Genomic DNA, 113,388 nt, shown 5'->3' with positions numbered 1-113,388 from the left:
CCACCTCGTCGCGGTACCGCGGGAACGCGGCGTCGGCGTCCTCGCGCACCGGGCGGCCGGAGGGGCGCGTCGCGACGGGCTCTTCGGGCAGGACGCCCTCGGCGGCGAGCCGGTCGGAGAGCCGGGTGGCGGTGCGCCCGAACTGCAGCTCGCGCACGAGCGCCCAGACGCCGAGCAGCGGCAGTACCAGCATCGCCGCGCCCATGAGGATCGGCAGCGGCTCGCCCGATATCAGCAGCGCGAACGCGCGAACGCCCGCGAACACGAAGTAGAGCACGAGCAGCGCGCTCATGACGGCGACGCCGAGGACGGAGCCCGCGCGCGCGTTCACGGGCGCCCCCCGGGCGCGCTGCTCCCGGGCGCACCGATCCCGAGCGCGCCGATCCCGAGCACCCGGTCGAGCCCCACGGTGAGCCCCTCCGCGGTCACGGCCGCGTCGAGCGCGGCCCTGATGCCGGCTCGGTACGCGTCGTTCGAGTGCGTGTCGTGCGCGATGGTGAGCACCTCCCCGGCCCCGCCGAATCGCACCTCCTGCTTCGCCACGACACCGGCGAGGCGCAGACTGTGCACCGGGATCCCCGCGACGAGCTGGCCGCGCGCGGGCTGGTCGGCAAACGGCGCCTCCACGGGGCGGCCGCCTCGCGCCTCGGCCATCGCCTCCGCGGTGCGCACAGCGGTACCGCTCGGCGAGTCCACCTTTCGGGGGTGATGCGCCTCGATCACCTCGATGGCGTCGAAGTAGGGGGCGGCCGCGCGAGCGAGCGCCGTGCCCAGCACCGACCCCAGCGAGAAGTTCGGAACCACGATCACTCCGGCACCGGGGGTCGCGGCCACGCGCTCCCCGAGCGACGCAAGCCGCTCGGCCGACCACCCGCTCGTTCCGACGATCACCCTCTGGCCGCGGTCGAGTGCGCGTTCGACGATGCCGGGCGACGCCTCGGGGTGGCTGACATCGACGAGGATCCGCGCGCCGGCGCCATCCTCGGGGCCCGAGGCGCGGTTCAGACGTGCCGTCAGCTCGAAACCGGGGTGGCCATCGACCACCTCGCAGACCAGGCTCCCCAGACGACCGGTGGCCCCGGAGACGGCAACGCTCACAGACATGCGTCCAAGCCTACCCGCGCTGCGGGCCCCGCGCCGCGCCCGCAGCCGACGGTCGGCTACAGGCTCGAGCGACCCGTGTCGCCGACCGCGACCACGGTGAGCGGGCCGGCGGCGAGCAGCGCCGCGATCTCGCGAATCTCCTCGGCGCTCACCGCTTCGAAGCGCTCCAGCGAGGCGTCGAGGTCGTACAGCTCCCCGTTCCCCAGCTCGGCGCGGGCCAGGCGGCCCATGCGCGTGTCGGAGTCCTCCAGCGCCAGGGCGGAGGATCCGGCGATCTGCCCGAGCGCGCGCTCGCGCTCCTCCTCCGTGATGCCGCCCTCGGCCAGCCTCTGGAGCTCGACGCGGCTGAGTTCGGCGACCTCGGCCGCCTTCTCCGGCGCCGCGCCCGCGTACATGCCGAAGAGGCCGCCGTCGGAGTAGCTCGCGCCGAAGGAGTAGGCGGTGTAGGCGAGGCCCCGCTTCTCACGGATCTCTTGGAAGAGCCGGCTCGACATGCCGCCGCCCAGCACCGAGTTCATGATGCCGAAGGCGAAGCGCCGCGGGTCGTGGGCGCGCAACCCCTCGGTACCGATCATGAGGTTGATCTGCTCCGAGGGGCGCTCGGTGAGGCAGACCCGGGGCGCCGCTCCCGGGGAGATCGCCGGGTCCACGAGGCTCGTCGCGGATCCCGCGTCCCGCGAGGGGATCCCGTCGGTCGCGCCGCGCACGCGGGCCGGCGCTGCGACGGAGCCGATCGTCGCGGCCGGCTCCTCCCCGGCCCCCTGCACCCGCCGGGCCGGGATCGCGCTCCGATCCGTGTGCCAGCGCTCCTCGGCGGAGAGGTTCAGGGCGGCGAGCACCTGCTCGACGAGGCGGTCGTGATCGACCGCGCCCGCTGCTGCGACGACGAGCGTCGAGGGGTCGTAGCGCTCGCGGTAGTGGGCGGCGACGTCGCCGCGCCGCGCCGCGCGAATCGTCTCGGGGCTGCCGCCGATGGGCCGGCCGAGGGGGTGGTGCTCGCCCAGCACGGCCTCGAAGAACCGCTCGTTCGCCACGTCGGCGAGGTCGTCGGCGGCCATCGCGAGCTCCTCGAGGATCACGCCGCGCTCGTTCTCGAACTCCGTCGTGTCGAGCACGGAGTTGGTGACCATGTCGGCCAGCACCGTCACCGCGCCCTCGAAGTCGACATCGCGCAGCTTCGCGTAGTAGCAGGTGTACTCCTTCGCGGTGAGCGCGTTGTGCTCGGCGCCGATGCGGTCGAAGCTCGTCGCGATCGAGTAGGCGTCACGCGTGGGCGTGCCCTTGAACAGCAGGTGCTCGAGGAAGTGCGTGGAGCCGAGGCTTCCCGGCGCGTCTCCCCGCTCGGCCTGCTCGTCGCGGGAGCCGACCCCCACCCAGAAGCCGACGGTCGCGCTGCGCACGCCGGGCATGCGCTCCGTGAGCACCCGCAACCCGCTCGGGTGCACGGTGCGGCGGACAAGACCGCCGCTCAGGTCGGCTCGGAGCTCGGCTTGGTCGAGGGGCAGCAGGATCGGCTCGTGCATCCCATCAGCCTACCGCCGAGTCGGGTGTGCGCTCACCCCTGGGCGAGCGCTCCCGGGATTCAGGCTGCGAGCATGAAGCGGGGCGGCGGCGGGTCGATACCCGCCCACGCGTATCGGAGCTCGATCCGCGGTGGCAGCGCGGTCCGTCCGCCGCCAGGATCGTGGAGGATGAAGTCGCCGGTACCATCACGGGTGATGCGCCACCCGCCGTGGTGCAGCTGCATGTGGTGGAACGCGCACAGCAGGACCCCTCGATCGATATCGGTTCTCCCGGCGCCCGCGGCCCACTCGTCGATGTGGTGCGCCTCGCAATAAGAGGCGGGCCGGTCGCATCCCCTCCACCGGCAGCCCCCGTCTCTGACCGCGAGGGCCACCCGCTGCGCCGGCGTGTACAGGCGCTGGGTGCGCCCGAGATCGAGGGGATTCCCCGCGCGGTCGACGGTGACGGCGAGGGTGCCGGCGGTGCAGGCCCGCTGCCTGGCCACCCAGGCCGGCAGGGCGCGCACCCCGTCTTCCGTGTATGCCGCGGCGGCCCCTCCGTCGTCTTCGGTGACGACCCGCACGAGCCGCACGGCGGCCTGTCGGGTCCCGTACACGACCTCCGCTTCGGCGAGGGAGCCCGCTCGCAGGAGATCCATGAACAGGTCGAACGCGAGCTGCTCGTTGGAACGGGGATCCGACGCCAGTTCGCGGGCGCGAGCCTGCTCGGCGGGATCCACGAATCGCGGACCTCCTCTGCGGGGACGCAGCGCCGCGTCCTGCACGGAGCGCAACCACGCCGCCGAGAGGTCGTCGAACACCAGACTCGCCCGGGCGCCCCCGTCGCGGTCGGTCCACATCCGGAACGAGCGTTGCTCGTACCGAGCCAGGTACCGTTCCTCGGCGCCAGCGGGATCGAGCTGATCCCGGACGAACCGGGCCGCCTTCGCGAGTTCTTCGACCGTGCGCCGATCGGCCTCCGCGATGAGCTGTTCCGCTGACAGCGACCACGCTGCAGCGAATTCAGCAGCCTCCCGAGCAGCTTCGGCTGCCGCCGAGTTCGCCGCCGCGTCCGAGGCCACATCGAAGGCCGCGACGCGGCTTTCCGGCGGCTGTCCGAGCCCGCGCAGGATCGCGTCGTGCTGCGCCTCTGAGATCTCACCGCCAAGCAGCGCACACCCCAAGGGGGCGTGCCACGGGGCTGCGGCGATCCCGCCCGCCTCCCTCGGATCCGCATCGCCGTCGGCGCTCTCTTCACCCGCATCGCCGCGGAACACCCCGGCGGCCTCAGCGCCGTCGTAGAGCGTCTCGCCGACCCGCACCTGCCGCGCGGCCTCCACCCGGCTGCTCCCCGTGAGCCGCTGCACCAGCGCCACCGCACTGCGATGCCCCCGCGCCTGCGCCACGCCCGCGTGCCCCGCCTCACGCGACGAGCGCCGGGCCACGACACCCGCCGCCGCCGTCCGCAACCGCTCCACCATCCGCCCCACCTCGGACGCCAACTCCAGCAGCGCCACCGCCTCCCCGTCATCGAGGCGATCCACCGCCGCCGGCAGCAGCCCCGCATCCGACACCTCGCCCGTGAGATCGCGAATCGCCGCGACCCGGGCCATGATGTCGGTGAAGAGTTCCATGCCTCTATTTTCCCATCTGATCAGCACAAACACCTAGGGACAACTCCACGAGGTTCACCGGTTTCGGCCGCCTGTGGACGAAGAGCCGAAGAGCCAAGGTGCCGAGGTGCCGAAGTGAAGAGGTGCCGAAGTGACGGAGTAACGAAGTGATGAATTGATGAATTGATGAATTGATGAAGTGCCGAAATACCGAAGTGCACGTGGCGCACCCGCCGCTCACGCGAAAGCGCCCGCCCTCCCACGGCGGGGAGGGCGGGCGCTCGCGGATCCCGAACCGGGATCGGAACCGACTACTCGGCAGCGGCCTCGACGGCCGGAGCATCGACCGCCGGAGCCTCAGCCGCGGGAGCGGCCTCCTCCGAAGCCGAAGCCTGCTCGTCGAGCACGGGCTCGAGGGAGAGCTTGCCGCGGTCGTCGACCTTGGTGATCTTCACGAGGATCTTCTGGCCGATCGAGAGCACGTCGTCGACGCTGTCGATGCGCTTGCCGCCGGCGAGCTTGCGCACCTCGCTGATGTGCAGCAGGCCGTCCTTGCCGGGCAGCAGCGAGACGAAGGCGCCGAAGGCGGCGTTCTTCACCACGGTGCCGAGGTACTGCTCGCCCACCTCCGGATTCTGCGGGTTGGCGATCGCGTTGACCTGCGCGCGGGCGGCCTCGGCCGCAGCACCGTCGGTCGCGCCGATCAGCACGGTGCCGTCGTCCTCGATCGAGATGTCGGCGCCGGTCTCGTCCTGGATGCCGTTGATCGTCTTGCCCTTCGGGCCGATCAGCTCGCCGATCTTGTCGACCGGGATCTGCACGCTGATGATGCGCGGCGCGGTGGGCGCCATCTCATCGGGGGCGTCGATCGCCTGCGACAGCACGTCGAGAATGGTGGTGCGCGCCTCCTTCGCCTGCGACAGCGCGCCCGCGAGCACGTCGGAGGGAATGCCGTCGAGCTTGGTGTCGAGCTGCAGCGCGGTCACGAACTCGGAGGTGCCTGCGACCTTGAAGTCCATGTCGCCCAGCGCGTCCTCGGCGCCCAGGATGTCGGTGAGGGTCGCATAGCGGGTCTCGCCGTCGACCTCGTCGGACACGAGCCCCATCGCGATGCCCGCGACGGGTGCGCGCAGCGGCACGCCGGCGTTGAGCAGCGACAGCGTCGAGGCGCACACCGAGCCCATCGAGGTGGAGCCGTTCGAGCCCAGCGCCTCGCTGACCTGGCGGATCGCGTAGGGGAACTCCTCGCGGCTCGGCAGCACCGGCACGAGCGCCCGCTCGGCCAGGAAGCCGTGGCCGATCTCGCGGCGCTTCGGGCTGCCGACGCGGCCGGTCTCACCCGTCGAGTAGGGCGGGAAGTTGTAATGGTGCATGTAGCGCTTGCTGGTCGTGGGCGACAGCGAGTCGATCTGCTGCTCCATCTTCAGCATGTTCAGCGTGGAGACGCCGAGGATCTGGGTCTCGCCGCGCTGGAAGATGGCCGAGCCGTGCACGCGCGGGATCACCTGGACCTCGGCGTCGAGCGCGCGGATGTCGCGCAGGCCGCGGCCGTCGATGCGGGCGCCCTCGGAGAGGATGCGACCGCGCACGATCTTCTTGGTGACCGACTTGTAGGCGCCCGAGACCTGGCCCTCGGCCTCCGCCGGGAGCTCGCCCGCGGCGACCCTGGCCGCGACGGCCTCCTTGACGCGCGCCTTCAGCGCGTCGTCGGCGTCCTGACGCGCGACCTTGTCGGCGATCTGGTAGATGCCGGCGAGCTCGCCCTCGGCGAGGGCCTCGACGGCGGCGTACACATCGTCGGAGTAGGGCAGGAACACGGGGTACTCCTGCACCTCCTTGGCCGACTGCGCGGCGAGCTGCTCCTGCGCCTTCACCAGCTGGGTGAGGAAGGGCTTGGCGGCCTCGAGGCCCTGTGCCACGACGGCCTCGTCGGGCTTGGTCGCGCCGGCCCTGATGAGGTCCCACGACCCCTCGGTGGCCTCGGCCTCGACCATCATGATGGCGACATCCTCGGAGCCGTCGGCCTTCGCGATCACGCGGCCCGCGACCATCAGGTCGAAGACGGCCTCCTTGAGCTGCGCCTCGTTGGGGAACGCGACCCACTGGTCGCCGATGAGCGCGAGGCGCACGCCGGCGATGGGGCCGGAGAAGGGCAGGCCCGAGATCTGGGTCGACGCCGAGGCGGCGTTGATCGCGAGCGCGTCGTAGAACTCGCCCGGTGCGATCGACAGCACGGTGACGACGATCTGCACCTCGTTGCGCAGGCCGTCGACGAACGACGGGCGCAGCGGGCGGTCGATGAGGCGGCAGACGAGGATCGCCTCGGTCGAGGGGCGGCCCTCGCGGCGGAAGAACGAGCCGGGGATCTTGCCCGCGGCGTACGCGCGCTCCTCGACGTCGACGGTCAGCGGGAAGAAGTCGAAGTGGTCCTTCGGCTGCTTGGATGCGCTGGTGGCCGAGAGGAGCATCGTCTCCTCGTCGAGGTACGCGGCGACGGCGCCCTGCGCCTGCTGCGCGAGGCGGCCGGCCTCGAAGCGGATGGTGCGCTTGCCGAACCTGCCGTTGTCGAGCACGGCCTCGGCGAATTTGATCTCAGGACCCTCCACGGGTTCTCCTTCACATACGTGAGCACGCGGCGGGCAGCTCGAGGCTCCGCGAACGTTCGCCGCAGCCGCGGGTGCTGATGTTCAGTCGAAGACCACTCTGCGCGGCCGAAGCGGGCAGAGGGATCCACCACCGAAGACCAGCCCGCCGGCCGACGTGCTCGGTTCAATCGTTGACGCGGGCAGACGCCCGCTCCCCCAAGATTACCACTCGCGCTCCGAGAAGATGCGGGGCCCGGGTTCTAGGCGGAATCGCAACGCCTCGGATGTGCGCGTTCAGATCACCGCCGAGAGGTATTGCGCTTCGTCCGCGCATTTCCGCAGCGCGGCGAAGCGTCGGCGCGGCGGCAGACCGCTGGGGCCCGCCGCCGCGCCGACGAGGCCGGACAAGACCCGCTCAGGCCTTCGCGTTCCAGAACGCGGGAAGCTCGGTGAGATCCGGGATCTCGAAGTAGGGCTGGTAGAAGTCGCTGCCCGTGAGGTGGTAGCGGTTCACCCAGATGCGGCGCACGCCGTACTTCTTCGCGGGGATGATGTCGTAGTCCCAGCCCTGCGCGACGTGCGTCACGAGGCTCCGGTCGCGGTCGATCGTCTCGAACAGGTACTCGAAGGCGCCGTCGTTCGGCTTGTACCAGCCCGCGTCCTCGGCGGTGAGCACATAGTCGAAGTCAACGCCGATGGTCTCGATGTGGTGGGGGATGAAGTCGCGATCCGAGTTCGTGATGATCGCGAGTTGCACGCCCTTCTCCTTGAGCTCGCGCAGGGCCTGCGGCACCTCGGGGAACACCGGGAACTTCTTCGCGTCCTCCACGAGCTGGTCGCCGAACGCATCCTCGTAGCGGGCGCCGTGCAGCTTCATGGCGTTCTCGAGCGTCTTGCGCACCAGGTCCTGATAGCTGGTGTACGGTCCCTGCGCCACGGCGTAGAAGCGCATGACGCGAAGGTTGTCGAGGAAGCCGGCGTGGTCGATGCCGACCTCGTCGAGACGGTCCTCGACGATCGGCAGCGCCGCGCGGTTCAGGTCGAAGTCGATCAGCGTCCGGTAGCAGTCGAACGTGGCGATCGGGGTGTTCTTGCTCATTCTCTTTCCTTTGTTTCGGTTCGTGAGGTGCGGTGGGCGGTCGGAGATCAGGGGATCGGCGAGTCGTGCGAGGCGACGACCGCGTTGTGGGTGGTCTCACCGGTCTCGACGTCGGTGATCGAGAACGCCGGCTGAGCGTCGGCGAGGAATCCGAGGTCGATGGCGGTCTCGCCCGTGAGCACCAGCTGCGCGCCGAGCTCGCCGAGCGCGGGGGCCATCTTGAAGCCGTGACCCGAGAACCCGCCGAGCACCACGGTGTTGGTGCGGCCCTCGGGCACTCCCATGAACTCGTGCATGGTGCGGGTGTAGCTCTCGATGAACGTCTCGATGCGAACGGGGTTCGGTCGCAGACCGGGCAGCAGATCCCGCAGGATCCACGAGAATCGCTCCACCTCGGCCTGCGCGTCGGCGTGGGTCAGCGCGCGCGGCGCCCGATCCGGATCGCCGACGGGCAGGTGGTCGTTGAACCCGAGCCCGAGCTTCACCAGGCGCTGGTCCTCGTTCGGGATCCCGTAGCAGTAGCCGGGCGCGGCCCGCATGAACGGGGGGAGCTCCCGCAGGCCGTCGTCATCGCGGCCGGCGTACCAGGCCGACGTGAGCCGGCGAGCGACGATCCAGTTCTTCAGCTCAGGTACGAGCTTCGTGGTCCAGCCGCCGCAGGCCACGACGACGCGGTCGAACTCCCGCCGCTCGCCCGAGGCCAGGACCAGCCGCACCCCGTTTGCTGTCTCCTCCACGCCGCTCACCTGAGTCGAGGCGTTGACGAGAGCACCGTTCGCGCCGGCCTGCTCCACCGCGACTGCGATCGACAGCTCGGGCGAGATCACGCCGCCGCCGACATCCCAGACGCCGATGTCGTCGTTCGTCACGGAGAACTGAGGGAAGCGCCGGCGGAGCGCCGCCGTGTCGAGCACTTCGTGCTCGACGTCCCACCCCCGCGCCGCCGAGATCGCGTGCCGGACCTGCACGTTCGATTCGCCGCCGATGAGCAGTACCCCGCCCATCCGGCGCAACCGCTGCCGGCCGAGACCCTCCAACTCGCGCCAGATCTCGTCGGAGCGCTTGATGATGGGCAGGTACCCCCCGGTCGTCAACTCGAGGTTGCGAAAGAGCCGCCCCTCCCCGCCGGCGCCCGCACGGGGATGCCCGATGTAGCCGCTCTCGAATCCGTGCGCCTCGACGCCCGCCCGTCGGCTGAGCTGCCAGAGGACCTGGGCGCCGATGGCGCCCAGACCGACGACTGCGATCTTCATTGCTTCACTCATCTCCCATGATTTCCGTTTTCAGGTATGCGGTAGCCGGGCCATCGTCTCGATCGCGCGGGATCGGAACGTGTCCGCGCGTCGCGTGCACCGCTAGCGGACGACCTTCAGCCGCTCCTCCACGTTCGACACGATCCGCGAACAGGCGATCGCGATCACGGCGTAGATGACGCCCGCGAGCGCCAGAACGTTGAAGTACTGGAACGTGATCGCGCCGATCGAGAACGCCCGGTTCGTGAGTTCGCTCACGCCGATGGCGTAGGCGAGCGAGCTGGACTGGAAGGCCATGATCAGCAGCGACATCAGCGGCCCCAGCACGGCGCGGAGCGCCTGCGGCAGCACGACGTGGAAGAAGCCCTTGACCGGCGTGATGCCGAGGCTAGCGAAGGCCTCCCTCTGCCCGGCCCCCACGTGCAGAATGCCCGCGCGGAAGACCTCGCTCGAATAGGCGGCCTGGTTGAGACCGTGCGCGATGACCATCGTCACGAAGCCGCTGAGGGTGATCCCGGTGCTCGGCAGGCCGAAGTACAACAGGTAGATCACCGCGAGCAGCGGGATGCCCCGGAAGATCTCGACGATGACGATGAAGACGTTGCGCACGACGCGGCTCTTCTGCTGCGAACCGAGCAGTCCGAACACGAGTCCGAGCGGAAACCCGACCGCCGCGACGCAACCGGTCAGAGCGAGGGAGACGACGAGACCGCCAAGCAGATCCGGCAGCCATTCGATCCACTGTTCGAACATCATACGGTCACAACCTTCGCTCGGATCTTGCGGTCGACGTAGCGCGACAAGAAGGACAGCGGGATGCCGACGATCAGGTACAGCACGGCCGCGATCGAGAAGACCAGCACCGCCGGTGTTCCGCGCGAGACCTCCTGCTGCGCCATGAAGATGATGTCGGCCACTCCGATGATCGACGCCTTGGCGCTGTCCTTCAGCAGGCTGACCGCGTAGGAGGCAGAGGGCGGCAACGCGATGTTGACCGCCTGCGGCGCGACGATTCTCCAGAACTGGTTCCCTGAGGTGAGGCCGAGCGCCATGGCGGCCTCACGCTGCCCGCGGTGCACGTTGTCGATCCCGGCCCGGAAATTCTCGGCGAGATACGCCGCCGAGATGAGGCTCAGGCCGACCAGAGCAGCTTGAAGAGGATCCAGCACGAGGACCGGGCTGATGCCGTAGTAGATGATGAGCAGCCACACGAGCGGCGGGATGCCGCGGCAGATGTCGATCACGGCGATGGCGGGCCAGCGCAAGACCGTCGCGCCCGAGGACCGCGCCAGCGCGAGTGGGACCGCCACGACGGCGCCCGCGACGAACGAGACCACCGTCAGGAGAACCGTGATGCCGAGGCCTGCGCCGACGCTCGTGAACAGGCCTCCGAGGTCGAAGCCGCTCATCTATTCAGCACCGCCTGCAGGAAGGTCTTCGTACGCTCCTGCGTCGGGTTCTTGAACAGTTGCTGGGGCGTACCCTCCTCGAGGATGCGGCCCTGGTCGAGCAGCAGCACGCGGTCGGCAACCCGCTCCGCGAACTTCATCTCGTGGGTCACGACGATCATCGTCATGCCGCCCTCGGCCAGTTCGCGCATCACTTTGAGCACCTCGTCCGCGATCTCGGGGTCGAGGGCCGAGGTGGGCTCGTCGAAGAGCATGACCTCGGGATCGAGCGCGAGCGCGCGAGCGATGGCGATGCGCTGCTGCTGGCCGCCCGAGCACTGGGAGGGTTTGGCCGCCCCCTTGTCGGGCAGCCCGACCTGGCCGAGAAGTCTCAGCGCATACTCCTCGGCCTCGGCCGTCGAGCGCCGCCCGTTGAGCCTCTGCGCGAGAACGATGTTCTTCAGGACGCTGAGATGCGGGAACAGATTGAAGCTCTGGAACACCATGCCGACGCGCCGGCGGAGAGCCACCAGTTCGTCCTTGCCCGGCTTGAGCGGATCCGCGAAGACCTCCTGTCCTTCGAGCCTCAGCCCCCCGCTCGTGGGGCGCTCGAGGTAGTTGAGGCAGCGCAGGAAGGTGCTCTTGCCGGCACCGCTCGGGCCGATGAGCGCGATCACCTCGCCCTGGTGGACGTCGAGGGAGACGCCCTTCAGCACGTCGTCGCCCCCGTAGGACTTCGTGATCGTATCCGCCTGGAGAATAATCCTGTTGCTGGACGTGTCCATCTTCGGCAGCTCCCCTCGACGGTTCCTCAGGAATCGCTCTGCACGATGAACTGCGGATCGAGCCCGTACTTCTCGAACTGCTTCTTCATCTCCCCCGAGTCCTGGTAGTCCTTGAGCACGGTGTTGACCGCGTCGCGCAGATCGGTGCTCCCCTTCTTCACCAGCACCACGGCAAGCGCGTCCTGCTGGGTGTGCGGCAGACGCTTGTCCGGAGTCATCGTGTTGAGCGTCAGATCCTGGTACTGATCCTGCGTCGCGATGCGCCACGAGTTGGCGTGGTTGTTGACGATGCCGGCGTCGATGCGGCCCGCCTTCACGTCGTCCATGACCGCGACGTCGGACTGGTACTCGACGACGCTGTCGCCGTAGAGCGCCTTCAGCTGGTCATTCCAGAGGTAGCCCTGCGGAGTACCGATCTTTTTCCCCATCAGGGAGTCGACAGTATTCCAGTCCTCGCCCCTGGTGACGATGCCCATCAGGCTGCGGTACATCGGATCGCTGACCTCGAACAGCTTCCGGCGCTCGTCGTTGACCGTCCAGTTGGCCGACGAGAGATCCCCGCGGTTGTTCTGCAGCCCCTCGATCGCTCCCGCGAACGACGTCACCTGCACGTCGAGCTGGAGGCACAGGTCCTTGGCGATCTTCTGCACCAGTTCGCCCTCGACGCCCGTGAGCTTTCCGCCCTCCATCGTCGCGAACGGCGGGTGCTCGACCTCGAGCACCTTCAGCTTTCCCGGGTTCATCGTCTGCACATCGGCGACGACCGGCGTGCAGCTCTCGTCGATCGCCGCTGTTCCGCTACCGCCGGCGGCGGAACAGCCGGTGACCAGGAGCGCAAACGCGGCCAGTACGGCCCCGAACGCGACGGGCCCGCGCTTTTTACGATTGCGGAAGGTTTCAATTGCCATGGGATCCTCGATTCAGCTTGTGATCGTCGTTGATTACGCCGGCCTCGGCTTCGAGCGCGAATGAGGAAACCAGGTCAGCTGCGTCACAATTAGGTTATATTAGGAGGATACGTTCATGCAAGAGATAATAAATGGAGGATTTGTTCAGGTGACGTCGAGGAAAAGCGAGAAGGAGTTCGATGAGCTCGACCTCGGAATCCTGACGGCGCTGCGCACCGACGGCCGCGCTCCGTGGCCGAAGATCGCGGCGGAGGTCGGCAGTTCGACGAGCACCGTGCGCCGCCGGTACGAGTCCCTGCAGCAACGGGGGCTCATCCGCGTGATCGGCCGCACCGAGGTCGCCCGCCTCGGCTTCGGCCCTCCCGCCATGGTGAAGTTCCGCGGTCGGGACGCGATGCTCCCCGAGTTCCTCAAGAGTCTGCAGCAGAACTCCCACGTGCGGTACCTGAGCTTCACCCTCGGCACCGCCGACTGCCTCGCCGAAATCGTGCCGCGGACGCTGCCCTCGCTTCAGGATGTGCTCTGGGCCATCAGGCAGGACTTCGAGGTCGAGTCGGAGAGCTACGTCGTCACGCACACCTACACCTCGGGGCAGGACTGGCTCCCGGATAGCGCCGAGCGGAAGATCGACACGAGTACTCGCACCTCGGACGTCGAGCTGTCGTTGGACGAGCGCAGGGTGCTCGGAGCCCTGCTGCGCGATGGCCGCGCGTCCTACTCCTCGATCGCCGCCGCGATCCAGAAGTCGGAGAACACCGCCCGACGCATCATGGAGAGCCTGTTCGAGCGCGAGATCGCCTCGCTCCGCGTGCTCGTCGAGCCGGAGATGCTCGGATTTCAGGCGAAGTTCTGGGCCTGGATCGACATCAAGCCGTCGCACCTCCCCGAGGCTGCCGGACTCCTCGCAGCGAATCCCGCGACCAAGACGCTCTTCGCATCGGCCGGGAGCAGCAACCTCGTGGGGCAGTTCGTCCTGCCGAGGCACACCGAGGTCTACGCCTTCATGGTCGACGTGCTCGGCGAGCTGCCGGGCGTCCGGAACGCCGAGACGCTCCTCGAGTCAGCCGTCTACAAGCGGGTGTGGAACCTGGTGGAGGACAACACCTACCGCGGGGTGGCCGGCCCGGACTGGCTGTTCGGGTCGCTGATCTGAGGACGCCCCGGCCGCTCCGCGCGCGACGACGGCCTTCGGCTTCACTGCGCCTCCGCTCGAACGCTCCGGGCTCATGAGCCTCTCCCGGAGAGGCGGATCTCGAGGAAGCGCTGAGCCGAATTCAGGTGCGCCCGCCAGGCTGCCTCGATCTGCGGAATCGTGCCACGCCCGTCGAGCAGCTCGAAGAGCTCCTCGTGCTCCCGGTACAGCGCTTCGCCTCCCGAGTACTGCTCCTTCAGCAGCGCGATCAGCAGCCTCATCTCGCTCACGATGCCGGCGAAGTAGGAGCGCAGCCGCGGGGATCCCGCGGCATCGACCACGGCGCTGTGGAACGCGACGTCGGCCTGCGCGATGCGCGACCAGTCCGCCCCGCTTCCGCGGAGATCGGAGAACCCCTGCAGCGCATCGGCGATACGGTGCAGCGGCAGGTTTTCCTCCCGGATCCTCCTGATCGATTCGAGCTCGATGAGCCGGCGCACGCCGTACAGGTCGCGCACCTCCTCCGGGTCGAAGGACCGCACGCGCGCGCTGAACCCCGGGGGTCTGATGAGCACCCCCTCCGCAATCAACTGCTGCACGGCGAGCCGGGCGGTCGGTCGCGCGATCCCGTACGCGCTCGCGACCCGGGTGTCCTTGATCTCCTCGCCGGCCGCGTAGTCGCCCGCGAAGAGGCTGTCTCGCAGCCGGTTGGCGGCCGCGGAGACGACCGATACGGTCTCCAGCGGATCATGATTCGTCACAGCGTCCTCCCGCAGCTCCCTCGGCCGAGCCTACCGATCCTCGCCGCTCGGCCCGCTCGCGTCTCCGCGATCGAGCATGATCGCGAGGTGCTCGCTCCCCCGCTCCGGATCGATCTGCGAAACCTGCATCGCGCAGCCGAAGCCGTCCGTCAGCACTGCCGCTCCGCCTCCGCCGCGCTCGAGAGCGGGGATGATGGAGTGCTCGGCGACCTTCATCGACATGTCGAAGTGCTCCGCTTCGAAGCCGAAGTTACCGGCGACGCCACAGCAGGACGACGACTCGACGACCTCGGAGACGCCCCATCTGCTCAGCACCCGGCGCTGCGTCGCGGAACCGAACACGGCATGCTCATGGCAGTGCGTCTGCACCACGGCGCGCTCCGGCGGCGCGGTGTCCGGGCGCCAGCCGCGCATCATCGCCTCGTCGACCGCGAGCGAGAAAGAGCGGACTCGCGAGGCGACCCTGCGGGCGGCCTCGCCCGCGACCACCTTCGGTCCGTCGTCGCGGATCGCGGCGGCGCAGCTGGGCTCGAGCACCACGATATCGCGCTCGGAGCCGTCGTCGAGCCGATCCACGAGTCGCGACAGGCGCTTCGCGGCGGCGTCCCGCTGACCGGTCGAGGTCCAGGTGAGTCCGCAGCACGCGTCCGCCGTGCAGCCGACCGTCGCGCCGGAGGACTGCAGGACACGGCTCGCCGCCGGAATGACCTCGGGTCTGAACGCCCTCGTGAAGCTGTCCACGAAGATGAGCACGTCGGCCTGGGCGGTCGGGGTGAAGCCGGCCTCGCGCACCCGTCTCATGAACTCGGCGTGCGGCTTGAACGCCGGCATCCGCCGGCGGGCGCTCACCCCGAGCTTCTCACCGATCCAGCGCAGCGGAGAGATCCTCGTTCCGAGGTTCGCGAGCCCGCTGATCCGCGTGATGAGCGGGAGCCAGCGCGGCAGCCAGCCGATCGTGTAGTGCGTGAATGGGCGCGGCCTGCCGCGGTAGTGATCCTGCATCAGCTCCGACTTCGCCTCGGCCATGTCCACTCCCGTGGGGCAGTCGGTCGAACACGCCTTGCACGACAGACAGAGGTCGAGCGCCTCGCGCACCTCGGCGGTGCCCCATCCGCCGGCGCTGCTCCCCTGCGCGCGGACCAGCTCCTGCAGCACGCGCGCGCGCCCGCGCGTGGAGTCCTTCTCGTCCATGGTCGCCCGGTAGCTCGGGCACATGAACCCGCCCGTCGTCGAGCGGCAGCGCCCGACGCCGATGCAGGCGTGCGTCTCCCCGACGAAGATGCCGAGGTGCCGGCTCCCGATACCGCCGGCCGGAGCCGCCGCGGAGTCGGGAGCCGGCATGCCCTGCAGCGCCAGATGCTCCGTGTAGGGCGCCGGGTCGACGATGATCCCGGGGTTCAACAGGTTCTGAGGATCCCACACCCGCTTGAACGCCTTGAACACGCCGACCATCTCGTCCGAGTACATCACGTCGAGCAGGCCGCCGCGAGCGCGGCCGTCGCCGTGCTCCCCCGAGAGCGAACCGCCGTGCGCCACCACCAGCTCCGCCGCATCGCGCATGAACGCTTCGAAGGTTCGGCGTCCCTCGTCGCTCCGCAGATCGAAATCGACCCGCATGTGCACGCAGCCCGCCCCGAAGTGGCCGTACATCGACGCCGAGTACCCGTGGCGGTCGATGAGCGGCAGCAGCTCCGCCAGGTAGCCGGCGAGCCTCTCGGGGGCGACCGCGGAATCCTCCCAGCCCGGCCAGGTCTGCGCTCCGTCGACGCGCTTCGACGAGAGGCCGGCGCCGTCCTCGCGCACGCGCCAGAGCTTCGCGCGCTCCACCGGCTCCGTGACGACGATCTGGTCGACGACCCGGCCGTTCCGGCGGAGCCGTCCGAGCAGCGTCTCGCAGCGCTCGGCCGCGGCGTCGATCGTGTCGGCGGAGAACTCGACCATCACGTACGCCCGGCCCTGCGGCAGCGAGCGCACGCTGTCGGGCCCCCGCCGATGCCGCATGATGTCGACGATCGAGGAGTCGAGCCCCTCGATCGCGCTGGGCTTCACCTCGAGCATCGTCATGACGTCGCGGGCCGAATCCACCGTCGAACCGTATCCGATGCACAGCAGCGCCGTCGGGCCCGGCTTCACGACCAGTCGTACTCTGGCCCGCAGGATCACCGCGCACGTCCCCTCGCTTCCGGCGAGCGCCCGCGCGACGTCGAACCCGTTCTCGGGCAGGAGATGCCCGAGGTGGTAGCCGGACACCTGGCGAGGGATGGTCTGCAGCTCGGTGCGGAGACTCGCGAGATGCGCGTGAGCGAGCGCTTCGAGCTCGTCGTTGATCTCCCGCGCCCGACGGGTCGACCGGTCATCTTCGCCGTCGACCGCTCGCACTCCCCCGGCCGCGGCGATGAGATGCGCGCCGTCGATCGTCAGCAGCTCGACCTCTTGCACATGGTGCGACGTGCGGCCGTACTCGACCGAGTGATTGCCGCAGGCGTCATTGCCGATCGAGCCGCCGACGGTCGCACGCGTGTGCGACGAGGGATCCGGGGCGAAGGTCAGTCTGCCCGAGGTGGCCCGCTCGACGTGCGAGCGCAGCTCGCTGAGGACCACACCGGCGTCGACCCAGACCGAACCGCCCTCCACGTCGATCTCGTCGATCGCGCGAAGCCGACGCGAGAGGTCGACGATCGCGCCCGCGCCCACGGCGTTGCCGGCCATCGAGGTGCCTCCGCCGCGCGTGGTCACCGGGATCCGCGCATCGGCGCAGAGAGCCAGTGCGTCCCTCGTCTCCCGCACCGTGCGCGGGAACACCACGAATTCGGGGCGCACCCGGTAGTTCGACGCGTCGTAGGAGTACTCCCGCCGTCGGCGCTCGGAGGCGTCGACGTCGATCCCCGCCTCGGCGAGACGGCGCAGCAGCGCCTGGGCCGGTTCGTCCACCGGCGCACTCATCAGTGCCGTCTGCGACATTCCGTCTGCCTCTCTCTCGTGTCCGCGAGTGCGGGCGTGCGGTGGCTGGTGCCGGGCTCGGGCCCGCGCGGCGCCGGGTGACGGTGTGCGCGGTAACCGGTACGAGTCAGGAGTTCGGAATGAAGGTGTACTTGTACTCCAGGAACTCGTCGATCCCCAGCACACCGCCCTCGCGACCGAGGCCCGAGGCTTTCACGCCCCCGAGCGGCGCCGCGGCGTCGGAGATGATGCCCGAGTTGATCCCCACCATCCCGACCTCGAGGCGCTGCGAGACGCGCATGGCCCGGGCGAGGCTCTCGGTCATGAGGTAGCCGGCGAGACCGTACTCGGTGTCATTGGCGACCGCCACGGCGTCGTCCTCGTCGTCGAACGCGACGATCGCGGCGACGGGCCCGAAGATCTCCTCGGACATCAGGCGGGCATCGCGCGTCACGTCGGCGAGCACGGTGGGCGGGTAGAACGAGCCGGCGCCCTCGGGCAGGGCGCCGCCGGTGACGATTCTGGCCCCCTTGGCGACCGCGTCGTTGACGAGGCCCTGAATGCGCTCGCAGCTCGCCCGGTCGATCATCGGGCCGAGGTCGGTCCTCTCGTCCAGGCCGTCGCCGAGCCTCAGCGCGGAGAACCGTTCTCCCAGCCGCTCCGCGAACTCCCCGGCGATCTCGCGCTGCACGAGAATGCGGTTCGCGGCGGTGCACGCCTCGCCCATGTTGCGCAGTTTCGCGGCGGTGACCTCGGTCAGCGCGCTGTCGATGTCGGCGTCTCCGAACAAGATGAACGGGGCGTTGCCGCCGAGCTCGAGCGAGGTGCGGATCATGTGCTCGGAGCACTGCCCGTGCAGCAGGCTGCCCACGCGGGTCGAGCCCGTGAACGAGAGGTGGCGGACCTTGCCCTCTGCGAGGATCGGCGCGGTGAGCGCGCTCGACGCCGAGGTCGTCACGACGTTGAGGGCGCCTGCGGGGATCCCGGCCCGCTGGAAGAGCCGCGCGAGGAAGAGCATAGTGAGCGGTGTCTTCTCGGCGGGCTTCACCACCACGGCGCAACCGGTCGCGATCGCGGGCGCGATCTTGCGGGCCCCCATCGCGAGGGGGAAATTCCAGGGGGTGATCAGCAGCGAGACGCCCACGGGCTCCCGGGACAGCACGATCTGGCCGCGACCGCTCGGCGCCTGGCTGTGCGAGCCCTGTACTCGCACGCCCTCCTGCGCGTACCAGTGGAGGTAGGCGGCCGAGTAGTCGACCTCGCCGCAGGCCTCGACGAAGGGCTTGCCCATCTCCGCGGTCATGATCGCCGCGAGCTCCTCCTTCGCCTCGAGCAGCAGCGCGTGCGCGCGGATCAGGATCTCCGAACGCTCCTGCGGGGACATCGCGGCGAAGGCCTCCTGGGCTGCGACCGCCGCCTCCACCGCGCGCCGCCCGTCCTCGGCGCTCGCGTCGGCGATCTCGGCGAGCACCTCGTCGGTGGCCGGGTTGCTCACCACGATCCGCGGGTTGTCGGGCAGGTCCTCCCACTCGCCACCGATGAATACGCCCCTCGGGACGTTCGAGAGATCGAGTCGCGCCATTGCCAGGGGTTCCCTTCGTGCCGTATCACCGCTCGTGGACGACCGGTGCGCAGCGAACTTCGCGCGGCGATTAACTGTATAACAGTTATGCAACCCGAGCAACTCCGCCCGCCGGCCTGCCGATACCGCGCGTGGCGGTTGAGGCGGCCCCACGCGACTCGGGGTGCCGGGCCGTGCGAGACGGGAGCGGTTCGGGGTCATCGACGGGCTGGCCATCCGCCGCGGGGCCTCCAGGCGAGACCCGTTCAGCCAGGAGCAGTGCGGACCGTCGAGCGGCATCAGGGGGAGGCCCGGCACCCGTGCCTCCCCGCGGAGAGCTCCTACAGCGCGTCGACGTCGATCGTGACGAGCTTCTCGGCGCCGATCGCGCCGCGCAGCGCGCCGATGATCGACTCCTCGACCGGCGCGTCGACCGAGAGCACTGAGAGCGCGGTGCCCTGCTTCTCGTCGCGCGCGATCTGCAGGCCGGCGATGTTCACGCCCGCCTCCCCGAGAATGCCGCCGTAGGTCGCGACGATGCCGGGGCGGTCGGTGTAGCTGAACACGATGAGATGCTCCGGGATGGGCAGCTCGACCTCGTAGCCGTTGACCTCGACGATCTTCTCGATCTGCTTGGGGCCGGTGAGGGTGCCCGAGACCGAGACCCGGGTGCCGTCGGTGAGCGATCCGCGGATGGTGACGACGTTGCGGTAGCTCTCGGAGACCGCGTCGACGCTGAAGCGCACCTCGACGTCGCGCTGCTCGGCGAGGAGGGGCGCGTTGACGTAGGAGACGGGATCGCTGACCACCCTGGAGAAGATGCCCTTGAGCGCGGCGAGGCGCAGCGCCTCCACATTGCGCTCCGACAGCTCGCCGTGCACCTCGATGTCGAGGGACGCGAGCGGCCCGTCGGCCAGTCCGGCGAAGACCTGGCCCAGCTTCTCGGTGAGCGGCAGGCCAGGGCGCACGTACTCGTCGATCACACCGCCGGCCACGTTCACGGCGTCCGGCACGAGGTCGCCCGCGAGCGCGAGTCGCACCGACTTGGCGACCGAGACGCCGGCCTTCTCCTGGGCCTCCTCGGTGGAGGCGCCGAGGTGCGGCGTCACGTTGACGTTCGGCAGGCCGGTGAGCGAGGTGTCGGCCGGCGGCTCCTGCACGAACACGTCGAGCGCCGCGCCGGCGATCTCCCCCTTCGAGAGCGCGTCGGCGAGAGCGGCCTCGTCGATCAGGCCGCCGCGTGCGACGTTGACGACGTAGGCGGTGCTCTTCATGGCCCTGAGCTGCTCCGCACCGACCATGCCGAGCGTCTCGGGCGTGCGGGGCATGTGGATCGTGAGGAAGTCGACGCGCTCGACGAGCTCATCGAGGGTGACGAGCTGCACGCCGAGCTGCTGCGCACGGGCGGCCGTCACATAGGGGTCGTACGCGACGAGTTCGACGCCGAAGCCGCGCAGGCGCTCGGCCACGAGCGCGCCGATGCGGCCGAGGCCGACGATGCCCACGGTCTTCTCGTAGAGCTCCACTCCCGTGAACGAGGAGCGCTTCCACTCCCCCGCCGAGAGCGAGGCGTGCGCGCGGGGCACGCGCCGCGCGAGCCCGAGGATGTGCGCCACCGTGAGCTCGGCCGCGCTGATGATGTTGGAGGTGGGGGCGTTGACCACCATGACGCCGGCCTGCGTGGCCGCCTTGATATCGACGTTGTCGAGCCCCACCCCGGCGCGGGCGACGACCTTCAGCCTCGGCGCCCAGCTCAGCGCCTCGGCATCGATCTGCGTGGCGGAGCGCACGAGCACGGCGTCGGCGGTCGCGAGCGCCGAGCGCAGCGCGTCGCGATCGGTACCGTCGACGTGCACCACCTCGAAGTCGGGGCCGAGCGCGGCGATGGTGGCGGGCGAGAGTTGTTCGGCGATCAGCACGACCGGCGCAGACATCAAGCGTTTCCTTCGGAGTCGGCGGCAAAAACGACCCGGCGCACGGCACCGGGCTTCCAGTCTATCGCGCGGCGCGATCCCGGGCGTTCAGCGCCGTCACGCGAAGAAGCTCGTCTGCGGAACGAGGTGCATCACCTCGAGCTGCGCGGCCGCGACCAGGCCGAGTCCCGCGGCGAGTACGAGCAGGCGCAGCGCCGCCTTCCGACCGCGCGCGACCAGGAGCGCGAGCGCGTAGACGACGGCCGGCAGCAGCGCTCCGAAGGCCAGCCAGAACCAGCCCCAGGGGGTGATCCCGAGGCCCATCGACGTGGCCATCCGCGGCAGCATCACGATGTTGCCGACGCTCGCGGCCACGGTGTAGACGTACAGTCCGGTCAGCAGCGCCCCGACGGTCCAGACGACGATCCTCCCGATCATCACGAACCGCCTCCCCCGAAGACGGGCAGCGGCACCAGCAAGATCGCGCCGATCCCGATCCAGAGCGCCATGCGCGGCGTGCTGCCCCGGTTGAGCAGCAGCACCGCGAGGAACCACAGCGGCGGGGCGAGCGGCGCCGCCCAGAACACCGTCTGCTGCAGTACCGCGCCGAGGGCGCCGCTCGAAGAGGCCACCGCCGCGTTCGACTCGGCGTAGTAGCGGGCCCAGCTCAGCCAGACCCAGGCGTAGAGCAGGTACAGACCGCCGGAGACGCCCAGCAGCACGAGCGCCGCATTGCTCAGCTGCGGGCGGTCATCCTCCTCGGGCGCCTCGTCGGATCGCTCCGCGGCGCCGGACGGGTCGGGGACGGCGGGATCGCCGAGGTCCTCGGCGGTCGCCCGGGCGGCCCCGTCGGGGGCCTCCGGCAGCGGCGCTGGATCCGGATCGGGCTCCACCCTCCAGCCGAGCGCGGGCGAGCTCTCGCGCCGCTCCTCGCGCGCGCCTCGGGCCGTCTTCTTTCGCATCAGTCCAGCCTAGCCAGGCGACCCTCGGAGATCGCAGGGAGACTCGCCGCCGCTCACGCGACCCCGACCGAGACCTCGGCGGCCGCCGCGTGCCCGGGGCCGCCGCCGAGCCCGGTGCGAAGCTCCAGCAGCCAGTCGACGTACTCGCGCGGGGCGAGCCGCTCGGGGAGCGATGGGGGCAGTTCGCCGCCGCGCACCGAGGCGAGCAGGAAGGTCTGCGTCTCCTCGGGGGCGCCGCCGCCGTGCCCGCCGGCGTCGACGTGACCGTGATCGGTCGTGGCCGCGACGACCCAGGTCTCGCCGAACTGCCGCACGCGCGCGTCGACCGCATCGAGCAGCGTCCCGACGTGCCGGTCGGAGTTGCCCAGCGCCTCGTCGTACTGCGGCGTGAAGACGCCGAAGTAGTGCCCGGCATCATCGGTCTCGCAGAAGTAGACGAAGGACAGGTCGGGGCCTGCGTGCGCGAGGGCGAGCCGGGCGCGGGCGGCGATCTCCGGATCGACCGCGCGGTAGCCGTACAGCTCGCCGTTCAGACTGACGACGCCGTGCTGCCCCGCGTCGATCTGCTCCCGGCGCAGGCGCACGATCGGTCCCGCTCCGGCCGGGTCGGTGAGATTCGGCCAGCCCGCGGCCGCGTAAGTGGTGGTGCTCGGGTCGCGCTGCCAGGCGCGGGTGAGGAAGTCCGGGTGCTCGGCCAGGCGGTGGCCCCGCATCAGGTTGTCGTCGATGCCGTGCTCGGCGTGCGTCGCCCCTGTGAGGATCGTGGCCCAGCTGGGCCCCGAGATCGTGGGCCCCTCGACCTCCGAGCGCACGAAGTGGCCCGCGGCCGCGAGCGCGTCGAGGTTCGGGGCGAGCCCCGTGCCGAAGGCGCGGTCGATCCGGAGCCCGTCGAGGCCGACCAGCAGCAGCTTCACCGCGTCCACGCGGCCTCCCCGCGCCTCACCGTCGACACCTGCACGCGGTCTCCGGTGCGCAGCCCGACGGCGCGCCCGGTCGGCATGTCGACGCGCACGCTCCGATCGAGGTCCTCCAGCAGCACGGTCGCGCTCGTGAACCCGCCCCGCAAGGTGAGGTCGGTGATGATCCCCTGCCCGTCGTTGCGCTCGCGCAGGTCCCGGATCGGCGCGAGGTCGAGGTCCTCCGGGCGGAGCAGCAGCTCGCCGTTCTCGTCCAGGCGCACGTCGGCGATCGGCTGCGCGCTGCCGAACACGCGAACGTCGGTCTCGGTCACCTGCTCGGGCCTGATCCGGTTCATCACGCCGATGAAGCTCGCGACGAAGCCGGGCTCGGGCGAGCGGTAGAGGGCCTGCGGGGTATCGAACTGCGCGATCCTGCCCTCGTGCATGACGGCGACCCGATCCGCCATGGCGAGCGCCTCCTCCTGATCGTGGGTGACCATGATGGTGGTCGTGCCCCGCTCGCGATGGATCCGCACGATCTCCTCGCGCAACCGCTCGCGCACGAGGGCGTCGAGGGCCGAGAGCGGCTCGTCGAGCAGCAGCACGCGGGGTTCGACGGCGAGCGCGCGGGCGAGCGCGACGCGCTGCTGCTGCCCCCCGGAGAGCTGATGCGGGTACTTGCCGGCGTGCTCCTCGAGACCGACGAGGGCGAGCAGTTCCTCGCTGCGCGCTCGCCGTTCGACCCTGCCGACGCGCTTCACCTTCAGCCCGAACTCGATGTTCTGGACCGCCGTGATGTGCGGGAAGAGCGAGTACTGCTGGAACACGATGCCCGTGCCCCGCTCGCGCGCCGGAGTGCGCGTCATGTCGGTGCCGCCCATGACGACTCGGCCCGACGTGGCCTGCTCGAAGCCTCCGATGATCTTCAGCGCGGTCGATTTGCCGCAGCCCGACGGCCCGAGCAGCGTGACGAGCTCGCCGGGGCGCACGTCGAGGTCGATGGCGCGCAGCACGGTCCTGTCGCCGTAGACCTTCGTGAGCTGCGAGAGGATAAGGCCGGAGGCCCCGGCGCTGTTCGTGTTCGTCATCGGAATGCCTTTCGGATGGTGCTCGGCGGGGCGAGCTCAGATCGTGAACTGGGTGGCGCGCCCGGTGGCGCTCCTGCCTCGTCCGGCGAAGACCATGACCGCCATGAGCAGCCAGGACCCGACGATCGAGATGAAGCTCAGCGCCGCGGCGAGCCGCACCTGCGACTGGCCCAGTTCGATCAGCAGGGTGGGGAAGGTCTGGTGCAGCAGCAGCTGCGCCATGACGAGCTCGCCCGAGGCCATCATGACGACGAGCAGCGATCCCGAGACGATGGCGGGGCGCAGGTTGGGCAGCACAACCGTGAAGAACGTGCCGATCGACCTGCTGCCGAGGCTCTGGCTGGCGAGCATGAGGGTGCGCAGGTCGAGTGCGCGCAGCCCCGAGTCGATCGTGCGGAACATGAACGGGAGCGTCATGAGCACGTAGAACGGCACGAGGCTGTACAGGCTCACGAAGATGCCCGGGAAGAGCGGCCGCAGCACGAGGTTCACGCCGCCCACGAGCGCGATCGCCGGAATGACGTAGGGCAGGAGCGAGGCCGTCTCTGCGAGGCCGAGCACCCTCGGAGCCCGCAGGTGCATCCAGACGAGGCTCGGGATCACGATCGCGTAGCCCACCACGACGGTCAGCACGGTCAGGATCGCCGAGTTGGCGACCGCCTCGACGGCGTCGGCCCTCGCGAAGAGCTCGAGCACCGGCGCGATCGTGAAGCCGTCGCGCACGTTGAAGAAGCCGAATGCGCCGACGGCGATCAGCGGCAGGCAGGCGGCGATCAGGGAAGCGACCAGTACGGCGTGGGGAAGGAATCGCTTCACGGTTCAGTCCCCCTGCTGCGACCAGCGGGTGGCCCGCTTCAGCAGGATCGCGCGCAGCCCCATCGCGACGAGCATGATCGCGACCATGCCGGCGATGAGCGCCGAGGCGAGGCCCTGGTTGACGAGCACGTTGCCCGAGAGGAAGAAGCCGATGAGGATCGGCACGAGGCTCGCGGCGCTGCCCGCCATAGCGTAGGCGGCCGCGTAGCCGCTGAACGCGTTGGCGAACAGCAGCAGGAAGCCGCCGACGAGCGAGGGGGCGAGGATCGGGAGCGTGACAGTGAAGAGGATGCGGACGCGGCTCGCGCCGAGACTGAGCCCGCCGTCGATCCACTCCTTGCGCACGCCCTGCAGCGCCGGGATGGAGAGGATCGCCATGAGCGGGACCTGGAAGTACAGGTAGGCGCAGACGATGCCCCAGAACGAGGCGATCGGGATCAGCTCGTTCAGCGAGAAGCCGAAGAGATCCTGCAGCCACACGGTGAGCAGGCCCTGGGTTCCCATGAACGCGATGAACGCGTACGCGAGGGGCGGGCCGCCCGACTGCGAGGCGACCGCGGCGAGCGAGGTGACGAGCTGGTTCAGCCATCTCGGGCGGGTCGCGTTCACGAGCGCCCAGCCGACCACGAGGCCGAAGACGGAGCCGATGAGCGACGTGACGAGCGAGAGGTTGATGGAGTTGGCGAAGGCGTTCACGTACTGCTCTTCGCCCAGCTGGGCGAAGTTGTCGAGCGTGAAGGCGCCCTCGGAATCCTGGAACGCTTTGACGATCGTCACGATCACCGGCACGACGAGAAACAGCCCGACGAAGAGGAAGTACGGCAGGGTGCCGAGCAGGCTCAGGAGGCTCCGCGAGCGGGAGGGGCGATCCCCCCTCCCGCTCGTCGCCGCCGGTGCGGAGTCGACTCCGGCCTCGGGGGCGACGCCGTCTCTGTCCTGATCGATGAGCGTCACGGACATGGGTGCGTCAGAAGCCCATCTTCCCGGTGACCTTGGTGCCCCACTCGGCCATGATCAGCTTGGTCGCCGCATCGTTCTGCTCGGCCGTCGGGAACTGGATCTGCGCCACGATGTCGGCCGGAGGCAGCTTCTCGAGCACGTCGGCTGGGATCGCGCCGTTCTTGACGAGCGTCTCGTAGCGCGCTGGGATCGCGCCCGACTTCGCGTAGGAGATGGCTCCCTCGTCGCTCAGCAGGTGCTCGATCCAGAGCGCACCGGCGTTGGGCTGCGGGCTGTCGATCGTGAGCGGCTGCGCGTAGTAGGTGCCGAACACGCCGTCCGTGGGCGTCGACACCTGCAGATCGACGCCCGATTTCTGCATCTCGTCGACGATGCCGGGGAAGTTGAAGTTCCAGTCGAGCATGACTGCGGCCTCCCCCGTGGCGAGGGCCTGCGAACTCGACTCGGTCGAGACCAGATAGCCGCCCTCCGCGAGCTCGGCGAAGAACTCGATGCCCTTCGAGATGTCATCGGCCGATCCGCCGTTCGCGAGGCTCGCAGCGAACACCTGGGCGAGCTGAGCGGCGCCCTCGCGGGGGTCGCCCATCGCGATCTTGCCCTTGTACTGCGGATCCTTGAGGTCCATCCAGGTTTTGGGCACGTCGACCTCGTTCGCGTTGACTCCGATGCTCATGACACCGTAGTAGGCGGCCGTCCAATTGCCGTCCGGATCTTTCAGCGCGTCCGGGATCTCGTCGAAGGTGGACGGCTTGTAGGGCTGCACGAGCCCCTCGTCGATCGCCTGCTGGGTGAAGGTCGCGCCGATGTCGAGCACGTCGGGCTGGGTGGCCTGCCCCTTGAGGTTGCGCACGGCCTCGAGCTCTTCGGCGCTCGATCCGTCGGGGTTCGAGACCTCGACCCCGAGTCCGGTGGCCTTGGAGAAGATGTCGAAGGACTCCTTGTAGTTGGCCCAGGTCTCCGGGTAGGCGATGAGCTGGACCTTGCCCTCGTCCTTCGCGAGCTGCGTGATCTCTTCCAGCGATGATCCCAGTCCGGCCTTGCTGCCGGCCTCTGCCCCGGAAGAGGCGCAGCCGGTGAGTCCGGCGAGGCCCAGGGCGAGTGCGGCGACGCCGAGCACGCGGATGGCGTGAGTGTTCTTGTGAGGCACTGCTGGTCACTTTCTGTGGTGCGGTCGTTACCTCGCACTATCCTGCGGCACCGAGGTGTCGGGATCCCGACGTGCGGGTGTCCGCCCGCTGAACAGGGGTTCACCCGGCGGTGGCCGGGCCCGCGGGCCGGCGCACGAGAGAGGATGCACCGTGACCGCAACCGCCCAGATCACCGATGTCGCCGAGCTGCTGACGGGGGTCTCCGCCGCGCTCCTGGACTTCAACGGAAGCCTCTCCGACGACGAAGACCTCGTCGCGGAGCTCATCTCCGAGGTCTCGCGGGAGGAGATCGGAATCCCCCTCGACCGCGATCGCTACTTCGCGGAGTTCCTGGGAGAGAACCGGGAGCACATGTTCCGCTCCCTCGTCGCCGGGGTCGCGGACCGGGTCGACGCCGCCGGCGCCCTGGCCGCCGCGTTCAAACGCAGGTATCTCGACCGCGTGCGCCTCGGCCGGCGCATCTCCCCCGCCGCCGAGTCGTTCGTGCGCGAGGCGCGCAGAAGGGGCGAGGCGATCGTGGTGGTCACCGCGGCGAGCAAGGACGTGGTGGTGCCCGCGCTGAACCAGGTCGACCTGTTCGAGGCGATCGAGGCGATCGTCGCGCTCATCGCGCTCGTCTTCGAGGACTCGCGCACGGGACTGCCGGCGGCGCGCGCGTCAGCCCTGCGCGCGGCTCCGCTTCGCGTACGCCTTCGCGAACTCCTTGGCCCGGTCCCGCGCCCTCACCAGCGCGGTCTCCTCGCGCTCCAGCTCGCGCACGCGCCGCTGGGTGCGCTTGCGCAGCTCGATGTGCTCGCGCAGCTCGGCCTCCGCCGCCTCGTAGGCCTCCGGTGGCGTGGGATCCGGAGCCGGCGGCGCGGCCGCATCGGGCGCCTCGGGCATCTGGCTCAGGATCGCCGAGAGCCCCGACACCAGCACCTGTGTGGCGAACTCGAGCATCTCATCCGCGTCGTCGACAGGGTCGGCCGCGGCGGCGGATCCCGCACCCGGCGATCCGGCGTCCGAGGCCGGATCGCCGAAGTAGACGCCGCTGCGCACGAGCGCCGCCACCTGCGGGAACTGGGCGGGCGTCACGGCCTCCTCGATGAGCGCCCGCGTCCCGGGCGGGGTGGCCGCACCGGCGAGCACCTCCCGCTCCACCGTCGCCTGACCGCGCGCGAAGGCGGCGAGCAGTGACAGCACCCCCAGCTTCGCGTCCGGCCCGAGGGGCAGCTCGCGCATGACCCGCAGCCCCTGCTCGGCGGCGCGGATCTGCCCGGGCATCATGTGGATGTCCGGTACGAGCTGGATGTCGAGCGTCCAGGGGTGCCGCCGGTAGCCCACCACCAGCTGACGCACGAACGAACCCAGCTCCTCGCGCCAGTCTCCCGTGGTCTCCACGGCGAAGAACGCGCCGCCCATCGCCGCATCGAGCATCAGGTGGTGCAGCTCGTCCTTCGTCGCGACGTAGCGGTACAGCGCCATGGTGCTGAACTCGAAGGTCTGCGCCACGCGCTGCATCGTCACGGCCGCGAGCCCCTCGGCGTCGGCTATGGCGATCGCCGCCTCGACGACGCGCTCGAGTGTCAGCTCGCGCTTCGGCCCGCGTTGCGGGGCGGCGGCGAGCCCCCAGGCGAGCGCGAGCGTGCGCGACACCCCTGCTTCAGGCATATCACCCTCCTTCGTCACCACTCCATCATAACTGCGTGGCGAAGTAACTGTTTATGATGCATACTGTTTACTACCAACACAGAAGGAGGCGGACATGACCCCCGTCATCGAGCTCGACGGACTCGGCAAGAGATTCGGCGCGCACACCGTGCTCGACTCGCTCTCGCTCGACATCTCCGGAGGCATCTTCGCATTGCTCGGGCCGAACGGCGCCGGCAAGACGACGCTCGTCTCGATCCTCACCACCCTCACGCGGCCCGATTCGGGCCGCGCCAGGATCCTCGGCCACGACGTGGAGCGCGAGGCCGCCCGCGTGCGCCGGCACATCGGGACCACCGGCCAGTATGCGGCCACGGACGAGGCCCTCACCGGTCGCGAGAACCTCGTGATGATCGCGCGGCTGCTCGGCCTGGGCACGATCGACGCCCGCAGGCGCGCCGACGAGCTGCTGGACTCGTTCGACCTCGCACAGGCCGCGAACCGTCCCGTGTCGGGGTACTCGGGCGGCATGCGACGGCGCGTCGACCTCGCGGCCTCGCTCGTGCTGACGCCCGCGGTGCTGTTCCTCGACGAGCCGACCACGGGCCTCGACCCGGCCAGCCGCTCGCGGCTCTGGGACGACATCGCGGCCCGCGCCGCGGAGGGGTGCTGCGTCTTCATGACGACGCAGATGCTCGACGAGGCCGAGGCGCTCGCGGATCGCGTGGCGATCCTGCAGGGCGGGCGCGTCATCGCCGACGGCACCGTCGAGCGCCTCATCTCGCTCGTCGGCACCGAGACCGCCGTGCTCGTGGACGGGGCGGGCGAGGTGCGGCGCACGCTCGGCTCACCGGGCGACGCTGCCGAGCTGGCGCGGGACCTCTCGGCGCTCGGCGAAGAGGACCGCGGACTGCGGCTCGAGCTGCGCCGCCCGACCCTCGACGACGCCTTCCTGGCGCTCACCGGACGACCCGCCGGCGCGACCTCGCGCCTCGACTCCCGGGAGGTGGCCGCATGACCGCCCAGCTCGACACCCGCGCATCCGCCCCGATCCCCCCGGCCGCCCACCCCGGCGTCGGCCCGATCACCGCCAGCCGCGTCTTCGTCGGCCGCAGCCTGCGCCACAGCCTGCGCGACGGCGAGGGGCTGCTGCTCGCGATCCTGCTCCCCGTGATGCTCATGCTGCTGTTCACCACGGTCTTCGGCGGCGCGATCGACCCGAACGGCGGCTACGTCGACTACGTGATCCCGGGCATCATCGTGCTCTGCTCCGGCTTCGGCGCAGCGTCGGTCGCGGTGTCGGTGAATCGCGACGTGACCGGCGGCGCGATGCAGCGCTTCCGCAGCCTGCCGATGCCCGCCGCGACCTGCCTCGTGGGGCACGTCGTCGCGAGCGTGCTGCGCAACCTCCTGGCGACCGCGATCGTGCTGGGCGTAGGGCTGCTGGTCGGGTTCAGACCGACGGCGGGTCCCCTCGAGTGGCTGGGCGTGATCGCGATCGTGCTGTGCTGGATCGTCGCGGTCACGGTGATCTTCGCAGCGATCGGCCTGCTCGCCTCGACCCCCGAGGCGGCGAACGGCTACGGCTTCGTGATCCTCTTCCTGCCCTACCTGTCGAGCGCGTTCGTGCCGATCGGCACCATGCCCGCGTGGCTGCGCCCGATCGCCGAGGCGCAGCCGGTGACCCCCATCACCGACGCGGTGCGAGCCTGGCTCATCGGCGCGGACGCGGGCGCTCAGCCGCTCTTCGCGCTGCTGTGGTGCGTCGGCATCGTGGTGGTCGGCGCTGTGGTGATCGCGTGGCGCTTCCCGCGCCGCTGAGGTCGCGCGGTCACTGAGCCCGTCCCAGCGTCCGTGCGGCCTCGGCTGCGCACGGCCTCCGAAGAAGACGGCGAAGCATGAGGATCCTGGTCGCGGACGACGACCCGCAACTCGTCCGAGCCCTGCGCGTCACGCAGCAGGAGTCCACTCCCGTCGTGCAGATCGGCGCCATCACCGTCGATCTCGCCGCTCGCGTCGCCACCGACACCTCGCAGACCCCGCCCCGTCGGATCAGGCTCACGCCGACCGAGTGGCAGGCGATCGAGCTCCTCATCCGCAACGCCGGGAGACTCGTCACCAGGCAGACGCTGCTCACCCGCATCCGGGGGACCGAGCACGCGAGGGACACCGGCTATCTGCGCCTCTACCTCCCGCAACTGCGCAAGAAGCTCGAGCCGGATCCGGTGCAACCGCGATACCTCCTCACCGAGGCCGGAATGGGCTACCGCTTCCAGCCCGAGCAGTCTGACGGCTAGCGCCCCCCGGCCCGCCTCAGTCGGCGACGACCCACTCGAACGCCTCGGCCCGGCTGCGCGCCCCGGCCCGCGCGCGGGAACGGTTCGGCTCCCCGAGCGCGGCTGAGACCTCCTCGCCGAGGCGCACGAGCCCGGCGAAGGATCCGGGCGACGCCCAGCTCGGGCGGAGCGCGAACACGAGGTCCTCCGTCGCGGTGTTGCCCGACGCCCCCGGGGCGAAGGGGCACCCGCCGAGACCCGCGAGCGCGCCGTCCACCACCGTCGCGCCGCTCCGGACCGCGGCCGCGGCGTTCGCCGCCCCGAGCCCCCAGGTGTCGTGACCGTGGAACACGATGCCGAGCTCCGGACGCTCGCGCGCCGCGAGGGCGACCCGCTCCCCGACCTCGGCGGGGTGCGCCTGGCCGAGAGTGTCCGCGATCACCACATCGACGGCGCCCTCCGTGCGAGGGTCCGTCACGATGCTCGCGAAGCGCTCGAGCGGCACCGCGCCCTCGAACGGGCAGGTGAAGGCGGTCGCGATGCACAGCTGCACGGTCGCGTCCGACTCGCGGGCCGCGGCGAGCGCGTCGGGCATGGCCGCGAGCGAGGCCTCGGTGTCGCGACCGATGTTGGCGCGGTTGTGGCCGTCGGAGGCCGAGAAGCAGTACTGGAGGCGCCTGGCCCCCGCCGCCACGGCGCGTTCCACGTGCCGCGGCGTCGCCACCCACAGCCAGGCCCGCTCGCGCTCCGCCTCCGTGAGCGCGGCGATCACATCGAGTGAGTCGGCGAGGGTCGGCACGAGGTCGGCACGGGCCATCGATCCCACCTCGACGTGCTCGACGCCCAGGGCGAGCAGCTCGCGCACGAGGCGCACCTTGCGCTCGGTCGGAAGGGGTCGGCCGACGAGCTGCAGGCCGTCGCGCAGGGTGACGTCGCGGATCTGCACGGGTGCCGACATCTCCGCCCGGTCCGCCACCGCGGTCATCGCGGCGCCTCCTCGTGAGTCCCGACGTACGATTCCACGGCCGCATCGTCCCAGCCGAGCTCGCGCAGCACCTCGCCCGTGTGCTCGCCGAGATCAGGACCGACGTGAGTGATCGGCAGGGAGCGCCCGCCGAACACGGGCACGATCCCGGGGAACCCCACGTCCTCGAGCAGCCCCTCACCGTCGTGCACGTCGAAGCGCTGCACCATGTCGCGGGCGGCGTACTGCTCGTCGGAGCACACGTCCTCGGCCGTGTAGATCGGGCCCGAGGGCACTCCGGCGTCGTCGAGGATCCGCAGCGCCTCCCGGCTCGTGCGCGCCGCAGTCCAGGCGCCGATGGCCTCGTCGAGGCTCTCGCGGGCGGCCCACCGGCCCTCGTTCGACTGCAGCTCGGGTGCGGCGGCGAGGTCCTCCCGCCCGATGGCCGCCATGTACCGCTGGAAGATCGAGTCGCCGTTGCCCGACACCACGATGCTCCTGCCGTCGCCGCAGAGGTAGGCGTTCGACGGCGCGATCCCCTCCATGCGTCCGCCCGTGCGCTCGCGACGCACTCCGTAGGCCTCCCAGTCGGGGATGAGCGACTCCGTTACCGAGAGCATCACCTCGTTGAGCGCGACGTCGATCGTGCGGTCGCCGAGCGAGGGGCGGACAGGGGCTCCGGATCCGCGATCGCGATCCCGCAGCCGATCGAAGAGCGACATCACCACGCCGAACGCCGCGTAGACGCCCGCGATGGTGTCTCCGATCGAGAACCCTGTGCGGCTCGGGGGCCTCCCCGGCTCGCCGACGAGCTCTCGGAAGCCGCCGTAGGCCTCGGCCACCGCCGCGAACCCCGGGCGGTCGGAGAGCGGCCCGGTCTGGCCGAAGGCCGAGACGCGCGCGACGATCAGCTCCGGGTTCGCGGCCTCGAGCGCCTCCTCGCTGAGCCCCCACCGGTCGAGCGTGCCCGGTCGGAAGTTCTCGAGCAGCACGTCGGAGCGGCGGATCAGGTCGAGCACGATCCCCCGCCCCTCATCGCCGCGGAGGTCGACGACGACGGATCGCTTGCCGCGGTTGACAGCGCGGTACAGCATCGAGGTGTCGCCGCGGTGCAGGCGCCACCTGCGCAGCTCGTCCCCGGTGCGTGGCCGCTCGACCTTGATCACGTCGGCGCCGAAGTCGGCGAGGAGCCGGCCGGCCGTGGGCGCGGCGATGTAGTTGCCGAGCTCGAGCACGCGGACGCCTTCGAGGGGCTGGAAACGGGTCATCGGGGCACACCACCGGTCGGGATCGTCGCGAGGAGAGAGTCTGCCCCACATCGTAGGCGATGGGGCGCCTCACCGGGCCCGAACCGCAAGGGGACAGGAGCCGGGGTCTGGAATCCGCCCAGACCCCGGCTCCTGTCCCCTTGCGCGAGGCGGAACTCAGCGCGCGGCAGAGCCGTCGACGTAGTCGCTGTCCTGCTGCTGCCACGCGAAGAGCTTGCGCAGCTCGCCGCCGGTCTTCTCGATCGGGTGCGACTCCTCCTTGGCGCGCAGCGCCTGGAACTCGACGCCGCCGTTGTCCTGATCCTCGATGAAGCGCTTCGCGAACGCGCCCGACTGGATGTCGGCGAGGACCTCCTGCATGTGCTCCTTCACCTCGGGCCCGATCACCCGGGGGCCCGAGACGTAGTCGCCGAACTCGGCGGTGTCCGAGATCGACCAGCGCTGCTTGGCGATGCCGCCCTCCCACATGAGGTCGACGATGAGCTTGAGCTCGTGGAGCACCTCGAAGTAGGCGATCTCCGGCTGGTAGCCGGCCTCGGTCAGCACCTCGAAGCCGTACTGCACGAGGTGGCTGGTGCCGCCGCAGAGCACCGACTGCTCGCCGAAGAGATCGGTCTCGGTCTCCTCGGTGAAGGTCGTCTTGATGACGCCGGCGCGGGTGCCGCCGATCGCCTTCGCGTACGACTTCGCGGTCTCCCAGGCGGTGCCGGTCGCATCGACCTCGACGGCGATGATGTCGGGGATGCCGCGGCCGGCCTCGAACTCGCGGCGCACGGTGTGGCCGGGAGCCTTCGGAGCGACGAGGATCACGTCGACGCCCTCGGGGGCCTCGATGTAGCCGAAGCGGATGTTGAAGCCGTGGGCGAACGCCAGCGTCTTGCCCGCGGTCAGCTGGTCCTTGATCGACTCGGTGTAGATCGAGCGCTGGTGCTGATCCGGAGCGAGGATCATGATGAGGTCGGCCCACTCGGCCGCGTCGGCCACTGATCTGACCTCGAAACCGGCCTCCTCGGCCTTCGGGATCGACTTCGAGCCCTCCTTGAGCGCGATGACGACCTCGACGCCCGAGTCGCGCAGGTTCATGGCGTGCGCGTGCCCCTGGGAGCCGTAGCCCACCACGGCCACCTTCTTGCCCTGGATGATCGACAGATCGGCGTCGGCGTCGTAGTACATCTCTGCCACTGGGTTCTCCTTCATGTTGTGTGGTTCCGGTTGAGCTTCGGGGTCGCTCGCGATCCCGCTAGTTCTTGAAGACGCGCTCCGTGATGGACTTCGAGCCGCGCCCCATGGCGATGAGGCCGGACTGCGCGATCTCCTTGATGCCGTACTGCTCGAGCACCTTGAGGAAGGCGTCGATCTTGCCGCTGTCGCCGGTCACCTCGATGGTGAGGGCGTCGGGCACGACGTCGACGACGCGGGCCCGGAACAGGGTGACGGCCTCGAGCACGTGGGATCGCGACTGGTTGTCGGCGCGCACCTTGATGAGCACGTGCTCGCGCTGCACCGAGGTGGACTCGTCGAGCTCCACGATCTTGATGACGTTGACGAGCTTGTTCAGCTGCTTGGTGACCTGCTCGAGCAGCACCTCGTCCTCGTCGACGACCACCGTGATGCGCGAGAGCCCCCGCATCTCGGTCGGCCCGACGGCGAGCGACTCGATGTTGAAGCCGCGGCGGGCGAAGAGCCCGGCGACCCGGGTCAGCAGGCCCGGCTTGTCCTCGACGAGGAGGCTGAGTACGTGGCGGCTCATGGTTACTCCTCCCCCCACTCGGGGCTGTGCTCGAGGGCGTACTGGATGTCGCTGTTGGAGGTGCCCTGGCGCACCATGGGCCACACCATCGCGTCGGCGCTCACCACGAAGTCGATGACGACGGGGCGATCGTCGGTCTCGAGCGCCAGTCTGATCGCGTCGTCGACCTGGTCCTCCCGCTCCACGCGCAGCGAGAGGCAGCCGTAGGCCTCGCCCAGCTTCACGAAGTCGGGCACGCGCTGCGAACCGTGGCCGGTGTCGAGCTCGGTGTGGGAGTAGCGCCCGTCGTAGATGAGCGTCTGCCACTGGCGCACCATGCCCAGCGAAGAGTTGTTGATGATCGCCACCTTGATGGGGATGCGGTTCACCACGCAGGTCGCGAGCTCCTGGTTGGTCATCTGGAAGCAGCCGTCGCCGTCGATGGCCCACACCGTGCGCTCGGGCTCCGCGACCTTCGCGCCCATCGCTGCGGGCACCGCGTAGCCCATCGTCCCGGCGCCCCCGGAGTTGAGCCACGCGTTGGGACGCTCGTACTTGATGAACTGGGCGGCCCACATCTGGTGCTGTCCAACGCCGGAGGCGTAGACGCCCTCCGGCCCGGTGAGCTCGCCGATGCGCTGGATCACGTACTGCGGCGAGAGCAGGCCGTCGCTCGTCTCCCGGTATCCGAGCGGGAAGCGCTCCTGCAGCAGGTGCAGGCGGTCCCACCAGGCCGAGAGGTCTGCGAACTCGCGGCCGAGTTTCGCCGTGGAGACGGCGGCGATGAGGTCGGAGATCACGTCGGCCGCGTCGCCCACGATGGGCACGTCGGCGGAGCGGATCTTGCCGATCTCGGCGGGGTCGATGTCGGCGTGGATGATCTTCGCGTCGGGGGCGAAGAGCGCCGCCTTGCCGGTGACGCGGTCGTCGAAGCGCGCGCCGAGCGTGATGAGCAGGTCGGACTCCTGCAGCGCGAGCACTGCGGGGACGGTGCCGTGCATTCCGGGCATGCCGAGGTGCTGCGGGTGCGAGTCGGGGAACGCCCCGCGAGCCATGAGCGTGGTCACGACCGGCGCCCCTACGAGCTCGGCGAGCTGCAGCAGCTCCTCCGAGGCCTCCGCGCGCACCACGCCGCCGCCCACGTAGAACACGGGGCGCTCCGCCCCGGCGATCAGATCGGCAGCCGCCTGGATCTGCTTGCTGTTGGCCTTGGTGATGGGACGGTAGCCCGCGAGCTCGACGCGCGGATCCCACACGAAGTCGAACTCGCCCTCCTGCGCGTCCTTCGTGATGTCGACGAGCACGGGGCCGGGACGACCGGTCGAGGCGAGGTGGTACGCGGCGGCGATGGCGCCGGGCACGTCCTCGGGGCGCTTCACGAGGAAGGAGTGCTTGGTGATGGGCATGGTGATGCCCACGATGTCGGCCTCCTGGAACGCGTCGGTGCCCATGAGGTGCGAGAACACCTGGCCCGTGATCGCGAGCAGCGGCACCGAGTCCATGTAGGCGTCGGCGATGGCGGTGACGAGGTTCGTCGCGCCGGGGCCGGACGTCGCGATGCACACGCCGACCTTGCCGCTGGCGGCGGCGAAGCCCTCTGCCGCGTGACCACCGCCCTGCTCGTGCCGCACGAGCACGTGGCGCAGGGTGTGGTCGTCCATGAGGGTGTCGTAGAGGGGCAGCACGGCCCCCCCGGGCAGCCCGAAGACTCCCGTGACGCCGAGCGCCTCGAGGCTGCGCACCACCGCCCGGGCGCCGGTCATGCGCTCGCCGCGCGGGGCGTTGGACGAGGGGGGGATTGCACTCGATTCCGAGGTCATTGCTTGCTTTCTCAGTAGAGGTGTCGGTCGATGTCGGCTGCGGGATCCTGGCGGCTTCGCCGCCCGTGCCGGTGTCGCGCCGGTCGGGAGGCTCACTCGAGCGGCCGGCCGATCCGAACGAAGGCGGACTACCCGGTGATGGCCCCCTCGGAGGCCGAGTGCACGAGCTTCGCGTACTTCGCCAGAACACCGCGCGTGTAGCGCGGGGGAAGCGGGGCCCAGCTTTCTCGTCGGGCCTCGAGCTCGGCGGGATCTACCAGCAGATCGAGCGTTCGTGCGACGATGTCGACCCGAATCAGGTCGCTGTCGCGAACCAGAGCGACCGGACCGCCGTCCGTCGCCTCAGGTGCGATGTGGCCGATGCAGAGGCCGGTTGTGCCGCCCGAGAATCGCCCGTCCGTCAATAGTAGTACATCTTTTCCGAGCCCCGCGCCCTTGATGGCCGCGGTGATCGCGAGCATCTCGCGCATGCCGGGGCCGCCCTTCGGGCCCTCGTAGCGGATCACCACGATGTCGCCCTTCTGGATGCGCCCCTCCTCGAGGGCGTCCATGGCGGCGCGCTCGCGCTCGAAGACGCGGGCGGGGCCCTCGAAGGTCTCGGCGTCGAAACCCGCGGTCTTCACGACGGCGCCCTGCGGCGCCAGCGATCCGCTGAGGATCGTGAGGCCGCCGGCCGCGTGCAGCGGGTCGTCGAGCTTGCGGATCACCTTGCCGTCGAGGGTAGAGTCGACGTCGGCCAGGTTCTCGGCGACCGTCTTGCCGGTGACGGTGAGCGCGTCGCCGTGCAGCAGGCCGGCCTCGAGCAGCGCCTTCATGATGACGGGCATGCCGCCCACGCGGTCGAAGTCCTCGGCGACGTAGCGGCCGAAGGGCTTCATGTCGGCCAGGTGCGGCGTCCTCGCGCCGATGCGCGTGAAGTCGTCGAGCGTCAGCTCCACCTCGGCCTCGCGCGCGATGGCGAGCAGGTGCAGCACGGCGTTGGTCGATCCGCCGAGCACCATCGCGACCGTGATGGCGTTCTCGAACGCCTGCTTGGTGAGGATGTCGCGGGTCGTGATGCCCTGGCGCAGCATGTTGACCACGGCCTCGCCCGAGCGGTGCGCGTAGTAGTCGCGGCGGCGATCTGCGCTGGGCGGTGCGGCCGAGCCGGGCAGGCTCATGCCGAGCGCCTCGGCCACGCAGGCCATCGTGTTCGCGGTGTACATGCCGCCGCAGGCGCCCTCGCCCGGAGCGATCGCGCACTCGACGCGCTTCAGGTCCTCCTCGCTGAGCGTGCCGGCGACGCAGGCGCCCACCGCCTCGAAGGCGTCGATGATCGTGACCTGCTTCTCAGTGCCGTCGGAGAGCTTGACCCAGCCGGGGGCGATGGAGCCCGCGTACAGGAAGACGGAGGCCAGGTCGAGCCGGGCCGCGGCCATGAGCATGCCGGGCAGCGACTTGTCGCAGCCCGCGAGCACCACCGTGCCGTCGAGCCGCTCCGCCATCACCACGGTCTCGACGGAGTCGGCGATGACCTCGCGCGAGACGAGCGAGAAGTGCATGCCCTCGTGGCCCATCGAGATGCCGTCGGACACGGAGATCGTGCCGAACTGCAGCGGGTAACCGCCGCCGGCGTGCACCCCCTCCTTGGCGCCCTGCGCGAGACGGTCGAGGCTGAGATTGCAGGGGGTGATCTCGTTCCAGGAGCTCGCGATGCCGATCTGGGGCTTGTCCCAGTCCTCGTCGCCCATGCCGACGGCGCGGAGCATGCCTCTCGCCGCGGCCTTCTCGATTCCATCGGTGACGTCGCGGCTGCGCGGCTTCATATCGATCTCTGCCATGCCCACCAGTGTATGCCCTCGCAGGGAACGCGACCGCCCGCCGCAGCCCGGGGTCGGCGCAGGGCGAAGCGACGGTCGTCGCGGATCCCCGGCCCGCGACGACCGAGGCCGTCCGCCGCTACTTGCCGAGGGCCGGCAGCAGCGCGAACGGCAGCGCGAAGCCGATCACCGTCGCCGCGAGACCGCCCGCGAAGGCCCACAGCTCCGCGGCGCCGAGATCCGGATTGACAGCGAAGCTCATCAGCCAGAAGCCGCCGAGGACGAGCACCATCGACAGGGCGAAGACGACCCCCGTCACCGCGCTCACCGCGCCCTGCGAGCTCTCCTCGAACAGTGCCTCGTTCCGCTTCGCCATCGCTGACCTCTCTCGAAATGATGGTGGGACGGGCATCGGCCCGCCGCTCCTCCCCCCCCAGCGTACCGCACCGACTAGGCTGGCCTCATGTCGATCGGCAAGTACGTCACGAACCCCGGGGTCATCGGCGCGGCCATGGGGGCGGTCACCACGGCCCGTCGCACGCAGTCCATGCGCAGGGACTGGCGGCGCTTCCTCGTGTGGGGAGTCTGGCTCGCCGGCCTGGCCCTCGCCGTCGCGAGCGTCGCCATGCAGGATCAGGATCACGAGTTCGACTCGGCGCGAGACGCGGAGAAGGAGCTCGAGAAGAGGCAGAGGAAGCAGAGGAAGCGGCGCGCGTAACCGCGCGGCGCTATGCTGAGAAGCGGCGCGTCGGGAAGTCTGGTCGACAGTTTTCGAGTCGACCCCTCCTGAAAGGCGCCCGATGCCTCCCTCCTCACCCCAGCGCGGCCGCCCCCGAGCCGGCCGTATTCTCGCACTCGTGAACAGGCGCGAGGCCGCGCGCGTCAGTCGGCTGCTGCGCGCCGAAGTGCCCGGCGGCATCCTCGTCATGGCGGCCGCGCTCGCCGGCTTCATAGCGGCGAACAGCCCCGTCGCCGACCGGTACTCCGCGCTGCGCGATACGCGGATCGGGCCCGGGTCGCTGGGCCTCGACCTGAGCGTGGGCAGCTGGGCATCGGACGGCCTGCTGGCGATCTTCTTCTTCATGGTGGGGCTCGAGCTGAAGCGCGAGTTCGTCTCCGGCGCGCTCCGCCGCTTCTCCACGGCCGTCGTACCCGTGGCCGCCGCGTTCGGGGGCGTGGCGGTGCCCGCGCTCGTCTACGCGGCGTTCAACGCCGGCACGCCGGCCGTGCGGGGATGGGCGATCCCCACCGCCACCGACATCGCCTTCGCGGTAGCGGTGCTGGGGCTCATCGCGCCGCGCATCCCTCCGGCGCTGCGCATGTTCCTGCTCACGCTCGCGGTCGTCGACGATCTCATCGCCATAACGATCATCGCGGTCTTCTACACAAGCGACATCGAGCTGTGGGCCCTCGCCGCCGCCGCGGCGGCGATCCTGCTCTACGCGCTCGTCGCCCGGCGCTTCGCCGCACCGCTCGCCCGCTCGCCCTGGGCGCCGTGGCTGGTGCTGCTGCCGATCGGCATCGCCGCCTGGGCGCTGGTCCACGCGTCGGGCGTCCACGCCACCATCGCGGGGGTGGCGCTGGCCTTCACAGTGCCGGTGTCGGGACGGGACGGGACACGGCTCGCCGAGATCTTGGAGCATCGCTTCCGCCCCCTGTCGAGCGGGGTCGCCGTCCCGGTGTTCGCGTTCTTCGCCGCGGGCGTCGCGGTGGGGGGCGACTCCCGGTTCCCCCTCGACCCCATCGCTCTCGGCGTCGTGGCGGGGCTCGTCCTCGGCAAGCCCATCGGCATCTCGCTCACGACGTGGCTGCTCACGCGCTTCACGCGCGCCTCGCTCGATCCATCGGTGCGCTGGCGGGAGCTGATCGGCGTCGGGGCCCTGGCCGGCGTCGGTTTCACGGTATCGCTGCTCGTGACCGAGCTGAGCTTCGAGTACGCCGCCGACGCCGACACCGCGCGCCTCGCCGTGATGGCCGGCTCGCTGCTCGCCGTGGCGGCGGCGTCGGCGTTGCTCTCGCGCCGCTGCCGCTGATGCCGCGTCCCGCATCGCCACGCCCGGAGCGCCCGCGCGGATTTTTGGCCGACGGTGAAGCGTGCTAGGGTATTTCTGTTGCCGCGAGCACAGCGAGCGCCTCTAGCTCAATTGGCAGAGCAGCTGACTCTTAATCAGCGGGTTCGGGGTTCAAGTCCCCGGGGGCGTACTGCGAGAAAGCCCGACACGATCGTGTCGGGCTTTTCGCATCCCCGCGCACCGTTCACCGCCCGTTCAATATCCGTTCAGGAAGCCGAGGCCGATGACCCAGCAGCTCCACGCCCCCTCCGCAGATCTCGCGTTCGCGCTCGAGCTCGCCGATCTCGCCGACACGATCTCGTTTCCCCGATTCCGGTCCGCCGACCTGACCGTCGAGACGAAGCCGGACCGCACCTTCGTCACGGACGCCGACCAGGCCGTCGAGGCCGCCATCCGGGCGCGCATCGGAACGGAGCGGCCGGCCGACGGGTTCTTCGGCGAGGAGTCGGGACGCGAGGATCGCGGCTCCCGCCGCTGGATCGTCGACCCCATCGACGGCACCGCCAACTTCCTGCGCGGAGTGCCCAACTGGGCAACGCTCATCGCGCTCGAGGTCGACGGCACCCCCTCCGTCGGCGTGGTCTCCGCACCGGCGTTCGGGGCTCGCTGGTGGGCGGAGACCGGCGGCGGTTCCTGGGGGCTGCGCGCCGGCGAGCAGCCCCGGCGCCTCCGGGTGTCCGCCGTCCGGGAGCTCGAACACGCGTCGCTCAGCTTCCAGAGCATCGAGCAGTGGGATCTCGCCGGGTACCTCGATCCGCTCATCGCGCTCTCGCGCGCGGTGTGGCGGGATCGCGCCTACGGCGACATGTGGTCGTACATGCTGCTGGCGGAGGGACTGCTCGACATCGTCGCGGAGTTCGACGTGAAGGCCTACGACCTCGCCGCCCTCGTGCCGATCGTGCGGGAGGCCGGCGGCAGCTTCACCGACATCGACGGCTCCGAGAGCGCTTGGAACGGCAGCTCGCTCGCCACCAACGGCGCACTGCACGAGGCGGTGCTGTCGATGGTGCGGCGCCCCTCAGCCTGACGCGGTCGCGGTCGCCACCGGCGACCGGCCTCTACACTGGTGGGGTGTCCGCTCCCTCCTCGCCTCGCACCGGGCCCGCGGCGATCGCGATCGCCGCTGCCGTCGATGCGGCCCTCGTGCTGCTCTTCGCCGGGCTCGGACGCAACGCCCACACGAGGGAGGCGACGCCGCTCGGCCTGCTCGAGACGGCCTGGCCGTTCCTCGCGGGTCTCGCGATCGCGTGGGTCGCGGCGAGGGCCTGGAGGCGTCCCCTCGCGATCGTGCGCTCGGGCGTTCCGCTGTGGGTCGGCTCCGTGGCCATCGGGATGCTGCTGCGAGCCCTCACCGGCGCCGGAACCGCCGTGCCCTTCCTGATCGTCGCCGCGTCGGCGCTCGGCGTCTTCCTCCTCGGCTGGCGCGCGATCGCGGCGCTCGTCGCCCGTCTTCGCCGCGTCTAGCGGGCGACCCGGCGCGGAGCGGCCGAGCGCGCGCCGAACCGGGTCAGGCCGAGAGCCTGGCGAGCATCTGCGCGGCGCGGTTCGAGAAGCCCCATTCGTTGTCGTACCAGGCGACGACCTTCACGTAGCGGCCGTCCACCTGGGTGAGGTCGGAGTCGAAGATGGACGAGTAGGGGTTGCCGACGATGTCGGACGACACCAGCGGGTCCTCCGAGTACTGCAGCACGCCCTCGAGCGGCCCCTCCTCCGAGGCGGTCCGGTACGCGGAGAGCACCTCGTCGAGGGTGACGGCGCGCGAGACCGTCGCGTTGAGCTCGACGATGGAGCCCACGGGCACGGGCACGCGGATCGAGGTGCCCTCGAGCTTGCCGTCGAGCTGCGGCAGCACGAGGCCGATCGCCCTCGCCGCGCCCGTCGTGGTGGGCACGATGTTCAGGGCGGCCGCGCGGGCGCGACGCGGATCCTTGTGCGGCCCGTCGATGAGGTTCTGATCCTGCGTGTACGCGTGCACCGTGGTCATGAAGCCGTGCTCGACCCCGGCGAGCCTGTCGAGCACGTCGGCCAGCGGCGCGAACGCGTTCGTGGTGCACGAGGCGTTCGAGACGATCCGGTGCTGCTCGGGATCGTAGAGGTCGTCGTTCACGCCGTAGACGACGGTGAGATCGGCGCCGGTCGCCGGAGCGCTGATGAGCACGCGCTCGGCGCCCGCCTCGAGGTGCTTGCGGGCGTCCTGGGCCTTGGTGAAGCGCCCCGTCGACTCGAGCACGACGTCGACTCCGAGCTCGCCCCACGGAAGCTGGGCGGGGTCGGACGCCGCGAACACACTGATGCGGCGTTCGTCGACTCGCAGCTCGCCGTCCGCGAACGAGACCTCGCGCTCGAGCCGGCCGTAGACGCTGTCCCACTCGAGCAGGTGAGCGAGAGTGGCGCCATCGGTGAGATCGTTGATGGCTACGACCTCGAGATCGCTCTCCTGCGCGAGCAGAGCGCGGAGCACGCCGCGCCCGATACGTCCGAAGCCATTGATTGCTACACGACCGGTCATGGATTCACGTTGCCTTTCAGATGTCGGTTCTCTTGAGCCGGTACCAGACTGGCCCGGCACCCCCGCCCGAGGCAAGTGGCGCTAATGCCATTGTTCAAAAGGATTCAGCCAACGTTCACCAGTCAGCCCCGTGCGGACCGCTCGAAGCGCGTGCGTCGCGCCCCGCGACTCATCCCTCCCGCGAGAAGGTGCGACGGTACTCTGTCGGCGTGGTGCCGAGCACCCGCCGGAAGTAGCGCCGCAGGTTGGTCGCGGTGCCGAGCCCCGCGCTCGCGGCGACCTCCTCGACTCCGAGATCGGTCTCCTCGAGCAGTTCGCGCGCGCGATCCACGCGCGCGCGCATGATCCACTGCATCGGGGTGTAGCCGGTCTCGTCGCGGAAGCGCCGCGAGAACGTGCGCGTCGAGACGCTGGCGTGCGCTGCCAGCTGCTCGATGTCGAGCGGCTCCCCGAGGCGCCGCAGCGCCCACTCCCGGGTGCGGGTGAAGCGTTCGCCGTGCGACTCGGGCACGCTCTGCGGCACGTACTGCGCCTGGCCACCGCTGCGGTAGGGGGCCGCGACCAGGCGCCGCGCCGCGTGGTTCGCCGTCGCCATGCCCGCCTCCTTGCGCAGGATGTGCAGGCAGAGATCGATGCCCGAGGCGGCGCCGGCGGAGGTGAGCACCGATCCCTCGTCGACGAACAGCACCCGCTCGTCGACCTGGATCTTCGGAAACCGTTCGGCGAGGATGCGCGAGTAGTGCCAGTGCGTGGTGGCGCGCCGGCCGTCGAGCAGCCCCGTCTCGGCGAGCGCGAAGGCGCCGGTCGAGATCGCGGCGAGGCGGGCGCCGCGCGCGTGCGCGCGCTGCAGCGCCTCGGTGAGCGCCTCGGGCGGCGCATCTCGATCGGGATGCCGATAGCCCGGCACGAAGACGAGGTCGGCCTTCTCGAGCGCCTCGAGACCGTGCTCGACGTGATACGACAGCCCGTCGCCGCCCGCGATCGGGCCGGGCCGCACACCGCACACGTCCACCGAGTACGGCATGCTGGCCCGAGTGGTGAACACCTGAGTCGGAATACCGACGTCGAGGGGTTTGGCCCCCTCCTGCACGACGACCGCGACCCGCCTCATGGCGCCCAGCCTACCCGCGGTCGGCCGGGCGCCGCGTCACGGGCCTCGAGTCACGGGCCTCGAGTCACCGGGCCGGCGGGCCGCCCCATCCGTCCCGGGCGCCGGGCATCGCCTCGTCGACGTCGCCGTAGCACTCCACCTCCGTGACGAGCCCCCGGATGAACGTCGCGAAGTTCGGAGCGACCCGCGTGATGCCGTAGTCGCCCTCCTGGTCGATATGCGCGACGGAGGGATCTCCCGCCGGCCCGCACTCCCGGTAGTCGAGGGCGAGCATCTCGCGCCCCCCGCTCGGAGTATCGGCGAAGTAGACGCCGATCCCCGGATACCCCCACTCGGAGAGCATGAAGGTGCCGCCGATCTCGCCGAGCAACGAGTATCGGGCGGTGCGCCCGATCGCGTAGATCCCGGCGACCATGACGACCTCGATGCATCGCGGATCCGCGTGGTGCAGCTGATAGCAGCACCGCGCGGCTCCCCCGCCGTTGCGGCTCCCCGGCATCCGGGCGAACTCGACGAACGAGTCGGGCAACCGGTAGCCGAGCTCGACCTCCACGGCTGCGACCAGGTCGTCGGAGGGCGCGGGCTCCGTGTAGTTCGCGGCGTAGTACTCGTGATCGTCCCAGAACCCGCCGAGGTCGAAGCCGTCGAAGTGACCGGTGGTGCGTGTGCTCATGGGATGCTCTCTCTGCGGACGTGCGGCGTCGATCGAGAACCGGACGATCCGGTGGATCGGGGCGCCCCGAGATCCTCCGCCGAGCCGGTTTCGTCACCAGTCCAGTGTGCGACACCGCGGTTCCCGCGTAAAGGGCGGGCTCCGCCGAGCCCGGGCCCGCGGCGTCGACACGCGGGTCCCGAGAACGAGGGCGGCCCCCTGTCCGGCCCGATGGCCTCCTAGGATCCGCCCGGCCCCTCATGCGAGGAGCCGGGGTCGATCCTCACGCCTAGAGCCAGCAGGATGAGATCGTCCGGATGATTCGGGTCCCTCCCCGAAAGCTCGCGAATGCGGTCCAGCCGGTAACGGACCGTATTCGGTTGAACGCTCAGCTCTTCGGCGGTGCGGGTCAGGTTGAGGCGGTGCAGTATGTACGCCCGGAGGGTGTCCGACAGCTTCGATCCGTGCTTGCGATCGTACGCGATGAGCGGGGCGACGGTCTCGGCGTGCACGACGTCCCCCAACCCAGATCTGTCGATCACGCTCTGCAGCAGGACATCTGTGTAGAAATAGGCTCGCCGATCTCCTCGAGCATATGCCACTCGAGAAGCGTCCGCGGCCTCACGATACGCCGTGGCGACCTGCGCCTCCCCCTCGTGGGCGCGGCTCACGCCGACGACAAATGCATCGAGTGATCTGGCCAGGTCATCGGCGACCTCGCGTATGGAGAGCTTGCGCTCCTCCGGCATGGGAAGCACGACGACGATCTCATCCTCGCGGAGTCCGATGAGGGGGCGGTACCGGGGGTCTCGAGCGAGGAAGCGACGGACGGCCGCCAGGCCGTCCCGGGTATCGTGCGGTTCGCTCGCGGTCGAGTGACGTCTGCGCAGAAGGAGCACGCGGTGCTCCTGGCGGAGATGCGTTCCCAGACGAGTCAGGTAGCTGGCGACGCGCTCCGATATCAGAGAACTCGAGAGGAGTTCCTCGAGCGCGTCTCGTTCAGCGAGCTGACGATCTTGGATGACGTCTTCAGCCTCTTCGAGATAGGAGTTGGCGACCGCCAGGGAGACCCGATTGACGTAGCGCATGACCTCTCCGGCGACGGTGAAGCCGGTCGCCGGAGAGGTCTGGCATACGGGGAGACGAGCGATCTCGTTCCAGACCACCTGCCCCCACACGCGATATGCGTGGAGCAGGGCTTGCACGGATACTCCCTGACGGAAACGTCTGACGGCGCTATTGCGGAACTCTTCGAGGCTGCGGGCCTCATCGACTTCACCGCTCAACCACGACAGAAGCGTGAGCAGGTTTCTGCGGGCCATGTCGGCCACATCTCTGCTGAGGTATCCCTCGGGGAGCGACCGGTAGTCGACGATCTCGTCCGTATACGCCTCCAACAGCCTCTCGCCTATCGCTTCGGCGTTGTCAGCCAGATGCTGGATGACCGGGAGCAGGAGAGGGTCCGAGAGTACTTCGCTCCCCTGCTTCCCCTGTGGGTTCATCGCCTCATTGTCCCACAGGAGCACCCGGCGGCCTCCTGCTCACTGGAGTCGCAACAGGATGGCCTGCCCCTGCCCCCCGCCTCCGCACATGGTGGCGACTCCGTGTTCGACTCCGCGTCGTTGCATCTCGAGGGCGAGACTCATGGTGATGCGGAACCCCGATGCGCCGAGCGGATGACCGATCGCGATGGCACCGCCGTTGACGTTCACCGTGTCGAGATCCAGCGCCAGGTCGCGCGAGGTTGCGAGCGCCACGCCTGCGAATGCTTCGTTCACCTCCCAAAGACCGATATCGCTCGTGCTCATACCGGCCTGCGCGAGAAGACGTCGTGCCGCGGCCGCGGGTTTGAGGTGCAGCGAGGGGTCGGGCCCGGCGACCGTGCTGGAGGCGACGATTTCGACGATCGGCTTTCGACCGAGGGCCTTCGCCAGCGACGCGGTGATAACGAGTCCGGCGGATCCCGCGTCGGACATCTGAGACGCATTGCCGGCTGTGACTGTTCCACCGGCCGTGAAGGCCGATCGAAGTCGCTGGAGCGACTCGATACTCGAATCGGGCCGAATGCCTTCGTCGGTGTCGAGCTCGGGCATCGGCGAGATCTCGGCGGCCAGGTTGCCGTTCTCGGTCGCCGCTCGAGCACGTCGATGGCTCTCGACAGCATACGCATCCTGGTCTGCACGGGAGATATCGAGCTCGGCGTTTGCACGATCGGCGATCGGCCCCATGCCCGAGTCGGATACGGCGCACCAGAGACCGTCTTTCATGAGCAGATCGACGGCCGACGCGTCTCCGACCCTGGGCGCCTGCCTGATCTGAAGAGCATGAGGCGCCCTGCTCATCGAGTCGAAGCCGCCGACCACCGCCGACTCCATTTCGCCCGCTCGGATCATGGTCGCGGCCATGCCAGCCGCGTACATGCTGGCGAGGCAGACGTTGTTGAGGGTGATCGCAGGCACCGTCGCAGGGAGGCCGCCGCGGATCGCGGCCGAGCGAGCCGGATTCTGGCCGTTGCCGGCTTGCAGCACGTTAGCCATGAACACGTGCTCGGGCGTGATGTCCTCGACCCCCTCGAGCGCTGCGCGGACCGCGGCGCCACCGAGATCGAGTGGATCGATGTCTTTCAACGCACCGTTGAACCTCCCTACGGGCGTACGGGCTGCCGTGACAAGTACGGGCTTCCGGGATTCGTTGGACATGAATCGTGCTCCTATCAGTGCGTCCGGGTGTGAAGAGGAAGAGCCGACCGCCGTCTGCGCCGAACGGCGATGACGGCGGGCGAATCCGCTGCGCCTATCGGCTCAGAGACATGGTGTAGCAAACCGCTGTTCCTGTCAGAACGACCGTTCCGTCATCGCGGACCACCTCGGTCTTGATCTTCGTCACCGGCTTGTCCTGACGGGCTTCGACGACCTCGACCCGTCCCGTGATGGTGTCACCCGGGCGAACCGGGGCCTGGAAGTCCCAATTGACGTTCAAGAAAACGGTGCCGGGGCCTGGAAGCTTTTCAGCAACGACGGCGTTCAGAATCGCACTGGTGACCCCGCCTTGGACGACGATCTCTCCGAAACGAGAGTTCCTCGCCGCTTCCTCGTCGTAGTGGATCGGGTTCTCATCACCGCTGATCGCGGTGAATCTCACGATGTCGTCCTGCGTGACTACGCGCGACATTTCAGCAGTCCGGCCCACCGCAGGGCCGTTGACGGTCTCATCGCTCATGCTGAGCCTCTCCTTCTGGTTGGAATTGCGGAACGGGTATACGGGGTGCTCGGCTTCCGCGTCACGCGGCGCCTCGCTCGAGAGACGCGAGGGCCAGCGGCCGGGGGTCGCGCCGCATGAACATCGCAACGCCGCCGACGACGGGTCCTATGGCCAGCACGAGGAAGGCGTACTGCCATCCGAAGGCCTGCGCCACCAGCGGTACCAGCTGAATCGTGACGACAGTGATCAGGAACCCTATGGTCGTCTGCGCGGTCAGCGCGGTCCCGACGTATCTCGGGTCCACGCTCTCGCTGAGGGACGTCGAGAAGACCCCCGAATCGGCGATGACGGAACTCCCCCAGATGACGAGGAAGACGATCATCGCGGGGCCGGTCACCGCGAACATGACCGGAGAAATCAGGCAAGACGCACCGCTGACCGCAAGCGCGGACACGGCTGCGAGTCGTCGCCCGAATCGGTCGGCCAGCCACCCGCCGATCAGGCAGCCCGCGACACCCGCCACTCCGATGGCCAGGAAGGTCGTCACGCCGATGCCGGCTGCGCTCGAGGGCTCGCCGGCGGCCTTCCGGCTGGCGAGCAAGAAGGTGGGAAGCCAGGTCCAGAAGGCATAGAGCTCCCACATGTGCCCGAAGTAGCCGAGGTTCGCGAGCAGCGGTCCTCGAGAGCGAAACCCCGCCCAGGCATGCCGGATTCTTGGCACGGATTGCAGGGAACTCGTGTGGGGACCCGATCGGAGCCCTGTCAGCGCGATCACCCCGGCGGCGATGGTGATGCCGCTCGCGATGAGGAGCACGCCCCGCCACGGAAGGGCGTCTGCGAGCCCGGTGAGCAGGTGCGGCATCCCCGACCCGAGCGTGAGCGCGCCCAGAAGCAGCCCGAATGCCGTGCCTCGTTCTTTCGACGATGCCCAGCTCGCCATCACCTTCATGCCCATCGGGTAGAGGCCGGCGAGGAAGACTCCCGTCAGGAACCGCGTCGCTATCGCACCCCAGAACTCCAGGGGCACGAGCGCGAGGCTCGCGGTGGTCACGCCCGCGCCGAATGCCGAGAGGCCCATGATGCGCTGAGGCTCGAAGCGGTCGCCCAGGGTGAGAAGCGACGACACGATGCCGCCCGTGACGAATCCGATTTGCACTGAAGCCGTGAGCCATACGGCTGCGAGTTGCCCTATTCCCAGTTCCGTCCGAAGCGCCGACAATACCGCTGTTGCGGAGAACCACACGGTGAGCCCCATGGCCACCACGGCTCCCAGCAGCAGCATCTGCCGACGCTTCATCATGGTCGTCACCGGGAATCTGAAACTCGCGCCGACAGCCCCGAGGCCTCGCCGCCGGCGACCGAGCCGGCGCCCGCAGTCCGCGCGCCGATGGCTATGCCGACTGGCGCATGCCGGGCTCCGCTCCGGTTACCCCGATGGGTCTCCGGCGAAAGCGCAGTCGCCGCGATGGTGACGAGACTCACGGCAATCATGTAGAGCACGACAGCCCAGGGCCGATTGTCGGCCAGCTGGAGCAGGTAGACCGCGAGGACCGGAGATACCGCTCCGGCGACCGTCGAAGCGGCCTGATACCCGAGCGAGGTGCCGGTGTAACGGACCTTCGGATCGAACATCTCGGTCATGAACGCCGCTTGAGGGCCGTACATCGCGTCATGGAAGACCATCGCGATCACGATGGCCGCACCGATGAGGATGACGTTCCTCGTATCGAGGAGCATGAACATCGGATAGGCGAATACCGCGGACGCGATAGCACCGAAAAGATAGACCCGCCTACGTCCGTACTGGTCCGATAGCCACCCGAAGAGCATGAGCGTGAACACGCTGACGACGCAGGCGATCATGATGCCCGCCAGCGCCACGTCATCGCTCATGCCCAGCGAATCGCCAACATACGTCAGCACGAAGACCGTGATGATGTAGAAGATCGCATTCTGGGAGATCTTCACCCCCGCGGCCAGGAGGAGGCTGCGCCACTGGGTCCGGAACATCTCGGCGACCGGGAACTTGGCGACCTCTTCGGCCTCCTTGACCCTGGTGAAGTCGGGGGTCTCCTCCATCTTCAAGCGAATCACCAGCCCGACGGCGATCAGCAGAGCCGAACCGAGGAAGCCCACTCGCCAGCCCCACGCGATGAACTGCTCAGGACCGATCGTGAGACCGGTGATCATGATCACGGCGTTCGCCATGAACAACCCGACGGGCACTCCGACTTGCGGCCATGAACCGGCCAGACCTCTCCGCGTTGACGGGGCGTGCTCGACGGCAACGAGCACGGCTCCGCCCCACTCTCCTCCGACCCCGAATCCTTGGATGAGGCGCAGTGTCACGAGCAGTATGGGCGCCCACACTCCTATGGAGGCGTAAGTCGGGAGCAGCCCGATCAGCGTGGTGGCGATACCCATGGTCATCAGTGAGAGCACCAGCATGGATTTTCGGCCGATGCGATCGCCGAAGTGGCCCATGACGACGCCACCGAGCGGTCGGGCGATGAAGCCTGCTGAGAAGGTCAGCAACGCGAGCAGCGTGCCCGTCGGCCCGTCGAAGCCGGTGAAGAAGACCTGGTTGAAGACCAGCGCCGCGGCCGTGCCGTAGAGATAGAAGTCGTACCATTCGATGGCGGTCCCGATGAAGCTGCCCCACTTGGCGCGCCTCGCCATTTCCGGGGAGCTCTCCCGCGCTTCGTCGTCGAGTGTGTCCACAGTTGACATATCCTGACCTCCTTGTCAGTCGGCCTCATCGGCCTTGTCTTGCCGGTTCCGTATCAGTCGGAAGCCGCTGGTGCGAAAGTGATAAGGGTCTGGCCGAGCTGTTCGTCGCGGGTGGGGCGTAGCACGACGTCCATCCCGACGGCCACCCCGTCCGGGGCGCAGTCGATGAGACGCGTCATGAGGCGGGGGCCCTCCTCGAGCTCGACGAGTGCGATCGTGTACGGTGTTTCGCCCGCCCAGGCGGGGTGACCGGGCTTCTCGACCACGGTGAAGGTCCACACCGTGCCGCGGCCCGAAGCCGCTTGCCATTCGAGTTGCTCCGACCAGCAGCCGGTGCAGATGTTGCGGGGGTAGTGCTGTCGATGACCACAGTCCCGGCAGCGCTGGATGAGGAGTTCGTCGTCGTTCGCTGCGTCCCAGAAGCGCTGGGTGAGCGGAGTGGTGACCAGGCCGGGGCGCGGGGGCGCACCTGCCGGATCGCTCCGCGTCGAGTTCTTCGCGTCGTTCATCGCCTCTGCTCCAATCGTGCCGTTCACGCCCGCGAGCTTCCGAGGACCAACGCGACCTCTTCGCTCAGGGTCGCTCCGTTACCGGTGACGAGCGCCAGCTCGGGATCCTGAATCTGTCGACCCTCGGCGTCACCTCGAAGCTGCAGCACTGCCTCGACCAGGTGCCCCATCCCCCCGGCCAGATCCGCCTGACCCGTCGACAGCTGACCGCCGTGCGGGTTGATCGGCAAGGTCGAGCTGATCGAGAAGTCCGCTTCTTCCAGCCACGGTCCCGCTTCGCCTTTCGCGCAGACCCCGGCATCCTCGAGCGTCTCAGCGACCACGATCGAGTAGCAGTCGTAGATCGACAGGAGGTCCAGGTCGCTCGCGCTGACGGAAGCCATGCGGTACGCGCGACCCACGGCTTGCGACAGGGGGGAGGTGGTCAGCCCGGGAGCCTGACTCAGCGCTCGGTGGGTGACCTTCTCGCCCGCACCGAGCAAGTACACCGGCTTTCTTCGAAGGTCAGCCGCTCGTTCCGGAGAGGTCACGACGACCGCCGCCCCGCCGCCGCACGGCATCACCACCTCGAGCAGATGCAGTGGGGACATCACCATCGGCGACTTCAGTACGTCGTCTACGGTGATCTCCTTTCCGTGGAAGACGGCATTCGGGTTCAGCATCGCGTTCCTGCGCTGCTTCACCGGCACCTGCGCCAGCTGTTCCGAGGTCGTTCCGAACTCGGCCATGTGCGCCTGAGCGACCATCGCATACGCCTGATTGGCGCCACTCGCGCCATACGGCACGTCGAACTCTCGTATGGGGTTGCGATTGGGCGAGCGTGGGACCCGTTCGAGGTCTCGAGCGTTTCCGAGAACGCAGAGCACGGTGCTGCACATTCCGGCGGAAATCGCGGCCGCGGCGCGCCACAGCATTCCGGGCCCCGAGGCTCCGCCGAGATCCACGATGTCGGCGAAGTCCGGCTGAAGCCCCAGGTATTCGGACACCGCGGCCGGAGCGTGCTGGGGCGTCTCGCCGACCTGAGGGCCGATCATGAGCCCGTCGACGTCCTGAGGGGTCAGTCCGGCGTCGACCAGAGCGCCCTTGGCGGCGCGGGCGATCATCTCGAGGCTCGTGACGCCGGGCGTGGTGCGCTGAGGAGGGAGTTCGAAGGCGCCGACGATAGCCGCGTTCCTCATACCGCGGCACCCTCCAGTACTCGGAGCTCGGCATCGACGATGAGAGGCGCCCCGGTCGCGGCGACGACCTCGTCGACGGTGAGACCGTCGGCGACCTCGCGCAGGACGAGCCCGTCATCGGTCACGTCCATCACGCCGTAGCTCGTGATGATCATGGAAACGACGCCGGCCCCGGTGAGCGGCAGCGTGCACTCCTCGAGCACGCGCTGTTCACCGTCCTTCGTGAGGTGCTCCATGAGCACGATGACCCGCTTCGCGCCGTGCACGAGGTCCATCGCACCCCCGGGCCCCTTGATCATCTTGCCCGGCACTGTCCAATTCGCAAGATCGCCGTGAGCGGATACCTGCATGCCTCCGAGCACCGTGACGTCGAGCTTTCCGCCGCGAGCCATGCCGAAGCTCATGGAGGAGTCGAAGAAGGCGGCGCCCGGGATGACGGTCACCGTCTCTTTTCCGGCGTTGATGAGCTTGGGGTCTTCCTCCCCTTCGTAGGGGTACGGTCCGACGCCGAGGATGCCGTTCTCCGAATGCATGATGATTTCGCGTCCCTCGGGAAGGTGGTTGGGAATGAGCGTCGGCAGCCCGATGCCGAGATTCACGTAGCCGCCCTCGGGCAGTTCGAGTGCCGCGCGGGCAGCCATGTCGTTTCTTGTCCAAGTCATGATGGTCTCCGGATTCTGTCGGTGAACGTCGTCGTTAGGCCGCTTCGCGCGGTCGGGTCATGCGCTTCTCGATGGGAAGCTCGTTCCTGACCTCCTCGGTCTGGACGATGACGCGATGAACGAAGATGCCGGGGATGTCGACGTCGTCGGGATCGATCTCGCCCGGCTCGACCAGCTCCTCGACTTCGGCGATGGTGACGCGACCGCAGGTGGCGACGACGTGGCTGAAAGCGCGCTCCCCCTTCTTGAAAACGAGATTCCCGTACCGGTCTCCCTTGGAGGCGCGAACGAGGGAGAAGTCGGTCACGATCGCCTCCTCGAGCACATACTGCAGGCCTTCGCCGAAGCGGTCGAACCGACGGGTCTCCTTGGCGGGGGATTCGACGAGCACCTTCCCTGTGGAGTCGTACTTCCAGGGAAGGCCTCCGTCGGCCATCACGGTGCCTACCCCGGAGGCGGTGTAGAAACCGGGAATCCCTGCTCCGCCGCAACGCATGCGCTCCGCGAGGGTGCCCTGCGGCGTGAACTCCAGCTCGAGTTCACCCCCGAGGTACCGCCGGGCGAACTCATGGTTCTCGCCCACGTAGGAGGCGATCATCCTCGAGATCTGCCCCGTGCTGAGAATCTCTCCCAGTCCCCACCCGTCGACACCGCAGTTGTTGGAGACGACCTCCAGGTCTTTGGAACCCAGGTCACGAATCGCGCGGATCAGTGTAACCGGAACTCCGACGAGGCCGAATCCACCCACTGCTATCGATGCCCCTGATGGAACGTCTGCCACGACCTCGGATGCCGATGCGTACACCTTGTCCATTCGAAGGATGCTCCCTTGCATATTCGTCATTGATTGTGCTTGAGACGAAGATAGGGAGGACGGGCGCGAGGGGTCACTATGAGGAAGCGCGGACTTCACGCGCAAAATTTGCAATATATGCAAAGTGAAGCGTGACCAGACGCCGGCCAGGCGGATCGGGGCTGCCGCGGGTGGCGAGCCGGACACGGCAGAAAGCGCGGGCCCGTCCTCCAACGCGCCCTCGGCCGCCACGGGGGTGGATGCATCGACCCGACCGGGCGGTTCTTCGACGCGATCCGCATCGCCTCCCGAGGACCGGCCGCGCGTTCACGAATCGCTCGACGCGGCCGTTCGGCTCGCGCTCGGGCCTTCCCCGCTCAAACCGAAGAGGCCGTCCAGGTGGACGGCCTCTTCGGTGATGACTGCGCGCGTGATGCGAAGGCCCTGTATGGGAACCTGTTCTTCGGCACCGCAGTGGGTCCCGTTTCTGACAAGCCTCCCATGGTGGAGCCGCGGGGAATCGAACCCCGGTCCACTTCGACGATTCCGTGCCTTCTACGAGCGTAGTTCGTGCAGGCGTTCTACTCGGCCCCATCCTTTGTCACGAACACCTAGGATGACAGGCCCAGCCTCAGTGCAAGTCCCGGTGCGCCCTGAGACGCGACGCACCAGCAAGCCTCCTAGATGACGCCAGGAAACCGGGGCGGAGGCCCACCCGACCTGACGGACTCGGTCTCGTGCTTAGGCAGCGAGAGCGAAGTCGGTGCGCTTAGCGTTGGCACCTATGGTTTGCGAAGGGCGTTTACGAGATAACTCCGCGTCCTCGGCCCGCTTCTCACAGTCTCAAATCGACGTGTCGAAACCGATCGGCCCCGTGCGGTGCGCCTCATCGGCGCAGCCTGGGGGACATTCGCATCGCGCGCTGTGGAATTGTCAACCCGGGATCGAACCCGGCCTTACAGGATAGCATCTCGCGACCGGTAACGGAACACCCCGCACCCGACGGCGGCTTCACGCGAGCCCGGCCCGCGGGGCGCGTTCAGCCGGCGGAGTCGACCGCGGCGCGAAGCGCGCCGGGCTCGATCCCGAGCGCCCACTCGCACACGTCCTCCACGAAGTGCAGATAAGAGTCGTACTCGAACGGGGCCGGGTTGTTGGCGTAGGCGCCGAAACCGTCGACCGCCATGAGGATCCGCACGCACGCGGCGAACGGATCCTCCACCGCGAACACCCCGGCGGCCCGCCCCTCCTCGATGAGCGAGGTCAGGTGGTCCCGGTCGAGAGCCTCCTGCGCTTCGATGGCGTCGGCGAGCGCTGGCGTGAAACGGGCGAGATGCCTCGCGTTGAGCCAGAGCCGCGAGAGTTCGATCGAGTCGACCTGCACCCGGCGCACGAACGCCGCCATGCGGTAGAGCGGCTCCCCCGCCCCCGTCTGCAGCCGCTTCCGCTCCCCGGAGACCGCTCCCAGAAAAGCGGCGATCACCAGGTCCTCGGCGGCCGGGAAGTAGTGGCTGATCAGGCCGGGGCGCACGCCGAGCCGATCGGCGACGGCACGCAGGGTGATGCGCTCGAGCCCTTCCTCGAGGGCGATCCGCGATGCCTCGGCGAGGATCTCGGCCCGGCGCTCCTCGGGCTGCTTGCGCACCCGACCGGCTCCCTCGCTTGACACCATGGCATTCATCCTATTGGATTAGTGACCAATAGAGCCCATTGGCCTCATGACCAATAGCAGCGCTGCTCGGCATGCCGCCCGACGACGATGCTCGGGGCTCCGCCGAGAGGAACCGCCCGTGACCGCACCCGCCCATTCCGATCCCGCGCCGCACGATCCCGAGGGCTTCGTCGACGTCGCGACGCAGCCGGAGACGCGCGGCATCGAACTCATCGACGAGTCCGAGCGCCACGGCAGGCCCCGCGACCTCTTCGCGGTCTGGGCGGCGACCATGGTGAGCGTGCTCAACTTCACCATCGGCGCCTCCTTCACCGCGGTGCTCGGCCTCGAGATCTGGCAGGCCGTGCTCGTGGTGCTCGCGGTGTCCCTGCTCTGGGTGTTCCCCGGCATCGTCGCCGTCAGCGGACCGGCGGCCGGCACCTCGGGATCCGTGATCCAGCGCGCCATCTACGGCTTCCGCGGCAACAAGATCGTCATCGCCTTCTACGGCTGGTTCATCTCCGGCGTCTTCCTGGCCCTCAACTGGGTCGCCTCCTCGTTCATGGGGGCCGAGCTCCTCACGCGCATGGGTGTCGAGAACCAGACCCTCTCGATCATCGTCGTCACGGTCGTCGTCTCCGTCGTCACGGTGCTCACGGCGGTCTACGGTCACGCACTGATCCTCAAGGCCTACACGGCCCTGACCGTGGTGCTGCTGCTCATCTTCCTCGTCGTCACCGGCTTCATCCTGCCCACGGTCGACTGGAACTTCACCCAGCCGGAGCCGCTCCAGGGGGCCGCCCTGTGGTCGAGCCTCACCGTGGCCTTCGCCATCCTCGCCTCGAGCCCGCTCTCCTTCTCGAACAGCGCCGACATGGCCCGTTACCTCCCCCGCACCGCCAAGTCCTCGCACGTCGTCGCGGCCACCGCGCTCGGCGGGGCGATCCCGGCGGCGTTCTTCACCATCGTCGGCGCGCTGCTCGGCAGCGTCGTCTCGCCCGAGGCGCTCGACATCGGCATCGAGTACGCGCTGCTCGACATGCTCCCCGCCTGGCTCGGCCCCATCTTCGTCATCGGCGTCATCGTCAACACGGTCGCCCTCAACGGCATGACCACCTACACCGCCAGCATGGCCTTCCAGTCGATCGGCGTGCCGATCCGCCGCATCCCCTCGGCCGTCCTCATCGGCGTGCTCGGCACGGCCTTCACCCTCTTCCTCGTGATGTCGACGAACCTCATCGCCGCCGTGAACCTGATGCTGCAGTTCCTGCTCATCATCTCGGCGCCGACCATGGCGGTGTACGTCGCCGACATCGTGCTGCGCCGCAACCGCTACGAGGGCCTCGATCTCTTCGACGAGCGGCCGGGCGCGAAGTTCTGGTACCACGGCGGCTTCAGCCTGTCGGGCCTCGCCTCGGTCGTCGCCGGCGGCGTCGCCACGGCGCTCTTCCTCGCGACCGACGTGTGGACGGGGCCCCTCGGCGTCGCCCTCGGCTACGTCGACCTCTCGGTCCCGGTCGGCATGCTCGTCTCGGTCGTGGTCTACGCGGTACTCGCGAGGCGTCGCGTCCGGGAGCAGGCGGGGCTGTGAGCACCGGCCCCCACCCCGACCGCTACCCCGGCGCCGGGAGGGGGAGGCCGACCCTCGACAGCTGGCAGGAGGCGCCCGACAATCGCTGGGCGTTCTCCCACCTGGGCGAGCTCGTGCCGACGGCAACCGTCTCGCGCCGCTCCCCTGCGGCCCCTTACTCGGCCACGGTGCGCCTCGACGTGCTCGAGCCGCGCCTGCCCGGCCTCGAGCAGCGCCTGGAGCAGTCGTGCACCGACGCGTTCCTCGTGCTGCGCGGCTCGGAGGTGATCGCCGAGTACTACCGCCCGGGCTTCGCGCCCGACGATCGGCACCTGCTGATGAGCGTCTCAAAGTCGCTCTGCGGCACGGTGTTCGGGGCGCTCGTCGAGCAGGGACTGATCGATCCGGAGCAACCGATCACACGCCACGTGCCCGAGCTGGCGGGGTCCGCCTATGACGGGCCCACGCTGCAGCAGCTGCTCGACATGGAGATCTCGGTCGACTACAGCGAGGACTACGTCGATCCCGGCTCCGAGGTGCAGACGCACGACCGCTCCGCCGGCTGGCGATCCCGCCGCGACGGCGACCCCGAGAACGACTACGAGTTCCTTGCCTCCCTGCGGGGCGATGGCCGCACGGGCGAGTTCCAGTACTGCTCCGCCAACACCGACGTGCTCGCCTGGATCATCGAGCGCGTCTCGGGTCTGCGCTACGCCGAGGCGCTCTCGGTCTACCTCTGGGCGAAGCTCGACGCCGACCGCGACGCCACCATCACCGTCGACAGAACGGGCTTCGGCTTCGCGAACGCCGGCGTCTCGTGCACGGCGCGGGACCTCGCGCGCGTGGGCCGCATGATGCTCGACGGCGGGGTCGCGCCCGGCGGGCGGGTCGTCTCCGAGGCGTGGGTGCGCGGCGTCATGGCGGGCGGCTCGCGAGCGGCGATGACGGATCCCGGTTTCACGAGCGCCTTCCCGAACGGCAGCTACACCCGCCAGTGGTGGTGCACGGGCGATGAGCGGGGCAACGTGAGCGGGATCGGCATCCACGGCCAGAATCTCTGGCTCGATCCGCCCACCGACTCCGTCGTCGTCAAGCTCTCGTCGTGGCCGGATCCCGACACCGCGCACTGGCACGGTCTGCAGAACGGCATCCTGCTGGACGTCAGCCGCGCGCTCGACGCGGTCTAGGGGCGATTCCGTTCGGGCAGAGCCGCTCGGAGCGACGGCGCGGAACCGCCCCGAAACGGGCGGTTCCCCGGGCGCTACTCCCCCAGCCGGTTGCGGCTGCGCATGGCCCGCTCGGCCTCGCGCCTGTCCTGCCGCTCACGGAGGGTCTGGCGCTTGTCGTACTCCCTCTTGCCCTTCGCGAGGGCGATCTCGACCTTGGCGCGGCCGTCGAGGAAGTACAGGCGCAGCGGCACGATCGTCATGCCGCCCTCGCGGGTCTTCTGGTAGAGCTTGTCGATCTGCTGGCGGTGCAGCAGCAGCTTGCGCTTGCGGCGCGGGGCGTGGTTCGTCCACGAGCCGTTGAGGTACTCGGGGATGTACACCGCGTCGAGCCAGGCCTCGCCGCGCTCGATGAACACGTAGCCGTCGACGAGCGAGGCCCGGCCCATGCGCAGCGACTTCACCTCGCTGCCGGTGAGCACCAGGCCCGCCTCGTAGGTGTCGATGATGAGGTACTCGTGACGCGCCTTCTTGTTGGAGGCGATCAGCTTCTCGCCGGTCTCCCTGGGCATGCTCACGTCCTCTCTGCGGCTCGGGTGGTTCGGGATCCGCGCTCACGCGCGACGACCCAGCCTACCGCAACGCCGCGCTCAGACCCGCAGGTACCGCGTGATGGCGATCTTCGCCGCGACCGCGGAGAGCACCACGCCCACGAGCAGCAGGATCGGCGGGACGACGAGCGACTCCTCCACCGTGATATAGCTCGTGAACGGCACCTCTCTCGCGAGGAAGCCCTGCACGAAGAACCGCACGATCGCCACTGAGGCCGCGCTCGCCAGCACGGCGCCGACGAGTGCGGCGATGATCCCCTCGAGGATGAACGGCGTCTGGATGAAGCGGTTCGAGGCGCCGACGAGGCGCATGATGCCGATCTCGCGACGGCGCGAGAACGCCGAGAGCCGGATGGTGGTCGAGATGAGCAGCATGGCCGCGACGAGCATGAGCCCCGCGATGGCGATCGCGGTGTAGCTGGCGACGCCGAGGAAGAGGAAGATGCGGTCGAGCAGGCTACGTTGATCCGAGACGCTCTGCACGCCGGGAATGCCCGCGAAGGTCTCGGTGATGATGTCGGAGCGCGACGGGTCCCCGAGCTTGACCCAGAAGGTCTGGTTGAGCTGGTCGGGTTTCGTGATGTCGACGATCGGGTTGCCCGCGAACTGCTGGGTGAACTCCTTGTAGGCCTGCTCGTGCGTCACGAAGAAGAAGTCTTCGATGTACGGCTTCAGCGTGTCCGACTGCAGCGCGTCCTCGACCGCGGCGATCTCGTTCTCACCCGCGTCCGCGCCCGAGCAGGTCGCGCTCTCGTCGTAGCTGGTGCAGAGGTAGATGGCCACCTGGGCCCGGTCGTACCAGAAGGTCTTCATCTGCTGGATCTGCAGCTGCATCAGAATCGCCGCGCCCACGAAGGTGAGCGACACGAAGGTCACCAGCACCACCGAGATGACCACCGACATGTTGCGTCGCAGGCCGTTCCAGACCTCGCCGAACACCAGTCCCGCCCTCATCGCACCGGCCCCACATCCGTCTGATCATCGTCCTTGCGTCTCAGGCCGAGGTGCTCGGCCAGGTTGCCGGTCTCCGACATCTGCACGGGATCCGGGCGCCCCGGGTCGAGAAAGTCCGGGATGCGGCGCGCCTGCGGTCCGCCGGACCGGACGGTCTCGTCGTCGTCCATGTCCGCGTCTTCCTCGCCGAACGGGTGCGGCTCCTCGAACACGGAGGCCTCCCGCCGGGGCGGATCGGCCTGCTCTGCTTCGGGGCCGACGGGCTGCGACTGCGGCCTCTCCACCGGCGCGGTGTCGGTTGCGGGCTCCTCCGCCCCCAGCACCTCGGCAGCGGCGGCGGCCTCGATCGTCTCGGCGTGCTCGGTCTCGGGGGTCTCGTCCGGCGCGAGCGCCGCCCGCACCACGGCCTCGGTGGTGCGCAGCACCTGCACGCCCTCGGCTGAGAGGTCGGTCATCGGGATCGAGGCGGTCTCGCCGTAGCCGCCGCCCACCTCGTCGCGCACGACGATGCCCTGCGAGAGCTCCACCACGCGCTGCTGCATGATGTCGACGAACGCGGCCTCGTGCGTGGCCATGACCACGGTGGTGCCCGCGGCGTTGATGGCGCGCAGCAGCTGCATGATCCCGAGGCTGGTGGCGGGATCGAGATTGCCCGTCGGCTCATCGGCGAGCAGGATCGCCGGCTTGTTGACGATGGCGCGCGCGATGGCGACGCGCTGCTGCTCGCCGCCCGAGAGCTCGTGCGGGAAGCGCTTGCCCTTGTTGCCGAGCCCCACGAGTTCGAGCGTGTCGGGCACGGCCTCCTGGATGAAGCCGCGCGACTTGCCGATCACCTGGAGCGTGAAGGCCACGTTGTCGTAGACCGTCTTGTTCGTGAGCAACCGGAAGTCCTGGAACACGGTGCCGAGGTTGCGGCGGAAATAGGGGACCTTGCGGGAGGAGATCTTGCTGAGGTCCTGCCCCAGCACGTGGATCTTGCCGACGCTCGGCTGATCCTCGCGCAGGATCAGCCGCAGGCAGCTCGACTTGCCCGAGCCGGAGGCGCCCACGATGAACACGAACTCGCCGCGGTCGACCTTGAGGTCGACGCTGTCGAGCGCCGGTTTCGCGGTGCCCCGGTACTTCTTGGTGACGTTCTCGAAGAGGATCATGACGCCTCGACAATACGCCCCGCGACCTGGGTGGGTGCGCAGGCGCGCGGTGCGGCGGCCGTCATTCTGCGCGAAATCGCAGGATCCGCGCGCCGCGAGTGAGAGCGCCGATGCCGCGCTACTGATCCTTCGACAGCGAGCGCCAGCGGATGCCCGCCGCGATGAAGCCGTCGAGGTCGCCGTTGAACACCGTGTCGGGCTGGGAAGACTCGTGGCCGGTGCGCAGATCCTTCACGAGCTGCTGCCCGTAGAGGAAGTAGGAGCGGATCTGGTCGCCCCAACTCGCGGTGATCGAGCCCGCGAGCTCCTTCTTCTTGGCGGCCTCCTCCTCGCGCTGCAGCAGGAGGAGGCGGGTCTGCAGCACGCGCATCGCGGCGGCGCGATTCTGGATCTGGCTCTTCTCGTTCTGCATCGACACCACGATGCCCGTGGGCAGGTGCGTGATGCGCACCGCCGAGTCGGTCGTGTTGACCGACTGGCCGCCGGGGCCGCTCGAGCGGTAGACGTCGACGCGGATGTCGGTCTCGGGCACGTCGACCTCGGTCGCCTCTTCGAGCAGCGGGATGACCTCGACGCCCGCGAAGCTGGTCTGGCGCTTGTCGGCCGAGCCGAAGGGGCTGATGCGCGCGAGACGGTGCGTGCCCGCCTCGACCGACAGCGTGCCGAAGGCGTACGGCGCGTCGATCTCGAAGGTGGCCGACTTGATGCCGGCGCCCTCGGCGTACGAGGTGTCGAGCATCTTCGTCGGGTAGTCGTGCTGCTCGGCCCAGCGCAGATACATGCGCAGCAGCATCTCCGCGAAGTCGGTCGCGTCGTCGCCGCCCGCGCCCGACCGGATCGTGACGACCGCGGCGCGCTCGTCGTACTCGCCCGACAGCATGGTCTGCACCTCGAGATCCTGGACCACCGCCTCGATCGCGGCGAGTTCGGCGGCGGCCTCGGCCTCGGAGTCGGCGTCGTCGGCCTCCTGAGCCAGCTCCACGAGCACCTCGAGGTCGTCGATGCGCTGCTCGACGGCTCGCAGGCGCTTCACCCGCGCCTGGCGGTGAGACAGGCCGCTCGTCACCTTCTGCGCGGCCGCGGGATCATCCCACAGGTCAGGGGCGGCGGCCTGCTGCTCGAGTTCGGCGATCTCGCGATCGAGCTTCGGCAGGTCCGTCACCGCCGCGATGTCGGCGTAGGTGGAGCGGATCGCGCGGATGCGTGCACTGAAGTCAAGATCGAGCATGATCCCCTAGCTTACCTTTCGCCCCCTCACCATCGCGCCCGGAAACGGTCGCCCCGCCCACCCGTCGGTGCGCGGGGCGACCCGGCGACGGGTCAGGCCCTGGCGAGCCGCTTCTGCTTGTTGATGCGCATCACCTGCACGATGATCACCAGCAGCAGCGCACCCACGAAGACGATCGAGGCCAGCACGTTCGCCTGCGCCGGAACGCCCTTCAGCGCCGAGACGTAGATGAACTTGGGGAACGTCGTGGCGGTGCCCGAGTTGAAGTTCGTGATGATGAAGTCGTCGAACGACAGCGCGAAGCTCAGCAGCGCGGCGCCGATGATCCCCGGCATCAGCATGGGCAGGGTGATGCGCCAGAACACCTGGCCGGGCGAGGCGTAGAGGTCGCGTCCCGCCTCCTCGATCGCCGGATCGAGGCTCGCCACCCGCGCCTTCACCGCCACCACCACGTACGAGATGCAGAACATCGTGTGCGCGAGGATGACCGTGCCGAGGCCCTTCTCCACGCCCGCGAGCAGGAACTGCGCCGCGAGGCCCGCGCCCAGCACCACCTCGGGGGTCGCCATCGGGGTGAACAGCAGCAGGCTGACCGTCGAGCGCCCCCTGAACCGGTAGCGCACCAGCGCGATCGCGATCATCGTTCCGAGGACGGTCGCGATCACCGTGGCGACGACGCCGACCAGCACGCTGTTGCCGAAGGCGGTGCACACCTGCGGCGCGCCGCACGGGTTCTGCCAGTTGTCGAGCGTGAAGCCGCGCCAGATGATGTTGTTGCGACCGGCGTCGTTGAACGAGAACACGATGACGTGGGCGATCGGCAGCAGCAGATAGATGAGCGCGATCGCGCCGACGACCGGCACGAAGGCCTTTCCGAGGCTGAAGTTCTTCACAGCAGATCCTCCGCCCCGCTCTTGCGCACGTAGCTCGCGACGATCACCAGGATGATCACCATGAGAAGGATCGAGAGGACCGCCGCCATCGGATAGTTCTGCGTCTGCAAGAAGTTCGACTCGATGACGTTGCCGATCATGGTGGTCGAGGTGCCGCCCAGGAACTCCCTCGACGCGTTCACGTAGTCGCCGGACATCGGGATGAAGCTCAGCAGCGTGCCCGACACGACGCCCGGCATCGACAGCGGCAGCGTGACCCTGCGGAACGTGGTCACGGGCGAGGCGTAGAGATCCGACCCCGCCTCGAGCAGGCGCAGGTCGAGCGCCTGCAGCGACGAGAACATGGGGAGCACCATGAACGGGATGAAGTTGTACACGAGGCCGAAGATGACCGAGAAGTGGGTGCCTATCAGCTCGTTCGGCAGGATCGACTTCCAGGCGAGCGTGCGCAGCAGGAAGCTGATGAAGAACGGCGCGACGACGAGGATCAGCAGGATCCCCTGCAGCATCGGCTTCGACCGCACCTTCACGCCGATGAGGTAGGCGAGCGGATAACTGATCACGAGGCCGATGACGGTCGCGGTCAGCGCGTAGACGAAGGAGCGCAGCAGGTGCGGCCAGTACTCCTGGATCGCGGCCCAGTAATTGGAGAACTGCATCGCGGCGACGTACTGCCCGATGCCCCCGGTATCGGCCGGCGCCTGCAGCGAGGTGATCACCAGCTGGATGAAGGGCGCCACGAAGAAGAGCAGCATGTACGCGATGCCCGGCGCCAGCAGCAGCAGGGCGACCCAGCCCCGCTTGCGCGGAGCCTGTTCGACGACCTTCGCGGCAGCGGAGAAGGCGGTGATTGCCATGGTCGCCTCCTACTCCGCGTGGGCCGCCTGGGCCGCGATCGCCCGGGTCGAGAAATCGGCGGTGAGGGCCCCCGTCTCGAGTCGGTCGTCGGCGAGCCCGAAGGTGTGCTCGATGTGCCAGCTCAGCCACACCTCGTCGCCGAGGGCTGCGGTGGGGCCGGCCTGGAGATTCTGCGCGAACACCTGCACGGGTCCCGCGCCGGGCAGCTCGACCGTGTACTGCGTGCTCACACCGATGAACGAGACGTCGACGATGCGGCCCGGCCCGACCGCGTTGGTCGACGCGTCGGCTGCCAGAGGGGTCTTCGAGAGGGTCAGCTTCTCCGGGCGCACGCCGATGGTGATCGAACCGCCGTCGCGCGCGCTGCGCGCACGCGGCACCGAGATGGGCACGCCGTTGAAATCGGTGCGCAGCACCTGGTCGGTGCTCCCCGCGACCTCCACCTGGAACAGGTTCGACTGGCCCAGGAAGTTGGCCACGAACACCGTCCTGGGGAGTTCGTACAGCTCCTCCGGGGCGCCCATCTGCTCGATGCGGCCCCGGTTCATGACGGCGACCGTGTCGGCCATGGTCATGGCCTCCTCCTGATCGTGCGTGACGTGCAGGAAGGTCAGTCCCACCTCCTGCTGGATCTGCTTCAGCTCCTGCTGCATCTGCCGGCGCAGTTTGAGATCGAGCGCGCCGAGGGGCTCGTCGAGCAGGAGCAGCGCCGGGCGGTTCACGACCGCGCGGGCCAGCGCGACGCGCTGCTGCTGACCTCCCGACAGCTGAGCCGGCTTGCGGTCCGCCATGTGGTCGAGCTCCACCAGCCGCAGCGCCTCGTGCGCCTTGCCCACGGGATCGCCGATCCTGCGGCGCCGCAGCCCGAAGGCCACGTTCTCGAGAATCGTCATGTGCGGGAAGAGCGCGTACGACTGGAAGACGGTGTTGACGGGACGCCTGTGCGGCTTCAGGCCGCTCACGTCCTTGCCGCCGATGAGGATCTTGCCCTGCGTGGGATCCTCGAGCCCGGCGACGAGCCGCAGCGTCGTCGTCTTCCCGCAGCCCGACGGTCCGAGCAGCGCGAAGAACGAGCCAGCGGGGATAGTGAGGTCGAGGGCTTCGACGGCGGTGAAGCCGGGGAAGCGCTTCTGGATCCCGACCAGTTCGAGATCCGCGCCCGAGGCGGCGAACGAGTTATCCGCCATGATCTACAGCCCCAGCACGTTCTGGAATGCCGTGGAGTACCTCTTGTCCTCTTCGGCGGTGAGGGTGCGGAAGGAGCGCAGGCGCTTCCAGTCCTGCTCGGTCGGGAAGATGAGCGGGTTGTCGACGTTGTCGGGGTTGACCTTCGCCATCGCCTCCTGCGTGCCCTTCACCGGGGGGACGAAGGTGACGTAGTCGGCGACCTGCGCCATGACCTCCGGGTCGTAGTAGTAGTCGATCATCTGCTCGACCTTCTTCTTCGCCTCGGCCGAGGTGCCGTTCGGAACCGTGAAGGAGTCGGACGCGATCATGCCGCCCGACTCGGGGATCTCGAGCGTCCACTGGTTGTCGTTCTCGGCGTTGAGCGTGATGACGTCGCCCGTCCACGCCATGGCCGCCAGCGCGTCGCCGGTGATGAGGTCCTGCGTGTAGCTGTTGCCCTTCACGTTGCCGATCTGGCCGCTCTGCAGGGCGTCGTCGAGCCACGCCAGCGCCTCGTCGAACTCCTTGTCGCCCCACCCGCCCGCGGGATCGTAGCCGAGGCCGGCGAGGATCATGCCCATCGTGTCGCGCAGCTCGCTCAGCACCACGACCTTGCCCTTGAGGTCGGGGCGGAGGAAGTCGTCGAGAGTCTTGATGCCCTTCGGCACCGCCGCCGTGTTCCACACCCACCCGGAGGCCGGCAACTGCCACGGGATCGAGAACTTGCGACCCGGATCCACGTCGAGGGCGTCCCGCTGCGCGTCGACGAGGTTCGCCTCGACGTTGGGCAGGTTCGCGTAGTCGAACTCCTGCACCTGCTCGGCCTGGATGAGGCGCCCGTTCATCCAGTCGGTGAAGGTGATCACGTCGTAGCCGGTGTGCTGGCCGAGCTGCAGCTGGTCCTTGATCTTGCCGTAGAAGGTGTTGTTGTCGTCGATGTCCTCGAGGTAGTCGACGTTGAAACCGGCCTGCTTCTTGAAGGCTTCGAGCGTGGGATAGTCGCCGGTCGAATTGTCGTAGTCGAGGTAGTACGTCCAGTTGCCCCAGACGATGGCGCCGCCGCCAGAGCCGCCGGCGCCAGAGCCGCCGGCGCACGAGGCGAGCGCGAGCGTGCCCGCACCCGCGGCGCCCACCGCCGCACCGCGGAGCAGCTGGCGCCGGCTGAGTTGGGCGCCGCGAATCACGTCGACGATGCTGCGGACGATCGGATCTTCGGGCTGGCGTGCCATGAGATATCTCCTTTGGTTCTCACTGCTCCGGATGCCGAGATGGGCGCGAGCGGCCGCATCGCCGGTTCTGTGCATCGAAACTATGGCACAGATGTGGGAAAACACGCCACTCGCGCACCCCGCCGACGCGAATTCTTCACGGAACAGTTATTTTCCGCGGTGACCTCCAGCGGATCTGGTGGCGGATCGTCCCTTCCGCCACCCGTTCCGAATGCTGCGCTCCGGTCGCCGGGCCGTGATCCCGTCCCGCGCGACAAGCGTCTTCCATTCCGGCCCGGAGCACGGAGATTGATTGAAATCGCCGATGGATTCTTCGGATTCCTTTGCTTTTTCCCAGCTTCACTGCGAGAATCAGTTGCGTGAGCAGCAAACGCACCACACCGGCGCTCGACACCACGTCGAAGGCGATCATCGAGCAACTCCAGCGAGATGGCCGCCGTTCGTACGCGGAGATCGGCAAGGCGGTCGGCCTCAGCGAGGCCGCCGTGCGCCAGCGCGTGCAGAAGCTCACAGATGCCGGGGTCATGCAGATCGTTGCCGTGACGGACCCGATGCGACTCGGCTTCAGCCGACAAGCGATGCTCGGCATCCGCGTTTCCGGTGACACCAGGGTCGTCGCCGATCGCCTCGCAGAGATGCCGGAGTGCAGCTATGTCGTACTCAGCGCAGGCTCCTTCGACATCCTGGTGGAGGTCGTCTGCGAGGACGACGAGGGGCTCATCGAGCTGCTGAACGAGAAGATCCGCGGGATCGACGGCGTCGCGTCGACCGAGACCTTCGTCTACCTCCAACTCACCAAACAGAAATACGACTGGGGAACACGATAACCATGTCTTTTGATCCCACCGCCGCGGTGGACACCGCCGCGCTCCAGGCCTCGGCCAAGCGCCACATGTGGCCGCACTTCACCAACCGCAAGGTGCTCGACGACGGCATCCCCGTCATCACGCGCGCCGAGGGCCACCACATCTACGACGCCGCGGGCAAGCAGTACATCGACGGCCTCGCGGGCCTGTTCGTCGTCAACGCCGGCCACGGCCGCGAGCGCATCGTGCAGGCGGCCGCCAAGCAGATGCAGCAGCTCGACTTCATGCCGCTGTGGTCGTACGCCCACCCCGCCGCCATCGAGCTGTCCGAGCGCCTCTCGAGCTATGCGCCCGGCGAGATGAACAAGGTGTTCTTCACCACCGGCGGCGGCGAGGCCGTGGAGTCGGCGTTCAAGCTGGCGAAGCACTTCTGGAAGATCCAGGGCAAGCCGATGAAGCACAAGGTCATCTCCCGCTCGGTCGCCTACCACGGCACCCCCCAGGGCGCGCTCGCCATCACCGGCATCCCCGATATGAAGAAGTTCTACGAGCCGCTGACTCCGGGTGGTCACCGCGTGCCCAACACCAACTTCTACCGCGCCGACGAGATGGGCGCCCCTTCGGATGATCTCGAGGCCTTCGGCCAGTGGGCCGCCAACCGCATCGAGGAGGCGATCCTGTTCGAGGGTCCCGACACCGTCGCGGCCGTGTTCCTCGAGCCCGTGCAGAACTCCGGCGGCTGCTTCCCGCCGCCCCCCGGCTACTTCAAGCGGGTGCGCGAGATCTGCGACCAGTACGACGTGCTGCTCGTCTCGGACGAGGTCATCTGCGCCTACGGGCGCGTCGGCGACTTCTTCGCCTCGAGGGCGCTCGGCTACGAGCCCGACATCATCACCTCGGCCAAGGGCATCACCTCGGGCTACGTCCCCCTGGGCGCCATGATCGTCTCGGACAAGGTGTCGGAGCCGTTCAACTCGACCGAGAACACCTTCTACCACGGCTTCACCTTCGCCGGTCACCCGGCCGCCGCCGCCGCCGCCCTCGCCAACCTCGACATCTTCGAGGAGGAGGACCTCAACGGCCGCGTGCGCGAGAACAGCCCCCTGTTCCGCGCGGAGCTCGAGAAGCTGCTCGACATCGACGTCGTCGGTGACGTGCGCGGTGAGGGGTACTTCTTCGGCATCGAACTGGTCAAGGACAAGGCCACCAAGGAGACCTTCAACGAGGAGGAGTCGGATCGGCTCCTGCGCGACTACCTCTCGCCCGCCCTCTGGGAGGCAGGCCTGTACTGCCGCGCCGACGATCGCGGGGACCCCGTCATCCAGCTCGCTCCCCCGCTGACCATCGGTCCGGCGGAGTTCGCGGAGATCGGCGGCATCCTCCGCAGCGTGCTGGCGGACGCCTCCTCCAAGATCTGAGGATCTGCCGCGGATCGGGCCCGCTCTGCTTCGGCAGGGCGGGCCTTCGGCGTGTCCCGGTTCGCTAGGCTTCGGGTATGAGCTATCGCGATCCCGAAGCACCCATCCCTTCGCAGCAGCAGCAGCAGCAGTTCCCCCAGCAGGAGTTCTCACAGCAGCAGCTCCCGCAGCAGCCTGCGCTCTACGCCCCCCAGTACGCGCCCTACGGCGCGCCGGTGCAGCAGCGCGCCAACGTGCTCGGCATCGTCGCCCTCGCACTCGTCGCGCTCCCCGCGCTGCTGAACGTCCTGATACCGCTCATCTACCGGCAGGCGGTCCTCGCCGAACAGATGTCGTTCGCAGCGTTCATGCTGCCCACCGCGCAACTGCTGGTGATGATCACCGCGCTGGGCCTCTCCATCGGCGGGGTGCTGCAGCGCAGGGCGCCGCGCTTCCGGTGGGCTGCGATCGGCGCGCTCGTCTGCGCCTCGCTGTCGATCGTCTCGATCATCGGCTCCCTGGCCGGGAGCTGGATGGCCTCGGTGATCCCCTACTGACGAGCGTCCCGTCCGGTTCAGGCGGTCGCCGCTCGGACCGGGGTCGCCGCTCGGACCGAAGGCGCCGATCCGATCCGACGCGCGATCCGCGCGGCGCACGCAGAAACGCCCCGTCCCTCGCGAGGAGGAAGCGGGGCGTTTCGCAGTGGTCAGGCGACCAGCGTCCGACGAACCGCGGGCGCTAGCGGCGCAGCCCGAGGCGCTCGATGAGCGAGCGGTAGCGGGAGATGTCGACGTCCTGGAGGTATCCCAGGAGGCGGCGACGCTGACCGACGAGCAGCAGCAGACCGCGGCGCGAGTGGTGATCGTGCTTGTGGGTCTTGAGGTGCTCGGTCAGGTCCTTGATCCGCTGGGTGAGCATCGCGACCTGCACCTCGGGGGAACCGGTGTCACCGGGCTTGGTCGCGTACTCTTCGATGATCGCCTTCTTGACCTCTGCATCCAGTGCCATAGGGATCCCCTCTCTCTTGCTGCGCGGCGCCGTCAGCGGGATGCTGGAGCTCTCTTTATCCGCGGCCGTTCGAACGGCAACCTGTACATCTTAGCACCTTCACGGCGCCTCCCCCTCGTGAGGCCGAGCCCGCCGCCGCTCGCCACCCGGCCCCGCCCGAAACGCGGTCGTCACACACATGTGACAACCGGGTAACTCCGGCGAGACGGAGCAGAAACAGCCTCGGCGCACACTGGTCGCACGACAGCTATCCCGGCGGAGTCGGGAGAAAGGCGGCAGCAGACATGGAAGCAATCACAGCGCCACAGGTGTGGACGCTCGCGAGCAGCGCGCTCGTGCTCATCATGACGCCGGGGCTCGCGCTCTTCTACGGCGGTCTCGTGCGCGTGCGCTCCGTGGTCAACATGATGCTCTTCAGCGTCAGCGCGATGGGCGTCGTCGGGGTCCTGTGGATCCTGTTCGGCTACAGCATGAACTATTTCGCGGACGGCGAGAGCGGCTGGGCCGGCAGCCCGTTCAAGGACTTCGGGCTCATCGAGACGGATCCGGCGAGCTTCATCGGCGTCGGCTTCGGGGCCGTCTTCGCGATGATCACCACGGCGCTGATCTCGGGCGCGATCGCGGACCGCGTCGGTCTCGGATCCTGGGTGCTGTTCGCGGGCGTCTGGGCGACGCTCGTCTACTTCCCGGTCGCGGCCTGGGTTTGGGGCGGCGGCTGGATCCAGAACCTCGGCAGCACCCTCGGCACGCCCGACGTCATCGACCTCGCCGGCGGCACGGTGATCCACATCAACGCGGGTGCCGCCGCCCTGGCGCTGGCGATCGTGGCGGGAAAGCGTCTCGGTTTCGCCCCCGGCTCGCACAAGCCCCACAGCGTTCCGCTCGTGACGATCGGCGCCGCCCTGCTGTGGTTCGGCTGGATCGGCTTCAACTCGGGTCTCGCGGGCACGGCGTCCGACGCAGGCCTGATCCTGGTCAACACCCTCGGGGCTCCCGCCGCGGGCATCGTCGGCTGGATCGTCGTCGACGTGATGCGCGATAAGAAGCCCGGCGTCGTGGGCGCCGCCTCCGGCGCGGTCGCCGGCCTGGTCGCGATCACCCCATCGGCGCTGAACCTCTCGCCCGTCTGGGCGCTGCTGCTCGGACTGATCGCCGGCATCGCCTGCGCCTTCGCCATCGACCTCAAGTACCGCCTGGGATACGACGACTCGCTCGACGTGGTGGGCCTGCACCTGGTGGCCGGCGTGATCGGCTCGCTCTACCTCGGTCTCTTCGCCTTCGACGACGGCCTCTTCACGGGCGGCGACNGGTCGCCGTGGCGGTCTACTCCTTCGTGGTCTCGCTGCTCATCGCCCTCGGGGTGAAGCTCGTCACGGGGCTCCGAGTGCCTCCGACCGTCGAGGAGGAGGGCATCGACTTCGCCGCACACGGCGAGGAGGCCTACGCGATCGACCCCGTGACCGCGCCGGTCCGCTGACCGGCCCCTCCTCCAGCCTCGCGCGGGGGCTCGCGCAGGCGGGTCCCCGCGCTTCTCGCGGTAGGCTCGATCCATGCACCACGATGTCGACGCCGCTCCCCGAACTCTCGCCCGCCTCGCAGCCGACATCGCGGTGCAGACCGGTGAACTGATCGCAACGCTGCGGGACCGGGGGGTCACGGTGGCCGCGAGCAAGTCGAGCGCCGTCGACATCGTGACCGAGGCCGATCGCGAGGCGGAGCGCCTGATCGTATCGGCGCTCCGCGCCGCGCGACCCGCAGACGGCGTCCTGGGCGAGGAGGGCACCGGCATCGCGGGCACGAGCGCCGTCACGTGGGTCGTCGACCCCATCGACGGCACCGTCAACTACCTGTACGGCATCCCGGCGTTCGCGGTGAGCATCGCGGCGACGGTGCGCGACGCTCACGCCTTCGCCGACGGGCGCCGAGCCGTCGCGGGGGCGGTGTTCAACCCGCGCACGGGCGAGCTCTTCGAGGCGTGGGAGGGCGGCGGATCGCGCCTGAACGGCTCCCCCATCTCGGCGTCGGGCAAGACCGAGCTCGCGACGGCCCTGGTCGGGACGGGCTTCGGCTACACGGCCGAGCGACGGGCAGAGCAGGCCGAGATGGCGTCCCGCCTGCTGCCGCTGGCCCGCGACATCCGCCGCATCGGCTCAGCCGCTCTGGATCTCTGCAACGTCGCGGCCGGCCGGCTCGACGCGTACTACGAGATGGGCCTCAACCCGTGGGACTACGCGGCGGGCGTTCTCATCGCTCGCGAGGCGGGTGCCGCGCTCCTCGGCCGGGACGACTCGACGCCCCCCGGCGAGCCCTTCCTCTTCGCCGGCGACGCCGGGCTCGTGCGAGAACTGCGCGCGGTGGTGCTCGGGGGCTGATTCCGTGTGAGGATGGACCCGGATCCTCGCCGCCCGAGCGGCACCGTTTCCAAAGGAGGAAACATGCATCGTCACCCGACCGATCCCGCCGTTCAGGAGCTCGTGCGCAGGGCCGGAGCGGCGCGGATGAGCCGCCGCCAGCTGCTGCGGGGAGCCTCCCTCGGAGTCGCCGCACTCGGTGCGGGAGCGCTGGCCTCGTGCGCCGGGCCGAGCGGGCCGGGCGACGGCTCCGGCGGCACCGTGCGCTGGGCCAACTGGACCTACTACCTCGATTACGACGAGGCCGCGGGCGACTGGCCGTCGCTCAACGCGTTCATGGAACGCACGAACATCCGCGTCGAGTACTTCGAGGACATCGACGACAACAAGACCTTCATCGCGAAGATCAAGGACCAGCTCAAGCTGGGGCAGGACACGGGCTACGACGTCTTCGTCCCGTCCGACACCACGATCGTGCGCCTCCTCGAGCAGCAGCAGCTCAAGCAGTTCGACCGCGAGCTGATGCCGAACGTCTCGGCGAACATGATCGACATGGTGCGGCAGGCGTCCTTCGATCCCGACCGCACCTGGTCGATCCCTTACCAGGCGGGTATGACCGGTCTCGTCTACAACGCGCGCCTCTACCCGAAGGGCGTGCGCGAGGTGTCGGATCTGTGGGCGACCGATCTGAAGGGCAAGGTCAGCCTGCTCACGGAGCAGGAGGACACGCTCGGTCTCATCATGCTCGAGCAGGGCGTCGACGTCGAGGGCGACTGGGGCGACGACGAGTTCGAGGCGGCGCTGAAGGTCGTCAGGGAGCAGCTCGGCAGCGGCCAGGTCGCCACGGTGAAGGGCAACTCCTATACGCAGGATCTGCAGCAGGAGACCGTCTGGGCCGGGATGGCCTGGTCGGGGGACATCGCGATCCTCAACGAGGAGGCCGGCGAGGAGATCTGGAAGTTCGTGGTGCCGGAGTCGGGCGCCTCGGTGTTCATCGACTCGTTCTGCATGCCGAAGGCGACGCGCGCCTTCGAGCAGGTGCACAAGCTCGTCGACTACTACTACGAGCCCGAGGTGGCCGCCCAGGTCGCCGAGTACGTGCAGTACGTGTGCCCCGTCGCGGGCGCGCAGGAGGCGATGGCCGAGCGCAATCCCGAGCTCGCCGAGAACCCGCTGATCTTCCCGGACGAGGAGATGTCGAAGCGCATCTTCGACGTGCGCTCGCTCACCGCCGAGGAGGACAACCGGTACACGCAGGCCTTCCAGAAGGTGCTCGGCAACTGAGGCGTCACACCCCGAACAGCGCCTCGACGGGCCCTCGCGCGAAGTAGATCACGAAGCCCGCGGCGACCACCCACAGCAGCCAGTGGACGCCCCTCGCCCGGCCGCTGAGCGCGTGCACCAGCACCCACGACACGAAGCCGGCTCCGATGCCGTTGGCGATCGAGTAGGTCATCGGCATCACGGCGGTCGTCAGGAAGACGGGCAGCAGCACGCGGAAGTCGCCGAGGTCGATGTTCTTGATCTGCGCCATCATCAGCGCGCCGACTATGACGAGCGCCGCTGCCGCGACCTCCGTCGGCACGATCTGCGTGAGCGGGGTGAAGAACATGGCCAGCAGGAACATCAGGCCCGTGATCACGTTGGCGAAGCCGGTGCGGGCGCCCTCGCCGATACCCGCGCCCGACTCGATGAACACCGTGTTCGACGACGACGAGGTCACGCCGCCCGCGATGGCGCCGACGCCCTCGACCACCAGCGCCGACTTCAGGCGCGGGAAATTGCCCCTCTCGTCGGCCAGGCCCGCCTCGCGCGACAGGCCGGTCATCGTGCCCATCGCGTCGAAGAAGTTGGTGAACAGCAGGGTGAACACCAGCATCACGATGGTCACCGCCCCGACGCGGCCGAGATCGAAGCTGACCGCCCCGATCAGGCTGAGATCGGGCAGACCGAACGGAGCGCTGCCGAGCTCGGGCACGGTGAGGCCCCAACCGCCGGCGTTGGCGACCTCGCCGCCGGCGCCCGTGCGCGGGCCGAGCTGCGCGACCGCCTCGACCACCACCGAGATGACGGTGCCGGACACGAGTCCGATGAGCAGGCCGCCCTTCACCTTTGCCGCGACCAGCACGCCCGTGAGCACGAGCGTGATCACGAAGATCAGGGTTGGGATCGTGACGACCGAGCCGCCGATGCCGAGGCCCACCGGCGGCGAGCCCTGACCGGTCGAGGTGACGAAACCCGCGTTGACGAAGCCGATGAAGGCGATGAACAGCCCGATGCCCACCGTGATCGCGAGCTTCAGCTCCACGGGCACCGCGTCGAAGATCATGCGGCGCAGGCCCGTCGCGGCGAGCAGCACGATCAGTGCGCCGTTGATGACCACGAGCGCCATGGCCTCGGGCCAGGTCACCTGCCCCACGACGGAGAACGCGAGGAACGCGTTGATCCCGAGCCCCGCCGCGAAGCCGAAGGGCAACCGCGAGACGATGCCGAAGAGGATCGTCATCACGCCCGCGGTCAGGGCGGTGACGGCGCTCACCGCCGGGAAGGCGAGGCTGTTGCCCTCGACGTCCACCCCGCTCGTGAGGATGATCGGGTTGAGGATCACGATGTACGCCATCGTCACGAAGGTGACGAGGCCGCCCCGGATCTCCGTCGCGAACGTGGACCCGCGCTCCGTGATCCCGAAATAGCGGTCGATCCCGTTCCTCGCCTGCTGGCCGCTCTCCCGCCGCGCCTCTGCCACCGGCTGCTCCATTCCCTCGCCCGGATGCTCGCTGAACACAGAAACGCTACCATCCCGGCGCGGGACTCCATGCGCAGCACGGGAGAGGCGTCGTCAACGACGAGTGACGGAGGTTGCTTGAGTGACACCCGAGGGGTTGCCGCACTCAGCGAGCTCCTCGCTTCCCACCGAGATGCCGCCACCGGTGATCGACACCGTGTCTCCCAGCGCGAAACCGTCTTCTGCAAGAAGGATCTCGCCGGTGGCGCCGAAGCCCTTGAACGAGAAGGACGAGAAGGCGAGCGGACTGATGCCTTCTCCGGTTTCGAGAGCTATGCACCCTTCGTCGTCCACGGAGAGTGCTCCTTCGAACACGGCCTGAAGCGCTGGAAGGGATTCGGGATCGAACGTGATCGCTTTCATCCCCCCTCCGGGCTGAGACACCACGGTCAGCCTCTCCGCAGGCTCAGTCTCTGCGGGAGGCGTCGACGGCGCGGCGGTTTCGGGCTCGCTCGCGGAGTCGTCGGTGGCCGTGCAACTCGTCAATCCCGTTATGAGAGCGGGAACGACGAACGGGACCAGGAACGCCTTCCTGTTCATGGTCGCCCCCTTTCGGTGATGCGGGTTCTCCGGATGCGTAGACCGAGGCGCGATGTTCGATTCGGAAAAGCTAAGCAAGACCGGATCGACCCGCTCTCACCCCGCCTCGAGTGATCATCTAGCCCGTCATGATCGTCGCCTGCATTGTCGCACTAATCGGCGTAACCGGCATGAAGAGGCAGTTATAGATGATCGTTCCCGTTTGGTCGGTGTACGCGCCGTAATGCTGGCCATATGCAATGACATTTCCCGCAGTGTTGGTGGCGAGCCAGGGACCACCTGAATCACCGCCTCGGCAGAACCGCCCGTTCGTGACGGTCAACGGTCCGACGCCGCCTATGTAGTCCCCGTTGTAGAGGATCGTCGCCGTGTTGAGCCCAGACCGCGCAGCTGACAATGCGACAGCCCCGCCCACCGGCGGCGTTGCGACATTGCCGACTACGGTTCGGAGAGTATTCGTGGTGGTGCCTCCGACGAACACGTTCGGAGAGAACTGATTTGCCGTTCCGTAGCTTCGCATCAGGAAGACGTCCCTCGCGGTGCCGACGTACCAGCGTTGCCCTACGGGGTTGCCGTGGTTGTAACGCCACGTTTGGGTTGCAGGTCTGCAGCAGTGCTCGGCCGTGCTGCCCATACGCTCACCGTCCGCCCGGCGCGACCAGTTGAAACCGGCTGTACAGTCCGGCACGCCAAGCGTGGAAGTGTTTCTCAGCGCGATTCCACCGCTCCAGGGTGCCCAATCCCAGTCACGACTTTGCGGTTGGGCGGAAAGCCGGTTTCGTATTCAACGGGGTATCCATCGACGCTCGGCGCTTGGGCCGGCGCTGGGGCCTCCTGACCGGGAACGACGACAATCAGCACACCCCGTTCTACATCGGCGCGCACCCCGCTGATACTCGAAGCTCCGAGCAACTTGAGATCCTCTTCGGAACCCAGCGACAACCGCTGAGCGATGTCGTGCATGCGGTTCGGATCGGACTCGGTGGGAACGGCCCTGATCTCGAGGGGCGCAGTCTTGTTCACGGTGTCGATGACCCGCAAGGCTTCAGCAGCTCGTGCATCGCCGGAAAAGTACACGAGTTCCAGCGCTCCGTCTTCGGCGATTCTGGAATCAGCGATCAAGGACGAGAACTCAGACCTCGCTCCGAGGACGCCGGCTTCTTCGAGCTGTCTCGACGCCTCGAAGAGGTCGTCGTTGACTGTAGGGGCCAGAACTGTATCCACGTCTTCCCCGTCGTCGTTACTGATGCCGGGTGCGGCAACGGCAACGGTCGGCAGCAAAACCAGTGAAGCCACGGCAACGAGTGTGGCGGCGACCAACGAACCTCGCGCTCTCTTTTGTTTCACTTCATACTCCCTTTGTCAAGAACGGCTTTTCGCACCTGGATTATGAGTACCCCAACTGGGCGATGTCGATGAGCTAGCGGGCCCCACGTATTCTGCCCGCGAAAGAGCTGCGGCGTCTAGCACGAAGATGCGGTGACGAGATGGCAGAGCAGTATGGCTGCAGTGGGTAGGCACTCCACTGCAGCGGAAAACTGTCGATAGCGTTCGTCGGGCCCCGCGCAACGATCCGTGCTGGAAAGAGATGGTGAAGCAGCACCATCCCTCGTCGTAGATCACCGGCGATCAGGGGGCGGTCATCGAGCCTCCGCTGCCCGCGCCGGAGGACAACAGAGAGAAGGGCGGGTAACGCATCGCGGTGGTTCTCGCGCTTACGCCGGTCGGCCCGCGGGCCGGCCCTGACCGTTCCCAAGCCCCCTACGCGTCAAGTACCTGTTGATTGATACCACCGGCCAACTGGGTTGGTGATACTCGTGGGCGCCTCGACTTCGGCTCGAGCACCGAGACCAGCCCCTCTGCTAGCGCGCGTGAGCGGAACAGGTAGAACGTCGTGCGATGCCGCGCCCTGGGCAGAGGGTCTTTTCGCGCCCGTCGCACGCTGATGCGCCCCGGCGATCGCGAATTCTACGGGCGCCTCCCCGTCTGCCGCGACCCGAACGCATCGGACGGATCACGCGTGCGATCCCGCATCGATACCGAGGCATGATCCCTCGACCGCCCGAGGTGCACTTGCGAACGGAGGCCGTTGTCAGCCCGTGCGACGGGCAGAGGTATCGAGGATCAACGGCCATCGATCCTCAGAGAAGAGTCGAAATCGAGACGCACCTCCACCATGCCGACTCCGGCAGAATCACGTACTAGGACACATCTGGAACCGCGGAACCGGCGGGTCAGTTCACGGCGAGCAGGTCGATGACGAAGATGAGCGTCTTGCCCGAGAGCGGATGGCCCCCGGAGGTGCCGTAGGCCTGCGCGGGCGGCACGACGAGCTTGCGACGGCCGCCGACCCGCATGCCGGGAATGCCGGTCTGCCAGCCCTGGATCAGCGCACGCAGCGGGAAGTTGATCGATTCGCCGCGACCCCAGGACGAGTCGAACTCTTCGCCCGAATCGTACTCGACACCGAGGTAATGCACGTCGACGGTCGAACTCGACAGCGCCTCCTCACCTCTGCCCTCCACGATGTCCACGATCTCCAGTTCGGCGGGAGCGGGACCCTCCGGAAACTCGATCTCCGGCTTGGTCTTCGGCGTTTCAGTCATGCGGCCATTCTTCCCGATCCCGAGAGCTCCACACCTCCGAGTTCGCCCAGAGGGAATCCGCGCCGAGCGTGTCCAGCGCATTCCGCACAAAGTTTGGGGCCCGACACGGGAGGGATCCCCCCGAAACGGACCTTCGACGACGGGTCGGATACCCTTGAGTGTGTGAGATTCGCGCACCTGGTCCTCTCCCCCGACTCCGCCCCGGAGCTGGTCGTCGTCGCTGACGGCCGCTACGCTCCCGTCAGCCGGCTCGGCGCCTCCTACGGCACGCTGCAGCAGCTCGTCGACGCGGGCCCCGAAGCCCTGGAGCGCGTGCGCGAGGCCGCGGACGAGCTGCCCGAGGACGCCTGGGCGCCCGTCGGCGATGCGGAGTACGCCCCCGCCGTCATCGGCGCTCCGATCGTGCTGGCCGTCGGCCTCAACTACGACGAGCACGCGAGCGAGCTCAGCCTCGACAACGATTCGGGTCCGGTGCTGTTCTCGCTGTTCCCCAACTCGCTCGGGGCGCACGAGGGCGAGGTGCCGCTGACGGCCGAGATCAGCGAGGAGGTCGACTACGAGGGCGAGCTCGGTGTGATCATCGGCAAGCCGGCCAAGAACGTCTCCGCCGAGGAGGCCCTCGACTACGTCTTCGGATACACCGTGATCAACGACGTGACGGCCCGCAACATCCAGTTCCTGGAACCGCAGTGGTCGCGCTGCAAGTCCTTCGACGGCTTCACGCCCATCGGCCCCGTCGTCGTCACGGCCGACCAGATCCCCGACCCGCAGGCGCTCGCCATCACCACCGACGTCGACGGGCTGCGCGTGCAGGACTCGACCACGGGATTCATGATCCGCACGGTCGCGCAGCTGATCGCATCGATCTCGCAGTCGCTCACCCTGCTGCCCGGCACCGTGATCTCCACGGGATCGCCCGGCGGCGCGGGCCGCTCGCGCAAGCCGCCGCTCTACCTCTTCCCCGGCACCGAGGTGACCGTGACGATCGAGGGCATCGGCGCGCTCACGTCGCACTGCGTCGAGGCGTAGCGCACGCGAAGGGCGTCGGGTCGAGCTACTCCTGTGCGGCTCCGGGCTCTTCGCCGTCTTCGAGCCTCTCGGGAGCGCTGCGGTCGACGATCTTGATCGCGCCGTCCCGGCGAGCGTGGCCCGCGTATCCCTTCGCCGGGCTCATAGCCCGCGCGATCGGCGCGCCGGGAACAGCATCACGGGTTTCTTCTCGCTCCATCCGTTCGAGTCGTCGGGAGCACTCGATCCGTCCGGCTCACTCGGCGATGTCGGCGCCATGCATCGCGCGCTCCCGGAGCACGTCGACCGAGAACTCCACGAGGTAGTCGTTGAGAGCCCAGGACGCCTGCTGCGCCGCCTGCATGTCGCGCCGCAGCACGGCCTCGAGCGCGCGCAGGTGATGCTGCTTGCCACGATGCATCTCCGACGACCCGTCTGCCAGGTGAGTGAGCCAGAATCGCCGCGACAGCCCCTGCAGCGGGGCCATCGAGACACTCAGGTAGTCGTTGTGGGCGGCCTCGACGATCGCGTTCTGGGTGGCGCGGAGGGCGGAGCGGTACGGGCCGATCTGCTCGGCCTCGCTCAGCACGCGGGTGAGCTGCGCAAGCTCCTCGAGCTCGACCACCGTGGCCCGCTTGCAGGCGAGCGAGTACGCGAGCGCCTCGATGGGGCGCCGGAGCTCGAGCCGTTGCAGCTGCGCATCGACCGAGTTCGGGGCGATCTGGATCCCCCGCCCCGGCACGATGTCGATCATGCGTTCGAGATTGAGCCGCTGCAGCGCCTCCCGCAGAGGCGTCCGTCCGAGATCCAGACGCTCGATCAGCGAGCTCTCCGAGAGGAAATCGCCCGGGGCGAGCACTCCCTCCTCGATCAGATCGAGCAGGAGCTCGTACGCCTCTTCAGCCTTCGTCGCCATGGCCACCTCCGCGCCGATTCTATGCGAGCATTGCATATATGGTCAATATATTTATAATATATCGATACGCATAGATGATGCGTGACACTCTCGAGGAGGAGAAGCATGAAGTACCGCCCAGGACTCGAACCCAACCCCCTGCCGTACGGGGTATTCAAGAGCTCCACCGTTCCGCGCCCGATCGGATGGCTCTCGAGCATCAGCGATCAGGGCGTGGAGAACATCGCGCCCTACAGCCAGTGGCAGAACCTGACCTTCGACACCCCGATGGTCATGTTCTCCGCGAACCGCTACCCCGACGGCCGGCGCAAGGACACGGTGGTCAATGCCGAGAGCACGGGGTGGTTCGTCTACAACATGGCGACCTACGCTCTGCGCAACGAGGTCAACGTGAGCGCGATGGCGCTGAGGCCCGACGAGAGCGAGTTCGATGCGCTCGACGTGACGAAGGTGCTCGCCGAAAGCCACCCGGTCCCGATGGTCGCCGAGAGCCCGATCAAGTTCGAGTGCCGGTATCACTCCACCACCACGATTCCCGGCCGCTCGAACGTCGGGACCATCGACGTCGTGTTCGCCGAAGTGGCCGTGATTCACGTCGACGACGAGGTGATCACCGACGACGGCAGGATCGACATCCTCAGCATCAGCCCGATCGCCCGCATGGGGTACTTCGACTACACCGTCGTGCGCGAACTCTTCGAGATGCGCGTGCCCGGCTCGGATCGCGACGCGCAGCTCGGCCTCGAAGGGCAGGCCGGGTGATGTCCGCCGGCGCTTCGAACACCGCCAGCGCATCGGCCTCTCCCACCGCGCAGCGGGGCCGCGTGCGCGATCTCATCGCGGTGAACTTCGGGAACACCCTCGAGTGGTACGACTGGACGATCTACTCGATCTTCGCCCACCACTTCGCGGTGCGGTTCTTCTCCGCCGATGACCCGGCCTCCGCACTGCTCTCCGCGTTCGCGGTCTTCGCGGTCGGATTCATTACCCGCCCGCTCGGCGGAATCGTCTTCGGACGATACGCCGACCGGGCCGGCCGGCGCACCGCGCTGGCCGTGGCGATGATGCTCACCGCGGGCGGCAGCCTCCTCATCGCGGTCTCGCCCGACTACGGACAGGTCGGCGTGTTCGCCTCGATCATCCTCGTCTTCGCCCGTCTCGTGCAGGGCCTCGCGCACGGCGGTGAGATGGGCACCTCGGTGACGTACCTGGTCGAGCGCGCACCGACCCATCGCCGCGCACTGTGGGGCAGCTCCTCGTGGGTGAGCGTGGTGCTCGGCACCATGCTCGCGACCATCACCGGGCTGGGCCTCAACCTGCTCCTCGGCGCCGAGGGCACGGCGGAGTGGGGTTGGCGCATCGCGTTCGCCGTCGGCGGCGTCCTGGGACTGTACGCGCTCTACCTGCGACGACGCCTTCCCGAGACCGAGGCGTTCACGCACTCCCCCGAGGACGCGGACTCGCCTCGGGAACGCGCGGACGGACCGCGGGCGGCCGCGTCGCGGTCCGGCGGCATCTGGCGGTACTGGCGTTCCATCCTCGTGGTGTTCGGCCTGTCGGCCGGCGGTTCGATCATGTTCTACACCTGGCTGATCTACATGCCGACGTTCGCGCAGATCGGCCTGGGGCAGAGCGAATCGAGCGCCCTCACCGCGAGCCTCATCGCGCAGGCGGTGTTCCTCGGGCTCGTGCTCGTGAGCGGATGGCTGGGAGACCGGATCGGCCGCAAGCCGCTCGTGATCGCCTTCGGCGTCATCGCCGTCATCGCGACCGTGCCGCTGTTCATGCTGGTCGATGGCACGTTCGGGCGCCTGCTCACCGCGATGCTGCTGGCGCTCGGCGCGCTCTCACTGCTCTTCGGCGTCAACGGCGCGGTGTGGGCCGAGGTCTTCCCCACCCGGTATCGCGCCACCGGCGTCGCGGCTCCCCTGTCGCTCGCGACCGCACTGTTCGGCGGCACAGCCCCGTACGTGAACCAGCTCCTCGTGCAGGCCGGGCACGGCGGCTGGTTCCCCTGGTACCTGTCGGGCGTCGCCGCGATCACGCTCCTCACGGGCCTGTTGATGGCCGAGACGAAACACCTCTCGCTCACACGGACGGAGTAGCCGAGCACCGGGAACGGCTCCGGCCCCGGCTCAGCGTTTCGGCGCGGGGTCGGGGCCGCTGCGCATTCCCTCGAGCGCTGATGCACCGGGGGCTGCGCGATGCACGCGATCGAGTCGGTCACCACGGGATCCCGGGCACGCGGTCTCGGCCGAGGGGCGCATTCCCGACGAGGCCACGGCCCGGAGACGGAGCCTTCTCCCGGCCAGGCGGTCACGAGCCTCCCGACCGGGTGCACCTAGCCGACGGGCGGGTGCACCTCCTCGCCGTCCTCGAGCTTCTCGGGGGCGCTGCCCTCGATGATGTCGATGGCTCCCGTCTCCGGGGCGAGGCCGGCCAGCTTCGAGGGCTGCAGGATGTCGTCGAGCTGCGCCTGGTCGAGCAGGCCGCGCGAGACCACGAGCTCGGAGACCCGCTCGTTCGTCGCGAGCGCCTCCTTGGCGAGCTTCGCCGCGGCGGCGTAGCCGATCACCGGGGCGAGCGCCGTGATCACCGTCACCGAGCGCGACACCGTATCGGCGAGGCGGTCCTCGTTCGCGGTGATGCCGTCGACGCAGTTGACGCGCAGCGTCTGGCACGCGCGATCGAGCCACGTGATCGACTGGAACAGGGAGTGCGCGATGATCGGCTCGAACGCGTTGAGCTGCAGCTGCCCCGCCTCGACCGCCATCGACACCGTCACGTCGGCGCCCGCGACCGAGTACGCCACCTGCGACACGGCCTCGGGGATCACGGGATTGACCTTGCCCGGCATGATCGAGGATCCCGCCTGGCGCGCCGGGAGATTGATCTCGCCGAGGCCCGCCTGCGGACCCGAGGAGAGCAGGCGCAGGTCGTTCGAGATCTTCGAGAGCTTGAGCGCGCTGCGCTTGAGCGCCCCGGAGAACGTGATGAAGACGCCCGTGTCGCTCGTCGACTCGACCAGGTCGCCCGCGGTCACGAGCTCGAGGCCCGTGATGTCGCGCAGATGCCGGATCACGGCCTCCTTGTAGCCGCGCGGCGCGTTGATCCCGGTGCCGATGGCCGTGGCTCCCATGTTGACCTCGCCCAGCAGCGTCACCGCCTCGCGCAGCCGCTCGATGTCCTCGCGCAGCGTCACGGCGAAGGCGTTGAACTCCTGGCCGAGGGTCATCGGCACCGCGTCCTGGAGCTGGGTGCGCCCCACCTTGATGATGTGCGAGAACTCGCGCCCCTTCGCCGTGAACGAGTCGGCGAGCAGCGCGAGCTCCCCGAGCAGGCTGCCCAGCGAGAACGCGAGGGCGATCTTGATCGCGGTCGGGTAGGTGTCGTTCGTCGACTGGCTGCGGTTGGTGTGGTCGTTGGGGTTGATGAAGGCGTAGTCGCCCTTCTCGTGCCCCGCGAGCTCGAGCGCCCGGTTGGTGATGACCTCGTTGGCGTTCATGTTGGTCGATGTGCCGGCACCGCCCTGCACGACGCCGACCACGAACTGGTCGTGCAGCATGCCGGTCTTGATCTCCTCGCACGCGCGGTCGATGAGCGTGGCGCGCTGCTCGTCGAGCGCCCCGATCTCGAGGTTGGCGCGGGCCGCGGCCTGCTTCACGCAGGCGAAGGCGCGGATGAAGTCGGGGTACACGGAGATGGGCCGGCGCGCGATCGGGAAGTTCTCGTGGGCGCGCGCCGTGTGCACCCCCCAGTACGCCGACGCGGGGATCTCGACGCTGCCGATCGAATCGGTCTCGGTGCGGGTCTGCGCTGACAGGAAGTCACTCACCGGTTATCTGTGCTCCAGGCTCGGGGGATCGCGGCTCCCGCCGCACAACGAGACCCAGCCTACTCGCGTTCGCGCGGCGATCCGCGGCCTTTCGGCGTCGTTCCGAAGAATCTTCCGAAACGGCGCCGCTGAGGGGTTCAGCGCAGCACGACCGTGCGACCGCCGTTGAGGAAGACCCGGCCCTCGCAGTGCCACCGGACCGCGTTCGAGAGCGCCTTGCACTCGGCGTCGCGGCCGGCCGCGGCCAGCTCGGCCGGGCCGAAGGAGTGGTCGACCTCGACGACCTGCTGGGCGATGATCGGGCCCTCGTCGAGCTCGCTGTTGACGTAGTGCGCGGTCGCCCCAACCGTCTTCACCCCGCGCTCGAAGGCCTGGTGGTAGGGTTTCGCACCCTTGAAGGACGGCAGGAACGAGTGGTGGATGTTGATGGCGCGCCCCGTCAGCTCGCGCGCGAGGTCGTCCGAGAGCACCTGCATGTACCGTGCCAGCACGACGAGATCGACCTCGAAGCGTTCCACCAGCTCGAGCAGCTGCCGCTCCGCCTCGGGCTTGGTCTCGGCCGTCACGGGGACCCGGAAGAAGGGGATGCGGTGCCACTCGACCAGCTGCCTGTGGTCGGGGTGGTTCGACACCACCGCCGCGATCTCGATCGGCAGCTCGCCGATGCGGGAGCGGAACAGCAGGTCGTTGAGGCAGTGCTCGAACCTCGAGACCATCACGAGCACGCGGCGCTGCTCGCCCTTGCGCTGCAGCCGCCAGGTGGCCTCGAGCTGGGCGGCGAGGGTCTCGAGGTCGTCGTGCAGCCGCTCCGCCTCCGCGTCCCCGCCCGGATCGAGCACGAACTCGATGCGCAGGAAGATCCTGCGGCTGTGCTCGTCGTCGAACTGCTTGAGCTCCCTGATGTCGCCCGAGCGCTCGAGCAGCGCTCCCGTGATGGCGTGCACGATGCCGGGCCGCTCGCCGCACTCCCAGGTGAGGATGTACCGGTTCATGTTCGCTCTCCCATCGGTGTCGAGGTGCGTTCAGCACTCGATGACGTTGACGGCGAGGCCCCCGCGCGAGGTCTCCTTGTACTTCGTCTTCATGTCGAGGCCCGTCTGGCGCATCGTGGCGATCGCCTGATCCAGGGTCACGCGGTGCGAGCCGTCGCCGGCCAGTGCGAGGCGCGCGGCGTTGATCGCTTTCACCGAGGCGATCGCGTTCCGCTCGATGCAGGGCACCTGCACGAGGCCGCCCACCGGGTCGCACGTGAGTCCCAGATTGTGCTCGAGGCCGATCTCCGCCGCATTCTCGACCTGATCGGGCGTTCCGCCCAGCACCGCGCAGAGGCCCGCCGCCGCCATCGAACAGGCCGATCCCACCTCCGCCTGGCATCCCAGCTCGGCGCCCGAGATCGAGGCGTTGCGCTTCATGAGCGATCCGATCGCCCCCGCCGTCAGCAGGAACTCGACCACTCGCGCGTCGGTGGCCCTGCCGTCGTCGATGAACCGGGTGTAGTAGTGCAGCACCGCGGGGATGATGCCCGCCGCACCGTTGGTGGGGGCCGTGACCACGCGCCCGCCCGACGCGTTCTCCTCGTTGACGGCGAGCGCGTAGAGGTTCACCCAGTCCATGGCGAGCAGTCCGCCCGCATCGACGCCGGCGCGCGACTGCTCCTCCGCGTCGTCGAACGGCAGCGTATCGTGCGCGCCGTCGGGCCGCGAAGGCTTGCCGAGCTCCTCCGCCGTGACCACGAATCCGCCGCCCACGGAGTAGTAGTCGCGCGAGTGCAGCCGCCCGCCGGCGCGATCGTAGGCGGTCAGCGTCATCCCGTTGGGGTGCCCCGGCAGCGTCTTCCGCCCCTGGAGCCTGATGTCGGTGTCGAAGTCGAAGCGGACGGGACGGGTGCCGCTCAGCCGCAACTCCCCGTCCCTCCGGATCGCGGCGATGATTCCGGGCGCGGCGTCGGGATCGACGGTCTCGGGATCGAAGCCGCTCAGCCCCACGAGCACCGCGACGTCGGAGCCGTGGCCGATGCCCGTCGCGCCGAGGGAGCCGAACAGGCCCGCCTCGACGCGGCCGACCGCCTCCAGCGGACCGAGCCGCTCGAGCTCGGCGGTGAACCTCCTCGCCGCCCGCATCGGCCCCACCGTGTGCGATGAGGAGGGTCCGATGCCGATGGAGAAGAGGTCGAGCACGCTGAGCGTCATCAGCCCGCCTCGGTCCCCGCACCCGGTGCGGCCGCGGTGAACTCGGTCATCGCATCGATGAGCCAGCGCACCGTGTGGTCGGCGAACGACGCCCGCGGATAGAGGCGGAAGCTCTGCGCGCCGGAGCGGTGCAGGATGAGCGGCACCTGGGCGAGCTGCGTGGCGATGGCGGCCCCCGCGGCGAAGGCGCGCGGGTGCAGGTCGGCGCGGCAGCCTTTCTCGAGCACCTCCCGTACCCGGGATCCCGTGAGCTCCAGGATCGTGCGGTTGGCCGAGAGATCGACCGCCTGCCCCGGCAACCCGTCGAGCGCCGCCTCCGCCCCGGCGGCGTCGCCCGCACGCTGGCGCCGGGAGACGTCGACGGCGAGAAACTCGTCAGGACTCAGCCAGATGACGTGCAGCGCATCGGCGTCGCCCGTCACCTCGCCCGCCTTGCCCGGCAGGGGGGCGCCGAGCGCGGCCTCGAGGGCCTGCGCCGATGGACTCCCCTGCACGGCGCGCAGCCCCAGCTGCACGGCGAACGGGATCTCGCGGAGCGCGACCGACTCCGGATCCTCGCCCGAGGCGACGCCCATCGCGTAGGCGAGGTGCGCCGCGGGCGACACCCGCAGCCGGTCCAGGTCGGCGGCGCCTTCGACCGCGGTGTGCTCAGCCATCGCGACGGCTCCCTTCGGGATCGTAGAAAACGGGGGACGTGATCTCGACGTCGACGAGCCGGCCGCCGAGCGGCGCCTGGACGATCTCCCCCACGCGGTTGCGTCCGTTCTCGACGAGCGCCAGGCCGAAGGGCCTTCCGAGCGCCGCCGATCGGTAGGAGGAGGTGATATGCCCGATCATGGGAACCGGGGCGGCCTCCGGGGTGATCGACGTGCCGGCCGCGACGAGCTGGGTGCCCTCGGGCAGCAGCGTGGACCCGTCGGCCGGGAGCACCCCGACGAGGTGCTTGCGGTCGGGGCGCGAGGTGTCGATCCGGCTGAAGGAGCGCTTGCCGACGAAGTCCTTGAGCTTCGACACGATCCACCCCATGCCCGCGTCCTGGGGCGTCACGGTACCGTCGGTGTCCTGCCCCACGATGATGAAGCCCTTCTCCGCGCGCAGCACGTGCATGGTCTCCGTGCCGTACGGCGTGATGCCGAACTCGGCTCCGGCCTCGGCCACCGCCTCCCACACGGCCAGGCCGTAGAACGCCTGCACGTTGATCTCGAAGGCCAGCTCGCCCGAGAACGAGATGCGGCAGATGCGGGCGGGGATGCCGTTCGAGAGGGCGGTCTCGCGGTAGGTCATGAATGGGAACGCCTCGTTCGAGACGTCGAGCTCCGGCGCGAGTGCGGCGACGACGTCGCGCGACCTCGGGCCGACGACGGCCACCGTCGACCACTCCTCGGTGACCGAGGTGAAGACGACGTCGAGCTCGGGCCACTCCGTCTGATGCCACTCCTCGACCCACTCGAGCACGCGCGCCGCGCCGCCCGTCGTGGTGGTCATGAAGTAGCGGTCGTCGGCGAGCCGGAGCGTGACGCCGTCGTCGAAGATCATGCCGTCCGGCTTGCACATCACGCCGTACCGCGCGCTGCCGACCGCCAGCTTGGCGAAGCCGTTCGTGTAGATGCGGTTGAGGAACTCGCCCGCGTCGGCGCCGCGCACCTCGATCTTGCCCAGCGTAGAGGCGTCCTGGAACCCCACCGATTCGCGCACCGCGCGGCACTCGCGCAGCACTGCCGCCTCCATGTCCTCGCCCTTCTGCGGGTAGTACCAGGGGCGCTTCCACTGCCCCACGTCCTCGAAGAGGGCGCCGTGGGCCACGTGCCACGGATGCATCGAGGTGAGCCGGGCGGGGTCGAAGAGCTCGCCGCGCCGGCGCCCCGCGAGCGCCGAGAAGGCGACGGGGGTGTAGGGAGCGCGGTGCGAGGTGCTGCCGAATGCCGACAGGTCGGGCTGCTTCAGCGCCGCCGCGATCACGCCGATCGCGTTCGTGCCGCTCGTCTTGCCCTGGTCGTTCGCCGTCGAGATGGAGGTGTAGCGCTTGACGTGCTCGATGCTCCGCATTCCCGCTCCGGTGGCCCGGAACACGTCGGCGACGCTCTGGTCGCGCTGCAGGTCGACGAAGTGGGTCAGCCACTCCCCCGGCGCGCCGACCTGGCCCGGGACCAGCCACAGGGGTCGCACCTCGTCGACGGCATAGGCGTCGTCCGCGCTCTCCGGCACCATGAGCGGTGCGGGAAAGCCGGCCTGCTGCGCGACGGCGTGCCCCGCGTTGGCGCCCTGCGCGAGGGCGGTGCCGAGTGCGTACTCGCCGGTGGCGGCGCCCACGATCGCCTGCCGTTCGACCGGCGCCGCCGGCACGAAGCCCGCGATGCGGTCGTTCCAGGAGACGCGCCCCTGGCGCTGAGTGTGCAGCTGCACGACCGGGGTGAACCCGCCCGAGACGGCGAGCAGATCGGCCTCGACGGTCTCGGGCGCTCCGGTCGGCCCGCCGCCGTCGTCAAGGGCCGAGACGGTCACTGCGCTGACCCGGCCCGCGGCTCCGTCGCCCGCCGTGCTCGTCACCGCCGCGCCGAATATCCCGCGCGCCCCGGTCCGGGCGAGCGTGGCGCCGGCCTGCTCGGAGGCCTGCGGGCGGCGATCGACGACCACCGTCCCCTCGATGCCCGCGTCGTACAGGTCGTCGACGAGCGCGTAGGCCGCGTCGTTGGTGGTCGCCACGACCACGCGCGAGCCGGCGGCCACGCCGTAGCGGTTGAGGTAGGCGCGCACCGCGCCGGTGAGCAGGATGCCGGGGCGGTCGTTGTTCTCGAAGACGATGGGCCGCTCGTGCGCCCCGGTGGCGAGGATCACGCGGCCCGCGCGCACGTGCCATACGCGCTGGCGCGGCTGCCCGCGACGCGGGACACCGTCGACGGCATCCGCCAGCAGGGCGCCCGTGCGGTCCTCGACCGCTACCACGTAGTTGGCGTCGTAGCTGCCGATCGCGGTGGTGCGCGGCAGGTAGGTGAACTCCTCGGCGGCCGACAACCGCTCGACCGTCGCGGCCGCCCATGCGACGGCGTCGAGGCCGTCGACCTGCTCGCCGCGCGATCCCAGCAGGAATCCCCCGGGGGTTGACTGCTCGTCGACAAGGATCGTGCGCGCGCCGCCCTTCGCGGCTTCGCGCGCCGCCGCGAGCCCTGCGGGGCCGGCTCCGACGATCAGCACGTCGGCGTGCACGTGCCTGTGCTCGTACCGCGCCTCGTCGTCGGAGGGATCGAGCACGCCGAGTCCGCTGAGATACTCGGCCTCGAGCCCGTCGGTGATCTCGACGACCGTGGCGGGCAGCATCGACTCGTCGATGTCTCCGGCGAAGCGGCGCCTCACCGTGACGAGCGCGTTGGGCTCTTCGACGCCCGACGTGAAGACGCCTCGGGGCCTTCCGAGGTACATCGACGCGCCGCAGTGCGCGCGCCCCGACGCGAGCAGCGCGCTCGCGATGGTGTCGCCCGCGAAGCCGCGGTAGCTCTCGCCGTCGACGGTGAAGGCGATCTGCCGGGAGCGGTCGATACCGCGGCCGATCGCGCGATCGGGATCCAGACGTGCCGAGGTCATCGTGCGTCCCCTTCCTCGGAGATGGCGGGACGCGGCTCGCCCATGCGGTAGACGGCCGTGAACTCGTAGGTGACGGTGTCTCGAACGGCGTTGAACCACTTGCGGCACCCGACCGCGTGGTTCCAGCGCTCCGAGAAGAGCCCTCTGGGGTTGTCGCGGTAGAAGAGGTACTCGGCCCACTCCCGATCGCTGAGGGCGTGGGGATCCTGCGGATACGGCACGTGCGCCTGGCCGCCGTAGTGGAACTCGGTCTCGTCGCGCGGGCCGCAGTTGGGGCATTCGATGAGCAGCATGACGCTGATTCCTCTCTCAGTGGGCGACGGCCGCGGCGCCGTGCTCGTCGATCAGGTGGCCGGTCTCGAAGCGCTCGAGCGAGAACGGGGCGTTGAGCGGGTGCGCCTCGCCCGTCGCGATGGTGTGCGCGAACGTGAAGCCGGCTCCCGGCGTGCCCTTGAACCCGCCGGTACCCCAGCCGCAGTTGACGTACATGCCGTCGATCGGGGTGGCGGAGACGATCGGGGAGGCGTCGAGGGTCACGTCGACGGTGCCGCCCCAGGTGCGCAGCAGGTGCGCGCGGGCGAAGACGGGGAAGAGCTCGACGGCGGCGGCGAGCTGCTCCTCGACCACGTGGAAGCCGCCGCGCTGCCCGTACCCGTTGTACGCGTCGATGCCGGCGCCCATCACCAGCTCCCCCTTGTGCGCCTGCGACACGTAGACGTGCACGTGGTTCGACATGACGACGGTCGGGTGCACCGGCTCGAAGAGCTCCGAGACGAGCGCCTGCAGGGGGTGCGACTGGATGGGCAGCCTGAAGCCGGCCAGATCGGCGAGCACCGACGAGTTGCCGGCGGCCGCGAGGCCCACCCTCTTCGCCTCGATGCGGCCACGGCTGGTCTCGACGGCGACCACGCGGTCGCCCTCCTTGACGAAGCCCATGACCTCGCAGTTCTGAATGATGTCGACACCCATCTCGTCGCACTTGCGGGCGAAGGCCCACGCCACGTGATCGTGCTTCGCGATCCCCGCTCGAGGCTGGTAGGTGGCGCCCATCACCGGGTAGCGCAGGTCGTCGCCGATGTTGATGATGGGGCAGAGCTCCTTGACCTGGTGGGGTGTCAGCCACTCGGCGTCGACGCCGTTGAGCACGTTGGCGTTCACGCGCCGCTGCGACTCGCGCACGTCCTGCAGCGTGTGCGCGAGGTTCATCACGCCGCGCTGCGAGAACAGGAAGTCGTACTCGAGCTCCTCCGGCAAGCGCTCCCAGAGCTTGAGCGAGTGCTCGTAGATCCCCGCGGACTCGTCCCACAGGTAGTTGGAGCGGATGATGGTGGTGTTGCGGGCCATGTTGCCGCCCGCGAGCCAGCCCCGCTCGAGCACGGCGATGTTCGTCATGCCGTGGTTCTTCGCCAGATAGTAGGCGGTGGCGAGACCGTGGCCGCCGCCGCCCACGATCACCGCGTCGTAGCCGGGCCCGGGGTCGGGGTTGCGCCAGAGGAAGTCCGGGTGCTCAGGTAGCAGATCGGCCATGACTACGCTCCCATCGGGTCGAGTGCGGGGTAGAGGGGATGCGCGTCGGCGAGAGCGCGCACGCGATCGCGCAGGAGTGCGAGCGCCTCGGCGTCGGGGCCGCCCGGCTCCGTGCCCTCGACGAGCGCCTCGGCGATGACGTCAGCCGCCTCGGCGAAGGCCTCGTCGCCGAACCCGCGCGTCGCGAGCGCGGGTGTGCCGATGCGCAGGCCCGAGGTGACCATGGGCGGGCGCGGGTCGAACGGAACAGCGTTGCGGTTGACGGTGATGTCGATCGCGGCCAGCAGATCCTCGGCGGCCCGCCCGTCGAGCTCGGAGCGGCGCAGGTCGACGAGCACGAGGTGCACGTCGGTGCCGCCGGTGAGCACCGAGACGCCGCGATCGGCGATGTCGGGCCGGGAGAGCCGCTCAGCGAGGATCCGGGCTCCCTCGAGGGTGCGCCGCTGCCGCTCCGCGAAGCCGTCGCTCGCGGCGATCTTGAACGACACCGCCTTGCCCGCGATGACGTGCTCGAGCGGCCCGCCCTGCTGCCCCGGGAACACAGCGGAGTCGACCTTCTTGGCGATGTCCGCGTCGTTCGTGAGGATGATGCCGCCGCGGGGCCCGCCGAGCGTCTTGTGGGTGGTCGAGGTGGTCACGTGCGCGTGCGGCACCGGGCTCGGATGGAGGCCTGCGGCGACGAGACCGGCGAAGTGGGCCATGTCCACCATGAGCAGGGCGCCCACCTCGTCGGCGATGCTGCGGAACCGCTCGAAGTCGAGCTGCCGGGGGTAGGCCGACCAGCCCGCGATGATGAGCCGCGGACGGTGCTCCTCCGCCAGGCGCTCGACCTCGACCATGTCGACGCGGTGGGTCTCGGCGTCGACGCCGTAGGGCACGATGTTGTACAGCCTGCCCGAGAAGTTGAGCTTCATGCCGTGGGTGAGGTGGCCGCCGTGCGCGAGGTCGAGCCCCAGCACGGTGTCGCCCGGCCGGATGAGCGCGTGCATGACCGATGCGTTCGCCTGCGCCCCCGAGTGGGGCTGCACGTTGGCGAAAGCGGCACCGAAGAGCTCCTTGGCGCGGCCGATGGCGAGGGTCTCGATGGCGTCGACCTCCTCGCAGCCGCCGTAGTACCGACGCCCGGGATACCCTTCGGCGTACTTGTTGGTGAGCACCGAGCCCTGCGCCTGCATGACGGCTCGTGCGGTGTGGTTCTCGGACGCGATCATCTCGAGTCCGCTGCGCTGCCTCGCGAGCTCCGCGTCGATCCGCATCGCGATCTCCGGGTCGAGCTCCGCGATCGGCGCGTCGAGCTCGCGCGGAAGGCGCGGGGCGAATACCGGGGACCGTGTCATGGGAACTCCTTCGTCTCAGGGGCGGGATCCGCAGCGCCACTCTGATCGTCAACTCATATATCAGTCGGCCTCTTGTAGAGTATTCGAAGCGAGCAGCAGCGTCAAGCCGCGAGTCGGGGGCGCACGACTCTCGAAACCGCGCCCGCCCGGGCTGCGACCGCACGATCACGAGGACCGCCATGAAGCCGACGACCGAGGAGTCGAAGGCCGACCGCGCCTACCGCGAGTTGAAGCACCGGCTCATCCTGCTCGACATCGCCCCCGGAGACGCGATCAACGAGGTTGCGCTCAGCTCGGAGCTCGGCCTCGGTCGCACCCCCATTCGCGAAGCCCTCAAGCGACTCGAGAGCGACCGCCTCGTCGCCTTCTATCCCCGCCGCGGCACCTTCGCCACCGGTGTCGACATCACCGACCTGGCCGAGATCTCGGAGATGCGCGAGGTGCTCGAACCGCTCGCCGCGCGCAAGGCGGCCGCGGCGGCGCTCGACCCGGAGCTGCGACTCGAGTTCGAGGCCGTCGTGCGCGAGCTGGAGGGGGTCGGCTCCGGCGCCGATCAGCGACGGATGCTCGAGCACGACCTCAGGGTGCATCGACTCGTCTACCGCGCGGTGGGCAATCACCACCTCGCGGCCACGCTCACACGGCTCGATGATCTCGCCACCCGCATCTGGGGCCTGGTCCGCGATCGGATCCCCGACATCAGCGCGCACGTGGGCGAGCACGTCGAGCTGCTGCGCGCGATCCTCGACGGGGACGCTGATCGCGCCGCTGCGCTCTCCGAGGCGCACGTGCGACACTTCGAGGACACGGTGCGCTCGGTGCTGTAACGGGCGGCGGTGCCCCCGGGGCCGCCCTCGCGACCCGCTACCCCTCGTCGATCGCGCTCGTGATCCGCTCGATCGCCGCGTCGAGCGACTCTGCCGTGATCCGGCCCGCCTCAGCGGCATCGCCCCGGCGGATCGCCTCGATGAGACGTCGCTGGTGCACGAGCAGCGGCTCCCGCTCGCCCGACTCGATCTGCTGGCGCACTCCCACGATCTTGAACGAGCGGCAGCGCGACCACAGATGGCGGATGGTCTCGAGGAGCACGGGATTGCCCGAAGCCTCGTACACCAGCGCGAGGATCTCCTCGTCGCGATCGGTGTACTCCACGACGTCCTGCCTCTGCAGCGCACGCGCCATCTGCGCATACGCGACCTCCGCGTCGAGCAGGGCCTCCTCTGTCATGTGCGGCGCCCCGAGCCTCGTGGCCTCGATCTCGAGCACCGCCCTCACCTGATAGATGTGCAGCAGCTCCTCACCGCTCAGCACCTTCACCACGGTGCCGCGGTGCGGCAGATCCTCGACGAGCCCCAGGGCTTTGAGCCGCTTGACCGCTTCCCGGATCGGCATCGTGCTGATGCCGAGCTGGGCCGAGAGCTCCCCCGGCTGCAGGCGCTGACCCGGCGGGAACCGGCCGCTCATGATGGCGGAGTGGAGCACATCGAACGCGCGGTCCCCCACGCGCGGCGTCGCGTCGATCCTCTCCAGAGCCATGATGGCCATTTTAGCCCAGCTCCGACGGAGGATCCGCGCATCGAGGAGGGCTCCATCGACCGGCCGCCTCGGACGGGGCCGCCTGGAATCCGCGCGGATCCCGGGCCACCCCGATTCAAGCAGGCGGCCCCGGGGTCAGTGCGAGAAGCCCTGAGCCGTCTCGGCCAGCGTCTTGCCCTTCGTCTCGGGCGCGAGCCACTGCGAGAGCAGCGCGCCGGCGAGCGCGATGACCGCCGCGATGACCATGGTGGTGCTCGCCCCGAGATTCGTCATCGACCACGGCAGCGCGAATGTGCCCAGCGCGGCGCCGATCCGGCTGATCGCGGCGGCGAACCCCATGCCGATGCCTCGCACCTCGCTGGGGAACAGCTCCGAGGGGTAGATCTGCGTGAGCGTGTTGTACATCGCGTTGATGAACGAGAACGCCAGGAACATCGTGAGCACCAGCGCCGGCGGCGCGCCCGACCAGAGACCGATGACCAGCAGCAGCACCGTGGCCGCCCACTGCGTGGGAACCGTGAGCACGCGCCGGCCGACCTTGTCGACGAGCAGCACGCTCGTGACGACGCCGGCAGCCGCGAGCGCCGATAGCCCCACGCCGCTGACCCACTCGTTGTCGAGGCCGTACTTCTTGAGCACCTCGACGGCGAACGTCGCGATCGCGAAGTACGGCGTCACCGCGCAGAGCCAGAAGCCGGCGGTGAAGAGCGTCGCGCGCCAGTAACCGGGCGAGAACAGGGTGCCGAACGAGGCGCTCCTGAGCACTCGCTGCTCCTTGGCGGCCCGCGCCTCCTGGATCATCCTCAGGTCGATCTCCTGGGTGATGCTCTCGTGCATCTCCGAGGATCCGATGTAGCGCCGCGCGACGACCAGCGCCTCATCGCGGCGCCCCTTGGTGATGAGCCAGCTCGGCGATTCGGGGAGGCCGAGTCGCGCGAGGAACAGGACGAGTGCGAGCAGGGTGCTGGAGCCGAGGATGATCCGCCACGGCACTCCGGCCTGCTGCATGGAGGTGCCGACGACGAACGCGATCATGAAGCCGACGTACCAGGCGACCACGGTCACGCCGAGGAGGCGCCCCCGGAGCTTGGGCGGCGCGAACTCCGACATGAGCGGCCACCCGATCGCGTACTCGCCGCCGATCGCGACGCCCATGAGGAACCGGATCGCGAACAGCTGCACAGCGGCCGCGTCGCCCGAGGACACGAAGAACTGCAGGGCCGAGGCGACGAGGAAGAGCCCCATGTCGACGATGAACATAGGCTTGCGACCGAACTTGTCCGTGGCCCAACCGGCCAGCGGCGAGCCGACGAAGATCCCGAAGAGCGGAGCGGCCGCGATCGCCCCGATCCAGAAGTCGTCGAGCCGAGCGTCCTCGCGGATCAAGCCGGTGATCGGCCCCAGGATGCCCAGGATGTAACCGTCGAGGATCATGCCGCCGACGAGCACGGCGATGAGCCTCGCCATGAAGCGACGCTTGAACCGAGGAGTGGAGTCACCGGTTCTCGCGTCGCTGATGGAGCCCACGTCATCGAGGGGTCTATTCATGGTGCTGCCCTTCCTGCGCAACGGCCCGCACGAGTCCCGAGCGCCTCATCGCGCATTGTTGATCGAAATATGGGTGCTCAGCCCGCGCCCCGGCGGGGGTGGGCCTGCGGCCAAAAGAGAAACAGTCGAGGCGGAACAGCCACCTCATCGCGTCCGTCAATCGACTACATGAATGATCTTTGATCATCCGCGACCAATCATCGGGTACGTCCGCACGCCTGTCAACCCCAGCGGCGCGAATGCGGCGTCGAGCGACTCGCCGTACTGGCGAACATCACGGGCTTCAGCAGCACCCTGCTGGCTCGCTTGACACACTCCCCGGAAAACCACATCATTGAAGCCAATAGATGATCCTTGATCATCTTCGTGCGCCAGAGTATCCCGGATCGACATCGCATCCGGGCGTCGTCGCAGCCATCCTCGCCCGCGCTCCACTCGAAAGGCGGTCCAATGAAGGACACCATCATCATCGGTGGGGGCCTCGCGGGCCTCTCCGCCGCCTGGCGGCTCCGGCACTGGGACATCCAGGTGCTCGAGGCCGCCGGACGCGTGGGCGGGCGGGTCCACAGCGAGACGCGCGGCCCCTACGTGCTCAACTGGGGCGGGCACATGTACGCGGGCGAGGGCAGCTCCACCCAGCAGCTCCTCTCCGAGACCGGCACCCGCGCGATGCGCATCCCCGGTTCACTCCAGGGCATGGCCATGAACGGAAAGTTCTTGACGAGCGGGCCGATCCAGGCCTACCCGCTCCGGATCCCGATGAGCGCGTCGGATCGGTTCGCGATCCTCAGGGCCGGCACCAGGCTCAGCGTCGACGTGCTCCGCTACGCGGCGGCCGTGCGCACGCGCTCCGGCGAGTCGCCCGAGGACAGGCAGCAGCGCATCTTCGACTTCGAGAACGACCGCACCTTCGCAGAGTACATGGGCGACATCCCGAAGGCGGCGAAAGACTTCTACTTTCCCGTCGTCATGCGCTCGACCGCTGACCCCGATCAGATCGCCGCCGGCGCCGGCATCGGCTACTTCAGCCTCATCTGGGACATCGGACAGGGGCTCGGCAACGCGATCGTCGGAGGAGCCTCGACGATGACCGAGGGCATCGCCCAGACGGTGCGGGAGCGCGTCGACCTCGGCGCGCGGGTCGAGGAGGTCGTCTCGCACGCCGATCACGTGGTGGTCCGCTACACGCAGCACGGCAGCGCGCACGAGGTCGCCGCGCGCACGGCCGTGATCGCGACGCCCGCGCCGATCACCCGCCGCATCGCGGTCGATCTGCCGGAGGAGCTGCGCGATGCGCTCTCCAGGATCGAGTACGGCCCCCACGTCGCGGGCGCATTCCTCACCGACGAGGAGGACCCGATGCCCTACGACCGCATCTACGGCATCGCGACGCCCAACCGCTCCTTCACCGTCGCCCTCAACCAGGGCAATCTCGTGCACGGGGCCTCCTCCGCCCGCCGCCGCGGAGGCAGCATGATGACCTTCTCGCCCGCGAGCCTCGGGCGCAGACTGTTCGACCTTCCCGAGGACGAGATCATCGACATCCATCTCAGGGACCTCGACGAGATCTTCCCCGGTTTCCGCGGGCTCGTAACCGAGGCGCGCATCGAGAAGTTCGAGTTCGGCTCCCCCTACTGCTTCCCCGGACGCAGAAAGCTGCAGCCCGCGCTCACCCGCCCGACCGACCGGATCTTCCTGGCTGGCGACTTCCTCGGCACCCTCTACACGGAGACCGCGATCTCCTCCGGCTTCACCGCCGCCCAGCGCGCGATGAGCGCCCTCGCATCCGAGCGCCAGTCGCGCGCACTGCTCTGAACCCCGACCGCTCCATCCACCAGCAACCGAACAGGACACCCCATGACACAGAACCTCAGCGGTGTGCTCACCGCCCTGGCCACCCCGTTCGACGCCGACGAGAACCTCGACCTCCGCCTGCTGCGCAAGGTCGTCGACCGGTCCGTCGACGCCGGGGTCGACGGCGTCGTCGCCGGAGGCTCCACCGGCGAGTTCTCGGCCCTCGACTCGGACGAGCGCCGGCTGCTCGTGGACACCGTGATCGAGCACACCGCCGGCCGCGTTCCGGTGATCGCCCAGACCGGCGCCACGACCACGAGAGCCGCGATCAGCCTCTCCCGCGCCGCGCAGGCGGGCGGCGCCGACGTGCTGATGCTCGTCACGCCCTACTACGAGCCGCTGAGCCTCGAGGAGACGGTGAGCTACATCAAGGACGTCGCGGCGGCGGTCGAGATCCCCATCATGCTCTACAACATCCCCGCCGCTACCGGGGTCAACCTCGATCCGGACACCATCGCCTCCCTCGCCGCCGAGATACCGCACGTCAGATACGTCAAGGATTCGTCGGCCGACTGGGAGCAGGCGCTCCAGCTGATCCACCACCACGGCGACGAGATCGGCACCTTCATCGGCTGGGACAGCTACCTCTTCGGCGCGCTGGCCGAGGGCGCCGCGGGCGTCATGGCGGGAGCGGCCAACGTCGTGCCGGAGGAGATCGTCGCCGTCGCGGGCAAGATCCGAGCCGGCGATCTCGACGGCGCGCTCGACGAGTGGCGACGGCTCTACCCGGTCATCGACGCCATGCTATCGGCTCCCTTCATCCAGGCCGTCAAGGCCGGGCTCGAATTGCGGGGCCTGCCCGTCGGCCTCCCGCGCGCGCCACTCGCCCCCGCCACGGCGGAGGTGCGGAACCGCATCGAGGCCGCGCTCGCACCGTTCCAGGCGAACTGACCACCGGAGAGGAGACGCAGACCATGAGTGAGCTGCTCAGCATGGAGGAGTACCGTGAGATAGCTGCGGGTCTGACCCTGCCGGGAGAGGCCTTCATCGACGGGGCCTTCCGGCCTGCGCTGTCGGGGAGGACCTTCGGCACCGTCAATCCCGCGACGGGCGCGCCCCTGACCGAGATCGCCGCCTGCGCGGCCGAGGACGTGGACCTCGCGGTCGCGGCCGCACGCGCATCGTTCGATGACGGCCGCTGGTCGCGGCTGCACCCGGCCGAGCGCAAGGACGCTCTGCTGCGGCTCGCGTCGCTCCTGGAGGAGCACGCGCGCGAACTGGCGGTCATGGAGAGCATCGACAGCGGCAAGACGATCCTCGACTGCGAGACCGTCGACGTGCCCGAGACGATCTCGGTCATCAGGTGGCACGCGGAACTGATCGACAAGATCTACGACCAGGTCTCCCCCGCCTCCGACTCCCACATCGCGATGGTCGTGCGCGAGCCGGTCGGCGTCGTCGGCCTCGTACTGCCTTGGAACTTCCCCCTGCTCATGCTCGCCTGGAAGATCGGACCGGCCCTGGCCGCCGGCTGCTCGGTGGTGCTCAAGCCGGCCGGCGAGACGACGCTGACCGCGCTGCGCGTCGCAGAGCTGGCCGCGGAGGCCGGGATCCCGGCGGGCGTGCTGAACGTCGTACCGGGCTCGGGATCCGAGGTCGGCCGGCCGATCGGGCTGCACCCCGGCATCGACATGGTGAGCTTCACCGGCTCGACCGCGACTGGGCGCCGCTTCCTGCACTACTCAGCCGACAGCAACATCAAGGACATCGTGCTCGAGCTCGGCGGCAAGAACCCCTGCGTGGTGCTCGACGACGCCGAGGATCTCGACGCCGTGGCCGAGCACGTCGTCAACGGGGCCTTCTGGAACATGGGCGAGAACTGCTCCGCCGCGTCGCGCCTGATCGTGCAGCGCGGCATCAGGGATCGCCTGCTCGAACGCGTCGAGGCCGCGGCCGCGCAGTGGCGCGTCGGAGACCCGCTCGACCCGGCCGTGCGGGTCGGGGCCCTGGTCTCGGAGACGCACTTCGAGAAGGTCGGCGGCTACCTGGATCTCGCGAACGACGAGACCGTCATACTGGGCGGCGGCATCCCGGCCGAGGGGTTCGTCGAACCCACGATCGTCGAGACCGCACACGGCTCCCGTCTGGCGACCGAGGAGATCTTCGGCCCGATCCTCAGCGTGATCACGGTCGACACCTTCGAAGAGGCCATCGCGGTCGCCAACGACACCGAGTACGGCCTCGCGGCCTCGATCTTCTCCGCCAACGGCAAACGCGCCCTCCGCGGCGCACGCATGCTGCGAGCCGGCACCGTCACCGTCAACAGCTTCGGCGAGGGCGACATCACCACCCCGTTCGGCGGCTACAAGCAGTCGGGCTTCGGCGGCCGCGACAACTCGACCCACGCCCACGACCAGTACACGCAGCTGAAGACCATCTGGCTCGACCTCGACTGACGCAGACCCAAACGAGCACGACAGCGCGAGGCCGCATCCGGCGGCCCGTTGCGATTCCTGGTCGCCTTCGTGAGACGCCCGAGCGCCGCCACCCGGCTCACTTCGCGGGGGGCCGCTCCGGGTCCTCTCCGTCATCGACCCGGATCGCGCCCGTAGCCGAGGCGCTCGATCCCTCGATCGGCGCCGACTCCCCCGCCCCGAGCGCCGCATCGCCGCGTCGCAGGATCGAGATCGGCGCCGTGAGCGTCTCCGTCTGCTTGCCCGGGTCATCGTCGAGCCCCGGCCGCCCCGCGTGCGTGACGGCGAAGTGCAGTCCGCGCTCGCGGTGGAAGCGCAGGCGCCGATCCGTGAACAACCAGGCGATCCCGACCCCGAAGGCGAGCAGGCCGGCCGCAGCGCTGATGATGAGCGTCGACCTGGGTCCGAGCGCGTCGGCCGCCACCCCCACGAGCGGCGCGCCCACCGGAGTGCCTCCCATGAGGATGGCCATGTAGAGCGCGAGCACGCGCCCTCTCACCGCCGGGTCCGCCGTGGTCTGCACGAAGCCGTTGGCGGTGGTGAGCATCGTCGAGATCGCGAGGCCGAAGAACACGAGCGTCGCGGCGAAGCTCCAGAAGGTCGGCATGAAGGCGGCCACGAGACTCACGACGCCGACGCCGCCGACGGCGATGATGATGACGCGCATGCGGGCATCCGGACGCCGCGCCGAGAGCAGGGCGCCCGCGAGCGAGCCGACCGCGAGGATCGACGAGAGCAGGCCGTAGTCGCTCGCCCCCCGCCCGAACTCGACCGCCATGGTCGACGAGATGACCGGGAAGTTCATGCTGAACGCGCCGACGAGGAACACGATCACGAAGATCACCAGCAGGTCGTGGCGCCGGCGCACGTAGCGGAAGCCCGCCGAGAGCTGACGCAGCTGCGATTCGCGGCGAGACGAGGCCGGCGCCGGCGCCGGGCGAGCGTCGATGAGCAGCAGCGCGCCGAGCACCGCGAGGAACGAGGCCGCGTTGATGAGGAACACCCAGCCCGAGCCGACCACCGCGATGAGCACGCCCGCCACCGCCGGGCCGACGAGCCGCGCCGAGTTGAACGAGGCCGAGTTGAGCGCCACCGCGTTGGAGAGCTGACTCGTGCCGACGAGGTCGGAGACGAACGCCTGCCGCGAGGTCGTATCGAAGGCGTTCACGATGCCGAGCGCGAGCGCGAAGCCGTACAGATGCCAGAGGTGCGCCTGCCCGGTGACGAGCAGCACGCCCAGACCCACCGCGAGCAGCATCAGCAGCGACTGCGTGACGAGCAGCACGCGCCGCCGGTCGAAGCGATCCGCCACCGCTCCGCTGAACGGCACGAGCAGCAGCTGCGGGCCGAACTGCAGCGCCATGGTGATGCCGACCGCCGAAGCGTTGTTGTCGGTGAGCTCGGTGAGCACCACCCAGTTCTGAGTGGTCGCCTGCATCCACGCGCCGATGTTCGAGACGAGCGCGCCGACGAACCAGATGCGGTAGTTGCGTACGGCGAGCGAGCGGAACATGTTCGACACGGAGCGGGCGACCTCCTCGGCTTGGCATCCCCGTCTACCCTACCCCCGCGCAGAACCCCCGCGCAGAGGGCGCAGCGCCGAGGCCGATCCGGTCGCACCGGTCCCGACGGGCTTCGCCCGCCCGACCGAGCCGGAGCCTAGAACTTGCCGCCCATGTCGAGCAGCCTCCGGATGCGATCCGGGATCGGCGGGTGCGTGGCGAAGAGCCGCTGCACGACGCCCGGTTTGAGCGGGTCGGCGATCCACAGGTGCGCCATGCTCGACTGCTGCTTCTGCAGCGGCCGGCCGTGCTCGGAGAGCTTGTGCAGCGCGCTCGCGAGGGCCTCCGGGTGGCGGGTCGTGAGCACGCCGGTCGCATCGGCGAGGTACTCCCGCTGCCGGGAGACGGCGAGCTGCACGATCGTGGCGATGAGCGGGGCGACGATCATCGCAACGAGCCCGAAGATCAGCATCACCGGGTTGCCGTTGTTGTTGCTGCGGCCGAAGAAGGCCATGCGCACGAGCACATCGGAGATCATGCCGACGGCGACCACGAGACCGTAGACGATCATCGAAACGCGGATATCGTAGTTGCGCACGTGACCCAGCTCGTGCGCCATGACGCCCTCGAGCTCCGAGTCGGTCATGATCTCGAGCAAGCCCGTGGTGGCCGCGACCATCGCGTGCTCGGGATCCCGCCCCGTCGCGAAGGCGTTCGGCGCCGGATCGCTCACCACGTACACCTCCGGCATGGGGGTGCCGGTGGTGATCGACAGGTTCTCGACGATGCGGTAGAGGCGCGGGTTGTCGGCCTCGGTGATGCGCTTCGCCCCGCTCATCGAGATGGCCTGCCGCCCGGCCGCGAAGTACTGGAACGCGGCGTACGCGACGGCGAAGGCCACCACCGCGATGACGACGCCCGTCGAGTCGTAGATGTACGACGCGAGCCAACCCAGCCCGCCCACGACGGCGACGAACAGCAGGATGATGAGGAAGCTGTTGACCTTGTTGCGGCGTATGGCGCTGTACACGGCCCGCCCCGACTAGAACTGGATGCGCGGCGGCTCCGAGATCGAGGCGACGTCGTCCACCTCGAAGAACTCGCGCTCGGTGAAGCCCATCGCACGCACGAAGACGGTGTTCGGGAACACCTGGATCTTGGTGTTGTACTCGCGCACACCGCCGTTGTAGAAGCGCCGGGCGGCCTGGATCTTGTTCTCCGTGTCGACCAGCTCGCTCTGCAGCTGCAGGAAGTTCTGACTCGCCTGCAGCTGGGGATACGCCTCGGCGACCGCGAAGATGCTCTTGAGCGCCTGTTGCATGTGGTTCTCGGCGACCGACGCTTCGGCGGGGCCCTCGGCGGAGATGGTCTCCGCGCGCGCCTTCGTCACCGCCTCGAAGACGCCCCTCTCGTGGGCGGCGTAGCCCTTGACCGTCTCGATGAGCGCTGGAATGAGGTCGGCCCGGCGCTTCAACTGCACGGTGATGTCGCTCCATGCCTCATCGACGCGCACGCGCAGCGTGACGAGGGAGTTGTAAGTGATCCAGACGTACCCGATCAGCAGGACGAGAACACCGGCCGCGATGAGCGCGGCAATCAATCCACCAGTCATGGGCGCATCCTATCCGTTTCGCCCAGGAAAGCCCTGTGCTTCGCTGCCGCGTCCGGCGCAGTCCCGAGGGCGGCGCCGGCGAGACGCATGCCGCCGGGTGCTCCTCGCAGCACCCGCGCGCTCGTCTGCGCTCGTCGTCACCCGTCGCGCAGATCCCGCTCGATCTCCGCCTCCCAAGCCGCTCGCTCCGCGGCGCGACGCGCGCGCCACGCACGCACCCGCAGGTACACGGTGAGCAGCACCACGACGACGATCAGCGCGACGAGCACGAACTTGGCGAATCCCACCCTCCCAGCCTACCGGGCACTCGAGGAGTGGCTTTCGCAACGGCCTCGGGGCGGCGGCCGTGGGAGGATAGACGTTGCCCCCCATAGCCCAACCGGCAGAGGCAGCCGACTTAAAATCGGCACAGTCTGGGTTCGAATCCCAGTGGGGGGACTCGGAACACGCGATCAGGCCCTCACGGCTGCGCGTCGACGCACGCAATCGCGCCGTGCTCGCCGCCGACATCCGGGGGCGTACTGACGCGATCCACCGGGTGATTTCGGCGTTGACAGGGTTTGCCACCGCTGACACAATATGGCCTCGTGGGGGAAGAGATCGGGCGTCGGGCTGTGCTGAAGACCGCGGCGTGGTCAGCGCCGGTGGTCGCGCTCGCCGTCGCGACTCCGATGAGTGCCGCCTCGACGCTCGGTCTGGACGTAGACCTGCAGGCGTACCGGTACAGCACCGGTACTGCCGACATGATCTTCACCGCGAACAACCCGACCGCAGCAGTCCTGCGCATGACCGTGTTCATCCCCACCCAGTTCGGCGCCGGCATCCGAGTAGCGAGCGTCACCCCCGGGTCGTGGACCGCCGATTGGACGGCGGACGGGGGCTACCTGACCCGGGACCTGCCGGCAGGCTCGAGCAACAACGTCATCTATTTCTCCTGCGTCGGCCCGACCCAGGCGTCGGCTGCCGTCACGGTCACCGCGACGTCCCCGGGGTATCCGTCCGCATCCCCGACCGTCGTCATCACGATCCCCTGAACGGGGAGCCGCCTCGACGGCAGTCGGCCGATGCCGCACAGAGCAAGCCCCGCCGTCGGGCAGAACGGCGGGGCTTACTGGTTCGGGGGCGCGGGTTACGCGCCGAGGCGCTCGCGCAGACCGGCGAGCTGCCCTCGCAGCGCCGCCGGCACGCGGTCGCCGAACCGCGCGAAGAACTCCTCGGTGAGGTCGGCCTCGGCGAGCCACGACGCCGGGTCGATGGAGAACAGCTCCTCGAGGGCGGTCTCGGGCACCTCGATGCCGTCGAGGTTGAGCTCTCCCGCGGCGGGCACGGTGCCGATCGGGGTCTCGCGCCCCCGGGCCTCGCCCTCGACGCGGCGGATGATCCAGTCGATCACGCGCGAGTTGTCGCCGAAGCCGGGCCACAGGAAGCGGCCGTCGGCGCCCTTGCGGAACCAGTTGACCTGGAAGATCTGCGGCGCCCTGTCGCCGAGCCTCTCGCCCATCTCGAGCCAGTGGCCCCAGTAGTCGGCCATGTTGTACCCGCAGAAGGGCAGCATGGCGAAGGGATCGCGGCGCAGCTCGCCCACCGTGCCCTCCTGGGCGGCCGTCTTCTCCGAGGAGATGGTGGCGCCCATGAACACGCCGTGCTCCCACGACATCGACTGCGCGACGAGCGGCACGTTGGTGGCGCGGCGGCCGCCGAACAGGATCGCGTCGAGGGGCACGCCGTCCTGCTCGTACCAGTCCTGCGCGAGCGTCGGGGTCTGCTGGATCGGCACGGTGAAGCGCGAGTTGGGGTGCGCGGCGGGGCGATCCGCGTCCGGCGTCCAGTCGTTGCCCTGCCAGTCGATCAGGTGCGCGGGCACCTCGTCGGTCTTGCCCTCCCACCACACGTCGCCGTCGTCGGTCAGCGCGACGTTGGTGAAGACGGTGTTGCCCCAGAGCGTCTCCATGGCCACCGGGTTGGTCGACTCGCCGGTGCCGGGGGCGACGCCGAAGAAGCCGGCCTCGGGGTTGATGGCGTAGAGCCGCCCGTCCTTGCCGGGGCGCAGCCACGCGATGTCGTCGCCGATGGTCTCCACCTTCCAACCGGGGATGGTCGGCTGCAGCATGGCGAGGTTGGTCTTGCCGCAGGCGGAGGGGAACGCCGCCGAGAGGTGGTAGGCCTTGCCGGTCGCGGTGTCGGTGAGCTTGAGCAGCAGCATGTGCTCGGCGAGCCACCCCTCGTTGCGGCCCATCACCGAGGCGATGCGCAGCGCGAAGCACTTCTTCGAGAGCAGGGCGTTGCCGCCGTAGCCGGAGCCGTACGACCACACCTCGAGGGTCTCCGGGAAGTGGGAGATGTACTTGGTGTCGTTGCAGGGCCACGCGACGTCGATCGCGTCCGCCTCGAGCGGAGCGCCGACCGAGTGCACGGTGCGCACCCACTCGCTGCCCGGGGTGATGCCGTCGAGGGCGGTCTGGCCCATGCGCGTCATGATGCGCATGTTGAGCACGGCGTACGGCGAGTCGGTGATCTCGATCCCGAGCTGGGTGATGGCGCCGCCGACCGGGCCCATCGAGAACGGCACCACGTACATCGTGCGGCCCCGCATGGAGCCGTCGAAGAGCGGCATGAGCTCCGCCTTCATATCGGCGGGCGCGACCCAGTTGTTCGTCGGGCCCGCGTCCTCCTCCGTCTCGGAGCAGATGAAGGTGCGATCCTCGACGCGCGCCACGTCGGCGGGGTGCGAGCGGGCCAGGAAGCTGCCGGGGCGCAGATCCTTGTTGAGCGGGATCAGCGAGCCCGCCTCGACCATCTCGGTCGTGATGCGGTTCCACTCCTCCTGCGAGCCGTCGCACCAGATCACCTCGGCCGGTCCGGTCAGTTCGGCGATCTCGGTCACCCACCGCAGCACGTCCTCGTTGGACGTGGTGGCGTTCTCACGCACGAGATCGGCGATAGTGGTCTCGGCTTCGATGACCTGGGTGGCGCTCATGACGGTTGCTCTCCTCGGGTTCACACTGTGTCGGTGAAGATCGGTGACATATCCATTCTCGGCAAGCGATCCATCGTTCACTCACCAATCCGGGTGTTAATTTTTAGGATTTTTGCCGTATAGTCAAGATGTGACTCCCGATGCAACCCCGACGCAGAGCGAGGCGGAACTCGACCGGATGCTGCTCGGCAAGCGCCTCCGGCACTTCCGCACGCGGGCGGGCCTCACGCTCGACCAGCTCGGCGAGCGGGTGGGCGTCGCGGCCAGCCAGCTCTCCCTCGTCGAGAACGGCCGCCGCGAACCGAGACTCGGGCTGCTGCAGGCGGTGGCCCGCGAGCTCGAGGTCGATCCCTCCGAGCTGCTGAAGCGGGAGCCCCCGGATCGTCGCAGCGCGCTCGAGATCGAACTCGAGCGGGCGCAGAGCGCTCCCAGCTATCTGCGCCTGGGCCTCCCGCACGTGCGCGCGCCGCGCACCCTCGGCGACGACACCCTCGAGTCCCTCGTCGGCCTGCACCGCGAACTCGCGAGGCGATCCCGCGCAGCGGCCACCACATCGGAAGAGGCCCGACGCGCCAACACCGCCATCCGGATGCAGATGCGCGAGCGCGACAACTACATCCACGAGATCGAGCTCGTGGCGTCCGACCTCATGCGCCGCATCGGGCACGGGGCGGGGGCGGTCACGCACCGCGAGGTCGCCATCGCCGCCGAACTGCTGGGCTTCACCCTCATCTTCGTCGACGAGCTGCCCTCCAACACCCGCAGCATCACCGACCTCGAGAACGGGCGCATCTACCTGCCGCCCGCGTCGATCCCGGGCGGTCACGGCCTGCGCTCGCTCGCGCTGCAGGCCATGGCGCACCGGGTGCTCGGGCACGCGGAGCCGTCGAGCTACGCGGAGTTTCTCGAGCAGCGGCTGCAGATCAACTACTTCGCTGCGGCGTGCCTCATGCCCGAGGCGCGCGCGGTCGACTCTCTGCAACAGGCCAAGCGCAACCGCAATCTGGCGATCGAGGATCTGCGCGACGCATTCGGGGTGACACACGAGGCGGCTGCGCACCGCTTCACCAACCTCGCGACCCGGCACCTCGACCTGCGGGTGCACCACTACCGCGCCGACGGCGCCGGCGCGCTGGTGCGCGGCTACGAGAACGACGGCCTGCCCTTCCCCAGCGACGACTCCGGATCGATCGAGGGCGAGCCGCTGTGCCACAAGTGGGGGGGCCGCACGGCGTTCAACCGCACCAACCGCACCAGCGAGTTCTACCAGTACACCGACACGCCGGCCGGCACCTACTGGTCGAGCGTGCAGACCGGGGAGGCCGAGCAGGGAGCGTTCGCGATCGCGTGCGGCGTTCCCTTCGACGACGCGAAGTGGTTCCGCGGGCGCGACACGGGCGAGCGCCGCGTGTCGACCTGCCCCGACGAGAGCTGCTGCCGCACCCCCAGCCCGGACCTGCTGGCCCGCTGGCAGGGGAAGGCCTGGCCCAGCGCCCGCATGCACGCGCACGTGCTGTCGCCGCTGCCGACCGGCAGCTTTCCCGGCGTCGACGATACGGAGATGTACAAGTTCCTCTCGAGGCACGCTCCCGCCGAGTAGACGGTCTGCCCAGCCTCCCCCGCACGCTCGCCCCGCGCAGCCCGACAGGGCGATCGACGCTCAGAGAGGACAGAATCTGAGTTCTTGTCCTCCTGAGCGCGGGTCGCCTGCTTGAACGGCGCGCGGACGCAGGGCGCCGCAGGCGCGGATCCCGCCTACGCCCTGGGGCGGGCGGCGAACTCCTCGAAGATCTCGCGCGGCCGCTGCGCGGCCTCGATGTTGACGATGTCGCGACCCAGGAAGAAGTGGCCCACCCAGCCGCCGAACACGCGCCACTTGCGCTCCCACGAGGGGATCGCGAGGCCGTGGTAGAACCGGTGCGCGAGCCAGGCGAAGTAGCCCTTCAGGGCGAAACCGCCCGACTGGAACACGCCCGTGTTGACGCCGAGACCGGCGACCGCGCCCGCGTTCTTGTGGTTGTACTCGCGCACGCCCTCGCCGCGCAGGTCGGCGGCGATGTTCTTGGCGAGCAGCTTGCCCTGCCGCACCGCGTGCTGCGCGTTGGGCACGCAGAAGCCGCCCGGTCCGGGAGTCGGCGAGATGTCGGGCACCTGCGACGTATCGCCCGCGGTCCAGGCGCCCTCGAGCTCCTGCCCCTCCTCCGTGGTGATGCGGAGGTTGGGGCTGCCGATGACGTGGCCGCGGGGTCCGATGGGCAGGTCCGTGCCGCGCAGGAACGGGCGGGGCATGACCCCCGCGGTCCACACGATGAGGTCCGACTCGTAGTGCTCGCCGGTGGAAAGCTCGATCCTGCCGTCGACGGCCGACGAGAGCTGCGTGTCGAGGTGGATCTCGACGCCGCGACGGGTCTGGTCCTTGACCACCCAGTCCGCGGTCTTCTCGGACACCTCGGGCATGATGCGGCCCATGGCCTCGACCAGGTGGAAGACGGTCTCGTCGAAGTCGATCTCGGGGTAGCGACGCAGCAGCGAGGTCGCGAAGGACCGCAGTTCGGAGATGGTCTCGATGCCCGCGAAGCCGCCGCCCACGACGGTCACGGTGAGCAGGCGGGCGCGCTCGTCCGAGCCCTTCGGCAGCGACGCCGCGCGCTCGAAGTTGCCGACGAGACGATCGCGCACCGCGATGGCCTCCTCGATGGTCTTCATGCCGATCGCGTTGTCGGCGATGCCCGCGATGGGGAACGTGCGCGAAACCGAGCCCGTGGTGACGACGATGTGGTCGTACTGGAAGTCGAAGGGCTCACCGACGTTGGGAACGACGGTCGCGGTCTTCGCCGCGTGGGAGATGCCCGTCACCTTGCCCGCGATGTTCGCCGTGCTGGTCAGGTGGCGACGGCGCGCCACGACCGCGTGACGCGGCTCGATCGAGCCCGACGCCACCTCGGGCAGGAACGGCAGGTAGGCCATGTACGGCAGGGGGTCGACGATCGTCACCTCGGCCTCGCCCGCCCGCAGCAGTTTCTCGAGCTTCCATGCGGTGTAGAAGCCGGCGTAGCCACCACCGACGATCAGAATCTTCTTCGCCACGAAGCGATCTCCTTGATGCAATGATCGGGATTGTGAGCCCGACTCGCGGGCACAGAAAAAAGCGGGCGCCTTGCGCCCACGCAGACAACTCTACCCCGTTTTTCCCGCCGTCACCGCCACATCGGCGGGGACGCCGGAGAAAAACACGCGATGACGACGAGAGCCCTGTGCGCCGCCCTCGCCCCGCGGTCTCAACCGCCCCAGTCGCACCGCTCGAGCGCGAGATCGCCGATGGGGTTCACTCCGGGCCCGGCAGCCAGCGCGTGCCCGATGAGCGCGTGCAGGCACTTGACGCGCGTCGGCATGCCGCCCGCGCTCACCCCCGAGAGCTCGGGTACCTCGCCCACGCTGTCGCGGTCCGCGATGTACGCCCCGTGTGCGCGCGCGTATCGGGCGCGCACCTCCTCGTCCGAGGCCAGCAGTTCGTTGAACTCGTTCATCACCCCGGCCGCCTCGAGCCGCGAGGCAGCCGCGACGGCCTCGGGGTGGCACAGGTAGTAGAAGGTGGGGAACGGAGATCCGTCCGGCAGCCGCGGCGCGGTCGCCACGACCGCCGGGCTGCCGTCCGAGGCCCGGGCCGCGATCCCGACCACGCCGCGGGCCTCTCGGCCGAGTTGCTCGCTCACCGCGGCGATGTCGGCCTCGGTGGGTTCGGTGTACGGCGGGCGGCTCATGGCTGGGGCTCCTCGGTGCCTGTGGCGGGGTCTGCTGCGGGGTCGGTCGGCGCGGTCTGCCCGGGATCCGCCTCGCCCGCGAGCTCCTCCGGCGTCGCGTCGGTGGTCCCGGCACTCAAGAAGGAGGACGCGAGGCTGCGCGCCCAGGTGCTCTCGATGCGGGAGAGCTGGGCGCTCGTCTCCTGCTCGGACTCGACGGGCAGCACGATGTCGTCGATCACGTTGAGCTGGGTCTCGCCCGGCATCACGTAGAACAGGCGGTCGCGGGCCTGGGAGCGCACGTAGACGGGATCCTTCCACTTCGCGCGCTCGGCATCGATCTCGTTGACGGCCTCCTGGTGCTGGCGCACGCTCTCGCGCAGCTCGGCGATCTCGCGCCGCTGCTGCACGTAGGTGGAGAGGGTCGGGCTCAGAATCAGCGCGCCCGCGATCACCAGCACCACGACGAGCACGGTGAAGCCGCTGAAGCGCAGACTCGAGGCCCACGTTCCGAGCGCGGCCTCCCCGGAGGCAGGGCCGTCGGAGGCCCTCTCGCCCCAGCGTCTCACCGCGCGCTCCGTGCGGGACCGGTCAGGCCGCGAATCGCGGGAACGCGCCGCGACCCGCGTACCTCGCCGCGGCGCCGAGCTCCTCCTCGATGCGCAGGAGCTGGTTGTACTTGGCGACGCGCTCGCTGCGGGCGGGCGCTCCGGTCTTGATCTGACCACAGTCGGTCGCCACGGCGAGATCGGCGATCGTCACGTCCTCGGTCTCGCCCGAGCGGTGGGAGAGGATCGCGGTGTAGCCCGACCGCTGCGCCAGCTGCACGGCGTCGAGCGTCTCGGTGAGCGTGCCGATCTGGTTGACCTTCACGAGCAGCGAGTTTCCCGCGCCCCTAGCGATGCCGTCCGCGAGGCGGGCCGGGTTGGTCACGAAGAGGTCGTCGCCCACGAGTTGCACGCGATCGCCCAGCTCGGCGGTGAGCTGCCGCCAGCCCTCCCAGTCGTCCTCGGCGAGCGGATCCTCGATCGAGACCAGCGGGTATCGGGCGAGCAGGTCCGCGTAGTACGCGATCATCTCGGCGGCCGAGCGATCCTGGCCCTCGAACCGGTAGACGCCATTCTCGAAGAACTCGGTCGACGCGACGTCGAGCGCCACGGCCACATCGCGGCCCGGCTCGAGCCCGGCGCGCTCGATCGCCTCGACGATGAGGTCGAGCGCCGCCGAGTTGTGCGGCAGGTCCGGGGCGAAGCCGCCCTCGTCGCCGAGTGCGGTGGCGAGTCCCTGCTCCTTGAGCAGCGCCTTGAGGGCGTGATAGACCTCGACGCCCCAGCGCAGGCCCTCCGAGAAGGTCTCGGCGCCGAGCGGCACCGCCATGAACTCCTGGATGTCGACGCCCGTGTCGGCGTGCGCACCGCCGTTGATGATGTTCATGAGCGGCACGGGCAGAGTGCTCGCACCCGGGCCGCCCAGGTAGCGGTACAGGGGCAGCTCGGCCGAGGCCGCCGCGGCGTGCGCGGTCGCGAGGCTGACGCCGAGGATCGCGTTCGCGCCGATGCGCTGCTTGTTGTCGGTGCCGTCTACCTCCTTGAGCACGGCGTCGACGATGCGCTGGTCATCGGCGGCGAAGCCCTCGACGGCGGGGGCGAGCTCGTCGAACACGGCGTCGACAGCCCTCGTGACTCCCTTGCCGAGATAGCGCTCCTCTCCGTCGCGCAGTTCGTACGCTTCGAAGGCGCCGGTCGAGGCGCCCGAGGGCACCGCGGCGCGGCCCACGGAATCATCGGTCAGGCCGACCTCGACCTCAACGGTCGGGTTGCCGCGCGAATCGAGAATCTCTCGGGCGATCACCGCGTCGATAAATGCCACCATGCGCTCCTTCGGAGTGTTGTTTCGGGATCACGGGCGCTGCGCGCACCGCGACCTAGTTTACGGTGTTCTCCGGGCAACCGCCCGTGCACCCGGTGACCTCACCGATCCGCCACAGCCCGCTCGCCCCGAGATGCCCCTGACGAGGCGCGAGCGCCCCGATTCGCCGAGAACCGGGGATCGAGCACCCCCCGGGAGCTCAGCCGGCGAGCGGGCGCAACTCCAGCGCGTCGACCTCGCGCACCCCGGCGCGCACGTTGGCGAAGCTCGTGAAGCCCTCGTCCGCGACGCGGGCGAGCAGCGCCTTCATGTTCTTCTGCCGCCGCTCCAGGCGCACGCGATGCCCGCGCTCCACGAGCTCGCGCTTGAGCGCCGCCAGGTCCTGGAGCGCCGCGTCGGCGTCGTGCACGAGCGCGACCGCCTCCGGACCCGTCGACTCGGGCAGCGCGATGAGGTCCACCACACGCTCGAAGCCGATCGAGAAGCCGACCGCGGGCACGTCCTGCCCGAGAAAGCGGCCCACCATCCCGTCGTAGCGGCCGCCGCCGCCCACCGAGCTGCCCGATCCCGGGTGCGCCACCTCGAAGATGGTGCCGGTGTAGTAGCCCATGCCGCGCACGAGCGTGGGGTCGAAGCGCACGGCGACGCCCTCGGGCAGGGCGCCGACGAGCGCTTCGCCGAGCGCCGACAGATTCGCGATCCCGTCCGCCGCCGCTCCCGCGGGCAGCACGGCATCGATGCCCTCGCGGGTGAGCGGGATCCCGCCCCCCGCGATCGCGGGCGCCGCCGCGGCGAGCACCGCGCCGAGCCGCTCCGCCGCCGCGCCCTCGATCTCGCGCAGCTCCTCGACCACGCCGTCCGCGCCGATCTTGTCGAGCTTGTCGACGGTGATGAGCGCGCGATCGTGGGTCTCGGCCGGGAAGCCGCAGTGCTCGAGCAGGCCGAAGAGGATGCGCCGGTCGTTGACGCGGATCACGCAGCCGTCGAGCCCCAGCGCCGCGAGCGCGTGCGACGTCGCGGTCACGAGCTCGATCTCCGCGAGCAGGCCCGGCTCGCCGATGACGTCGATGTCGGCCTGCACGAACTGCCGGTAGCGCCCCTTCTGGGGCCGCTCGGCGCGCCAGACCGGCGCGATCTGGAGAGCGCGGAAGACGGGCGGCAGCTCGGCGCGATGGCTCGCGTAGAAGCGGGTGAGCGGCACCGTGAGGTCGAATCGGAGCCCCAGGTCGGCGAGCCGCTCGGCGTCGCCGGCATCGGCGGCCTCCCGCAACTGCTCGGGCCGGATCCCGCGCTTCAGAATGGAGAAGCTGAGCTTCTCGTTGTCGCCGCCGAGGCCGGCGTGGAGGCGGCCGTAGTCCTCGACCACGGGGGTCTCGATCTCGTCGAAGCCGTGCGCGCGGTAGACGTCCCTGACGACGGCGAGCGCGTGCTCGCGGCGGGCCTTGTCTGCGGGGAGGAAGTCGCGCATGCCGCGCGGCGGGTTCACGGGGTTGGCCATGGTCACCCATTCTTCCATGCGCGCGGCGTACTCCGGTCGCGACCCCGCTTCCGTCGGACGCGCGGCGCCTCCGCTTCACCCACGCGCACCGATCCGCCTCGGAGCACCTCCTTCTGCAGAACAACGGGTGCTTTTGGGCAGATCGGTGCTCCCGGGCGACGGGCACGGGCGCGTCGAAGAACTTGTGCCGCGCAAGGAGCACGATGTTCGCTGCTTTTGCAACACGAGAACCGGTGAAGTGCCGGATCCCGCCCCGTCGCGGTGCTGCGCGCGCTGTGGTCGGATCCCGAACCCTGACCCTCCGCGTTCAATGCTCAGTCGTGCATGGCCCGCGCCGCGAGGCGGTCGACCGCGAGCCGCAGCGCGCGATCCGGATCCACGCCCGCGGCGCCCGCCCGCAGCACGAGCGCGAGCATGGCGTCGCCGATCCCGAACTCCGCCAGGCGCTGCTCGTCCGGGCCGGTGATCGCGGCGAGCGGATCCTCCGGCGACCGCTCGGTCACGGCGGGTTCGATGAGTCCGGCGCGCCGCAGCCGGTCCACCACCTTCGCCGCGCGGGCGAGCGACGGCATGCCCGCGGGGATGCCGTCGAGGGGGCTGCGCGAGCCCCGATCCTCCCCCGCCGCGTCCTCTTTGAGACGCTCCCATTCGACGTTCAGCTCCTCGACGGACATGTATCCTCGATCGCCGAAGACGTGCGGGTGGCGCGCGACGAGCTTCTCGTTCAGGGCGTCGGCGACCGCGGCGAGATCGTACGCCTCGCCGTCCCGCTCGGCGAGGGCCGCGTGGAAGAGCACCTGGTACAGCACGTCGCCGAGCTCGGAGCGGACCTCCTCGGCGGGCAGCTCCCGTTCGATCGCGTCGATCAGCTCCGCCGTCTCCTCGACCAGGTAGCGCGTGAGCGACTCGTGGGTCTGCGCTGCGTGCCAGGCGCAGCCGCCGGGCCGCACCATGGTGCGCACCGTCTCGGCGACCCGTGCCAGGGCCGCGCCCCCCGTCGCGGCGGCCGACGGCGCCCCTTCCAGGACGGGATTCTCGGCCTCGTCGCGCACGCTCTCCATACTTCCCAGCCTAACGCCGACAGTTCCGAGATCCTCTCAGAGCCGTCCCGGGCGGGGACCGTAAACTGACCGCACCACCGTCAACGGGAGGGGACG

At 69.2% G+C, this 113,388-nt stretch carries 105 protein-coding genes, 2 tRNA genes, 1 other RNA gene and 1 pseudogene (1 of these 109 only partly in view); 28 read left to right on the top strand and 81 right to left on the bottom strand.

Translation table 11 applies throughout. The annotated features are described in order from the left end of the window. From D1J51_RS01615 to D1J51_RS01565, 11 genes are all read right to left on the bottom strand, one after another. Positions 1–331, bottom strand: the 5' portion of a protein-coding gene (locus D1J51_RS01615; protein WP_240422753.1) for a tetratricopeptide repeat protein. Its footprint begins 146 nt before the window's first position; 331 of the gene's 477 nt are visible here — the first part of the coding sequence; the start codon lies at positions 329–331; the stop codon falls past the left edge of the window. Further along, positions 328–1,104 (bottom strand): 4-hydroxy-tetrahydrodipicolinate reductase, encoded by a 777-nt coding sequence (dapB, locus tag D1J51_RS01610; RefSeq protein WP_119073412.1) that lies wholly within the window; start codon positions 1,102–1,104, stop codon positions 328–330. Before dapB ends, D1J51_RS01615 begins: the two co-directional genes overlap by 4 nt. A 56-nt stretch (positions 1,105–1,160) precedes the next feature. After that, positions 1,161–2,627 carry a M16 family metallopeptidase gene (locus D1J51_RS01605; RefSeq protein ID WP_119073411.1) on the bottom strand — a complete coding sequence of 489 codons (1,467 nt, stop codon included), beginning with the start codon at positions 2,625–2,627 and terminating at the stop codon, positions 1,161–1,163. A gap of 59 nt (positions 2,628–2,686) precedes the next feature. Beyond that, the gene (locus tag D1J51_RS01600; protein WP_119073410.1) at positions 2,687–4,240 is read right to left on the bottom strand and encodes an HNH endonuclease signature motif containing protein; all 1,554 of its coding nucleotides are present in this window, start codon (positions 4,238–4,240) and stop codon (positions 2,687–2,689) included. A 290-nt stretch (positions 4,241–4,530) separates the two neighbouring features. Further along, the gene (locus tag D1J51_RS01595) at positions 4,531–6,825 is read right to left on the bottom strand and encodes a polyribonucleotide nucleotidyltransferase (RefSeq protein ID WP_119073409.1); all 2,295 of its coding nucleotides are present in this window, start codon (positions 6,823–6,825) and stop codon (positions 4,531–4,533) included. A gap of 394 nt (positions 6,826–7,219) precedes the next feature. Next, positions 7,220–7,903 (bottom strand): haloacid dehalogenase type II, encoded by a 684-nt coding sequence (locus D1J51_RS01590; RefSeq protein ID WP_119073408.1) that lies wholly within the window; start codon positions 7,901–7,903, stop codon positions 7,220–7,222. 47 nt (positions 7,904–7,950) lie between these two features. Next, positions 7,951–9,156 carry an FAD-dependent oxidoreductase gene (locus D1J51_RS01585; RefSeq protein ID WP_162903605.1) on the bottom strand — a complete coding sequence of 402 codons (1,206 nt, stop codon included), beginning with the start codon at positions 9,154–9,156 and terminating at the stop codon, positions 7,951–7,953. A 102-nt stretch (positions 9,157–9,258) separates the two neighbouring features. Beyond that, entirely contained in the window at positions 9,259–9,912 is a 654-nt protein-coding gene (locus tag D1J51_RS01580; protein ID WP_119073406.1) for an amino acid ABC transporter permease, read from the bottom strand. After that, complete coding sequence (locus D1J51_RS01575; protein ID WP_119073405.1) at positions 9,909–10,565, bottom strand: amino acid ABC transporter permease; 657 nt, start codon at positions 10,563–10,565, stop codon at positions 9,909–9,911. The genes D1J51_RS01580 and D1J51_RS01575 overlap by 4 nt, the downstream gene beginning before the upstream one ends. Next, positions 10,562–11,329 carry an amino acid ABC transporter ATP-binding protein gene (locus D1J51_RS01570; protein ID WP_119073404.1) on the bottom strand — a complete coding sequence of 256 codons (768 nt, stop codon included), beginning with the start codon at positions 11,327–11,329 and terminating at the stop codon, positions 10,562–10,564. Before D1J51_RS01570 ends, D1J51_RS01575 begins: the two co-directional genes overlap by 4 nt. A gap of 26 nt (positions 11,330–11,355) precedes the next feature. Beyond that, positions 11,356–12,237 carry a substrate-binding periplasmic protein gene (locus D1J51_RS01565; protein ID WP_119073403.1) on the bottom strand — a complete coding sequence of 294 codons (882 nt, stop codon included), beginning with the start codon at positions 12,235–12,237 and terminating at the stop codon, positions 11,356–11,358. A gap of 148 nt (positions 12,238–12,385) precedes the next feature. Between D1J51_RS01565 and D1J51_RS01560 the strand changes: the two genes are divergently transcribed. After that, positions 12,386–13,390 carry an Lrp/AsnC family transcriptional regulator gene (locus D1J51_RS01560; protein ID WP_162903604.1) on the top strand — a complete coding sequence of 335 codons (1,005 nt, stop codon included), beginning with the start codon at positions 12,386–12,388 and terminating at the stop codon, positions 13,388–13,390. A 71-nt stretch (positions 13,391–13,461) separates the two neighbouring features. On the opposite strand, the gene D1J51_RS01555 is transcribed toward D1J51_RS01560, so the two are convergent. The 13 genes from D1J51_RS01555 to D1J51_RS01495 form a co-directional block, all read right to left on the bottom strand. Continuing rightward, complete coding sequence (locus D1J51_RS01555) at positions 13,462–14,130, bottom strand: GntR family transcriptional regulator (RefSeq protein ID WP_119073401.1); 669 nt, start codon at positions 14,128–14,130, stop codon at positions 13,462–13,464. Positions 14,131–14,160: 30 nt separating this feature from the next. After that, on the bottom strand, positions 14,161–17,091 hold the full coding sequence (locus D1J51_RS01550) for an FAD-binding and (Fe-S)-binding domain-containing protein (protein ID WP_119073400.1): 2,931 nt from the start codon (positions 17,089–17,091) through the stop codon (positions 14,161–14,163). 106 nt (positions 17,092–17,197) lie between these two features. After that, positions 17,198–18,652 (bottom strand): NAD-dependent succinate-semialdehyde dehydrogenase, encoded by a 1,455-nt coding sequence (locus D1J51_RS01545; protein ID WP_119073399.1) that lies wholly within the window; start codon positions 18,650–18,652, stop codon positions 17,198–17,200. A 320-nt stretch (positions 18,653–18,972) separates the two neighbouring features. Further along, on the bottom strand, positions 18,973–20,565 hold the full coding sequence (gene serA / locus D1J51_RS01540) for a phosphoglycerate dehydrogenase (protein ID WP_119073398.1): 1,593 nt from the start codon (positions 20,563–20,565) through the stop codon (positions 18,973–18,975). Positions 20,566–20,661: 96 nt separating this feature from the next. Beyond that, on the bottom strand, positions 20,662–20,982 hold the full coding sequence (locus D1J51_RS01535) for a hypothetical protein (protein ID WP_119073397.1): 321 nt from the start codon (positions 20,980–20,982) through the stop codon (positions 20,662–20,664). Then, entirely contained in the window at positions 20,982–21,506 is a 525-nt protein-coding gene (locus tag D1J51_RS01530) for a hypothetical protein (protein ID WP_119073396.1), read from the bottom strand. The genes D1J51_RS01535 and D1J51_RS01530 overlap by 1 nt, the downstream gene beginning before the upstream one ends. A 53-nt stretch (positions 21,507–21,559) precedes the next feature. Beyond that, the gene (locus D1J51_RS01525; protein WP_119073395.1) at positions 21,560–22,429 is read right to left on the bottom strand and encodes an alkaline phosphatase family protein; all 870 of its coding nucleotides are present in this window, start codon (positions 22,427–22,429) and stop codon (positions 21,560–21,562) included. Further along, the gene (locus tag D1J51_RS01520) at positions 22,417–23,493 is read right to left on the bottom strand and encodes an ABC transporter ATP-binding protein (protein ID WP_119073394.1); all 1,077 of its coding nucleotides are present in this window, start codon (positions 23,491–23,493) and stop codon (positions 22,417–22,419) included. The genes D1J51_RS01525 and D1J51_RS01520 overlap by 13 nt, the downstream gene beginning before the upstream one ends. Before the next feature lie 36 nt (positions 23,494–23,529). Further along, positions 23,530–24,309 carry an ABC transporter permease gene (locus D1J51_RS01515; RefSeq protein WP_119073393.1) on the bottom strand — a complete coding sequence of 260 codons (780 nt, stop codon included), beginning with the start codon at positions 24,307–24,309 and terminating at the stop codon, positions 23,530–23,532. A gap of 3 nt (positions 24,310–24,312) precedes the next feature. Further along, on the bottom strand, positions 24,313–25,269 hold the full coding sequence (locus D1J51_RS01510) for an ABC transporter permease (RefSeq protein ID WP_119073392.1): 957 nt from the start codon (positions 25,267–25,269) through the stop codon (positions 24,313–24,315). Positions 25,270–25,276: 7 nt separating this feature from the next. Next, on the bottom strand, positions 25,277–26,416 hold the full coding sequence (locus D1J51_RS01505; protein WP_205547628.1) for an ABC transporter substrate-binding protein: 1,140 nt from the start codon (positions 26,414–26,416) through the stop codon (positions 25,277–25,279). A 315-nt stretch (positions 26,417–26,731) separates the two neighbouring features. Then, positions 26,732–27,025, bottom strand: a complete 294-nt coding sequence (locus D1J51_RS18280; protein ID WP_240422750.1) for a hypothetical protein — start codon at positions 27,023–27,025, stop codon at positions 26,732–26,734. Positions 27,026–27,074: 49 nt separating this feature from the next. Next, positions 27,075–28,067 carry a TetR/AcrR family transcriptional regulator gene (locus tag D1J51_RS01495; RefSeq protein ID WP_119073391.1) on the bottom strand — a complete coding sequence of 331 codons (993 nt, stop codon included), beginning with the start codon at positions 28,065–28,067 and terminating at the stop codon, positions 27,075–27,077. A 94-nt stretch (positions 28,068–28,161) separates the two neighbouring features. On the opposite strand from D1J51_RS01495, the gene D1J51_RS01490 reads away from it, so the two are divergent. The 3 genes from D1J51_RS01490 to D1J51_RS01480 all read left to right on the top strand — a co-directional run bounded on the left by D1J51_RS01490 (position 28,162) and on the right by D1J51_RS01480 (position 30,343). Next, the gene (locus D1J51_RS01490; protein WP_119073390.1) at positions 28,162–29,064 is read left to right on the top strand and encodes an ATP-binding cassette domain-containing protein; all 903 of its coding nucleotides are present in this window, start codon (positions 28,162–28,164) and stop codon (positions 29,062–29,064) included. Further along, a complete protein-coding gene (locus D1J51_RS01485; protein ID WP_119073389.1) occupies positions 29,061–29,867 on the top strand; it encodes an ABC transporter permease in 807 nt (268 codons plus the stop codon). The genes D1J51_RS01490 and D1J51_RS01485 overlap by 4 nt, the downstream gene beginning before the upstream one ends. Before the next feature lie 77 nt (positions 29,868–29,944). After that, positions 29,945–30,343, top strand: coding sequence for a winged helix-turn-helix domain-containing protein (locus tag D1J51_RS01480; protein ID WP_119073388.1), 399 nt, complete (start codon positions 29,945–29,947; stop codon positions 30,341–30,343). Between the two features lie 16 nt (positions 30,344–30,359). On the opposite strand, the gene D1J51_RS01475 is transcribed toward D1J51_RS01480, so the two are convergent. From D1J51_RS01475 to D1J51_RS01445, 7 genes are all read right to left on the bottom strand, one after another. After that, complete coding sequence (locus tag D1J51_RS01475) at positions 30,360–31,307, bottom strand: beta/alpha barrel domain-containing protein (protein WP_205547626.1); 948 nt, start codon at positions 31,305–31,307, stop codon at positions 30,360–30,362. After that, on the bottom strand, positions 31,304–32,554 hold the full coding sequence (locus D1J51_RS01470; RefSeq protein ID WP_119073387.1) for a CaiB/BaiF CoA transferase family protein: 1,251 nt from the start codon (positions 32,552–32,554) through the stop codon (positions 31,304–31,306). The genes D1J51_RS01475 and D1J51_RS01470 overlap by 4 nt, the downstream gene beginning before the upstream one ends. 156 nt (positions 32,555–32,710) lie before the next feature. After that, positions 32,711–33,727: a ketol-acid reductoisomerase gene (ilvC, locus tag D1J51_RS01465; RefSeq protein ID WP_371414067.1), complete on the bottom strand. Its 1,017-nt coding sequence runs from the start codon at positions 33,725–33,727 to the stop codon at positions 32,711–32,713. Between the two features lie 67 nt (positions 33,728–33,794). Continuing rightward, complete coding sequence (gene ilvN / locus D1J51_RS01460) at positions 33,795–34,304, bottom strand: acetolactate synthase small subunit (RefSeq protein WP_053383628.1); 510 nt, start codon at positions 34,302–34,304, stop codon at positions 33,795–33,797. Positions 34,305–34,306: 2 nt separating this feature from the next. Continuing rightward, positions 34,307–36,103 (bottom strand): acetolactate synthase large subunit, encoded by a 1,797-nt coding sequence (locus tag D1J51_RS01455; RefSeq protein WP_119073385.1) that lies wholly within the window; start codon positions 36,101–36,103, stop codon positions 34,307–34,309. A gap of 128 nt (positions 36,104–36,231) precedes the next feature. Continuing rightward, complete coding sequence (gene ilvD, locus D1J51_RS01450) at positions 36,232–37,923, bottom strand: dihydroxy-acid dehydratase (RefSeq protein WP_119073384.1); 1,692 nt, start codon at positions 37,921–37,923, stop codon at positions 36,232–36,234. A gap of 118 nt (positions 37,924–38,041) precedes the next feature. Then, positions 38,042–38,278, bottom strand: coding sequence for a hypothetical protein (locus tag D1J51_RS01445; RefSeq protein ID WP_119073383.1), 237 nt, complete (start codon positions 38,276–38,278; stop codon positions 38,042–38,044). A gap of 87 nt (positions 38,279–38,365) precedes the next feature. Between D1J51_RS01445 and D1J51_RS01440 the strand changes: the two genes are divergently transcribed. From D1J51_RS01440 to D1J51_RS01420, 5 genes are all read left to right on the top strand, one after another. Further along, positions 38,366–38,620 carry a hypothetical protein gene (locus D1J51_RS01440; protein ID WP_119073382.1) on the top strand — a complete coding sequence of 85 codons (255 nt, stop codon included), beginning with the start codon at positions 38,366–38,368 and terminating at the stop codon, positions 38,618–38,620. 139 nt (positions 38,621–38,759) lie between these two features. Next, entirely contained in the window at positions 38,760–39,935 is a 1,176-nt protein-coding gene (gene nhaA / locus D1J51_RS01435) for a Na+/H+ antiporter NhaA (protein ID WP_240422748.1), read from the top strand. A gap of 96 nt (positions 39,936–40,031) precedes the next feature. Continuing rightward, positions 40,032–40,104 (top strand) — tRNA-Lys (locus D1J51_RS01430). A gap of 93 nt (positions 40,105–40,197) precedes the next feature. Continuing rightward, positions 40,198–41,001, top strand: coding sequence for an inositol monophosphatase family protein (locus tag D1J51_RS01425; protein WP_119073380.1), 804 nt, complete (start codon positions 40,198–40,200; stop codon positions 40,999–41,001). A gap of 44 nt (positions 41,002–41,045) precedes the next feature. Beyond that, the gene (locus tag D1J51_RS01420) at positions 41,046–41,438 is read left to right on the top strand and encodes a DUF3054 domain-containing protein (protein ID WP_162903603.1); all 393 of its coding nucleotides are present in this window, start codon (positions 41,046–41,048) and stop codon (positions 41,436–41,438) included. A gap of 43 nt (positions 41,439–41,481) precedes the next feature. Here the strand turns inward: D1J51_RS01420 and gap are convergent, their stop codons facing one another. The 14 genes from gap to D1J51_RS01350 form a co-directional block, all read right to left on the bottom strand. Further along, a complete protein-coding gene (gene gap, locus D1J51_RS01415; protein WP_119073378.1) occupies positions 41,482–42,483 on the bottom strand; it encodes a type I glyceraldehyde-3-phosphate dehydrogenase in 1,002 nt (333 codons plus the stop codon). Positions 42,484–42,652: 169 nt separating this feature from the next. After that, entirely contained in the window at positions 42,653–43,594 is a 942-nt protein-coding gene (locus D1J51_RS01410) for a GlxA family transcriptional regulator (RefSeq protein ID WP_119073377.1), read from the bottom strand. 64 nt (positions 43,595–43,658) lie between these two features. Beyond that, positions 43,659–44,267, bottom strand: a complete 609-nt coding sequence (locus D1J51_RS01405) for an SMI1/KNR4 family protein (RefSeq protein WP_119073376.1) — start codon at positions 44,265–44,267, stop codon at positions 43,659–43,661. Between the two features lie 218 nt (positions 44,268–44,485). Further along, positions 44,486–45,748: a PucR family transcriptional regulator gene (locus tag D1J51_RS01400; RefSeq protein WP_162903602.1), complete on the bottom strand. Its 1,263-nt coding sequence runs from the start codon at positions 45,746–45,748 to the stop codon at positions 44,486–44,488. A 39-nt stretch (positions 45,749–45,787) separates the two neighbouring features. Then, the gene (locus D1J51_RS01395) at positions 45,788–46,945 is read right to left on the bottom strand and encodes an acetyl-CoA C-acyltransferase (RefSeq protein ID WP_119073374.1); all 1,158 of its coding nucleotides are present in this window, start codon (positions 46,943–46,945) and stop codon (positions 45,788–45,790) included. A 94-nt stretch (positions 46,946–47,039) separates the two neighbouring features. Beyond that, the gene (locus tag D1J51_RS01390) at positions 47,040–47,465 is read right to left on the bottom strand and encodes a MaoC family dehydratase (protein ID WP_119073373.1); all 426 of its coding nucleotides are present in this window, start codon (positions 47,463–47,465) and stop codon (positions 47,040–47,042) included. A 61-nt stretch (positions 47,466–47,526) separates the two neighbouring features. Beyond that, entirely contained in the window at positions 47,527–48,747 is a 1,221-nt protein-coding gene (locus D1J51_RS01385; RefSeq protein WP_205547624.1) for an MFS transporter, read from the bottom strand. A 5-nt stretch (positions 48,748–48,752) separates the two neighbouring features. Further along, entirely contained in the window at positions 48,753–50,177 is a 1,425-nt protein-coding gene (locus D1J51_RS01380) for an MFS transporter (protein ID WP_119073372.1), read from the bottom strand. Between the two features lie 53 nt (positions 50,178–50,230). Next, complete coding sequence (locus D1J51_RS01375) at positions 50,231–50,713, bottom strand: Zn-ribbon domain-containing OB-fold protein (protein ID WP_205547622.1); 483 nt, start codon at positions 50,711–50,713, stop codon at positions 50,231–50,233. Further along, on the bottom strand, positions 50,710–51,789 hold the full coding sequence (locus tag D1J51_RS01370) for a thiolase family protein (protein WP_205547620.1): 1,080 nt from the start codon (positions 51,787–51,789) through the stop codon (positions 50,710–50,712). Before D1J51_RS01370 ends, D1J51_RS01375 begins: the two co-directional genes overlap by 4 nt. Positions 51,790–51,860: 71 nt before the next feature. Next, a complete protein-coding gene (locus D1J51_RS01365) occupies positions 51,861–52,526 on the bottom strand; it encodes a CoA transferase subunit B (RefSeq protein ID WP_119073369.1) in 666 nt (221 codons plus the stop codon). A 34-nt stretch (positions 52,527–52,560) separates the two neighbouring features. Beyond that, a complete protein-coding gene (locus tag D1J51_RS01360; RefSeq protein WP_119073368.1) occupies positions 52,561–53,340 on the bottom strand; it encodes a CoA transferase subunit A in 780 nt (259 codons plus the stop codon). Between the two features lie 481 nt (positions 53,341–53,821). After that, positions 53,822–54,193, bottom strand: a transfer-messenger RNA (tmRNA) gene (gene ssrA, locus D1J51_RS01355). Positions 54,194–54,358: 165 nt separating this feature from the next. Next, on the bottom strand, positions 54,359–54,991 hold the full coding sequence (locus D1J51_RS01350) for a TetR/AcrR family transcriptional regulator (protein ID WP_119073367.1): 633 nt from the start codon (positions 54,989–54,991) through the stop codon (positions 54,359–54,361). 118 nt (positions 54,992–55,109) lie between these two features. Between D1J51_RS01350 and D1J51_RS01345 the strand changes: the two genes are divergently transcribed. Together D1J51_RS01345 and nylB are read left to right on the top strand one after the other, a co-directional pair. Continuing rightward, the gene (locus tag D1J51_RS01345) at positions 55,110–56,561 is read left to right on the top strand and encodes a purine-cytosine permease family protein (RefSeq protein WP_240422747.1); all 1,452 of its coding nucleotides are present in this window, start codon (positions 55,110–55,112) and stop codon (positions 56,559–56,561) included. Continuing rightward, complete coding sequence (gene nylB / locus D1J51_RS01340) at positions 56,558–57,727, top strand: 6-aminohexanoate-dimer hydrolase (RefSeq protein ID WP_119073365.1); 1,170 nt, start codon at positions 56,558–56,560, stop codon at positions 57,725–57,727. Before D1J51_RS01345 ends, nylB begins: the two co-directional genes overlap by 4 nt. 74 nt (positions 57,728–57,801) lie before the next feature. Here the strand turns inward: nylB and smpB are convergent, their stop codons facing one another. The 8 genes from smpB to D1J51_RS01300 form a co-directional block, all read right to left on the bottom strand. Continuing rightward, positions 57,802–58,278, bottom strand: coding sequence for an SsrA-binding protein SmpB (gene smpB / locus D1J51_RS01335; RefSeq protein WP_119073550.1), 477 nt, complete (start codon positions 58,276–58,278; stop codon positions 57,802–57,804). A gap of 78 nt (positions 58,279–58,356) precedes the next feature. Next, complete coding sequence (gene ftsX / locus D1J51_RS01330) at positions 58,357–59,271, bottom strand: permease-like cell division protein FtsX (protein WP_119073364.1); 915 nt, start codon at positions 59,269–59,271, stop codon at positions 58,357–58,359. Further along, positions 59,268–60,422 carry a cell division ATP-binding protein FtsE gene (gene ftsE / locus D1J51_RS01325; protein WP_119073363.1) on the bottom strand — a complete coding sequence of 385 codons (1,155 nt, stop codon included), beginning with the start codon at positions 60,420–60,422 and terminating at the stop codon, positions 59,268–59,270. The genes ftsX and ftsE overlap by 4 nt, the downstream gene beginning before the upstream one ends. Positions 60,423–60,540: 118 nt before the next feature. Further along, positions 60,541–61,650, bottom strand: coding sequence for a peptide chain release factor 2 (gene prfB, locus D1J51_RS01320; RefSeq protein ID WP_119073362.1), 1,110 nt, complete (start codon positions 61,648–61,650; stop codon positions 60,541–60,543). Positions 61,651–61,742: 92 nt separating this feature from the next. Beyond that, the gene (locus D1J51_RS01315; RefSeq protein WP_119073361.1) at positions 61,743–62,543 is read right to left on the bottom strand and encodes an ABC transporter permease; all 801 of its coding nucleotides are present in this window, start codon (positions 62,541–62,543) and stop codon (positions 61,743–61,745) included. After that, the gene (locus D1J51_RS01310) at positions 62,540–63,400 is read right to left on the bottom strand and encodes an ABC transporter permease (RefSeq protein ID WP_119073360.1); all 861 of its coding nucleotides are present in this window, start codon (positions 63,398–63,400) and stop codon (positions 62,540–62,542) included. Before D1J51_RS01310 ends, D1J51_RS01315 begins: the two co-directional genes overlap by 4 nt. A 9-nt stretch (positions 63,401–63,409) precedes the next feature. Beyond that, positions 63,410–64,588, bottom strand: coding sequence for an ABC transporter ATP-binding protein (locus D1J51_RS01305; protein ID WP_119073359.1), 1,179 nt, complete (start codon positions 64,586–64,588; stop codon positions 63,410–63,412). 3 nt (positions 64,589–64,591) lie between these two features. Further along, positions 64,592–65,797 carry an ABC transporter substrate-binding protein gene (locus tag D1J51_RS01300; RefSeq protein ID WP_119073358.1) on the bottom strand — a complete coding sequence of 402 codons (1,206 nt, stop codon included), beginning with the start codon at positions 65,795–65,797 and terminating at the stop codon, positions 64,592–64,594. Positions 65,798–66,156: 359 nt separating this feature from the next. Between D1J51_RS01300 and D1J51_RS01295 the strand changes: the two genes are divergently transcribed. From D1J51_RS01295 to D1J51_RS01285, 3 genes are all read left to right on the top strand, one after another. Continuing rightward, positions 66,157–66,624, top strand: coding sequence for an Lrp/AsnC family transcriptional regulator (locus D1J51_RS01295; protein WP_119073357.1), 468 nt, complete (start codon positions 66,157–66,159; stop codon positions 66,622–66,624). Positions 66,625–66,626: 2 nt separating this feature from the next. Further along, positions 66,627–68,021 (top strand): aspartate aminotransferase family protein, encoded by a 1,395-nt coding sequence (locus tag D1J51_RS01290; protein ID WP_119073356.1) that lies wholly within the window; start codon positions 66,627–66,629, stop codon positions 68,019–68,021. Between the two features lie 77 nt (positions 68,022–68,098). Then, a complete protein-coding gene (locus D1J51_RS01285; protein ID WP_119073355.1) occupies positions 68,099–68,557 on the top strand; it encodes a hypothetical protein in 459 nt (152 codons plus the stop codon). Between the two features lie 181 nt (positions 68,558–68,738). Here the strand turns inward: D1J51_RS01285 and rpsO are convergent, their stop codons facing one another. Then, a complete protein-coding gene (rpsO, locus tag D1J51_RS01280) occupies positions 68,739–69,008 on the bottom strand; it encodes a 30S ribosomal protein S15 (protein WP_119073354.1) in 270 nt (89 codons plus the stop codon). A gap of 284 nt (positions 69,009–69,292) precedes the next feature. On the opposite strand from rpsO, the pseudogene D1J51_RS01275 reads away from it, so the two are divergent. The 4 genes and pseudogenes from D1J51_RS01275 to D1J51_RS01265 all read left to right on the top strand — a co-directional run. After that, positions 69,293–70,315 (top strand): annotated as a pseudogene (locus D1J51_RS01275) (ammonium transporter); the annotation flags it as partial. 8 nt (positions 70,316–70,323) lie between these two features. Then, on the top strand, positions 70,324–70,485 hold the full coding sequence (locus D1J51_RS18275) for a hypothetical protein (RefSeq protein WP_371414066.1): 162 nt from the start codon (positions 70,324–70,326) through the stop codon (positions 70,483–70,485). A 73-nt stretch (positions 70,486–70,558) separates the two neighbouring features. Continuing rightward, complete coding sequence (locus tag D1J51_RS01270; RefSeq protein WP_119073353.1) at positions 70,559–71,380, top strand: inositol monophosphatase family protein; 822 nt, start codon at positions 70,559–70,561, stop codon at positions 71,378–71,380. Positions 71,381–71,443: 63 nt separating this feature from the next. Further along, positions 71,444–72,643 carry an ABC transporter substrate-binding protein gene (locus D1J51_RS01265; RefSeq protein WP_119073352.1) on the top strand — a complete coding sequence of 400 codons (1,200 nt, stop codon included), beginning with the start codon at positions 71,444–71,446 and terminating at the stop codon, positions 72,641–72,643. Positions 72,644–72,647: 4 nt separating this feature from the next. On the opposite strand, the gene D1J51_RS01260 is transcribed toward D1J51_RS01265, so the two are convergent. The 5 genes from D1J51_RS01260 to D1J51_RS01245 all read right to left on the bottom strand — a co-directional run bounded on the left by D1J51_RS01260 (position 72,648) and on the right by D1J51_RS01245 (position 77,290). Further along, positions 72,648–74,117, bottom strand: coding sequence for an NCS2 family permease (locus D1J51_RS01260; protein WP_119073549.1), 1,470 nt, complete (start codon positions 74,115–74,117; stop codon positions 72,648–72,650). Between the two features lie 81 nt (positions 74,118–74,198). Next, positions 74,199–74,684: a hypothetical protein gene (locus tag D1J51_RS17770; protein ID WP_162903601.1), complete on the bottom strand. Its 486-nt coding sequence runs from the start codon at positions 74,682–74,684 to the stop codon at positions 74,199–74,201. A gap of 118 nt (positions 74,685–74,802) precedes the next feature. Beyond that, complete coding sequence (locus D1J51_RS17765; protein ID WP_162903600.1) at positions 74,803–75,318, bottom strand: chymotrypsin family serine protease; 516 nt, start codon at positions 75,316–75,318, stop codon at positions 74,803–74,805. A gap of 74 nt (positions 75,319–75,392) precedes the next feature. Next, complete coding sequence (locus tag D1J51_RS01250; protein ID WP_205547618.1) at positions 75,393–75,980, bottom strand: hypothetical protein; 588 nt, start codon at positions 75,978–75,980, stop codon at positions 75,393–75,395. A 938-nt stretch (positions 75,981–76,918) separates the two neighbouring features. Continuing rightward, the gene (locus tag D1J51_RS01245; RefSeq protein ID WP_119073349.1) at positions 76,919–77,290 is read right to left on the bottom strand and encodes an FKBP-type peptidyl-prolyl cis-trans isomerase; all 372 of its coding nucleotides are present in this window, start codon (positions 77,288–77,290) and stop codon (positions 76,919–76,921) included. A gap of 162 nt (positions 77,291–77,452) precedes the next feature. Here D1J51_RS01245 and D1J51_RS01240 point away from each other — a divergent pair, with 162 nt between their 5' ends. Beyond that, on the top strand, positions 77,453–78,319 hold the full coding sequence (locus tag D1J51_RS01240; RefSeq protein WP_119073348.1) for a fumarylacetoacetate hydrolase family protein: 867 nt from the start codon (positions 77,453–77,455) through the stop codon (positions 78,317–78,319). Positions 78,320–78,554: 235 nt separating this feature from the next. On the opposite strand, the gene D1J51_RS01235 is transcribed toward D1J51_RS01240, so the two are convergent. Further along, a complete protein-coding gene (locus D1J51_RS01235; protein WP_119073347.1) occupies positions 78,555–79,214 on the bottom strand; it encodes a GntR family transcriptional regulator in 660 nt (219 codons plus the stop codon). 105 nt (positions 79,215–79,319) lie between these two features. On the opposite strand from D1J51_RS01235, the gene D1J51_RS01230 reads away from it, so the two are divergent. Further along, positions 79,320–79,976: a flavin reductase family protein gene (locus D1J51_RS01230; RefSeq protein ID WP_119073346.1), complete on the top strand. Its 657-nt coding sequence runs from the start codon at positions 79,320–79,322 to the stop codon at positions 79,974–79,976. Beyond that, positions 79,976–81,319, top strand: a complete 1,344-nt coding sequence (locus D1J51_RS01225; protein WP_119073345.1) for an MFS transporter — start codon at positions 79,976–79,978, stop codon at positions 81,317–81,319. The genes D1J51_RS01230 and D1J51_RS01225 overlap by 1 nt, the downstream gene beginning before the upstream one ends. A 236-nt stretch (positions 81,320–81,555) precedes the next feature. On the opposite strand, the gene D1J51_RS01220 is transcribed toward D1J51_RS01225, so the two are convergent. The 8 genes from D1J51_RS01220 to glyA all read right to left on the bottom strand — a co-directional run bounded on the left by D1J51_RS01220 (position 81,556) and on the right by glyA (position 91,681). Further along, complete coding sequence (locus D1J51_RS01220; RefSeq protein ID WP_119073344.1) at positions 81,556–83,049, bottom strand: aspartate ammonia-lyase; 1,494 nt, start codon at positions 83,047–83,049, stop codon at positions 81,556–81,558. Between the two features lie 137 nt (positions 83,050–83,186). Beyond that, positions 83,187–84,041 (bottom strand): formyltetrahydrofolate deformylase, encoded by an 855-nt coding sequence (purU, locus tag D1J51_RS01215; RefSeq protein WP_119073343.1) that lies wholly within the window; start codon positions 84,039–84,041, stop codon positions 83,187–83,189. 30 nt (positions 84,042–84,071) lie between these two features. Continuing rightward, positions 84,072–85,238 (bottom strand): L-serine ammonia-lyase, encoded by a 1,167-nt coding sequence (locus tag D1J51_RS01210; protein WP_119073342.1) that lies wholly within the window; start codon positions 85,236–85,238, stop codon positions 84,072–84,074. After that, positions 85,238–85,894 carry a sarcosine oxidase subunit gamma gene (locus D1J51_RS01205; RefSeq protein WP_119073341.1) on the bottom strand — a complete coding sequence of 219 codons (657 nt, stop codon included), beginning with the start codon at positions 85,892–85,894 and terminating at the stop codon, positions 85,238–85,240. The genes D1J51_RS01210 and D1J51_RS01205 overlap by 1 nt, the downstream gene beginning before the upstream one ends. Further along, positions 85,887–88,817, bottom strand: a complete 2,931-nt coding sequence (locus tag D1J51_RS01200; protein WP_119073340.1) for a 2Fe-2S iron-sulfur cluster-binding protein — start codon at positions 88,815–88,817, stop codon at positions 85,887–85,889. The genes D1J51_RS01205 and D1J51_RS01200 overlap by 8 nt, the downstream gene beginning before the upstream one ends. Beyond that, on the bottom strand, positions 88,814–89,110 hold the full coding sequence (locus D1J51_RS01195) for a sarcosine oxidase subunit delta (RefSeq protein WP_119073339.1): 297 nt from the start codon (positions 89,108–89,110) through the stop codon (positions 88,814–88,816). Before D1J51_RS01195 ends, D1J51_RS01200 begins: the two co-directional genes overlap by 4 nt. 16 nt (positions 89,111–89,126) lie before the next feature. Next, positions 89,127–90,344 (bottom strand): sarcosine oxidase subunit beta family protein, encoded by a 1,218-nt coding sequence (locus D1J51_RS01190; protein WP_119073338.1) that lies wholly within the window; start codon positions 90,342–90,344, stop codon positions 89,127–89,129. A gap of 2 nt (positions 90,345–90,346) precedes the next feature. Continuing rightward, complete coding sequence (gene glyA, locus D1J51_RS01185) at positions 90,347–91,681, bottom strand: serine hydroxymethyltransferase (protein ID WP_119073337.1); 1,335 nt, start codon at positions 91,679–91,681, stop codon at positions 90,347–90,349. A gap of 179 nt (positions 91,682–91,860) precedes the next feature. On the opposite strand from glyA, the gene D1J51_RS01180 reads away from it, so the two are divergent. Further along, on the top strand, positions 91,861–92,508 hold the full coding sequence (locus D1J51_RS01180; protein WP_119073336.1) for a GntR family transcriptional regulator: 648 nt from the start codon (positions 91,861–91,863) through the stop codon (positions 92,506–92,508). Positions 92,509–92,545: 37 nt separating this feature from the next. Here the strand turns inward: D1J51_RS01180 and D1J51_RS01175 are convergent, their stop codons facing one another. Both D1J51_RS01175 and D1J51_RS01170 read right to left on the bottom strand, forming a co-directional pair. Then, complete coding sequence (locus D1J51_RS01175) at positions 92,546–93,217, bottom strand: GntR family transcriptional regulator (RefSeq protein ID WP_119073548.1); 672 nt, start codon at positions 93,215–93,217, stop codon at positions 92,546–92,548. 135 nt (positions 93,218–93,352) lie between these two features. After that, positions 93,353–94,684, bottom strand: coding sequence for an MFS transporter (locus D1J51_RS01170; protein WP_205547616.1), 1,332 nt, complete (start codon positions 94,682–94,684; stop codon positions 93,353–93,355). 531 nt (positions 94,685–95,215) lie between these two features. Here D1J51_RS01170 and D1J51_RS01165 point away from each other — a divergent pair. Genes D1J51_RS01165 through D1J51_RS01155 form a run of 3 tightly spaced genes read left to right on the top strand, consistent with a single transcriptional unit; the run spans position 95,216 to position 99,015 of the window. Continuing rightward, positions 95,216–96,580: a flavin monoamine oxidase family protein gene (locus D1J51_RS01165; RefSeq protein WP_119073334.1), complete on the top strand. Its 1,365-nt coding sequence runs from the start codon at positions 95,216–95,218 to the stop codon at positions 96,578–96,580. A gap of 42 nt (positions 96,581–96,622) precedes the next feature. Beyond that, positions 96,623–97,510, top strand: a complete 888-nt coding sequence (gene dapA / locus D1J51_RS01160) for a 4-hydroxy-tetrahydrodipicolinate synthase (protein WP_119073333.1) — start codon at positions 96,623–96,625, stop codon at positions 97,508–97,510. 23 nt (positions 97,511–97,533) lie between these two features. After that, the gene (locus D1J51_RS01155; RefSeq protein WP_119073332.1) at positions 97,534–99,015 is read left to right on the top strand and encodes an aldehyde dehydrogenase; all 1,482 of its coding nucleotides are present in this window, start codon (positions 97,534–97,536) and stop codon (positions 99,013–99,015) included. Positions 99,016–99,112: 97 nt separating this feature from the next. Here the strand turns inward: D1J51_RS01155 and D1J51_RS01150 are convergent, their stop codons facing one another. The 4 genes from D1J51_RS01150 to D1J51_RS17760 all read right to left on the bottom strand — a co-directional run bounded on the left by D1J51_RS01150 (position 99,113) and on the right by D1J51_RS17760 (position 102,434). After that, on the bottom strand, positions 99,113–100,546 hold the full coding sequence (locus D1J51_RS01150; protein ID WP_119073547.1) for an MFS transporter: 1,434 nt from the start codon (positions 100,544–100,546) through the stop codon (positions 99,113–99,115). A 146-nt stretch (positions 100,547–100,692) separates the two neighbouring features. Continuing rightward, positions 100,693–101,565 (bottom strand): M48 family metallopeptidase, encoded by an 873-nt coding sequence (locus D1J51_RS01145; protein WP_119073331.1) that lies wholly within the window; start codon positions 101,563–101,565, stop codon positions 100,693–100,695. A gap of 12 nt (positions 101,566–101,577) precedes the next feature. Further along, entirely contained in the window at positions 101,578–102,147 is a 570-nt protein-coding gene (locus D1J51_RS01140; protein ID WP_119073330.1) for a LemA family protein, read from the bottom strand. A gap of 137 nt (positions 102,148–102,284) precedes the next feature. Beyond that, positions 102,285–102,434, bottom strand: a complete 150-nt coding sequence (locus D1J51_RS17760) for a hypothetical protein (protein WP_162903598.1) — start codon at positions 102,432–102,434, stop codon at positions 102,285–102,287. A 77-nt stretch (positions 102,435–102,511) separates the two neighbouring features. On the opposite strand from D1J51_RS17760, the gene D1J51_RS01135 reads away from it, so the two are divergent. Both D1J51_RS01135 and D1J51_RS01130 read left to right on the top strand, forming a co-directional pair. After that, positions 102,512–102,585: transfer RNA gene (locus D1J51_RS01135), tRNA-Leu, on the top strand. Positions 102,586–102,734: 149 nt separating this feature from the next. After that, positions 102,735–103,181 (top strand): hypothetical protein, encoded by a 447-nt coding sequence (locus D1J51_RS01130; protein ID WP_162903597.1) that lies wholly within the window; start codon positions 102,735–102,737, stop codon positions 103,179–103,181. Between the two features lie 95 nt (positions 103,182–103,276). On the opposite strand, the gene D1J51_RS01125 is transcribed toward D1J51_RS01130, so the two are convergent. Beyond that, positions 103,277–105,124, bottom strand: coding sequence for a phosphoenolpyruvate carboxykinase (GTP) (locus D1J51_RS01125; RefSeq protein ID WP_119073328.1), 1,848 nt, complete (start codon positions 105,122–105,124; stop codon positions 103,277–103,279). A 178-nt stretch (positions 105,125–105,302) separates the two neighbouring features. Here D1J51_RS01125 and D1J51_RS01120 point away from each other — a divergent pair, with 178 nt between their 5' ends. Further along, on the top strand, positions 105,303–106,724 hold the full coding sequence (locus D1J51_RS01120; RefSeq protein WP_119073546.1) for a helix-turn-helix domain-containing protein: 1,422 nt from the start codon (positions 105,303–105,305) through the stop codon (positions 106,722–106,724). A 155-nt stretch (positions 106,725–106,879) separates the two neighbouring features. Here D1J51_RS01120 and D1J51_RS01115 read toward each other — a convergent pair whose 3' ends face one another. The 6 genes from D1J51_RS01115 to D1J51_RS01090 all read right to left on the bottom strand — a co-directional run bounded on the left by D1J51_RS01115 (position 106,880) and on the right by D1J51_RS01090 (position 113,292). After that, positions 106,880–108,211, bottom strand: coding sequence for an NAD(P)/FAD-dependent oxidoreductase (locus D1J51_RS01115; protein WP_119073327.1), 1,332 nt, complete (start codon positions 108,209–108,211; stop codon positions 106,880–106,882). A 191-nt stretch (positions 108,212–108,402) separates the two neighbouring features. Further along, positions 108,403–108,885, bottom strand: coding sequence for a DUF501 domain-containing protein (locus tag D1J51_RS01110; RefSeq protein ID WP_119073326.1), 483 nt, complete (start codon positions 108,883–108,885; stop codon positions 108,403–108,405). Beyond that, positions 108,882–109,433 (bottom strand): FtsB family cell division protein, encoded by a 552-nt coding sequence (locus tag D1J51_RS01105; RefSeq protein ID WP_119073325.1) that lies wholly within the window; start codon positions 109,431–109,433, stop codon positions 108,882–108,884. Before D1J51_RS01105 ends, D1J51_RS01110 begins: the two co-directional genes overlap by 4 nt. A 22-nt stretch (positions 109,434–109,455) precedes the next feature. Beyond that, a complete protein-coding gene (gene eno / locus D1J51_RS01100; protein WP_205547614.1) occupies positions 109,456–110,733 on the bottom strand; it encodes a phosphopyruvate hydratase in 1,278 nt (425 codons plus the stop codon). A 199-nt stretch (positions 110,734–110,932) separates the two neighbouring features. Beyond that, positions 110,933–112,231 carry a histidine--tRNA ligase gene (gene hisS, locus D1J51_RS01095; protein ID WP_119073323.1) on the bottom strand — a complete coding sequence of 433 codons (1,299 nt, stop codon included), beginning with the start codon at positions 112,229–112,231 and terminating at the stop codon, positions 110,933–110,935. 314 nt (positions 112,232–112,545) lie between these two features. Next, a complete protein-coding gene (locus D1J51_RS01090) occupies positions 112,546–113,292 on the bottom strand; it encodes a MazG nucleotide pyrophosphohydrolase domain-containing protein (protein WP_119073322.1) in 747 nt (248 codons plus the stop codon). Between the last annotated feature and the right edge of the window lie 96 nt (positions 113,293–113,388).

This window comes from Leucobacter sp. wl10 (assembly GCF_003569785.1).
Classification (GTDB): domain Bacteria; phylum Actinomycetota; class Actinomycetes; order Actinomycetales; family Microbacteriaceae; genus Leucobacter.
The sequence above is the reverse complement of the archived record's forward strand: the minus strand, read 5'-3'. Positions and strand labels throughout refer to the sequence as shown.

Bases quoted from the DNA above. Each gene is read 5' to 3' on its own strand.
- dapB (WP_119073412.1), bottom strand. From the start codon at position 1,104: ATGTCTGTGAGCGTTGCCGTCTCCGGGGCCACCGGTCGTCTGGGGAGC.
- D1J51_RS01605 (WP_119073411.1), bottom strand. From the start codon at position 2,627: ATGCACGAGCCGATCCTGCTGCCCCTCGACCAAGCCGAGCTCCGAGCC.
- D1J51_RS01600 (WP_119073410.1), bottom strand. From the start codon at position 4,240: ATGGAACTCTTCACCGACATCATGGCCCGGGTCGCGGCGATTCGCGAT.
- D1J51_RS01590 (WP_119073408.1), bottom strand. From the start codon at position 7,903: ATGAGCAAGAACACCCCGATCGCCACGTTCGACTGCTACCGGACGCTG.
- D1J51_RS01585 (WP_162903605.1), bottom strand. From the start codon at position 9,156: ATGAAGATCGCAGTCGTCGGTCTGGGCGCCATCGGCGCCCAGGTCCTC.
- D1J51_RS01580 (WP_119073406.1), bottom strand. From the start codon at position 9,912: ATGATGTTCGAACAGTGGATCGAATGGCTGCCGGATCTGCTTGGCGGT.
- D1J51_RS01575 (WP_119073405.1), bottom strand. From the start codon at position 10,565: ATGAGCGGCTTCGACCTCGGAGGCCTGTTCACGAGCGTCGGCGCAGGC.
- D1J51_RS01570 (WP_119073404.1), bottom strand. From the start codon at position 11,329: ATGGACACGTCCAGCAACAGGATTATTCTCCAGGCGGATACGATCACG.
- D1J51_RS01565 (WP_119073403.1), bottom strand. From the start codon at position 12,237: ATGGCAATTGAAACCTTCCGCAATCGTAAAAAGCGCGGGCCCGTCGCG.
- D1J51_RS01550 (WP_119073400.1), bottom strand. From the start codon at position 17,091: ATGTCGCAGACGGCACTGATGAGTGCGCCGGTGGACGAACCGGCCCAG.
- D1J51_RS01545 (WP_119073399.1), bottom strand. From the start codon at position 18,652: ATGGCGCGACTCGATCTCTCGAACGTCCCGAGGGGCGTATTCATCGGT.
- serA (WP_119073398.1), bottom strand. From the start codon at position 20,565: ATGTCTGCGCCGGTCGTGCTGATCGCCGAACAACTCTCGCCCGCCACC.
- D1J51_RS01535 (WP_119073397.1), bottom strand. From the start codon at position 20,982: ATGATCGGGAGGATCGTCGTCTGGACCGTCGGGGCGCTGCTGACCGGA.
- D1J51_RS01530 (WP_119073396.1), bottom strand. From the start codon at position 21,506: ATGCGAAAGAAGACGGCCCGAGGCGCGCGCGAGGAGCGGCGCGAGAGC.
- D1J51_RS01520 (WP_119073394.1), bottom strand. From the start codon at position 23,493: ATGACGAACACGAACAGCGCCGGGGCCTCCGGCCTTATCCTCTCGCAG.
- D1J51_RS01510 (WP_119073392.1), bottom strand. From the start codon at position 25,269: ATGTCCGTGACGCTCATCGATCAGGACAGAGACGGCGTCGCCCCCGAG.
- D1J51_RS18280 (WP_240422750.1), bottom strand. From the start codon at position 27,025: ATGAGCGCGACGATCGCCTCGATCGCCTCGAACAGGTCGACCTGGTTC.
- D1J51_RS01495 (WP_119073391.1), bottom strand. From the start codon at position 28,067: ATGCCTGAAGCAGGGGTGTCGCGCACGCTCGCGCTCGCCTGGGGGCTC.
- D1J51_RS01490 (WP_119073390.1), top strand. From the start codon at position 28,162: ATGACCCCCGTCATCGAGCTCGACGGACTCGGCAAGAGATTCGGCGCG.
- D1J51_RS01485 (WP_119073389.1), top strand. From the start codon at position 29,061: ATGACCGCCCAGCTCGACACCCGCGCATCCGCCCCGATCCCCCCGGCC.
- D1J51_RS01480 (WP_119073388.1), top strand. From the start codon at position 29,945: ATGAGGATCCTGGTCGCGGACGACGACCCGCAACTCGTCCGAGCCCTG.
- D1J51_RS01475 (WP_205547626.1), bottom strand. From the start codon at position 31,307: ATGACCGCGGTGGCGGACCGGGCGGAGATGTCGGCACCCGTGCAGATC.
- D1J51_RS01470 (WP_119073387.1), bottom strand. From the start codon at position 32,554: ATGACCCGTTTCCAGCCCCTCGAAGGCGTCCGCGTGCTCGAGCTCGGC.
- ilvC (WP_371414067.1), bottom strand. From the start codon at position 33,727: ATGTACTACGACGCCGACGCCGATCTGTCGATCATCCAGGGCAAGAAG.
- ilvN (WP_053383628.1), bottom strand. From the start codon at position 34,304: ATGAGCCGCCACGTACTCAGCCTCCTCGTCGAGGACAAGCCGGGCCTG.
- D1J51_RS01455 (WP_119073385.1), bottom strand. From the start codon at position 36,103: ATGACCTCGGAATCGAGTGCAATCCCCCCCTCGTCCAACGCCCCGCGC.
- ilvD (WP_119073384.1), bottom strand. From the start codon at position 37,923: ATGGCAGAGATCGATATGAAGCCGCGCAGCCGCGACGTCACCGATGGA.
- D1J51_RS01445 (WP_119073383.1), bottom strand. From the start codon at position 38,278: ATGGCGAAGCGGAACGAGGCACTGTTCGAGGAGAGCTCGCAGGGCGCG.
- D1J51_RS01440 (WP_119073382.1), top strand. From the start codon at position 38,366: ATGTCGATCGGCAAGTACGTCACGAACCCCGGGGTCATCGGCGCGGCC.
- D1J51_RS01425 (WP_119073380.1), top strand. From the start codon at position 40,198: ATGACCCAGCAGCTCCACGCCCCCTCCGCAGATCTCGCGTTCGCGCTC.
- gap (WP_119073378.1), bottom strand. From the start codon at position 42,483: ATGACCGGTCGTGTAGCAATCAATGGCTTCGGACGTATCGGGCGCGGC.
- D1J51_RS01410 (WP_119073377.1), bottom strand. From the start codon at position 43,594: ATGAGGCGGGTCGCGGTCGTCGTGCAGGAGGGGGCCAAACCCCTCGAC.
- D1J51_RS01405 (WP_119073376.1), bottom strand. From the start codon at position 44,267: ATGAGCACACGCACCACCGGTCACTTCGACGGCTTCGACCTCGGCGGG.
- D1J51_RS01400 (WP_162903602.1), bottom strand. From the start codon at position 45,748: ATGAACCCACAGGGGAAGCAGGGGAGCGAAGTACTCTCGGACCCTCTC.
- D1J51_RS01395 (WP_119073374.1), bottom strand. From the start codon at position 46,945: ATGTCCAACGAATCCCGGAAGCCCGTACTTGTCACGGCAGCCCGTACG.
- D1J51_RS01390 (WP_119073373.1), bottom strand. From the start codon at position 47,465: ATGAGCGATGAGACCGTCAACGGCCCTGCGGTGGGCCGGACTGCTGAA.
- D1J51_RS01385 (WP_205547624.1), bottom strand. From the start codon at position 48,747: ATGATGAAGCGTCGGCAGATGCTGCTGCTGGGAGCCGTGGTGGCCATG.
- D1J51_RS01380 (WP_119073372.1), bottom strand. From the start codon at position 50,177: ATGTCAACTGTGGACACACTCGACGACGAAGCGCGGGAGAGCTCCCCG.
- D1J51_RS01370 (WP_205547620.1), bottom strand. From the start codon at position 51,789: ATGATCGCCCGCGCCGCCAAGGGCGCTCTGGTCGACGCCGGACTGACC.
- D1J51_RS01365 (WP_119073369.1), bottom strand. From the start codon at position 52,526: ATGACTTGGACAAGAAACGACATGGCTGCCCGCGCGGCACTCGAACTG.
- D1J51_RS01360 (WP_119073368.1), bottom strand. From the start codon at position 53,340: ATGGACAAGGTGTACGCATCGGCATCCGAGGTCGTGGCAGACGTTCCA.
- D1J51_RS01350 (WP_119073367.1), bottom strand. From the start codon at position 54,991: ATGGTGTCAAGCGAGGGAGCCGGTCGGGTGCGCAAGCAGCCCGAGGAG.
- smpB (WP_119073550.1), bottom strand. From the start codon at position 58,278: ATGCCCAGGGAGACCGGCGAGAAGCTGATCGCCTCCAACAAGAAGGCG.
- ftsX (WP_119073364.1), bottom strand. From the start codon at position 59,271: ATGAGGGCGGGACTGGTGTTCGGCGAGGTCTGGAACGGCCTGCGACGC.
- ftsE (WP_119073363.1), bottom strand. From the start codon at position 60,422: ATGATCCTCTTCGAGAACGTCACCAAGAAGTACCGGGGCACCGCGAAA.
- prfB (WP_119073362.1), bottom strand. From the start codon at position 61,650: ATGCTCGATCTTGACTTCAGTGCACGCATCCGCGCGATCCGCTCCACC.
- D1J51_RS01310 (WP_119073360.1), bottom strand. From the start codon at position 63,400: ATGGCAATCACCGCCTTCTCCGCTGCCGCGAAGGTCGTCGAACAGGCT.
- D1J51_RS01305 (WP_119073359.1), bottom strand. From the start codon at position 64,588: ATGGCGGATAACTCGTTCGCCGCCTCGGGCGCGGATCTCGAACTGGTC.
- D1J51_RS01300 (WP_119073358.1), bottom strand. From the start codon at position 65,797: ATGGCACGCCAGCCCGAAGATCCGATCGTCCGCAGCATCGTCGACGTG.
- D1J51_RS01290 (WP_119073356.1), top strand. From the start codon at position 66,627: ATGTCTTTTGATCCCACCGCCGCGGTGGACACCGCCGCGCTCCAGGCC.
- D1J51_RS01285 (WP_119073355.1), top strand. From the start codon at position 68,099: ATGAGCTATCGCGATCCCGAAGCACCCATCCCTTCGCAGCAGCAGCAG.
- rpsO (WP_119073354.1), bottom strand. From the start codon at position 69,008: ATGGCACTGGATGCAGAGGTCAAGAAGGCGATCATCGAAGAGTACGCG.
- D1J51_RS01270 (WP_119073353.1), top strand. From the start codon at position 70,559: ATGCACCACGATGTCGACGCCGCTCCCCGAACTCTCGCCCGCCTCGCA.
- D1J51_RS01265 (WP_119073352.1), top strand. From the start codon at position 71,444: ATGCATCGTCACCCGACCGATCCCGCCGTTCAGGAGCTCGTGCGCAGG.
- D1J51_RS01260 (WP_119073549.1), bottom strand. From the start codon at position 74,117: ATGGAGCAGCCGGTGGCAGAGGCGCGGCGGGAGAGCGGCCAGCAGGCG.
- D1J51_RS17770 (WP_162903601.1), bottom strand. From the start codon at position 74,684: ATGAACAGGAAGGCGTTCCTGGTCCCGTTCGTCGTTCCCGCTCTCATA.
- D1J51_RS17765 (WP_162903600.1), bottom strand. From the start codon at position 75,318: ATGGGCAGCACGGCCGAGCACTGCTGCAGACCTGCAACCCAAACGTGG.
- D1J51_RS01245 (WP_119073349.1), bottom strand. From the start codon at position 77,290: ATGACTGAAACGCCGAAGACCAAGCCGGAGATCGAGTTTCCGGAGGGT.
- D1J51_RS01235 (WP_119073347.1), bottom strand. From the start codon at position 79,214: ATGGCGACGAAGGCTGAAGAGGCGTACGAGCTCCTGCTCGATCTGATC.
- D1J51_RS01230 (WP_119073346.1), top strand. From the start codon at position 79,320: ATGAAGTACCGCCCAGGACTCGAACCCAACCCCCTGCCGTACGGGGTA.
- D1J51_RS01225 (WP_119073345.1), top strand. From the start codon at position 79,976: ATGTCCGCCGGCGCTTCGAACACCGCCAGCGCATCGGCCTCTCCCACC.
- purU (WP_119073343.1), bottom strand. From the start codon at position 84,041: ATGAACCGGTACATCCTCACCTGGGAGTGCGGCGAGCGGCCCGGCATC.
- D1J51_RS01210 (WP_119073342.1), bottom strand. From the start codon at position 85,238: ATGACGCTCAGCGTGCTCGACCTCTTCTCCATCGGCATCGGACCCTCC.
- D1J51_RS01205 (WP_119073341.1), bottom strand. From the start codon at position 85,894: ATGGCTGAGCACACCGCGGTCGAAGGCGCCGCCGACCTGGACCGGCTG.
- D1J51_RS01200 (WP_119073340.1), bottom strand. From the start codon at position 88,817: ATGACCTCGGCACGTCTGGATCCCGATCGCGCGATCGGCCGCGGTATC.
- D1J51_RS01195 (WP_119073339.1), bottom strand. From the start codon at position 89,110: ATGCTGCTCATCGAATGCCCCAACTGCGGCCCGCGCGACGAGACCGAG.
- D1J51_RS01190 (WP_119073338.1), bottom strand. From the start codon at position 90,344: ATGGCCGATCTGCTACCTGAGCACCCGGACTTCCTCTGGCGCAACCCC.
- glyA (WP_119073337.1), bottom strand. From the start codon at position 91,681: ATGACACGGTCCCCGGTATTCGCCCCGCGCCTTCCGCGCGAGCTCGAC.
- D1J51_RS01180 (WP_119073336.1), top strand. From the start codon at position 91,861: ATGAAGCCGACGACCGAGGAGTCGAAGGCCGACCGCGCCTACCGCGAG.
- D1J51_RS01175 (WP_119073548.1), bottom strand. From the start codon at position 93,217: ATGGCTCTGGAGAGGATCGACGCGACGCCGCGCGTGGGGGACCGCGCG.
- D1J51_RS01170 (WP_205547616.1), bottom strand. From the start codon at position 94,684: ATGGCGAGGCTCATCGCCGTGCTCGTCGGCGGCATGATCCTCGACGGT.
- D1J51_RS01165 (WP_119073334.1), top strand. From the start codon at position 95,216: ATGAAGGACACCATCATCATCGGTGGGGGCCTCGCGGGCCTCTCCGCC.
- dapA (WP_119073333.1), top strand. From the start codon at position 96,623: ATGACACAGAACCTCAGCGGTGTGCTCACCGCCCTGGCCACCCCGTTC.
- D1J51_RS01155 (WP_119073332.1), top strand. From the start codon at position 97,534: ATGAGTGAGCTGCTCAGCATGGAGGAGTACCGTGAGATAGCTGCGGGT.
- D1J51_RS01150 (WP_119073547.1), bottom strand. From the start codon at position 100,546: ATGTTCCGCTCGCTCGCCGTACGCAACTACCGCATCTGGTTCGTCGGC.
- D1J51_RS01140 (WP_119073330.1), bottom strand. From the start codon at position 102,147: ATGACTGGTGGATTGATTGCCGCGCTCATCGCGGCCGGTGTTCTCGTC.
- D1J51_RS01125 (WP_119073328.1), bottom strand. From the start codon at position 105,124: ATGAGCGCCACCCAGGTCATCGAAGCCGAGACCACTATCGCCGATCTC.
- D1J51_RS01120 (WP_119073546.1), top strand. From the start codon at position 105,303: ATGCTGCTCGGCAAGCGCCTCCGGCACTTCCGCACGCGGGCGGGCCTC.
- D1J51_RS01110 (WP_119073326.1), bottom strand. From the start codon at position 108,885: ATGAGCCGCCCGCCGTACACCGAACCCACCGAGGCCGACATCGCCGCG.
- hisS (WP_119073323.1), bottom strand. From the start codon at position 112,231: ATGGCCAACCCCGTGAACCCGCCGCGCGGCATGCGCGACTTCCTCCCC.
- D1J51_RS01090 (WP_119073322.1), bottom strand. From the start codon at position 113,292: ATGGAGAGCGTGCGCGACGAGGCCGAGAATCCCGTCCTGGAAGGGGCG.